Here is a 98696-nt window from a genome sequence, read left to right as displayed (position 1 = left end):
CCCCTGTATTCCTGCGGCCCTTGCGGCCCTGAATACCTTGCGCCCCGGTTGCCCTGCGGCCCGGCTACCCCTGCGGGCCTTGTGGCCCTGGTACCCCCGGTCAGTGTGTCGGCAAAATCCACTACCTGAAATATAGCCTGCCGGATACTAGCGGGCGTTACGACGCGCGGGCGGCTGTCGGGTAGTATTTTGGTAATGGTATCCTTTACGGCGGGCGCGGAAATTTGCGCCTGGGCGGTCAGGCTGCCAAAGAGTAGGGCGAGTATTACAAGGCGTTTCATATAGCAAAAGGTGATTGATTGAGGCGTTCAATCAGAGTGGCCGAATCTTCCTGTAAATCTTGATTACGGCGGCTTGATGAACGACCAACTTATTAAGGGCGTCAAAGTCGGCGGCGGTGGGTAGCCGGTGCCGGTCAGGGTGGCGGTTCGCCTGGATCGCAAAACCAGAAAGACGAACACGGCTATCAAAATAGTGTTAGGCTTCATCGGGCGCGGGGGTTACAGATTGGAATTTCTTTTTCAGGCTGCCAAGTTCCGCCGTCGCAATCGTGACAAATACCGGTATGATTCCGATTAACTCCATCGTATGCCCGGTTAGCTGGCTGGCATATTCTACCAGATTCCCGGCAATGAGTACAGCGGTATAGGCTAAAAGCTTGTATAGGTATTGGGTCAGGTACCCGTACTTGAACTCCCGTTTGATCAGGGCGCGCGTGATACCTAGCACAGCATCCAGCAAGACGATTCCAAAAATGATTTGGAATAAAACGAAGTGAGCGAAGGCAATCAAAATAAATTCTTTCATGGCTAATAGATTGGTATTGGTACTTGGTTGTTATCCGCGACGCCTAAAATATCCCCCTTGCAGGGTTGGCAGCCCACGCCAGTAAACCGGCTTCGGTCGCGGGGAATACCTTTTTACTCGTTCGCTTGGCATCCCTGGCGGCGCTCTTGGGATTGCGCAAACTGCGCTGCATTTCTTTGGCAAGTTCTACGATCCCGCTGGCCTGTTGGGCGCGGTACTGAGCGACGCGGGCCAAACGTTCCATTTTAAAGGCGGCGTCCAATTTAATCGGCGCGTTTTGGGCGCGGCCTTTCTTGCCTTTCAGCTTCTTACCCTTCAATAGTTGTAGGGCTTGGGTAGCAAACTTGGTTTGCTGGTCGTCGGTCAATGCCCAAAAACTACCTTCCGATTCCGGAATTTCGAGCAACGGCCCAAAGTAAAAACGCGGGTTGGCGGCTACTTCGGCCAGTTCCTTTTTAAAGGTGTCGGCGCGTAGGGTACGCAATCCGTTTTTTCACGAAGGTGTCGACGTCCTTTATTTTCTGGCGCTCGTAGGTACTGCGGGCGCTCTGGCCTTCCTTCACGCGGCGGCGTACGTAGGCTTGTAGCTTGGCGTTCGTGTCGTACTGCTGGGCAAATTCTAGAATGTCCTGTATTAAGGTGTCTTCGTCGCGGTTGCTTCCGGAAAACTCCTTTAACTCGGCGGCGGCTAGGTCAATGCCTTTGGCCGTTTTCTTGATCCAAAACCGGCGCAATCCGGGCGTTAGGTTGTTGGGGTCGCCAAACCGTTTAAAAGATTCCAGGCTAAACGTAGGTTGCAGGATGGCTATAAAGTCCTGAATGCTCTCATAGGGCATATCTTTCAAAACCGACTGCAAACGCTTCTGACTGGTACCCATTATTTTACGAGTTTGGTCATTAACAAATACGCGATGGCGGCACCCACGGCGGGGTACTTCCATTTGGCCGCTTTGCCGTATTTCCACGTAAAGTAGGCGGCGGCTACTCCGATTAGGTTTACTTGGGTCGTGAGGTTATTCATAGAAAAATTTGGTTACGATGGCGGCGGCTATTACTAAGGTTTCGACTAGTACGACGTTTCCCCGGCGTTTGGCCCGCCGTTCCATGACAGAACGGCGGGCGGTTTCCTCTTTTAGTCCCTGCTGGGCGTCGTTTATTTCGGTTTCCTGGCGGCTGGTTTCCGCAATCAGGGTTTGAATTTTGGCATTCAACAAGCCGTTAATCTGGCGGCTTCGTCGCATATTTTCAGTTCTTTGATGATCTGCGGCGTTAGGCTGGTCAACTGGCGGACTTCCGTAGGTGTCAAGGTATCCGGCTGCGCGGTAGCGTTCCAAGAGTGCGCGGGCGGCGCTGTCAGGGTCAGCAGGGCGGCTACTATACAGGCTATCAAGTTTCGCATATTCAGTTATTAGCTGTTGATCGATGGATCTGATTTTATCAATATGGGCGGCGCGCTCGGCGGTCAATTCCTGGACGGCGTGGCGCGGGCGCTCCTGGTATCGGCGGGCAAAGTATCCGGCTCCAAACAGGATGATACTACCCAATAGCAACACGCTCCACGAAGTACCCTTTACATTCCATTTCATGCTTTGCGGGTGCTTTCTTCGGCCAGAAATTCAGTAACATTATGCACTACATCGGAAAATAGTACCGGTATTCTCGGACGTCGCCGGGGTTCGTGATAAAGCACGTTTCCAGCAAAAAGCTACGTTCCGGGTTCAGATGCAACACGCCTAAACGGTTGTGTTGGCTCTGGCTTTCGTTCTTGGCTCCCCTGTCTTTTATCCGTAGGGCATCGGCAACGCTGGCGCTCAGTTTGGCGGCGGTCGGTTGGGGCTGCAAAAAGCGTGAGGTTTTATAAAATACCTCGGTGCCGGTGGCCTGGGGGCTGGCGGCGTTAAAATGCAAATCCAAAAGAACATCTTCAAAGTGAGCGATTTCCTTGATTTTGCTCCACGTTTCGGCGTTGGTGGTGTCGTTCTGGTCGACGTACACGTTGACGCCCCGTTCAATCAACCGCGTAGCGATGGCATTACGAAGTATTACGGCTTCGATGGCTTCGTCAAACCCTGGCACTTTGGCCCGGTACCTATGCCGTTAACTACGGCGTGGCCTGCGGTTAGAATTACTTTTGCCATGGACTTCTAAGTTTAGCTCTTGATACTTGCGTTCGAGTTCGTTGTACTTTTTCGTCAAAATTTCGTGTTGCTCCATAAGCAGATTAAACCGCCTTCCAAATGTTCCGCGTACTTTTTCCAGTTATCAGACACGATGTTGTCCGTTTCGGCATCGTTCTTTTTTTTGGAAAATATATACCGGATACCTTCCAGCGCGCCCCCGCCTATGGCAAAATCTAAAAGCCGTTCAAAGGCTGTGACTTTATCGGGCATATCATTGACGGCTTTCGTTTATGAGGTAGCCGCCCGCCAGGGCTAACAGGATCGCCCCGATTCCGGCAATGTTGGTTGTTACCTCACTCCTAAAAACCGGCTGGCCGTACGCCTGGGCTTCCTTCAATCGGCGGTTGGCGTTGTAGGGCCAGGATTTAAAGGCGGCTTCGATGGCGTTCAGGTCGTTGGGATTTACCTGTATTTGCTGCCATAGCTGCGACTTCAAAAAGTTGCCCGGCCCGGCGTTGTACACGAACGAAACCACGGCGTCAAATTGGGGAACCGTCAGGCGGATATTTTTCCCGTTCAGGTAGCTATTTAGGTACCCTTCGTTTAGTCGTACGTGGTACAATAAGAGTTGATCAGCCCTTTTTTTGGTGATCTGCTGGCCGTACTGGATTTTACTACCGTCCTCGTAGAAGGTGCAACCGTACCCGATGGCGGGGCCGTTGGTGTCCTTATAGGCAGGGGTTAAAAAGCTGTCAGGCTTGGAAAACAACGGCGCGTTTTCTTCCAGGGCTATAAAATCAATTCCGCTTTGTGAGGTCGTTCCCATAGTATTTTAGTTTGCGTATACGCGGACGTCGGCCCGCTTAATATATCCGTCCGTGGGGTACCCGATCCAGTTCCGATAAGTGACCAGAACGTACTGAGTTTCTACGCCCCCGCTTTTGGCTATGGTGTAGTACTTAAATTCAGTTTTGGTACCCAGCGGCAACGTCGTAACGGTTTGGCTGCTATCGCTGGCGGATAAGAGCGGAGTACGTCGGATGGTTTCGGCGGTGTAGCCTTTGCCGGTGGTGGCACCTCCCCCGGTGGGCGTGGTAGGGCGGCATTGCCTTGCAGGATGGCTACAAACTTGGCGAAAACTTCGGGGTTGGCGTCGTCGCTTATGTCCTGTATGAGTTCGCTTTTGTAAAGTGTCCGATAACTGGCTGTAACCTCAGACCAGACGTTGCCCCGGCAAACCCCGGCCAGATAGTAAAGCGTATCTTCATCGGTGCCGCCGTCGATGCCTAAAAATGAGAATCCCCACGGTCTGAGCGCTTGCCGGAATTGCAGCGCTATATTGGCGGGGTTGACCGCTCCCCGTTGCCCGCTACGACTTTATCATATTCATTTTGGGCCAAACGCTTGCGGGCGCTGGATCGCAATAATAGATAGAGGGCAATAGCAACCAAGACTTTACCGACGTTGGCGACGGTCTTTTTGTCTACTTGGCTGGCCAGGGCGGCGGCGGCGGTTAAATTCTTCATAGACTGGCTTTTTGCTTGAATAGCTGCATCGGGTTTTTGACCGTGTTAAACTTGGAAAATAGGGCAATGGCGGCGCGGGCTTCGTCAACGCCTTCCCTGGTCAACAGGCGGGCAAAAAATGCGTTATTGTCGTGGATTTCGGTTTGCAGTTGTAGCACTGCATCCGGGTTGTTTGTTACAAATTCGGTCAGGGCTTCAATTAGTTTTATGGTGTCCTCGGTACCTAGTACTTCATCGTAGGCGCGGCCAAAATCTTTCAAAAGTTGTAGTAAGTCCTTTTCCATTGGTTCCGTTGTGTAAGCGTTTTAAAAAGTACGTAGGTGTTTAGAGGTTGTTAAATCCGCCACTGGCGCGGGGAATCTGATTGATCACAACCGGCGCGGCGGTTTTATTCTTGATGGCTCCCAATGCAAATTCCTTAATCAGACTTTGGGCAAAATCATTGTTGCCGTCGCCGTCCGTCAAATCTTCCAGGATTTCAAAAAGCTTGTTTTGATTTTCTTCCAGCTTTTTGATTTTATCTTCCATTTCTTTCATACGGAATTCTTGCATGAGTTCGGCGCGCATTTGTTCGCGCAAACTGCTTACACTTGAAAGCCCCCCGGCTTGCTGGGCGGCGGCTCCGGCTTTGGTAAATTCAAAGTTGTTGGCGCTCCGCTGGCCGCTGGCGTTGCGGTATACCGATAGGCGGTAGCTGTTGGGCGGCAGTAGTTCCAGGACGTTTTTAAAATGCTCCTGGGCGGTGGCTGGGTCGGCGGTGGGGTTGTTGTCTTTTTCGCACTCGCTTACCTTACTGGTACCTTTCCATAGTTGCCAGAAAGCCATGTTTTCCTGTTTCAAAAAGTCGCTTGCTTGCTGTGTCGTATCCATGTTGCGTAGTAGGGGTAAAGTGATTTAGGAAAAGCAAGCCCGGTTTGGCGGGCTTGCTCTGGATGGATGGTAGCGGGCGGCTATACTTTGGCAATCTTGGCACTCAGGGCCATAGATTTTTGTACTCGCTCATTTTCTTGTTATAGTCCTTTTTGATGGACGCAACCTTTGAGAGGTACTTTTTCTTTTGCTCGGGGCTGGCCGTCAGCTTAGGTTTTTTCGGCAATTTGCCCATTTTTGGCTTGCGCATAATTTTGGAATTTAAGAGTTAAAAAAAAGTGATTCGTTGGGGGTTGGTGTGATTGCCCTGGCTACGGAATAGCCAGGGCGTTCACGGTTGGAAACTGGCCTAGTAGGGGCGGCGCTTACGCTTCCGGGCGTCGGGGTTATTACCTAGCGGCGGCGGCGCGCCTTCGTTTTCTTACGGAAGAAGAAATACCAAACACCCAAACCAATCATGGCGGCAATCAGCGGGTTATTGGTAATGAAACTGAACGGGTCGGAAATGAACTCATTAAAGTAGTCCATAATGCCTTTGGTGGCGGCGGTGCCGGTGCCGGTCGTTGTGGTCGTCGTAGCGCTTCCGCCTGTTTCGGATGCTCCGCTTACGCTTACCCGGATGGCGGCAATTTCGGCGTTCGTGGCTCCTACTCCTTTGATCGAGTACAGGTTTTGACCGCTGAAAATGCGCTCGATTCCGGTTTCGTCTACAATGGCATCCTCTACGATGAAGCCGTCAGCGTCGACAAAATCCCAGTTGGTTTTGTTGCTGAAAAGTTCCAGGTTCAAATCCGTTGAGATAGAAGCGTTACCGCTGTTGAGCCAGTTGCGCATGGCGTCGCGCGTTAGGTACCGGTACTTTACATCACTGCCTACCAGTTCAGGCAAAAGCAGAATTTTGGGCTTGCTGGTTTCGGTGCTTTCACTGGCGGCGTAGACGTTGCCTACTCCGTTGTTTCCGGTGATGGTACCGACGTTGGTTAAAATTTTAATTTCGGCCATAGCTAATAGATTTTGAAATAGTGAAAAGTGAAAAATTGGGGGTTATTGGTTTGAAAATTATTTAGTTACGCTTTCGTTTTTTCTTCCGAAAAAATAGGAAGTAGGCAGCCACGGCAGCCAGGGCCAACAACGGTATATTATCCAGTAGGCCGCTGCTGCTGTTGCTGCGGTATTGGTTAGGGTCGTACGGAACGGAACCGTACGAAGGGGTAATACTGCCGTTGCCTTTGATACCGCCCGGAAACAAGGCGGTCAGTAGGGGTACAGCAATGCCACTTATAGCGCTGCTAATCGTGGTGATTACGTTCCCGCTTTTGGGAGTGGTGCCGGCCTGGGCTTGCTGCGCGGCCTGACTGATTAGGATAGGGTCAACCCCATAGACTGAATACGGCATATTTATATGATTCTAGGGATTTTGATACTTTGGGAGAATTGAACCGGGAAGTTTAGCAACTCGGCTTTTACAAATCCGTTGAAGTTGAATTGTATCGTTTTACCCTGCACTAAATCCCGGATTTCGGGAATGATGCTGATTAGGTCGAGCAACTGAATATTTACAATAGCGTCGGCCTGGGTTTGTCCGCTGGGGTTGATCCTGAATTTTTCGTACCGATACGCCCGGCCTACGGTGGCGGTGTTGATGCTTACGGTAAGGTCGAGCGATTGAATATTAATATTCGTCGCCGTGCGGTTCCAGAAATTGAGGGGCAACAAAAACGTTAGTTGGCCCTGGCCCAAACTTACCCGTAGTTGCTTGGGTAGTCCGGGCGTAACGTCCAGGTTACTGGCGGCGCGGGCTTTGCTCAGGACGTACGCCCCGGCTCCCACGGCCCCGGCTATCATCAAATCTTGATTGCTTATGCCTTTACGTTTCTTGCTCATAAGGATTCGACGGCTTGCTTGAATAAAAATCCTATGATCACGGTAGCGGCTATTTTGCCGTACTCTACTTTGGTGCTTGGGGTGCCGGTGGGCGTGGCGTCGGTTCCCTGGATGGGCGCGGGGTCGCCGGGTGTGGTTATGTACTGGTTTCCGTCGACGGCGTTTTTTGCGAATTGTAAAGCCTGGGTAGGCTCGTACCCGCGTATGAGGGCGTCAACCAACTCACCGACTAGCAAGGCCAGGGGGTACCCTTTGGCGTAGGCATCCAGATTTTGCGTGACGGCTTTTATATAATTTATGTCCTCAACGCTTACCGTAGGGCTATCAATCAGGCGGGTATATTCCCGGCTCAGGATGGCGCGTAGGGTTTCCCAATCCTGGCCACTTCGGCCCGAAACGTAGGAGATAAGCCCACTATACGCGAAAACTTTGGAGTTGCGTTCCGTTTCGGTTTGCGTCAGGGTTTGGCCGGTGGGCGTGGTGGTGACAATCGGCGCGGGGTCGCTGGTGAGTCCCGGATCACTGTCAACAATTACGGCAGGATTCAGCGCGTAGGGATTGGGGTACAGTGGACTATTGACCGTGGGATTAATGACCAGGGTAGGGCTGCTAACAATAGTCGGATTGACGTTAATAACAGGATTGCTACCGATTACCGGCGTGGTGGGATTGGAACGACGTATGAAAAAGAATTCGGGCATAGTTAGAGTAGGTCGTAATGATAGGCGGCATAGAGTCCGACGCCCCCGATAAGCAGAGCGGCCAGGGGTGAACCTTTCAATTCTTTGGAGTAGGTCGCATGGTAGGCGGCTATCTGAGCGGCTTCGGCGGCGACGTATTCGGCGCGCAGTTGAAGCGTTTTTAGTTGCTGGCTGTCCTGGCGCTTTTTAATGAATCCTAGTACGATGCTGGCGGCGGTCAGCACGGCCCCGGCTCCCACGGCGTAGGGGTTGGCCGTGGCAATGGCCACACCGCCCACGGTGGCAGCCCACGCGGCTACGCTGCTGTTTCCGTTGGCCTGGGCGGCCTGGGTTTGAAGAAATGCGATTTCCTCGGCGTATTGATTCCAGCTTTGTACCAATTTGGAAAGCTGATCGATTAGGAAAGCTTTCCGTTCCTCGGAGGTGGTACCCTGGTAGGCGCTGGCAGCCTGAGCGAAGTACTCAGGACGGTAAGTAACATTTAGGCTCAGTTCATACTGTTGGGTATTGGGGTTAAAGATCGGGGCGGCATTCGGCAGGGTACCCAAAACCGGCGCGTACCCTAGCGTTCTGATCTGATCGAACGCAATGCTTAGGGTATTATCGACGCTTCCGTCAGCGTTGCGCGGCCCGTAGGAGCGGGTAAGGAATACCGGCAAGTCTAACGGCTTTGATGAAATGTTGACAGGTACGGCCGATCCGTCCGGGTAGTAGTACGTTCCCTGTCCGTTTTGCCGATTTGTTATGTAGTCTGCCATATTTACCGTTATACTGCCATAATTGCAGATGCAAGTATATACGGTTTATTTCAATTGTGCAACGTTTAGCATTACAAATTATCAAAACACCCCACTAGTCAAGCGTTCATAGCGTGTAGCCCCACAAAACGCACCCTTAAATACAGCTTGTACGAACCTTTTTGCACCCATATTGCAGGGATGCTACACCCAAAAAAATATTTTTTGATTGTCCGTTTTTTTTTCCTATTTGGCAGTAAACAAACCTGACAAGATTATGAAAAAGCTATTTTTTGGAGTGCTGGCGCTGGTGGCGCTTGGGTGTGGGGGCAACGATCCGAAACCCTCGGCAGTGGTGCCGGATGGCATTTACACCGCGCAGACCGTGACCGTAAACGATAAGGTTTCAAGCCTTCCGGCTGGAATGGTGACGTTTGAAGTGGTGGGTACGGGTACCAATCAGATACGGATAACCCAAAAGGGAAAAATCAATCTTGCACCCTGGCAGGACGTCAGCGGGGTTTATACGACCTATCAAACCGGGAATACGGTACGGACGGACGGACTGAGCGCAATCATCGGCGGCGGCGTGTTGGATATACGGGTAGGGTATACGGCTGTGATTGCCAAAAAGTAGGGTACCTACTCCCACATAAAAAAGCCCTGGCCAAATGGTCAGGGCTTTTTTGTTGGGTAGCTGACTGAAGAAAAATACTTTATTTGTTTTTCCTTTCACTCAATCGCTTACACCATTATGAAAAAATACGCTACGCTATTACTTGGGTTCCTGCTGCTGGCCGCTTGCTCTACTGAAAAATCAACCGAAGAAGCCGAACAGATTAGGCTTTTGAAAGAGCAAAACGAGTTATTGAAAAATCAGCTTGCAACAAAAAAGAATGAACCGGCTGAACGGCCAAAAGCCAAACCCCCGGTACCGGCGAAAAAATCAATTACGGTTGATCAGATCAAACAAGATTTACTGAATCAGTCCGTCAGCTATTGGCATCAGGGCGCATTGGCGAAAGTAAAAAAGCAATGGGTATTTGCTTCCCTGGCGGAATACAAAAGCGTAGAAGTGGAGAATGAACAGGTACGGGATAATTACCAGGAAAAGACTTTGGCCATGACGCTACAAGATCAGGCTACCGGAGAAAGGTTCTATGCCCGGATGCTGGTAAGCTATAATAAACACGGTGAACAGTGGGTACTTTCCCGATGGGACGCTTTACAATTTTCGGAGATCAAATAAAAAAGCCCCGGTCAGATGGCCGGGGCTTTTGCTTTGTGCTTGGTGGACGTGAGCCGTGAAAGGAAATCCCGTAGGGAAATGTAGGTTTCGAAAATGTTGGCCCGTTGGCTGGGTTCGTGATCTTCGCAAGCCGGGGAAAGCAGGTACCCGCAAAACAGTTCATCTAAATGGGTTATGGTGTCGGCTTCGCGGGCTAAGTTCTGGATGGCTTGTAAATCGGTGTCAGTACTGTTTTGCATGGGGCGTAGGATGATGTGAACGATTCCTAAAACTACATTTTATCCTGTAATAAAAATATACAATTTGAATTGGTTAAAACTCTGTTAAAGGATTGGTATAAAAAATATTTTATTAAAAGAGGCATTCAAGTTTCATAAACAAATAAATAAACTACAACTATTGAACAAATCAATAAATAAGATTTGTCTATTTATTTTTTATGATAGTGTTAATTTCCCTGCGTTCAAAGGCGCTTTACTGACAACGTATTGCAGTGACTTATACATTACTTCTTCATAGAATTTAGAACTCCTTCGGGAAGAACATAAACAAAACCCGCTGGCTACGATACCCATAATAGCGGCGCTTTTCAATTTTGCTCCTGATGCTTCCAGGTACAGGATAAAAAGTTCATCATGGGTCATAGTAGTACGCTCAAACCCTTCGTGAGGGAATAGAGTTTCTACAAAGCACTTTTCTTTCATGGAAAGTAACACCTTGACTTTCCGCCACGTGTGTAAATGGCCTTCTAACGGAATTTCAATAATAGCCCCTTTTTTGAATCTTAAATTCTTGATAGCCATTGGAGTAAGGATTTAGAATTTGCCTTTAAAATAGTTTGACTCCTTCATTAAATATCTATTCAATAATTCCTTGTTTGTAAACTCTGTCAAAAAGTTAGAGCCGTTAAAGAATAGCTTAGTTTTTCGCTCACCAACTTCTAAAATCAACGCTTGTTTGATTTCTCCAAGGTAAAGCAAGGGTACCTTTTTCCCTTCTTTGAATTTGAAATTTTTGATAGCCATAGGAGTAAGAATTTGGAAGTTAAGTAAATGACGTTTGTAGGCTTCCGTATAATTGTAAGAACGTGTTGTTGTAGTGGGTTTGGTAGCGGTGGTGTAGGCTGGGGGCGTGTTCTTGCATCAGCTTTCGATTCTCAACATTGAGCCGGTACACGGTGAAATTTTCATCTTTTATGACGTCCTCGGCTTTTAGTACCTGGGCTAGTTTATCCAGGTAATTTTTTACTTCGTCGTTGGTCGTACTCATATCAAAATCCTCGATGGCGACGGTTTCGGCGTGGTAGGTAAGTGTTTTCAAATCATCGGAACAGCCCCAAATTCTACCGTTAATTTTCCTATCCATAAAGTCGCGGCCTTTCTCCTTCATCTGGCTATCTACGTCATTGGCTTTGGTCAGGTACTTTGAAATATAAGCGGTGATGGATCGCAATTTTTTCAACTTGTGTATGTCGGTGCTATTCGGCTGGGTGGTGTTAAAATTGTCGCGCTGGCCGCGTTCGTAGCGCTGGCGCTGCTGGGTCACGCTGGCCCAATACAGTACTTTTTCGTTCGGCTTCTTTCCGGCGCGGGTGAGTTTTTCGGCTTCGCGTTTTATGTATTGTTTGGCTTCCTGGCCGTTGATCTGGAAACCGGCGCGGTAGTGTTCGCGCAGATTCTGCCGGTAGGTTTCAAGGTACCCGTATTGGTCTAAGATCGAATTCCAGGCTTTTTTTACCTGGGCATGGTGTATGTAGGCGTCTACGACCAAATGAAAATGAATGTTATCATTCTGTTGGGGTTCGGCGCGCCAAAAGTAGTTTTTTACGTGGTGGTAGCGTTTTAGCTGCGTAATGAAGTACCCTAGCATATTCCGTTTTATGTCGTTGTCGTCGTGCGCCTGGGCGGCGGGTAGGGTCAAGGTGATGAAGGTAGGGTAAATGCTGTTCCGGGTTATTTTACCGGTGGTGGTGATGGTCATACTCAACAACCAATTATCCAGGTACTTTTTAACCTGTCGGCGGGTGGCGGGCGACATATAGCCGTTGTAGTCGCCTTTTGCGCCTTTTTCCAAATTTTCCAGGCTGGCGGCGTTTTCCTGGGTACGTCCGCCTTCAAAGGATTGGTATACTACCACGGAATGCGGCTTGAACAGGGCTATACTTTCAATCATGGGTGCAGGCAGGAAAAGCGTAGGGGATGCAATGGTACGTAAAACGTTTCAAACTTTCGGCACAAATGCCACATTGTCAGCGCTTGCGGACGTTCTGACATGGTAAATAGGGCGTTGCTATGGTACCTGTTGCAGAGTCGACACGTAGATAAACCAAACCTAAAAAGCCCCTGGCGGGGGCTTTTTAGGTGGTAAAAAGGCTAAAATGTCCGGGCTTGTTTTTTCAATTCGGCAGAATCAAGCTGTTCGATTCTATCGGCCACTTTCCACAAATCCAGGGACTTCGCTAGAAGGGTACTTACTGCCCGCTCCCGCGTGGCTGCCTTTTCTACCTCAGTAAAATTCCAGCCTTCGACGTGTTCGGCAATAATGAAGGACTGTTCAAGAAACAATGATACTAAACCATGTAGGCCAATTTTCCCCACTTGGTTAACCATTTGATCTAGTCGCCCCTCTACCGTAGTATAATTGGAATAATCCATAATGATAGCGGTAAATGATAAAAGTAGAAATCAAACCTAAAAAGCCCCTGGCCGGGGCTTTTTAGGTGGTAGGGTAGGGATTAGGCAATTGCAACAATTAGCCCTTTTGGGTCGCCATCCTGGGCGGCTTTTTTAACGGCTGTCATGGACTTAAATACAAATCCTTCCATTAACAAAATACATTCCTGCAACTGCTCAACGGTAGCAAGTCCCCCGGCATTAACTACGGAATCATCAGGATGGATCTGTATGAGTACAAAACCGGTGGCGGGGTTGTCGTGCCTTTCGGTGTAGCGGTCGTATAGCATTTCAGCTTTAAATAAAAATTCTTCCTTTGTCATAAGTGAAATAAAATTTAGAAGTGAATAAATAAATTAAAATTAAACGGGTTCGCTTTGCAGCGCTTCTAGGGCTTTGATTCGTCCGGCAATTTCCAATGATTTCCATTGCAAATTTGACATAATCAGCCAAAGGCCGGGCGCGCAATCATTGACCGAAAACAAACGGCCTTCAATCAGAAATGAATGGTTTTGGCCAAACAAATTGTAAATCTTTTGAAGGTGTTCTATTTCGCCTTTCGTGTGGCTCAGGTTTTCGGTAAGGCTTTGCAATTCCTCTGTTTGTGGGGTAGGCATAGCGTAGGGGTTAAGAAAGAATTAATTATCTGATACGGGCGGCAAAAAATAGCAACCTTCAAAACCTCCCGTTAGAATCTTATGAAAATAATTATCCATTGATTCGCGTGTATGAATAACACCTTTCACGCTTAGAATCCCTTTGCTGGATATATCGCAACCTAATTCATTACTAAGAGCCAAATAATAAACGCTCGGCGGGGATTTCGCATCCTTTGTAAATTGATCATATCTTTTAGCGCATTCGGTTAAAAAACTCTGCTTATCCATAGTCATTTAATTAAATAATGGAACTTGATTTTTTGGGGAAACTTCCGGTTTTACAACCTGTACCAATAAGCAATAAGCGAGCGGGGTACTATCATTAAAATTAGGCTTATTCTTGTACATGGTTCTCAGGACGTCGCGGCATTCGTTCGCGTTATATCCTGTATCCAGATACGCGATTAAATCCGTAATACCTTCCGGGGTCAACGGGGTAAGCTTCTTAACTTCAAATATTCCATAGGTTTTGTTTTTATAAAATACTTCAAACTTGGCTCCTATAAAGTAGCGTTTAGGGTTCAATAAACGTAGGGTTGTAAATGCTTTACAATCCAATTTATTATTCCAGTTGTAGGAGAAATCTAATCGTTCGTACTGCATAATTCAGGGGTTAAAAATTGGGACTCTAAAAGGCTCAGGCGCGGGGGCTTATTGGCTACCGTATAGGGGTCATAGTTAGGGCGGGTCGGAAAGTTCAAGGCTTGCAAACGTTGCTCGTAAACGGCATTTAAAGCCGTGGCGGCATTGGCAAAGTCTATCAAATCATCAAAGCAAATCCGATAAAACTGGATCATGCCGGGTAGGCGGTCGGGGCTTACGTGTAAGCCTTCGCGGCGTTTGGCTTCCAGGGACTTCAAATAGTTGCCCATATCCTCAGCGGCTTTCATCGCTTTGGGTTCACGCTCTTTGTACGTGGCATAAGCCAACGTCAGGTTGGTATCGATTTTCTCTACTTCCATCGCGGTAAGGCTTTAAATTGTAGTTGCTCCAAAAACTTCCGGGTGCTGTATTCCGTAGGGTTACGGGCCGTAAGGGCGAACTGTAAAAGCATGGCCCGACTAGCGGGCATTTGCTTTATTCTTCGTGGCAGTGCCTTGTTTATCATGTCATTACAGGGCAAAAAAAATTTAGGATTCGTCCTCACTTGGTACGGTTTCGATACCCTCCGCTAAATCGATTAATTCAGCTACAACGGTATCAATGCGGGAAGTAAGTACAACAATCTCCCGATTGTAGGGATTAGGTTTTGCCGTGACCTTTTCAATCAAAAGGGAACGTTGACGTAGGTATTCATCAATGATTTTTGGAATGTCAATTTTCATAACTTCATCCCGAATACCTCGGCGGTTTGGGCGTCCTCGGTTACGTCTCTTTCCTTGGCGGCTTCGTAATCGAAGAAAAAGCCGGTTTCGTGATGAAACCCAATGCAACTGCTATCGTAAATCGTGCGGAAATCTTCTACGGTAAATTTCCCCTTACCATTCATCAGGTGATAAAAACCCTGATCGGTAATACCTCGGCGCTCTTTGAGCGCTTTCTTAACTGCTTTCTTGGCCCAATTGGGCGCTTCGCTGTACACTTGCTTTAAAGTTGCCATAAAATAAGTTTGTGGGTTTTTGTATTGTTTTCTAGTAGCACTTTACTACTTTATAGCACAATGTTACGAAAATAATTACATTAAATGCAATACTAAACGATACAATTCCATGAAAAACAGCAACGAAGTACATTTTGGCTCTATGCTTCGGCGGGCGTTTGATCGCTCGGATTACACCCAAGAACAAGCGGCGGAAAAGTTCGGGGTAGCAAGGAATAACTTCGCTAACTACTTCAAAAAGAAAGATTTAAACACGGTTGTACTGCGGCGGGCGTGTGAGGTTTTCGGGGTACCCATGACGTACTTTTTTGGTTTTTCCGATGCTTTACCCCACTCCGGAAATTATGTAGCGGAAAACGTGGCAGGCTATACCGCCAAACTCACGCAATGCCTGGAAGAAAATACTATGCTGAAAAAAGAAAACGGCCTTCTTACGTCCCTGGTGGACATTTACAGAGGGAAAACGCCCACACAATAGCGCACAAAATAGCGCTCACACACGCACAAATTAGATTTCATTAGCTTTTAAATTGGCATAGAATGAGTTACCCGGCTATTGGACTACAATCCGATATTCTCCACTATATGCCCTCTATGATCTCCATAGGGGGTTTTTTCTTTCTGCTCACGGCAGTACTCACAAATTCACCAAATCTTTACGGAATGAGTAGGGGCGGCAACTACCCTTTTGTACTGGCTTCGTTGAAAGATCGGGGCGGCGACGTTTCGAAGTATTGGTACATTGAGTGGTACGCTTGGGACGTAGATAAGGGCGAACTACGGCGCGGGCGGAAACAATGCCCGGCCAAATACAAAACCGATAAGGCGCGGCGGGCCTGGGCGGGGCCTGTCGTGGATCGATTAAATAAGCTGCTGAATGAGGGCGCGCACTTTGCAGCGGGTACCGATCAAAAAGAAGCGGATTTCTTTAAAGAGCGGGTACCGGCTGACGTCCTGGCGGCGCTGGATGAAATACTAAAATTGAATGCGGCCAACTTTCGAAAGAAAACAAAAGGTACCTATCAAAGTGCTGTAAACAAGCTGCGGGGATTCTTTGCGTACTATGACATTAAGCCTATGCCCCTGGCTCGGGTACCTGACAACCTGGGCGCGCGCTTTACGGAGTATATGCAAACGGTACTCGGTAACAATGCCCGCACGGTGAACAATACCAATAATCAAATTAAGATTTTGTTCAATTTGATGGATGGGCGCGGCTGGATCGATAAAGGAAAAGTAAAGACGAAGAAATTAGGAGAAACGGACAGCGGCAAAAATATTGCTTTCCTGCCGGAACATCAGGAAATCATCGAAGCTTGGCTATTGGCCAATGATTTCGATTTATGGGTTTTTACGCGCTTCCTGTATTTCGCCTTCATCCGTCCGCGTGAACTGGCGGCGCTTCGGTTTGAAAATATAAACCTTACTCAGCGGGCGGTGATGGTGCCGGGCTTGGTATCCAAAAACAAAAAGCTGCAACCTGCGGCCATTGTCGAACCGTTCCGGGTGGTGTTGACTGATCATGTTTGGCCGCGGTCGGGGAAAGGTAGGGGTAGGGTTTTTGGGAAAGGGTTAACGCTGGGCGGGCCGGGTGTCCTGGCCGAAAATGCGGCCTATGAGCGTCACCGGGTGGCGCTGGCTGCCTGTGGGCTGGCGGGCCTGGATTACACGCTTTATTCCTGGAAACATACCGGCGTTGTAAATGCCTATCTGGCGGGGGTGGATATCGTCAGTTTACAGCAACTTCTAAGGCATCAGCATTTATCTACTACGGAGGTTTATTTAAAATCGCTGGGGCTTCGGGTAAATACCCTGCTGTTAAATTCTAGCTGGTAACTGTGAATTGGCCAGGGTCAACAATACGAGCTCACTCACTTCTGTGAGTGAGCTCGTATTGTTTGCGGTCGACGGGTCACGGCTGTGACTGATCGAGTATTACAAAGCGCTGCGGCTTCACGCTTTTTTTGTAGGCGCTTCCGGCATGTCGCGTTTGCTGCTTTCTGCTTTCCGCTCAGAATGCGCCCGCAACCGCACAAACATACCTTTGCATTATATATGGTGATGGGGTCGGCAGCTGTGGTCGCTTCCCAAATGGCGCGGCCTACTTCCTGAGCGACGGCGGCATGAACGCCGTTACTAACGGCTTTGTACTTGGCGGCTTTATGAAAGTCGGGTAAATCAAAATCGGGCGGTAAACCCTGCAACCGGCAAAACTCGGAAAATGTACGCCGTCCTTTTTGGGTGCCTTCGCTGGCTGTTAAGCAGGGTTCGCGTTTTCCTGTGAACGCGCTGCGGCGAATGTTCAGGATTAGGCCACGTTTTGACCCAAATTGAAAATGCCTTAACCGGCTTTGTGAGTGGCCCAATTGAGTAGGGGAGAGGTCGAACCGCTGAACGTGGTACCCTACTATTTCAATATCCGGTACTCCTGGGACATTTTCAAGTAAAAACCAATTCGGTAACGACTCCTGAACGATCCGGCAATATTCCCCTAAAAGTTCCAAGCCTTCGCCGGTTGGAGGGGTACGCCGGGCGCGGCTGAAATCCTGGCAGGGTGAGCCGCCAATAACCCCCGAAAAGACGCCGGGCATCGACCGAAACGCGCGAATATCTCCGCCCGTTATTTTCTCCGGCCCTCGGACTACACAAAATCCGTTTTGCTCAAAACCGGAATCTAAAAGGCCAATTCCAGAATAAACGGATAGTACCAACTGTGGCGGGCCCTCTGTTGTTAGCTGCTGCATACTCACACTTTTTTTTTGATTTAAAGGTACGGTGTAAAATGTGAGTTGTCAAGTGTGAAAACGCGCGGCTCATTCACGCCGGCGCAATCACAGAAAAAAAACGTGATTGACCTGGCTCTTGCGTTACCAGGTCAATCACAAATGTGAGCATCCCAGGGATGCAGTACCGCGGGCAATCACAAACGTGAATGCACCCGGTAACGTGAACGCCGGCGAGTCACTTTAATCCGGAGGATCACAAAAAATTCAGTTTACGATCGATCATAGATGAATGGATCTATGTGATATCGGATCCGCCCAAGTCATTTTTATCTATGGTCGACGGAATGGATCGACGACATAGATTTATATATCTATGTTCTACACGTTAGAACCGCCTGAATAATGGCGTTCCGCTCGGTAGCGGGCAGATTATACAACTTCTTTATTTCACGGTGAATCTTCCTTTTGATCCGCTGGCGGTCGGTGAAATCTTCTCCTAAGAAATCATATTGATGAAGGTACCCTAAATGATTTTCGTAGTTCATATACAAAAGTTCCGTGGCTGGGCCTTTGCGGGTTTGGGCCTGGAATTCCTTCAATTCCCAATCTTTCAGGTAATAACTGTATATGGGATTTTGATAGGTTGAAATGACAAAATCAATGTGGGGGGCGGAAAGGCTGAGTACAGTTTGCAATAGTTCGACGTGCTGGGCGTCGGTCATTTCGTAGCGGTACAAATCCCGGCTACTTTTCCGGCTGGCGCGCGGGTACGGTGGATCAAGATAAATTACGTATTTCTCCGATTCCTGGAAGGGGTACCGGCTTAAAAACTCGGTGGCGTCCTGTTGGAGTACTTCATAGCCGTATCCGTCTATCTGGTACCCGCGCCACTTTACAGAAACTTCGGGGTCAATGTCGTTGATCAGATTGTACAAGGCTGGGCGCTTGTACTGAAAAATGGCGCCACTTCCGGCGAACAATTCCATATATACACTATGCGGGCGGATTACATTTATAATATTGTGGAATACCCCTTGCCCGTTCTTTCCGCCTGGATAGGTTCTAAAAATCTGATTCTCTTTTTTCATTCTGGACCTTACAGTTATTTATGTCTATGTCGGCCGACCATGGCCAGCATAGACGAAGCTGACTAGCAAACCAGGTACCCAAGTTATTTTTATCTATGGTTTCCGGAGAATACAGCTGGCACAGTCAGTTCTATCTATGACCCCGGAAAAATAGACAGAAATAACTATAATGTCAAGAGCACAAAAAAGCCCTGCCGAAAATCGGCGGGGCTTTATGATACGATACTTTAACTTCACTACACGCGGGAAAGGTGGACTTTACAGGTTGATAAGTTGCGCGAATGGGCCAATTCCGCAAACGTCCATTTGGTACGTTATACCGCTATTGGTCGGGTGCCTGAACTCCAACGTTCGGCGTATGTTGTCGGCCCAAAAATTATAGGCTAATACGGACATTTGCCCGCCTTTGATCCGGGCTTTTACCACATAGGTTTTATCGTAGTATTGCCTTACTTCCTCAGTGCCATTGGCCGTTTTGTTGATCCAGTTCCCGCCGTTGATCCTATAATCACAATAGTAATCGGTGCCGCCTACGGTTCGACCTCCCGTAACATTCCAGGCACGAAGGCCAAAATTAGGGAAGTCGGCCAGGAAGGCGGGAATGTCGTAGTAATTGCTCCCCTCGTTCACGTAGTTGGGGTACGTGGTCGGCGTGGATGACCCGCTAGGGTAAAAGCGATCCTTCCCGGACATATAAAAAGAAATGTCCAGGATTTTCGTTTTGTCCACTTTGGCCCGGCGCTTCAAACCCCACTCAATAGAAACGTTCCCGTACTCATGGGCCAGGAACGGCCATAATAAACTTAATTGCGGATTGTGGGCGGCTTTGTTGCTCCGCTCAAATACTCCGCTGGGTAGGTAGGTATTGTGCGCGTAGCCGGGTAGCCATTCGTTTACGTCGAATACAAAAAGGCCAGCCGCTTTACCCAATTTCTTTGATAGTCGCATTCGAAAAATTGCCTGTAGCATTTGCTTGGCGGTCTGGTCGGGTGCGTTCAGATAGATTCCTTCTACGATTAGGTTTGTTGCACTGTAATTATTACCTGGGTGGTAAATGCTGGTCGGCCACGTATTGCTATTGCTGGTAAGCATTCCTTCATGAGCCGCCCGGGACGCTTCCCCCAAATTGTAATTTACTCCACCGTGCCAGCGCGTGAAGTAGTTGGCGGCGAACAATGCCCCATCCGGTAGCCGCTCCATACACCGATCAATGAATACTTTCCAACTTGGGTGCAATTCGGGTAAATAGGCGTCGCCCTCTAACAATTCCCCCACAAACAAACCTATGTTCAAATCTAACCCATTGGCGGCGTTTAGTGCTTGCTGGGTAGTCATAGGCCCGCCCGGCCAGAATGCCAGGTTATAATTTCCGCCCGTCGTGGGTTGCCAGTTGTCCGGCCCCTGGCGGGCAAGGTTGAAAATATCCTGTATCCGGGGGACGTCCTGATAGGCCCGGCCCGGAAAGCGGGCGCGGAATGCGGCGGCTCCTCCGGCTTCGTCGTTGGCATCCAATAAGGAAAAGTGCGTGACTCCTTTATTGAAGGTGTGTTCAATACCCCTATCTTCCCGGTTTGGGCTTGCTTGGTGAAAATGGCCGCTCGGTAACGCAAAATTGCTACCTACTTCCATCCATTGCGGCAACTGGCTTGCAGGGTTGTAATTATCCGGTACCGGGTTGACGGTGTTAATTTGGGTTGCCATATTAATTTGAATTGGGTACGAATGCAAAAACGAACTGAGCGCCTACGTCGCCCTTATCAAAAAACTCTATTCCGTTCGGATCATAGTAGGGGTTACTTTGTTGCTCCGGTGTGGAAGCATGCTGTTCAAGGCTGACCAAACCGACTTTGATCGAATGCTTCAGAACGTGGCCGGGTAGGTTGGTTTGCCAGGGTTCATCAATCAAGCGGCCCGATTGCCTTACTACTTTTTCGCCTACGATGTAGTACCATTCATAACCCGGTGCCGGGCTGCGGGTGGATAAATCGGTAATACGCCAGTTGTTAGAACTGCCGGAAATTTCAAAGTTCGCCAGAGAGGCATAACCTCGAGAAAGGATTACCGGCGTGAAGTTGCCCGAAATACTACCAATCCCGGTCGACCCCCCGCTAGTACGATCGCCAGCGCTTACGGGAATATTGGGAAGCTGAACGACGGGCGGGCCAAGTGTACCGGCTTTGGCTTTATACTTTCGGATAAAGAAGTAAAGCAGGATTGCACCCACTATCCACAAAATGCGCTGCCGGTTGGCGGCGCTGCTTAGGTATTTTTCGAGTGCGTCCATTTCATTTATAATTCAGGCGTTTTTTATTTGACTCTGTACCAGTTTCCGGCTAAGTACTTGTACATAAGTATGAAGCCTTCGTACTGTGTCGATGAAGAAAAACAATAGGATCGCCAAGAATAAAGCCACTCCCGGTGGTAATGTTGACGGTAATCGGTGAAGCGCTGTTATTGAAAAGCGCAACGTAAAATTCGTCTTTCTCCTGGGGGACTTCGGTAGGCGGAGAAATAACAAGATCGGTACTGGCTGTAAACGTTGCGCGGTACGATTTCCACACCTTCGGAACAAGGTTTGTCGGATTGGGAAGAATAACGGTTTCACTGGCTCCGCGTTTCTCATTTACAATCAATCCGCTTTCTTCGTCGATTTCGCGTAAAATGTTGATCCGTGAAATATCATTGTAAAGCCCCCGCTTGCAAGTACTATTTTGTAGTTGTCCAGGATCGAAATATTATTACTGTATCCGGGATGAATAAAAAACTGATAATGTCCGGCTAAGTTGGGATTGGCTTGTACGATGTAATTCCGCTGTATGGTAAGGTTTCGTACCGGGCCGCTCCCGTCCGCTTTGCCTGTCGTAAGCTGATTGCCAAACGTTTCCGTAAGGTTGTTAACAAACCGATTCCCTTCTACAACACCCGTTACAACCGCCTGAATCCAAATAGAACCCAGTAGATTGTTATTCCCTAACTCATTGTGTGTAATGGTAATGAGCCGGGAAACGCCCCGGCCATCGTACCCGATTACAATACCGTAGTTCGTGTTTCCAATGATTTGGTTATTGTCTATTTCTACTTGTTCGGAGAGTTCAGAGTAAATTCCCGTATTGCAGTAAAAAATAGAATTGTGGCGTATGATGATATGTGACGCGACAAATTCAGAGGAAACGTCCCCTACTATATTGATCCCCTTCCCATTCAGGCCGTCTATCCAACACCGTTCGATTAACCCGTTTGAGGACTCCCCAAAGTCGGAGAACCCAACGGCGGTTATTTTGATCCCGTCGCCACTGAGAGCGGGCATATAAAGATCATGAATGTAAAAATCTTTCTGACTGCTTAGGAGAATCCCCGTTACCGTACCGGTTACGGTATTTGCTGACTTTTTAATAAAAAAATCCGACAACTCGGTTCGATAGGTATTGTAGTACGTGGTGTTGTTGGGGATGTTATCGTTATTCCCATCCAGCAGGAACAAAGGCCCGTTCAGATTGTGGGTAATAAATCCCGACTTTTCGCGGCCCGCTCCCCGGATACGAAGCCCCGCCCCGCGTACGGTAGCGTTGACCTGTATTAGCGAGGACGTAATGAAGTACTTTCCAGGCGCGTAAATTTCCGCCCCTTTCGAGGATAGCGCAACCCAGTTGAGTAGTTTTTGCCATGCCTGGGTGTCGTCCGTCGTGCCGTTGCCCAATGCCCCGAACATTTCCGGCGTAACAATAGGGTTCTTTTTGTTGACATAATCTATGATTCCATCCATTGCCGTACGCACGTCGGCGGCACTGTACCCGGTTGTCCTGGCTCCCCGCGTGGGTATCTTGGATTGAATCAATGCGCGTACCGTGCTATCAGCGGGTACCATTTGGCCCAATGCCAGGAAGGGAAATAAAAGGAGAAATAAGAGCTTTTTCATTAGGCAGCGTCTTGGTTTTTTAGTTGGGTAGTGATTCCAGAAACGGAAGTTTCCAGCGTAGTGATTCGCGTGGTGTAGCCGTTTACCTGGGCTTGTAAGGCATCAAATTGGGCTTGGGTGGGTCCGGCTCCGGTTGGCATCTGTTTGTACATCAAGTACACGACGGCCAGGGCCAGCCCAAAAAGAAAAAGGTCGTTCGTTTTCATTTTTTACGGTTATTACGATTCCAGGTAATTGAACTGAACAGCGTTGTATAAATCAGCATGGCGAATACTTTCCAAATCGGGGCCTTTCCCTGAACCATTCTCACGGCTAACATGAAGTTGGATAAATGCCGGGCGTGGCGGTCGCCTAATTGATCCCGAAACAGGCCGTTTTCGTGTTCGTAGTCGTGTGGTATGGCTTCGTTTGATCCGGCTCCGTGCGGGTGAATGATCGGGTACAAGAGCCAGGGCGCACTAATAAAATCGGTTCGGTAGCCTTTCGGAATCGTGTATTCCCCTTGCGGGTGTGGGATTACGGCGGGGTCGCTGAGTGCCCACCAATCCGATTTTTCGCCGTACACCTTTTGAACTACGATCCTGGGAAAGCGTGTCATTCCTGGCTAGGTAGTTTCACCTTTAAAGGCCAATTAACGTACCTAAAAAAAGCGTTTATTTCGGCGGTATCCGAAGGGGTTACACTTCTATCAATGTACTTATTTACGAGCTGGTACTTTGAGTTTGGTAGGGTCTTGTTGCCCTCTTCGGCGGCTCTGGTAAGTACCGCTGAACGCAATTCGTAGTAGACATTTTGAACCATTATTTTTTGCACGGTATCCGCCGGATTGGGAGCCAGATAAGGCGCTCCGATGGGTCGCACGACTAGTGCGTTCACCCTGGGGATTTCCAAGGTAAATTCCTCCAAAGGAATGGTAACATCTTGCCCGGTCGCGGCCAGGGAAAGGAATAGCAGTAGAATTGAAAATAGCTTTTTCATGGAAATTACTGTAAAGTGGTAATTAGATTGCCAGAGTTGTCGATGGTGATTTTGTAGCGCTTGGTACCGTCCGGCGTTTTGAGTATTATTCCCGCTCCGGCTGTGGTGTGTTCGGTTCCGGCCTGAAATGTCGTTAAACCGGTAAACCGCCCCGTACCGTTCACATCCAATCCATACCCGGCATTAGTGGAAGTGCCTATACCAACGTTTCCAAAAAGCCGGGTAAAGGTGGTAGAAGAATTACCCAGTACGGTCGTATTGTTACCTAGCCCGGTGGCATCGTGACCAATTACAATTTGGTTGGTTTGTCCATCTGCGAGCGCTTTGGTATTGTAGCCTAAAAAAAGGGAATTGGCTGGATTGCTCAGTACGGTAGTCCCGTCGGCTATATACCTTCCCGCTTGTCTTCCTAAAAAAAGATTGTTGCCTCCGGTTGTGACAAAATAGCCCGCGTGTACGCCTAGAAACACATTATTGCTTCCGGTGGTGCTCGATAGCCCAGCCTGATAGCCTAGTACTATATTACTATTTCCGGTGGTGTTCGATAGCCCAGCATGATACCCTATAAAGGTGTTAGTGTTTCCGGTCGTGTTGGCGTTACCAGCTAAATAACCCAATACAGTATTGCCATTAAGATTCCCCCCCCCAAACCAACACGTAGCGAATTAATGTAGATATCCTGCGTAAAAGTCTTGACCCCCGTAAATGTCTGCGTTCCGGCGAGGGTCGCATAGTTGGAAACGTCGGGCGCGGGGCCGGTCGGCCCTTGTACGCCCTGCGGCCCCTGTATTCCCTGCGGCCCTTGCGGCCCCTGAATACCTTGCGCCCCGGTTGCCCCCTGCGGCCCGGCTACCCCCTGCGGGCCTTGTGGCCCTGGTACCCCGGTCAGTGTGTCGGCAAAATCCACTACCTGAAATATAGCCTGCCGGATACTAGCGGGCGTTACGACGCGCGGGCGGCTGTCGGGTAGTATTTTGGTAATGGTATCCTTTACGGCGGGCGCGGAAATTTGCGCCTGGGCGGTCAGGCTGCCAAAGAGTAGGGCGAGTATTACAAGGCGTTTCATATAGCAAAAGGTGATTGATTGAGGCGTTCAATCAGAGTGGCCGAATCTTCCTGTAAATCTTTGATTACGGCGGCTTGATGAACGACCAACTTATTAAGGGCGTCAAAGTCGGCGGCGGTGGGGTAGCCGGTGCCGGTCAGGGTGGCGGTTCGCCTGGATCGCAAAACCAGAAAGACGAACACGGCTATCAAAATAGTGTTAGGCTTCATCGGGCGCGGGGGTTACAGATTGGAATTTCTTTTTCAGGCTGCCAAGTTCCGCCGTCGCAATCGTGACAAATACCGGTATGATTCCGATTAACTCCATCGTATGCCCGGTTAGCTGGCTGGCATATTCTACCAGATTCCCGGCAATGAGTACAGCGGTATAGGCTAAAAGCTTGTATAGGTATTGGGTCAGGTACCCGTACTTGAACTCCCGTTTGATCAGGGCGCGCGTGATACCTAGCACAGCATCCAGCAAGACGATTCCAAAAATGATTTGGAATAAAACGAAGTGAGCGAAGGCAATCAAAATAAATTCTTTCATGGCTAATAGATTGGTATTGGTACTTGGTTGTTATCCGTCGACGCCTAAAATATCCCCCTTGCCAGGGTTGGCAGCCCACGCCAGTAAACCGGCTTCGGTCGCGGGGAATACCTTTTTACTCGTTCGCTTGGCATCCCTGGCGGCGCTCTTGGGATTGCGCAAACTGCGCTGCATTTCTTTGGCAAGTTCTACGATCCCGCTGGCCTGTTGGGCGCGGTACTGAGCGACGCGGGCCAAACGTTCCATTTTAAAGGCGGCGTCCAATTTAATCGGCGCGTTTTGGGCGCGGCCTTTCTTGCCTTTCAGCTTCTTACCCTTCAATAGTTGTAGGGCTTGGGTAGCAAACTTGGTTTGCTGGTCGTCGGTCAATGCCCAAAAACTACCTTCCGATTCCGGAATTTCGAGCAACGGCCCAAAGTAAAAACGCGGGTTGGCGGCTACTTCGGCCAGTTCCTTTTTAAAGGTGTCGGCGCGTAGGGTACGCAATCCGTTTTTCACGAAGGTGTCGACGTCCTTTATTTTCTGGCGCTCGTAGGTACTGCGGGCGCTCTGGCCTTCCTTCACGCGGCGGCGTACGTAGGCTTGTAGCTTGGCGTTCGTGTCGTACTGCTGGGCAAATTCTAGAATGTCCTGTATTAAGGTGTCTTCGTCGCGGTTGCTTCCGGAAAACTCCTTTAACTCGGCGGCGGCTAGGTCAATGCCTTTGGCCGTTTTCTTGATCCAAAACCGGCGCAATCCGGGCGTTAGGTTGTTGGGGTCGCCAAACCGTTTAAAAGATTCCAGGCTAAACGTAGGTTGCAGGATGGCTATAAAGTCCTGAATGCTCTCATAGGGCATATCTTTCAAAACCGACTGCAAACGCTTCTGACTGGTACCCATTATTTTACGAGTTTGGTCATTAACAAATACGCGATGGCGGCACCCACGGCGGGGTACTTCCATTTGGCCGCTTTGCCGTATTTCCACGTAAAGTAGGCGGCGGCTACTCCGATTAGGTTTACTTGGGTCGTGAGGTTATTCATAGAAAAATTTTGGTTACGATGGCGGCGGCTATTACTAAGGTTTCGACTAGTACGACGTTTCCCCGGCGTTTGGCCCGCCGTTCCATGACAGAACGGCGGGCGGTTTCCTCTTTTAGTCCCTGCTGGGCGTCGTTTATTTCGGTTTCCTGGCGGCTGGTTTCCGCAATCAGGGTTTGAATTTTGGCATTCAACAAGCCGTTAATCTGGCGGGCTTCGTCGCATATTTTCAGTTCTTTGATGATCTGCGGCGTTAGGCTGGTCAACTGGCGGACTTCCGTAGGTGTCAAGGTATCCGGCTGCGCGGTAGCGTTCCAAGAGTGCGCGGGCGGCGCTGTCAGGGTCAGCAGGGCGGCTACTATACAGGCTATCAAGTTTCGCATATTCAGTTATTAGCTGTTGATCGATGGATCTGATTTTATCAATATGGGCGGCGCGCTCGGCGGTCAATTCCTGGACGGCGTGGCGCGGGCGCTCCTGGTATCGGCGGGCAAAGTATCCGGCTCCAAACAGGATGATACTACCCAATAGCAACACGCTCCACGAAGTACCCTTTACATTCCATTTCATGCTTTGCGGGTGCTTTCTTCGGCCAGAAATTCAGTAACATTATGCACTACATCGGAAAAATAGTACCGGTATTCTCGGACGTCGCCGGGGTTCGTGATAAAGCACGTTTCCAGCAAAAAGCTACGTTCCGGGTTCAGATGCAACACGCCTAAACGGTTGTGTTGGCTCTGGCTTTCGTTCTTGGCTCCCCTGTCTTTTATCCGTAGGGCATCGGCAACGCTGGCGCTCAGTTTGGCGGCGGTCGGTTGGGGCTGCAAAAAGCGTGAGGTTTTATAAAATACCTCGGTGCCGGTGGCCTGGGGGCTGGCGGCGTTAAAATGCAAATCCAAAAGAACATCTTCAAAGTGAGCGATTTCCTTGATTTTGCTCCACGTTTCGGCGTTGGTGGTGTCGTTCTGGTCGACGTACACGTTGACGCCCCGTTCAATCAACCGCGTAGCGATGGCATTACGAAGTATTACGGCTTCGATGGCTTCGTCAAACCCTGGCACTTTGGCCCCGGTACCTATGCCGTTAACTACGGCGTGGCCTGCGGTTAGAATTACTTTTGCCATGGACTTCTAAGTTTAGCTCTTGATACTTGCGTTCGAGTTCGTTGTACTTTTTCGTCAAAATTTCGTGTTGCTCCATAAGCAGATTAAACCGCCCTTCCAAATGTTCCGCGTACTTTTTCCAGTTATCAGACACGATGTTGTCCGTTTCGGCATCGTTCTTTTTTTTGGAAAATATATACCGGATACCTTCCAGCGCGCCCCCGCCTATGGCAAAATCTAAAAGCCGTTCAAAGGCTGTGACTTTATCGGGCATATCATTGACGGCTTTCGTTTATGAGGTAGCCGCCCGCCAGGGCTAACAGGATCGCCCCGATTCCGGCAATGTTGGTTGTTACCTCACTCCTAAAAACCGGCTGGCCGTACGCCTGGGCTTCCTTCAATCGGCGGTTGGCGTTGTAGGGCCAGGATTTAAAGGCGGCTTCGATGGCGTTCAGGTCGTTGGGATTTACCTGTATTTGCTGCCATAGCTGCGACTTCAAAAAGTTGCCCGGCCCGGCGTTGTACACGAACGAAACCACGGCGTCAAATTGGGGAACCGTCAGGCGGATATTTTTCCCGTTCAGGTAGCTATTTAGGTACCCTTCGTTTAGTCGTACGTGGTACAATAAGAGTTGATCAGCCCTTTTTTTGGTGATCTGCTGGCCGTACTGGATTTTACTACCGTCCTCGTAGAAGGTGCAACCGTACCCGATGGCGGGGCCGTTGGTGTCCTTATAGGCAGGGGTTAAAAAGCTGTCAGGCTTGGAAAACAACGGCGCGTTTTCTTCCAGGGCTATAAAATCAATTCCGCTTTGTGAGGTCGTTCCCATAGTATTTTAGTTTGCGTATACGCGGACGTCGGCCCGCTTAATATATCCGTCCGTGGGGTACCCGATCCAGTTCCGATAAGTGACCAGAACGTACTGAGTTTCTACGCCCCCGCTTTTGGCTATGGTGTAGTACTTAAATTCAGTTTTGGTACCCAGCGGCAACGTCGTAACGGTTTGGCTGCTATCGCTGGCGGATAAGAGCGGAGTACGTCGGATGGTTTCGGCGGTGTAGCCTTTGCCGGTGGTGGCACCTCCCCCGGTGGGCGTGGTAGGGGCGGCATTGCCTTGCAGGATGGCTACAAACTTGGCGAAAACTTCGGGGTTGGCGTCGTCGCTTATGTCCTGTATGAGTTCGCTTTTGTAAAGTGTCCGATAACTGGCTGTAACCTCAGACCAGACGTTGCCCCGGCAAACCCCGGCCAGATAGTAAAGCGTATCTTCATCGGTGCCGCCGTCGATGCCTAAAAATGAGAATCCCCACGGTCTGAGCGCTTGCCGGAATTGCAGCGCTATATTGGCGGGGTTGACCGCTCCCCCGTTGCCCGCTACGACTTTATCATATTCATTTTGGGCCAAACGCTTGCGGGCGCTGGATCGCAATAATAGATAGAGGGCAATAGCAACCAAGACTTTACCGACGTTGGCGACGGTCTTTTTGTCTACTTGGCTGGCCAGGGCGGCGGCGGCGGTTAAATTCTTCATAGACTGGCTTTTTGCTTGAATAGCTGCATCGGGTTTTTGACCGTGTTAAACTTGGAAAATAGGGCAATGGCGGCGCGGGCTTCGTCAACGCCTTCCCTGGTCAACAGGCGGGCAAAAAATGCGTTATTGTCGTGGATTTCGGTTTGCAGTTGTAGCACTGCATCCGGGTTGTTTGTTACAAATTCGGTCAGGGCTTCAATTAGTTTTATGGTGTCCTCGGTACCTAGTACTTCATCGTAGGCGCGGCCAAAATCTTTCAAAAGTTGTAGTAAGTCCTTTTCCATTGGTTCCGTTGTGTAAGCGTTTTAAAAAGTACGTAGGTGTTTAGAGGTTGTTAAATCCGCCACTGGCGCGGGGAATCTGATTGATCACAACCGGCGCGGCGGTTTTATTCTTGATGGCTCCCAATGCAAATTCCTTAATCAGACTTTGGGCAAAATCATTGTTGCCGTCGCCGTCCGTCAAATCTTCCAGGATTTCAAAAAGCTTGTTTTGATTTTCTTCCAGCTTTTTGATTTTATCTTCCATTTCTTTCATACGGAATTCTTGCATGAGTTCGGCGCGCATTTGTTCGCGCAAACTGCTTACACTTGAAAGCCCCCCGGCTTGCTGGGCGGCGGCTCCGGCTTTGGTAAATTCAAAGTTGTTGGCGCTCCGCTGGCCGCTGGCGTTGCGGTATACCGATAGGCGGTAGCTGTTGGGCGGCAGTAGTTCCAGGACGTTTTTAAAATGCTCCTGGGCGGTGGCTGGGTCGGCGGTGGGGTTGTTGTCTTTTTCGCACTCGCTTACCTTACTGGTACCTTTCCATAGTTGCCAGAAAGCCATGTTTTCCTGTTTCAAAAAGTCGCTTGCTTGCTGTGTCGTATCCATGTTGCGTAGTAGGGGTAAAGTGATTTAGGAAAAGCAAGCCCGGTTTGGCGGGCTTGCTCTGGATGGATGGTAGCGGGCGGCTATACTTTGGCAATCTTGGCACTCAGGGCCATAGATTTTTTGTACTCGCTCATTTTCTTGTTATAGTCCTTTTTGATGGACGCAACCTTTGAGAGGTACTTTTTCTTTTGCTCGGGGCTGGCCGTCAGCTTAGGTTTTTTCGGCAATTTGCCCATTTTTGGCTTGCGCATAATTTTGGAATTTAAGAGTTAAAAAAAAGTGATTCGTTGGGGGTTGGTGTGATTGCCCTGGCTACGGAATAGCCAGGGCGTTCACGGTTGGAAACTGGCCTAGTAGGGGCGGCGCTTACGCTTCCGGGCGTCGGGGGTTATTACCTAGCGGCGGCGGCGCGCCTTCGTTTTCTTACGGAAGAAGAAATACCAAACACCCAAACCAATCATGGCGGCAATCAGCGGGTTATTGGTAATGAAACTGAACGGGTCGGAAATGAACTCATTAAAGTAGTCCATAATGCCTTTGGTGGCGGCGGTGCCGGTGCCGGTCGTTGTGGTCGTCGTAGCGCTTCCGCCTGTTTCGGATGCTCCGCTTACGCTTACCCGGATGGCGGCAATTTCGGCGTTCGTGGCTCCTACTCCTTTGATCGAGTACAGGTTTTGACCGCTGAAAATGCGCTCGATTCCGGTTTCGTCTACAATGGCATCCTCTACGATGAAGCCGTCAGCGTCGACAAAATCCCAGTTGGTTTTGTTGCTGAAAAGTTCCAGGTTCAAATCCGTTGAGATAGAAGCGTTACCGCTGTTGAGCCAGTTGCGCATGGCGTCGCGCGTTAGGTACCGGTACTTTACATCACTGCCTACCAGTTCAGGCAAAAGCAGAATTTTGGGCTTGCTGGTTTCGGTGCTTTCACTGGCGGCGTAGACGTTGCCTACTCCGTTGTTTCCGGTGATGGTACCGACGTTGGTTAAAATTTTAATTTCGGCCATAGCTAATAGATTTTGAAATAGTGAAAAGTGAAAAATTGGGGGTTATTGGTTTGAAAATTATTTAGTTACGCTTTCGTTTTTTCTTCCGAAAAAATAGGAAGTAGGCAGCCACGGCAGCCAGGGCCAACAACGGTATATTATCCAGTAGGCCGCTGCTGCTGTTGCTGCGGTATTGGTTAGGGTCGTACGGAACGGAACCGTACGAAGGGGTAATACTGCCGTTGCCTTTGATACCGCCCGGAAACAAGGCGGTCAGTAGGGGTACAGCAATGCCACTTATAGCGCTGCTAATCGTGGTGATTACGTTCCCGCTTTTGGGAGTGGTGCCGGCCTGGGCTTGCTGCGCGGCCTGACTGATTAGGATAGGGTCAACCCCATAGACTGAATACGGCATATTTATATGATTCTAGGGATTTTGATACTTTGGGAGAATTGAACCGGGAAGTTTAGCAACTCGGCTTTTACAAATCCGTTGAAGTTGAATTGTATCGTTTTACCCTGCACTAAATCCCGGATTTCGGGAATGATGCTGATTAGGTCGAGCAACTGAATATTTACAATAGCGTCGGCCTGGGTTTGTCCGCTGGGGTTGATCCTGAATTTTTCGTACCGATACGCCCGGCCTACGGTGGCGGTGTTGATGCTTACGGTAAGGTCGAGCGATTGAATATTAATATTCGTCGCCGTGCGGTTCCAGAAATTGAGGGGCAACAAAAACGTTAGTTGGCCCTGGCCCAAACTTACCCGTAGTTGCTTGGGTAGTCCGGGCGTAACGTCCAGGTTACTGGCGGCGCGGGCTTTGCTCAGGACGTACGCCCCGGCTCCCACGGCCCCGGCTATCATCAAATCTTGATTGCTTATGCCTTTACGTTTCTTGCTCATAAGGATTCGACGGCTTGCTTGAATAAAAATCCTATGATCACGGTAGCGGCTATTTTGCCGTACTCTACTTTGGTGCTTGGGGTGCCGGTGGGCGTGGCGTCGGTTCCCTGGATGGGCGCGGGGTCGCCGGGTGTGGTTATGTACTGGTTTCCGTCGACGGCGTTTTTTGCGAATTGTAAAGCCTGGGTAGGCTCGTACCCGCGTATGAGGGCGTCAACCAACTCACCGACTAGCAAGGCCAGGGGGTACCCTTTGGCGTAGGCATCCAGATTTTGCGTGACGGCTTTTATATAATTTATGTCCTCAACGCTTACCGTAGGGCTATCAATCAGGCGGGTATATTCCCGGCTCAGGATGGCGCGTAGGGTTTCCCAATCCTGGCCACTTCGGCCCGAAACGTAGGAGATAAGCCCACTATACGCGAAAACTTTGGAGTTGCGTTCCGTTTCGGTTTGCGTCAGGGTTTGGCCGGTGGGCGTGGTGGTGACAATCGGCGCGGGGTCGCTGGTGAGTCCCGGATCACTGTCAACAATTACGGCAGGATTCAGCGCGTAGGGATTGGGGTACAGTGGACTATTGACCGTGGGATTAATGACCAGGGTAGGGCTGCTAACAATAGTCGGATTGACGTTAATAACAGGATTGCTACCGATTACCGGCGTGGTGGGATTGGAACGACGTATGAAAAAGAATTCGGGCATAGTTAGAGTAGGTCGTAATGATAGGCGGCATAGAGTCCGACGCCCCCGATAAGCAGAGCGGCCAGGGGTGAACCTTTCAATTCTTTGGAGTAGGTCGCATGGTAGGCGGCTATCTGAGCGGCTTCGGCGGCGACGTATTCGGCGCGCAGTTGAAGCGTTTTTAGTTGCTGGCTGTCCTGGCGCTTTTTAATGAATCCTAGTACGATGCTGGCGGCGGTCAGCACGGCCCCGGCTCCCACGGCGTAGGGGTTGGCCGTGGCAATGGCCACACCGCCCACGGTGGCAGCCCACGCGGCTACGCTGCTGTTTCCGTTGGCCTGGGCGGCCTGGGTTTGAAGAAATGCGATTTCCTCGGCGTATTGATTCCAGCTTTGTACCAATTTGGAAAGCTGATCGATTAGGAAAGCTTTCCGTTCCTCGGAGGTGGTACCCTGGTAGGCGCTGGCAGCCTGAGCGAAGTACTCAGGACGGTAAGTAACATTTAGGCTCAGTTCATACTGTTGGGTATTGGGGTTAAAGATCGGGGCGGCATTCGGCAGGGTACCCAAAACCGGCGCGTACCCTAGCGTTCTGATCTGATCGAACGCAATGCTTAGGGTATTATCGACGCTTCCGTCAGCGTTGCGCGGCCCGTAGGAGCGGGTAAGGAATACCGGCAAGTCTAACGGCTTTGATGAAATGTTGACAGGTACGGCCGATCCGTCCGGGTAGTAGTACGTTCCCTGTCCGTTTTGCCGATTTGTTATGTAGTCTGCCATATTTACCGTTATACTGCCATAATTGCAGATGCAAGTATATACGGTTTATTTCAATTGTGCAACGTTTAGCATTACAAATTATCAAAACACCCCACTAGTCAAGCGTTCATAGCGTGTAGCCCCACAAAACGCACCCTTAAATACAGCTTGTACGAACCTTTTTGCACCCATATTGCAGGGATGCTACACCCAAAAAAATATTTTTTGATTGTCCGTTTTTTTTTCCTATTTGGCAGTAAACAAACCTGACAAGATTATGAAAAAGCTATTTTTTGGAGTGCTGGCGCTGGTGGCGCTTGGGTGTGGGGGCAACGATCCGAAACCCTCGGCAGTGGTGCCGGATGGCATTTACACCGCGCAGACCGTGACCGTAAACGATAAGGTTTCAAGCCTTCCGGCTGGAATGGTGACGTTTGAAGTGGTGGGTACGGGTACCAATCAGATACGGATAACCCAAAAGGGAAAAATCAATCTTGCACCCTGGCAGGACGTCAGCGGGGTTTATACGACCTATCAAACCGGGAATACGGTACGGACGGACGGACTGAGCGCAATCATCGGCGGCGGCGTGTTGGATATACGGGTAGGGTATACGGCTGTGATTGCCAAAAAGTAGGGTACCTACTCCCACATAAAAAAGCCCTGGCCAAATGGTCAGGGCTTTTTTGTTGGGTAGCTGACTGAAGAAAAATACTTTATTTGTTTTTCCTTTCACTCAATCGCTTACACCATTATGAAAAAATACGCTACGCTATTACTTGGGTTCCTGCTGCTGGCCGCTTGCTCTACTGAAAAATCAACCGAAGAAGCCGAACAGATTAGGCTTTTGAAAGAGCAAAACGAGTTATTGAAAAATCAGCTTGCAACAAAAAAGAATGAACCGGCTGAACGGCCAAAAGCCAAACCCCCGGTACCGGCGAAAAAATCAATTACGGTTGATCAGATCAAACAAGATTTACTGAATCAGTCCGTCAGCTATTGGCATCAGGGCGCATTGGCGAAAGTAAAAAAGCAATGGGTATTTGCTTCCCTGGCGGAATACAAAAGCGTAGAAGTGGAGAATGAACAGGTACGGGATAATTACCAGGAAAAGACTTTGGCCATGACGCTACAAGATCAGGCTACCGGAGAAAGGTTCTATGCCCGGATGCTGGTAAGCTATAATAAACACGGTGAACAGTGGGTACTTTCCCGATGGGACGCTTTACAATTTTCGGAGATCAAATAAAAAAGCCCCGGTCAGATGGCCGGGGCTTTTGCTTTGTGCTTGGTGGACGTGAGCCGTGAAAGGAAATCCCGTAGGGAAATGTAGGTTTCGAAAATGTTGGCCCGTTGGCTGGGTTCGTGATCTTCGCAAGCCGGGGAAAGCAGGTACCCGCAAAACAGTTCATCTAAATGGGTTATGGTGTCGGCTTCGCGGGCTAAGTTCTGGATGGCTTGTAAATCGGTGTCAGTACTGTTTTGCATGGGGCGTAGGATGATGTGAACGATTCCTAAAACTACATTTTATCCTGTAATAAAAATATACAATTTGAATTGGTTAAAACTCTGTTAAAGGATTGGTATAAAAAATATTTTATTAAAAGAGGCATTCAAGTTTCATAAACAAATAAATAAACTACAACTATTGAACAAATCAATAAATAAGATTTGTCTATTTATTTTTTATGATAGTGTTAATTTCCCTGCGTTCAAAGGCGCTTTACTGACAACGTATTGCAGTGACTTATACATTACTTCTTCATAGAATTTAGAACTCCTTCGGGAAGAACATAAACAAAACCCGCTGGCTACGATACCCATAATAGCGGCGCTTTTCAATTTTGCTCCTGATGCTTCCAGGTACAGGATAAAAAGTTCATCATGGGTCATAGTAGTACGCTCAAACCCTTCGTGAGGGAATAGAGTTTCTACAAAGCACTTTTCTTTCATGGAAAGTAACACCTTGACTTTCCGCCACGTGTGTAAATGGCCTTCTAACGGAATTTCAATAATAGCCCCTTTTTTGAATCTTAAATTCTTGATAGCCATTGGAGTAAGGATTTAGAATTTGCCTTTAAAATAGTTTGACTCCTTCATTAAATATCTATTCAATAATTCCTTGTTTGTAAACTCTGTCAAAAAGTTAGAGCCGTTAAAGAATAGCTTAGTTTTTCGCTCACCAACTTCTAAAATCAACGCTTGTTTGATTTCTCCAAGGTAAAGCAAGGGTACCTTTTTCCCTTCTTTGAATTTGAAATTTTTGATAGCCATAGGAGTAAGAATTTGGAAGTTAAGTAAATGACGTTTGTAGGCTTCCGTATAATTGTAAGAACGTGTTGTTGTAGTGGGTTTGGTAGCGGTGGTGTAGGCTGGGGGCGTGTTCTTGCATCAGCTTTCGATTCTCAACATTGAGCCGGTACACGGTGAAATTTTCATCTTTTATGACGTCCTCGGCTTTTAGTACCTGGGCTAGTTTATCCAGGTAATTTTTTACTTCGTCGTTGGTCGTACTCATATCAAAATCCTCGATGGCGACGGTTTCGGCGTGGTAGGTAAGTGTTTTCAAATCATCGGAACAGCCCCAAATTCTACCGTTAATTTTCCTATCCATAAAGTCGCGGCCTTTCTCCTTCATCTGGCTATCTACGTCATTGGCTTTGGTCAGGTACTTTGAAATATAAGCGGTGATGGATCGCAATTTTTTCAACTTGTGTATGTCGGTGCTATTCGGCTGGGTGGTGTTAAAATTGTCGCGCTGGCCGCGTTCGTAGCGCTGGCGCTGCTGGGTCACGCTGGCCCAATACAGTACTTTTTCGTTCGGCTTCTTTCCGGCGCGGGTGAGTTTTTCGGCTTCGCGTTTTATGTATTGTTTGGCTTCCTGGCCGTTGATCTGGAAACCGGCGCGGTAGTGTTCGCGCAGATTCTGCCGGTAGGTTTCAAGGTACCCGTATTGGTCTAAGATCGAATTCCAGGCTTTTTTTACCTGGGCATGGTGTATGTAGGCGTCTACGACCAAATGAAAATGAATGTTATCATTCTGTTGGGGTTCGGCGCGCCAAAAGTAGTTTTTTACGTGGTGGTAGCGTTTTAGCTGCGTAATGAAGTACCCTAGCATATTCCGTTTTATGTCGTTGTCGTCGTGCGCCTGGGCGGCGGGTAGGGTCAAGGTGATGAAGGTAGGGTAAATGCTGTTCCGGGTTATTTTACCGGTGGTGGTGATGGTCATACTCAACAACCAATTATCCAGGTACTTTTTAACCTGTCGGCGGGTGGCGGGCGACATATAGCCGTTGTAGTCGCCTTTTGCGCCTTTTTCCAAATTTTCCAGGCTGGCGGCGTTTTCCTGGGTACGTCCGCCTTCAAAGGATTGGTATACTACCACGGAATGCGGCTTGAACAGGGCTATACTTTCAATCATGGGTGCAGGCAGGAAAAGCGTAGGGGATGCAATGGTACGTAAAACGTTTCAAACTTTCGGCACAAATGCCACATTGTCAGCGCTTGCGGACGTTCTGACATGGTAAATAGGGCGTTGCTATGGTACCTGTTGCAGAGTCGACACGTAGATAAACCAAACCTAAAAAGCCCTGGCGGGGGCTTTTTAGGTGGTAAAAAGGCTAAAATGTCCGGGCTTGTTTTTTCAATTCGGCAGAATCAAGCTGTTCGATTCTATCGGCCACTTTCCACAAATCCAGGGACTTCGCTAGAAGGGTACTTACTGCCCGCTCCCGCGTGGCTGCCTTTTCTACCTCAGTAAAATTCCAGCCTTCGACGTGTTCGGCAATAATGAAGGACTGTTCAAGAAACAATGATACTAAACCATGTAGGCCAATTTTCCCCACTTGGTTAACCATTTGATCTAGTCGCCCCTCTACCGTAGTATAATTGGAATAATCCATAATGATAGCGGTAAATGATAAAAGTAGAAATCAAACCTAAAAAGCCCCTGGCCGGGGCTTTTTAGGTGGTAGGGTAGGGATTAGGCAATTGCAACAATTAGCCCTTTTGGGTCGCCATCCTGGGCGGCTTTTTTAACGGCTGTCATGGACTTAAATACAAATCCTTCCATTAACAAAATACATTCCTGCAACTGCTCAACGGTAGCAAGTCCCCCGGCATTAACTACGGAATCATCAGGATGGATCTGTATGAGTACAAAACCGGTGGCGGGGTTGTCGTGCCTTTCGGTGTAGCGGTCGTATAGCATTTCAGCTTTAAATAAAAATTCTTCCTTTGTCATAAGTGAAATAAAATTTAGAAGTGAATAAATAAATTAAAATTAAACGGGTTCGCTTTGCAGCGCTTCTAGGGCTTTGATTCGTCCGGCAATTTCCAATGATTTCCATTGCAAATTTGACATAATCAGCCAAAGGCCGGGCGCGCAATCATTGACCGAAAACAAACGGCCTTCAATCAGAAATGAATGGTTTTGGCCAAACAAATTGTAAATCTTTTGAAGGTGTTCTATTTCGCCTTTCGTGTGGCTCAGGTTTTCGGTAAGGCTTTGCAATTCCTCTGTTTGTGGGGTAGGCATAGCGTAGGGGTTAAGAAAGAATTAATTATCTGATACGGGCGGCAAAAAATAGCAACCTTCAAAACCTCCCGTTAGAATCTTATGAAAATAATTATCCATTGATTCGCGTGTATGAATAACACCTTTCACGCTTAGAATCCCTTTGCTGGATATATCGCAACCTAATTCATTACTAAGAGCCAAATAATAAACGCTCGGCGGGGATTTCGCATCCTTTGTAAATTGATCATATCTTTTAGCGCATTCGGTTAAAAAACTCTGCTTATCCATAGTCATTTAATTAAATAATGGAACTTGATTTTTTGGGGAAACTTCCGGTTTTACAACCTGTACCAATAAGCAATAAGCGAGCGGGGTACTATCATTAAAATTAGGCTTATTCTTGTACATGGTTCTCAGGACGTCGCGGCATTCGTTCGCGTTATATCCTGTATCCAGATACGCGATTAAATCCGTAATACCTTCCGGGGTCAACGGGGTAAGCTTCTTAACTTCAAATATTCCATAGGTTTTGTTTTTATAAAATACTTCAAACTTGGCTCCTATAAAGTAGCGTTTAGGGTTCAATAAACGTAGGGTTGTAAATGCTTTACAATCCAATTTATTATTCCAGTTGTAGGAGAAATCTAATCGTTCGTACTGCATAATTCAGGGGTTAAAAATTGGGACTCTAAAAGGCTCAGGCGCGGGGGCTTATTGGCTACCGTATAGGGGTCATAGTTAGGGCGGGTCGGAAAGTTCAAGGCTTGCAAACGTTGCTCGTAAACGGCATTTAAAGCCGTGGCGGCATTGGCAAAGTCTATCAAATCATCAAAGCAAATCCGATAAAACTGGATCATGCCGGGTAGGCGGTCGGGGCTTACGTGTAAGCCTTCGCGGCGTTTGGCTTCCAGGGACTTCAAATAGTTGCCCATATCCTCAGCGGCTTTCATCGCTTTGGGTTCACGCTCTTTGTACGTGGCATAAGCCAACGTCAGGTTGGTATCGATTTTCTCTACTTCCATCGCGGTAAGGCTTTAAATTGTAGTTGCTCCAAAACTTCCGGGTGCTGTATTCCGTAGGGTTACGGGCCGTAAGGGCGAACTGTAAAAGCATGGCCCGACTAGCGGGCATTTGCTTTATTCTTCGTGGCAGTGCCTTGTTTATCATGTCATTACAGGGCAAAAAAAATTTAGGATTCGTCCTCACTTGGTACGGTTTCGATACCCTCCGCTAAATCGATTAATTCAGCTACAACGGTATCAATGCGGGAAGTAAGTACAACAATCTCCCGATTGTAGGGATTAGGTTTTGCCGTGACCTTTTCAATCAAAAGGGAACGTTGACGTAGGTATTCATCAATGATTTTTGGAATGTCAATTTTCATAACTTCATCCCGAATACCTCGGCGGTTTGGGCGTCCTCGGTTACGTCTCTTTCCTTGGCGGCTTCGTAATCGAAGAAAAAGCCGGTTTCGTGATGAAACCCAATGCAACTGCTATCGTAAATCGTGCGGAAATCTTCTACGGTAAATTTCCCCTTACCATTCATCAGGTGATAAAAACCCTGATCGGTAATACCTCGGCGCTCTTTGAGCGCTTTCTTAACTGCTTTCTTGGCCCAATTGGGCGCTTCGCTGTACACTTGCTTTAAAGTTGCCATAAAATAAGTTTGTGGGTTTTTGTATTGTTTTCTAGTAGCACTTTACTACTTTATAGCACAATGTTACGAAAATAATTACATTAAATGCAATACTAAACGATACAATTCCATGAAAAACAGCAACGAAGTACATTTTGGCTCTATGCTTCGGCGGGCGTTTGATCGCTCGGATTACACCCAAGAACAAGCGGCGGAAAAGTTCGGGGTAGCAAGGAATAACTTCGCTAACTACTTCAAAAAGAAAGATTTAAACACGGTTGTACTGCGGCGGGCGTGTGAGGTTTTCGGGGTACCCATGACGTACTTTTTTGGTTTTTCCGATGCTTTACCCCACTCCGGAAATTATGTAGCGGAAAACGTGGCAGGCTATACCGCCAAACTCACGCAATGCCTGGAAGAAAATACTATGCTGAAAAAAGAAAACGGCCTTCTTACGTCCCTGGTGGACATTTACAGAGGGAAAACGCCCACACAATAGCGCACAAAATAGCGCTCACACACGCACAAATTAGATTTCATTAGCTTTTAAATTGGCATAGAATGAGTTACCCGGCTATTGGACTACAATCCGATATTCTCCACATTTATACATAATCGCTGTTATCAGCCAATTTAGCTGCCCATTCGGCAGCTTTTTTTGTGTCTTTTCTATTCTTGTAAACATATTGCTAATTATTACGCTGCATCCGCTTGTCCTGCCGGAAAACATTCCGACGCACCCGGTACCCTATGCGTAATGCTCGGTGTACTGTACATTTGCCATCGCTTCGCATTAGTTAACTGTGATTGGTTGATTGATTTGACCCCGGCCTACCAGCCGGGATTTTTTCTTTTCTGGATTATAGGTAATTTTACTATGCTTATTCTATTGGTCAGAGAACTCTGGCAATAGTGTAATAGTAGTGCTCTGGAAAGCCCGCTCAATGAGCGGGCTTTCCGTTCTCTAAAAGCATCTTCTGGTCGTTACTCTGTAATAGGGGTAGGTCCGAGTAGCCCCTTTTCCTATTTCTCTATACCCCACCCATAGCGCTGGGCTGTTCTGCTAGCAATTCCCGTAGGGCTTTCTGGTCCTCCCGCGATAGCTTCTTAAAAGCTTTTGGTTTCATTGTCTTTTGTGCGGTAGAGTGAGCGGTCCCATTTCTGCATGATCACCTTGAGCCGCGATTGCCATTTTTCGTATTGTACTTAGATGTTAGGGAATTGATTTTTAATTCTTTACTGAGATAAATTTCTTCATACAGAGTGGTGGTAGGCATTCAGCAGCGAAACCCAGTAATCCTCGTTGCAATAGATATCGCAATTGTACTACAATTTGAAGCCCGAGAGTACCCCATGGACCTAACCCGTTACGTAGCCACTCAGCTGGATCGAATTCGGTGAAATCGCAAAACTGTACATGTAGGCCCACGCCTTCCGGGCCGCATGAGCCGTCTTCTGGACTATTGCATACGCCACGTCCGACTCGCCGTATACCGGCGCAGATGATCGATGTCATTGTTGAGCGTGAACATATCCTCCAGGTCCTGGATCAACAAGTCCCACTTCCGGGTCAGCCCGATCACGCTGTTGGGATACGAAATGATCTCAATGCCAAGATTTCATTTCAGGTACAGATCCGCCTGGCTCTATTCTATACACATGGCCGCTCCATACACCGCACTAGTCGGCCGCACCCGGTACCACCGCTTATGCGACGGTATTACGAGCTTAACTTCCATTACTATATGGGTATTAGATGATTGTCTATTAAATTTTTATTAAAAACAGGGTAATCAAAGGGGGACAGAGAGAATTGATTGTAAGAATTATTAACTTTAATACCTATTATATAACCACTCCTTCATAATTTTAATACTTAATGTCCCCCTCTAGACATGCTATTCAGAAGAAAGAAGCCCGTGGCGGCTAGTCCCGACCCGGACAGAAAATCGAACATCTATGTCGATGTCGTGCTTACCCAACTCATCCAAAACCTGGAACGGGATAAGGAAAAATTAAAGCATACCCTGGCCAACCAGGCAGGCTATTTTCACCTGATCATCCCCAAGGACCTATCTCATACGCTCGCGTCCGATTGGATCGCTATCCGTGATTTCGTCGGGTTTGAGGATTCCGTCGATATATTCGATGCGGAAAAGATGAAAGCTCCGATCCGGAAGAAAGCCAGCCAATTCACCCAGGCCGATATTGATGAACTGATGACGATGCTTTACGCCTTACAGGCCAAACTGAACGCCGAGCACAATCACTGAGCCACGGTGCCTGGTCATAGCCTTACGATCAGGCACTGTGCTTACTTAGCATTTCGATCACAGTCTTCGCCTCCACGACGTGCGTCGTCCCCACTTTCTACGACTTATAGCACTGCGAAGTATCCCGCCCCAACTTTCCCGAAAGGTGATTCTGATCCAGCGGTCCGGCCGTTTCACTTTTTATACACTATTCCAAAAAAATGAATTATGGCCAACTTTTTAGGTAAATATTACTAATATTATGTAAATCTCAGTTATTCTATTATTTTTGTTTTCAAATACTTACACACCCTAAAAGCGTATGTTACCCTCCCATCTCAACCATGGCCTCCATTTTGTGGGGGTATGGTTCGCCACATGCATCGCCTGGCTCCTTACGGGCCTGCTGCTTCGCTGTTTCTTTCCTGACCTCACCCTGAACTTTTTTCTGGTCATTGGCCTTGTGTCCGGCCTGCTGCTGGCCTTGCTGCTACCACGTATTCATAAAGACTCACCGCCGGTCACTGCCGCGAGTAACCATCCGGATACTGGGAAAAGCATAGGAAAACCCAAACCGACCGGGCTACACAACCCGTTCAGAACCTCTGGCCCTGCGCCCGCCGACCGATAAAAAATGCCGCCTGCGCGGCCTGACTGCTTTATTCGAGGACTTGCTCTCATCGCGTGTAATTATTTCAGCAGCGAGCAAACAAAGCCTGACTCCCGGGAGTTGTAAGCAAAATAGAATAAGCAATTGAATCAGAAAAAGCCCCTCACAGGAGGGGCTTTTTCATGTAAATAAGTAACCCAAAAGAATAACCCGTCAATTGTAAAATAGCCTGGCTACAAGCGCGGTCAGGCTGTTTTACAATTGACGGAATCGACCCCAGGTAGTACATTGTTCACCACAAAAGAAGATTCCGGCAAAACCGTCGGGATCCTTTTTTGGACCAGCTCCCGATAAATTGTAGCGAAACGGGGAATGAAACAAGGGGCGTTGGTGTTCTCAAAGTCTATCACTTTGATAGATTACTAAATAGAATTTAAAACCCCAAAACCAATCAACATTATGTCACTTAGATTAGGAGATATCGCCCCCGATTTTGAAGCGAATACAACGCAAGGTCCGATCAAATTTCATGAATGGCTCGGTGACAGCTGGGGAATGCTATTCTCGCATCCGGCTGATTTTACCCCTGTTTGCACTACGGAACTTGGGAAAACCGCCCTTTTAAAAGGTGAATTTGAGAAGCGGGGGGTAAAGGTACTGGCCGTAAGTGTAGACGATCTCGACTCGCACAATCGCTGGTTGCCCGACATCAACGAGGTCAATGGTACCGAGGTGAACTTCCCGCTCATTGCCGACGAAGGTCGGAAAGTAGCCGAGTTGTATGACATGATCCACCCTAACGCCAGTGAAAAGTCGACGGTACGTTCGGTATTCATCATTGGCCCCGATAAGAAAATAAAACTGACGCTGACGTACCCTGCCTCTACGGGACGTAATTTCAATGAATTGCTTCGTGTGATTGATTCCCTGCAACTTACCGCCAACCACTCTGTAGCTACCCCGCCGACTGGCAGGATGGTGACGATGTGATCGTGGTACCTTCGATCAGTACGGAGGATGCTCAGAAGAAATTCACGAAGGGAGTAAAAATGGTTAAACCTTATTTGCGCTACACACCACAGCCCAACAAATAATCGGTTTTACTATTATAATATAAAAAAAGCCGCTCCTGTTGGAGCGGCTTTTTTTATAATTTCGCCCCGGCATGGCGCATAAACGAAAGAAAACAATTTTGACAAAACCACCCCGAAACCCACCACTTCCACTGAAAGGATGGCTTATTTTGGGGGGCGTAGTGCTGGTTGTTTCGCTGGGGATCTGGTGGCTGAGCCATCGGAATGAAAACGAATGGACTTACGTGCGCAGCTTCGGGATTCGCCTGCCGTTGCGTTATGCCATTCATGGCATCGATGTATCGCATCACAATGCCCGTATCGACTGGGATAAACTTAAAAAAGTACAGGGCGGTAGCGTGCGCATCGATTTTGTATACCTCAAAGCTACCGAAGGTGCAACGCATTTCGATCGGGAGTTTGCCCGCAACTGGCGCGAAGCACGCCGGGTGGGTATGCGGCGGGGCGCGTACCATTTCTACAACCCGAGGGTATATTCCAATTTGCAGGCGGAGAATTTTATTAAGCGGGTTACGATGCAGGCCGGTGATTTGCCACCCGTGCTGGATCTGGAAATTGAAGCGGGTAAGCCACCCGAAATCATCATCAAAGGGGTAGGCAACTGGCTGAGTATTATCGAAAAGCAGTACAGGGTGCGTCCGATCATCTACACCAACGAGCATTTTTACCAGAAATACATCGCCGGAAATTTTGACGAATATCCTCTCTGGCTGGCGGGGTACTCCCGGGTACATTTGAACGACCTGGCCGAAAGTACCAACGTATTGTTCTGGCAGCACAGCGAACGGGGCGTGGCGGACGGAATTAGGGGATACGTAGATTTTAACGTTTTTTTACACGATGTAGAAACGTGGCAGGAGATCGGAAAAAGATAATCAATGCGGTAGGTATGGAACAGGAGCAAGGTACCCGGCTAAACAAATTCATCAGCGAGACAGGATTCTGCTCGAGGCGGGAAGCGGATAAGTGGATCGAACAGGGCAAGGTCACTATTAACGGACGCGTAGCCGTGCTGGGTGATAAAGCAACATCAGCCGATGAGGTAAGGGTAGGGGGAAAATCGATCAACCCTCAAAAGAAAGCCGAGGTATATATTGCGTTCAATAAACCTGTGGGCATTACCTGCACCACGGAGCGCCACATCAAGGGAAATATTATTGATTACATCCATCATCCTGAGCGCATATTCCCAATAGGCCGGCTGGATAAACCCTCCGAAGGACTCATCTTTTTGACGAGCAATGGCGATATTGTGAACAAAATCCTGCGGGCTGGCAATCAACATGAGAAAGAGTACGAAGTGGCCGTGGATCGGCCGATTACGGCCGAATTTATCAGGAAAATGCAGAATGGGGTACCTATTCTGGATACGGTGACGCAAAAGTGCTTGGTGGAGCAACTAAGCCGCCATACTTTCCGAATTATTTTGACTCAGGGCCTGAATCGCCAGATCCGACGCATGTGCACCTACCTGGGTTATTCGGTAACCCGTCTCAAACGGGTGCGCATCATGAACGTGACACTCGATAACCTTCCCGTCGGAAAATGGCGGAATCTGACGCCTCGGGAAATGGAGGAGATCAACCGCATGATCGCCAACTCCACCAAGACCGAGGAAGGCTCTTATCTTGATAGCGAATAAATAACTTATAATAATCATTAAGCCATCAGCCAATGGCTAACAGCCAATAGCCCCAAAATGACCAACGTCCAGGAATTGATCGACCTTCTTAACCTCGAAAAAATTGAGGAAAATATTTATCGGGGGGCCAATTACCAGGCGCCCTGGAAACGGGTGTTTGGCGGACAGGTACTGGCGCAGGCCCTGAACGCCTGTCAGCGTACCGTACCCGACGACCGGCTGGTACATTCCATGCAGGCCTATTTCATTCTAGCGGGTGATATCAGCCAGCCGATCATTTATGAAGTCGACCGCATCCGGGACGGGGGGAGTTTCTCCACCCGCCGCGTTGTCGCGATCCAGAAAGGTACCCCCATTTTCAGCATGGGCGCGTCGTTTCAGTCGGTGCAGGAAGGGTTGGACCATCAGATCAGTATGCCCAATGTACCTTCGCCCGACATGCTGGTGTCGGACGAGAAGCTCGCGGAGGTATTCAAAGAAGCAGCTCCGGAAATTTACCGGAGTCTCACCTTTCCCCGGCCGTTGGAATTTCGCCCGGTCGAAAAGTTGAACCCGATGTCGGGTAAGGAGTACGCGCCGTTTCGGCACGTGTGGGTGAAGGCCAAGGGCGAGCTACCCGACGACATCCGGCTGCACCAGGCGATTCTGGCTTATGCCTCCGATTATAATCTGCTGACTACCGCTACCTTGCCCCATTGGGATAAGGTAAAACCCAACGAACTGTTCCTCGCCAGCCTGGACCACGCCATGTGGTTTCACCGCTCTTTTCGCATCGATGAGTGGCTGCTTTATGCACTCGATAGCCCCAGCGCCTCTAATGCGCGCGGCTTCACCCGGGGCAGCGTGTTCGATCAGCAGGGGCAGTTGGTAGCCTCCGTGGTGCAGGAGGGGCTGATCAGGAAACGAGATTGAGTTAGCGAATCGGCTAACAAGCCCTAGCTGCCAAACTGCTATTATTTAGAAGGTACCTGCTTCGCCTGGGCTTCCAGAATAAGCTGCAAATCAGCCGTTTGGTCGGTAACGTGGGTATAGGTACCCCTGCCTGCCTGACTGAGTTTTTTGAGATTTTTCCCCATAAACGGATTTCGACCAAAAGTAAATACCGTCAGAAAAATATCCTGGCGGGCGTTCTCGTCAATCAGTTGAAGTACTTCATTGCTGACGGGAAACTCGCCATCGGTGGCCAGAATAATCCGGTTGTTTCCCGCCCGGATGTATTGTTTGTTGGCTACCTTGTAAGCCAGCGTGAGCCCGCCGTTTCCATCCGTTTCGCCGGTCGAGCTGAGTTGGTCGATGACCCGGGCGATCATGGCCGTTTCGGCGCCCGAGGTAGGTTTAAGGGCAATCCGGGCCTTGCCCGAATACACCACGATCGAGAGTTGATCCTCGGGACGGAGCAGCGGGAGCAACGATTTGATGGAGCGCTTCAGCAAAGGTAGTTTGACCGGCGAATCCATTGATCCCGACACATCCAGCAGCAAAATCATGTTGTTCGCTGCAAAACCGGCCAAGGAACGCGTGACCTCCCGCTGATCGGTTCGGTCGATGTAAACGGTATCTACCCGGGTTTCTTTTATATAAACCGTGTCGCGAACTATCTGTGGCTTTTGTGGATCAATTGCTGCGATGGATTCATTCGCGGGCTTCCCGGAAAGTTTTTCGGCTGGTTTGTTTTCTACAATCGGCTTGTTGTCAGGTACCCCTTGCTTGGCGGAAGGTCGGGTGTTGGCCGCTACTGCCGCCCGGGCAGGAAAGCGTTGGAGAATGAAGAGGTCGGGTTGTCGAACTGCTTTGAGCAACAGGATGTTTTTCCCGGCCGCCAGTTCGCTGAACTTGTTGTACTGATAAACCAGCTCATTGTTGTAGAAGTAGTAAAAGGATTCGTACGGGTGCCGGGTATAATTGGCCGGGACGGGCTTGACGGCCTGTGCCATGCCAGCGAAACGGGATGTGTTCTCGGCCAGGTCTTCGTAGGGCGAGTAGGGACACAGGCCATTACTCCGCCCATAGCGCGGCAACCCCTTCAGGTTCTGGTACTCATCGGCAATCAGTTGCCGGGCGCTGGTTTCTGCCCGGGTGGTGCCGGGTAGCTGATTGGCTTCCCCTTTCAGGTACCCTTTTACGCCAAACAAAATTTCATGATCCTCATCCAGCGTACGCTGTAAAGCATGCCCGGCTACCTGCCACGAACTGGTGGGACTAGCTGCCGGGTAGCTTTCATAAATGCGCCTGATGTCGGTATATAGCTGCTCTTTCTTTTGATCGAACGTATCGAACAGATGGGCGTAACGGTTCAGTATGGCATCGGAACGGGTCAATCGATCCTGCAAATACTGTTTTTCACGGGTGTACGAAATCAACTCAATGCTCAGGCCATCCATTTCCTGTAACATACTCCTAAGTACCTCCGCCTGATCCTGAACCGCCGTGCGGTACGGTCCGGGTAAGGATGTGCTGTGGGTCATCAGGAGCTGATAGGCCGAAAGAGGTACCTTAAAGTCCTCGTGGGAATACGTGAGGTTTGCCCGTTGCGAAGCGCGGGCCGGATCACGGTAATATTCGGCCGACTGCTGATAGTTGCGCACAAGTACCTGTAAGGTATGCATCTGCCGCAGCGACTCATTGATCCATTCCACGTAGCCATTCAGGGTTTCAAACAGCGCGCGGGAAGCCGGAGTGGCGGACGGTTTGAGGGTAAAGTCGGGACGGGGTTTGTCTTGAAAAGGTACCGTCCGGGCTGTGGTCGGAGCGACCGATTGGGAAGACTGCGGTGTAAAGACTGGGCTATACGACGGATAGTCGAGTAGCGGACGGGCCGATTTGCTGTACAGGACAAAACTGCGATGAATGCCCAGCAGACCCTGATTGTACTGTTTGATCAACGACAGATAAACCCCATTGCCATAGTGGGCCGACTGCCGGGCGGCATAGGTGTTTTCGTCAATGGCTCGCTGCTTTACGGCCTGTATGGCCAGGAGTTCCGATTTGAAAGCATTCACCATATCGGAAGCAGGGTAGGCAATTTTTGATTGAGCCTTACCAAAAGTACCCAACCATTTTTCATCGGCCAGCATACTTGCCTGCACCCGGTCCACAGGCCATACGGTGGGTTGATCTTCCTGCAGGTAGTACGGCAGCGAATCGAGTAGTTGCTGCTGACTCAGTAGGATTTGCTCCATATCTTTTTCGGTGGCCAGGTAGGGGTCGGTAGGCGAGGTCGGTAGGTAATGACGGTACACGCTCTGAATCTGCTCAAAAAGCGCGGTTTTATCCCGGCTGAACGCCAAAAAATGAGCCTGCATTTCGCTAATCAATTGATCGGACTGGCGAAGATTGTCGTTCTGGTAGTTTTTCAGCCGGACGTAGGTTTCCAGGGCTTTGCCGGTTTGATCTAGTTGGGTGAGCAGCTGCCAGAGCGCTTCGGTACCGGCGTTGAGGTGTTGTTTTTCGCTGGCGGTCAGTCCGCTGCCCGCCAAGGCTTTTTGGTAATAAAATTCTTCCAACGGCCCCGAAGAAGCCAACCTCAACAGGAAATCAGGCTTGTTCCGATAACGGGTCACATCTTCCTGGTAAGCGCGCACCATGTCGAACCGGCGGATTACCTCTTCCACCGACTGGTTCAGAAAAGCCACGTATTGATTCAAGGACTGCTGGGGCGAGGCCGTCTGGGCGGGGGTAGTACCGCAGGCCGCGATAAAAAATAGCAGACAGAATGCAAGGCGGCTCATACCTTCGTTGATTGCGTATTATCAGAGGTCAAATCTCACGTATTTCTCTGCCGAATCCCTACCCGGTTGCTAATTCGTTTTTTTTACTTTGTGAAAGGTAGGGTAGGTACTCAATCCTGCAACCAGGCAACGATTCTCAGCGGTGCCCCGCTGCCGCCTTTTATCTTCATGGGAAGAGCCACCACATACGCCCCTTTCGTGGGTACCTTATCCAGATTGGCGACATTCTCAAAACCCGGGATGTTGGCCCCGTAAAATAGCTGGTGGGTTTTAAAGTCCTTCGACTGGCCGAAGTCGATGCTGGCGGTGTCGATCCCTACGGCTTTGATTTTCCGGTTACCCACGAGCCACTCGGCCGCCTCCGGATCGATGCCCGGAAAATGTAGTTTGGCTACGGCTTCCGCGCCCCGTTCGTCGGTACCTAAATAATTTTTGGCATCCGGATACAAGGTACCATGCCCCGTCCGAAACAAAACGATCGCCTGGTCGGGAATCGGGCCGTTGGTTTTTTCCCAGGCTTCAATATCGCCGACGGTAACCTGGTAATCCGAATTGGTACGGGCTTTTTCTGAAACATCGATTACGACAGCATCGCCCGTCAGGTTTTCCAGGGGGATTTGCTCAGTACTCCACTTACCCTCGGCAAAATGGACCGGCGCATCCAGGTGGGTACCCCCGTGTTCGGCCGCGCAGAAGTTGTAGGCCGAATAGTAATACCCGCCGGGGGTGATGCCTTCGAAATCCGTATTCAGGCGAAAGGGCCCGCTGGTGGGCCAGTACGGGGTTTCGTCCGAAAATTCGTAGCTCAGGTCTATCCATTGGCCGGAGGAGAAGGGATTTTTTGCCTGTTCAGCGGGCTGTTGGGTGCAGCCGACCGCCAGGAGTGACAAGGCGTAAAGTGTTTTATGCATAAGGGGTAGGGTTTTTGAATCCAGAATCAGATTGAAATATAGCTTTTGAATCCTTTATTTCAAATTTCCACCGTTTGATTGGGCTCAGGCTGGATATAAGCCGTACACGGTTCTGTTTTGAAAAGGGTTGACATGACCTGTCAAAAGAGAAAAAAAGCAAAGCGACTGACCTGAAAAGTAGTATATTGAGTGACCTTGCCCTACCAAGGTACCTTGATTTCAAAACACCATGACGCTTTACGAAGAACTCACCCGGCACGAGCTGCTGCAGTGGCAGCAAAAAATGCAGCGCCCCCCGTCGGCAGCCAACCGGCTGGCCAAGGCGGTGCAGCGGCGCCTCAATCGCATCATACCCGCCAAGGTACACCAGGCCGTAACGGCGACCATTAAGCAGATGACCCGGGGAGTACTCTACGGCGCGGGGTACACCACCCGCCTGCCGGACACCGATGCGTCTTTGCAAGTGCGCGAGGCAGACGTGCGGGATCGGATCGGATTTTATAAGAAAACCGGGGCGACTGAAGGTGCGCTCACTGGCGCGGGGGGCTTCTGGCTGGCGATGGCCGACTTCCCGCTGCTGCTGGCCATCAAAATGAAAATGCTATTCGAAATAGCGGCCCTTTACGGGTACCCCATCGACGACTACCGCGAGCGGCTCTACATTCTGCACATTTTCCAGCTGGCTTTTTCGAGCCAGGAGCGGCGTCGGGAGGTGTATGGACAGATGGAGCGGTGGGATGAGCAAAGCCAACTCCTGCCCGACGACATCAACCAGTTTGACTGGCTCACCTTCCAGCTCGAGTACCGCGACTACATCGACCTGGCCAAGATGGCCCAGCTCATCCCCGGCGTGGGAGCCGCCGTGGGGCTGGTGGTCAACTACCGGCTCATCGACAGCCTGGGCAAGACGGCCATGAATGCCTACCGCATGCGTTGGCTGGACGACCTGGCCAGACAGGAAAAGCTGCCACCTGCGGACCGGAAGGAGCTTTGACAGCCGGGTAAGGTACCTCTTCCGGAAGTTGGATTCCGGGCCGTGGGACAGGGCTTCGGCCAGAGGCGTCGCGGGGGTACCAGACAGTACCTTGCCCATTTTACCGGCTTATCCAATCAAAAGGTTCCGCTGCGTGTTAATAGGTCGATGGTACCGTCCCGCGAGTCAGTTTAACAGTATTGTATCCTAATCTCTATGAAAAATTGGTTGCTAACCCTTGCTTTATATGCCCTTCTGTGTCAAACCTCGGCCTGGGCCCAGAAAACAAATTTTCTTACCCGCTACATCAACAGTCTAGCCAACGACACTTCGTCCAATGCAAGGCCCCAGTTTCTGGTGTACCCTACCATCGGCTATGCACCCGAAACCAGCTGGGAGATTGGGCTGAGCAGCCTATATGTCTATTATGCCAAAGGGGACACCACCAACCGCCTCAGCGAAGTCAACGGTTTCACGTTCTTTACCCTGGAAAACCAGTACGGGCTCTGGTTTGACCACAACCTGTTTACCGATAAGAACAAATGGATATTTCCGGGCCGATTCCGTTACCAGAGCTTTCCCGTGCTTTTCCATGGCATTGGTCCCGATTCGCCCGCCGAGCACGTCGCGTTGGTCAATACCAGACAGCTGCAAATCAAAGAGCGGGCCTTGCGGCAGATGCTACCCAACTTTTACGCCGGACTGGAGCTGGACTTTCAACGGTTGAGCTCCGTCAGTTTCGTGCCGGCTTCTTCCTCGGATGTAGAGCTACCCACCGGGGGACCGGTTCGGCCAACCTGGCTTTTGGCCTGGGGCTGATGTATGATACGCGCCACAATGTTCTCAATGTCAGGGAGGGTGTCTTCTCGGAGCTGGCCCTGCTGCGGTACGACAAAACTTGGGGCAGCGATTTCTCCTTCACCACAATTATTTCCGACAACCGGTTCTACAAAAGCATCAATGAGCGCGATGTGCTGGCTGCCCAAGTCCTGGGTCAGTTCAACGTCGGCAACACGCCGTTCAATCAGCTGGCTCAGCTGGGGGGCGAAAGCATCAACCGGGGCTACTATTTGGGTCGCTTTCGGGACAAAAACCAGCTGGCCGCTCAGGTCGAATACCGGATGCTCCCCTTCCCTTTTGCCAAACGGTGGGGAGCGGCCGTGTTCGGCAGCAGTGGTACTGTTTTCAATGATTTCCGTAAGCTCTCTTTCGACAACATCGTGTGGTCGGGTGGGGCCGGGGTGCGGTTCCTGATATTCCCCAAGAAAGACGTCTACACCCGCCTCGATGTCGCCCTGACCAACGAGGGCCCGGGCTTTTACTTCTTTATCGGGGAGGCTTTTTGAGAATCCATACGATAGGGACTCCATGCCCCCTTTTGCCAGACGCTGGCCGTACGCAGGGTAGTTTTTTTTACAGGCCGTGAGCCCAAAAAAGCGACAAGTTTTCCAGGGGAGAATTCTGAAAGAGTGATCAAGTAATCTTATCGAAAATTAGTATTCGGTGCGCGGCTAGTGTTATTAATTCAAACCGTGGTACTTTGGCGTTTGGGTAGGGGCTGTGGGACACAGCCCACGGATTAAGAAATGAAAGACTCCACTAGCTACATTTTCCTTTTTTACCGGGCTTTATCTATATTTGTTTGTATAAAATGTCGCTTTCTCATGAAAAAGAAAGAGAAATATAAAAGCTTTCAGGAAATGAAGGCCAGCTCACCGTCAATAAATTCTACTAATTTCGCCCTCGTGATGGAGCGTCATCGTAAGATGAAGGACTTTATCGATAAATTAAAGCACCGGTGAAATTCGGTGTATACTTTTTCAAGAAGGGGAATTTCTGAAATCAACAGCCTTATCATCTCATTTATAAGTCGTGACGACCTAATCGCTGATAAAATGGCTACGGGCGGACCTAAGAGCTGTATCTCATAGCCCACGGATTTGGGTTTTGTAACGTTTATATCTTTTCATTTTTGGCTTTGGTGGTTTTGGTAATTCATATTTCTCCTCATTTTCTTTAATAGATTTATAAATTATCTTCCAGTGGTTTCTAATCTGGCTAATAATTTTTTGCCTATTTGTTTCAGGTAATCTATTTGCAGCATTATATAGATAAGCGATATAATTTCCGCGTTTTGATGTGGAGCGTTTCTTTTTTAAATTAACACCAAGATGAGAACTGGACTTGAATAAAGACCGCCTAAATATCCATTCATCTTTGGCTTTTATAGACATCTTATTAATTTTTTTAGAAAGTCTAGCATAATGAGTTCTTCTTCTAATTTTTTTGTAAAAATTAGAAATGCTACTATTTCGAACTCTAATGTACTCTCCATCAAAATCAAAACCCAAATATGATATGACTGACTTTTTTAAATGAGTTCTATAATGAAATGTTTCTAGATTCCATTTGCTATCAACAGTTTGTCGAAACAAGTATGATTCTTGGGTTTTTGTCTTTTGTATTTTTAAATTTAGCTTTTTTTCAATAGCATCATGTATGTAATCTTTGATTTTAGATAAATTCTTTGTTTCGCATACAATTAATATATCATCAGAATATCTCCTATATATCCCATTACAAGTATTAACAAAGTTGGATAAGTCAATATCAACTTCCAGAAAATATAGGTTAGAAAGTGCTGCACTAATAGGTGTACCTTGCGGTATTCCCTTTTTTAATTTTCCATTATATCTATGAATGATTTTATATTTATCATTTAATTTCCTGAGGTCATCCCATTTTTCAAATAACGAATTCTTGTTAGAGTTTTTAAAGTATTTGAGTTTTTTTATATCAAAATATGGATGAATTTTTAACAATTTTTCTAAATCAATGTAGCTTGCTCTTGTAATTGCTTTAAATACCGCGTAGTGGTGATCTGGTAAGGTTTTTAAATTTAGTAAGTTTACCCAGCTTCTTTTTAGAATCTGGGGATCAATACTGTCAAAAAATTTTTCTATATCCAGACATAATACTGATATGTTTTGGGATTTATGCTCTTTGATATAATCAAATACCTCAAATGCAAAATCAATATTGCATTTTCCACGTTTAGTAGAATCATTAGTTTTTATTTTTCTATATCCTATTACAGAATTATTTAAAAGTTTGTTACTATCGTACACCTTTTTTAATTCTGCATTAATTTTATTGGCATAGTAGGAGAAAATTTGAGAATCGAGATGGTTGCAGTAATATATTTCTCTTGGTTTTAGCTTGTGGCTTCTTCCTATTTTGTTATCGTTTAATATAAATCTTTAATCTCTTCTAAATCTGGATTCCAGGATTTTATAGTGTAGAAGTGGAGAGAATTTATGATGCTTTATATTTGTAGTGTTAGTTACATAAGATATAATGAAGTATTTGGATTTGTCGGTTTCCTTTGATTCGCCACTTGAAAATTTAGGGGAGATGTGAAGGTATTGTCGCAATCTGAGCCAGCTACTCATAAAAAGTGTCGATTAGCTAAATTATGCACTATCCTTTTAGTAATAAACACACCCACCCAAAGGGATCTAATCTATTACGTGTAGCCAGTAGCGTCTTAATGCCTTATTAATTGATAACAATCTTTTGGGCGTGCCTTTGGAACAATAATTGTGTTACAATCATGAACATTCTACCAGAAGTATTCACCATGCTTACAGCAACCATTGAGCTAGTCACGGCGGTGGTCCTTACAGAAAGGAACCAGCCGAACAGTTCACCACCTTGCACCTAATTTTGCAAGGTTACTACATCTGTTAGAGATGTATACTCAAACACTGGCGTACGGACCTTAGCTAATCGACGCGTTAAATCTCATAAATAACTTTTGAATATTCAAACGAACTCGTAAATATTTGAAACTTTTATAAATATTTTATTCAACGGTAATACCTGCAAGATTATAATTAAAAATTTCAAGGTTACTACCATAGAACAATTTTAATTCGCCCTGGAAAAGTACCAGTCGATACCACCTCGGGTCGTCGTATTCTTCCGAAGATGTCTTTATCCCACAAACAAGGGGCTGAATGTATTAACTTCTATAAAAATTTCCCCAATCTACCCCAATCCGCAAAAAAATCTGTAAAAAAGTTATCCAACGGCACCCAAATTTCACCTACCGCTCCACCACATACCCCAACTCCTGATTCGCCCAGGGAATAAAGTACTTGAAATTAGGCGCGTCCGTATGGCCGCCGTCGTGCTGCCGCCAGGCCAGGGTACCTTCCAGCACGTCGGTGTTATAGGGAGGCATTTTTTCCGTTTGGTAGTTGCCGGAGGTACCCAGGTCTTTGGCACCGAGGAGTTTGAATACCGGTCCCGCCGCCACGGTAGCCATGTAGCTACCCTGCTGGTCGAGCCAGCGGGCGTCGCCTTTCTCGGGAATGCCGTAGCTGATGAAGACAGGGCGCGGCGCGGCCATCGCGATGAGTTCATGCGAATCTACGGGTAGGTCGCAGCCGGTTTTGCGGCCTAAGGTCCCCTGCTCGGTGCCGTACTTGAGGTAGTTGCCGGCCATCCAGTGGTATTCGCCGCTGCCGGTCAGGCTTTCCACGGCCTCGCCAAACGTCCGGCGGTGCAGCGCGGCACCCCCTTTGCCCGAAGAGCCGATCAGCCCCGTGGCGAAGCGCGGCTCAAACGCCAGCGTCACCAGGGCCGCCTTGCCATAGCGCGACACCCCTTCAATGCCTACTTTTTTGGCGTCTACCATCGGGTCGGTTTCGAGGTAGTCGAGGCCCCGGGCAGCACCCCAGGCCCAGGCGCGCAGGGCACCCCAGTCGTCGGGTTGCCGGGGTTGTCCCTTGTTCACCAGGCCAATGATGCCCCGCGTCAGACCCGCGCCGTTGTCGGCCTGAATGCTGGCGGGCTCGATGGTCGCGTACCCCCAGCCCGCGGCCAGCAGTTGTTGCGTGGGCGAAGGGTCACCGGCGGGCGGCGGGCCAAACGAAGGCGTAGTGCGGGTAAAGGGCGTGTAGGCCGGATACTGATCGAAAATGGCCTTCAATTCTGGATTCTCTTTGATGAGCAATGCTTTCAGCGCCTCATTGATTTGTTCCATCTGCTCCGGGGCCGGCTGGGCGGGAGCCGGAAAGGAGGGCCGCCCGAACATCATCAGCACGGGTACCGGACCCTTGGCGTTTGCCGGCACCACCACTAGCATATTGATGTCGACGTTGATCAAAGGGTAGGTACTGTTGTCGACGTGGCCAATGACCTGCTTGGCGATGACCGGCGTAAAACCCACAAATTCCCGATCCGTGATTTTTACCGTCCAGGTCACTTTCGGAATGTTCTTGGGCAGGCGTCCGTACACTTCTTTTTCAAAATCTTCCTGAATTTCCGGGCGGCGTTGCTGCCACCATTGCTCGGGCGTCGTTACTTTCTTGCCACTTTTGGTGGTGAGTACCTCCGGCAGCTGGGGACACGGATCGGCCTGGGTTTCGTCGTAATTGGCATGGTTCGGTGCCGACTCGTTACCACTCGGACCCGGTCGCAGCGCCTCGATACCCAGTTGCTTCATCATGTTAGCATGATCCTGCTGGGCTGTGAAGGTGACTAACGGAGGATACGTGCCCGAAGTGGTACTGGCCGTTTGGGAAAAAACCGGCATCGAAACGCCAAGCAAGAGGAGAAAGGGTAGGTACTTCGCCATGGATTTAACGGATTGAAAAAGAGTAGGAATAGGCGGCAGCCATCGATAGCTACCGCGCCTGGTTGACAAAGTTCCGTATCTCTTTTTTTTACTAGCTTTTCAACCGAGCTACCAGGAGAAATGCAACATCCCCAAGGATTAGGGTACCCTGGTACTTAAGGATTTGCGTAAGTACCTTTTGTATGCAATCAGGGGTACTCCACATGGAGCCAACTGTTGATGGCCGGTTGGATAGTCCCCTGCAAATCAAGCCCCCGGGTCAGGCTCGTGTAGTTACCGGGGAGGGTAATGTAGTGTCCTGGATTGATTTTTACCTCGTCGACCGCCGTCGGTAGGGTACCACAACTCCATATCAGCGGATCATCCCAGTAGCCTGATTTCACCGTTTCACGATAATTGGGGGGACAACTACCGTCCGTAATGGTGACGGTGTAATCGTTGACTTTTCCGGCTTTGAACAAAAAATTGCTGGGCAGCGAACAGGCGTTCAGAATCAGGAGCGGATTGAGCATGACCCGCATCCGCAGGGGAGTATTGCGGAGGGCCGTAGTGGGTACCGTTATGCTGCCGGAATGCTGTAAAAGCGAAAGACCGTTATAAACCAATTCGTTTGCTTCATTAAACTGGCCATTGCCGTTATAATCCATGTAGATTTTGGCAAACAAGCTATTGCCTAGGGTACCCGACAGCGTAAAGGGATAGCTTTCACCAGCTTTCAGGACGGTCTGCAGGGTACAGGTGAAATCTTCATAGACAGTACCCAGATTGGCGGGTACCGCATTGGGATCACTGGACCAAAGGGTACCGAAGGAAAATTCCGCAATGCCGTACAGCAGGCTCAAACTACCGGAAGCGCTGATGGTACACGCGGACTCCTTCACACATACCGTAGTCACGGAAACCGGGGCGGCCGCACTGAGGCATCCGTCGGTCTGGCAAGCGGCATAGTAGGTGGTGGATACCTGGGGAAGAAGGGTACGGGTATTGCCGCTGAAAACGCCATCGCTCCACAGCACCGTACCCGGGCAGTTCGATAGTTCCAGATGCGTATACTGACCCTGGTTGGCCGTCACCTCGGCGGGAATAACCTGGAGGGAAGGTACCCCGGGGTGGCCCAGGTTTTGGGCCACCAGCAGTTCGTATAGCATTTTGGCGCGGGGTTGTGGGCCAAATCCATTCGCCAGATTGGGGCAATAGCTCATGAGGGTACCCCCGTCCGGTGGGTGTGGGCCCGGTGGGCAGGTACCATCCTCTACGCTGCTACAGTCGTCGAGGGGGCCGCCCTCCCACAGGCAGGATTGGGTATGGGGCAGACCAAAGTTGTGCCCCAGCTCGTGGGCGATGAGATAGACGTTGTAGGAGTAATCGGGTAAGGTGCGCGTGGGACTGTCATGGACACCCGTAGATAGACTAAAGGCAAAGCTGCGGGAGGCCGGATTGGAAAAAACGGCCGAAATATCGTTCAGGGTGGCGATGGTGGTCCGGCGCGAAATGCCGTAGTAAGCCAATCCGCCGCGGCTGACGTGCGTCGAGAGCAAATGGGCAATATCACCGTTGAACGCGTTGCCGCGGGCATTCCAGTAATTTTTGAATTGAAAGAGTATTTCACTGGGGGTACCTGCCTGTTCGTAGGGATCGGGGATGTCCCAGATTTTTAGCTCGCTTACTTCCAGTTCGACACCTTCGTTCTGAAACAGTATGACGACATTCGCTAGGGTAGCCAGTACCTTGGCGGTGATAGAACTGGCATCGCTCCCCCAATCCAGGTAAAGTTGATGGTCGACTTCCAGATAAAGGGTTACCCCGCGGCAATCGGAGGAAAGCATCCGGCGGCTTGTGGCCTCCTGGCGCAGGTCATCAGGGTCGGGGAAAGGTACCTCCACCGGCGCACAGGTGAATTCAGACTGGGCCGGTATTTTGTGAGTGGGGTACACCACGTGCAGCGATTCTGAAGTAGTCGTCCGGATTTTACCCACCGTGTAGGAATAGTCTTTCCCGAAGATCAACCCCTCAATGCCAAGGGCCGATACGCTGAGCGCTACGGTGGAGGCCTTGTCGCCTACCACGTGGCCGGCGTAGAATTTGAGCGCGGGCAGAGGTACCTGCTTACCCGAGGCCGTAGCCACCCCAAAGTCGGGAGCTACTACGGCTATTTCATGAATGAGCAGGGGGAGCGTCCGGAGATCGGAAATGGGTAACGCAACGGAAATGTACCGGGAGCGGGGGTACCTTTCAAGCAGCCGGATGGTTGCCAAATCGGGCGTTACCAGAAAAGCCCCCGGAGTCTGTGATAAATTGGGATCGGTCGCTACCCGGGCAGCAGGATTTCGATAGGGTTTGAATAAAGTGGTCTTCAGGGTGTCCGACAGATCGTCGGCATGGCCGGAGGCCAGGGAATAGGCCCATAGGAGCGAGGTGCCTACGAATAGGAATAACGGTTTTTTCATAGTGTGTGTCGAGTAAAACTTTGTGCAATTCAATCGTGGGTGGTTTTACACCTTCACGAAAACCTTTTTTCGCCAAAGGAAATACAGCAGCAGCCACGCGATCAATAAGCCGCCCAGGGCGTTGAACACGGGTTGCCACGTCTCGGCCGCATGGCCATACATTCCCGAAAAAAGCAGGCGGGCGGATTCGTCGAAATCAATGAACCGGTAGGCCAGGTACATGACTATCGAATTCATGCCGATGACCCGGAAGAAAAAAGTCCATTTCTTGAATCCCCGCACATCGATGATCCAGTAAAACAGCGCCAGGAGCAGGAAAGCCAGCCCGGCGGTAAGCAGGATGAACGAGCTGGACCACAAATGCTTATTGATCGGAAAAGCGAAATTCCATACCATCGCCACTACCACGCCGACTACACCCAAAATGAGGAGTCTTTTCAATTTATGGGCAGCAGAGGCATTATTCAGCAAAGTATCACCCGCCAGGGTACCAAAAATGGCCAGGCAAGCGGCGGGTAACTGGGTGAGGAGGGCCAGTTCATCATAGGTTTTTTGCAAAAGCCGTCCGGGCATAAAATGCCGGTCGAACCAGCCTACCAGATTTCCCTCAAATGAAAAATCGCCCGCCCCAAAGCCGGGAACTGGTATCAACGCGAGGGCCAGGTAGTATAGCACCAGGGTACCCAAGGCGATAAATAACCTTTGTGTAGGGGAAAAATGCAGGTAAAGCGCCGCGGCCACGAAAGTGGAGAGGCCAATGCGACCCAATACGCTCCCGTAGCGGATATGGGCGGGATCGAACGGATCGAGCGGGGCGTTTTTATACAGGATTCCCAGTAAGATCAGCACCAGCATCCGCTTACCTACCTTGCGCAGCAAACTGCCCTTTGAATAACCCTTCGCTAATCCTGACTGCAGACTAAATGGGAGGGAGGTACCCGCCAGAAAAAGGAAAAGGGGGAAAATAAAGTCATAGAAAGTAAAGCCATGCCATTCGGGATGTTCAAACTGATTGGCCAGGGCGTCTACCCAGGCCAGGCCGGTTTTACCCCCGAGAAGTTGGATGAAGGTACCCCCACCCGCAATCATCAGCATGTCGAAGCCACGCAGGGCATCGATAGAAGCCAGGCGGCTGGGCTTTAATATGGCGACGGTAGCTGTTTCGGCGGAGGAAGCGGTTTGTCTCATGCAACTTTTGGGGGGAGGTAGAGGTAAGGCAGGCTTCTGGTACCTTGATGATTTTCTTATTCAATGTTGATTCAGTTGTAGTGTTGCATCGGTCCCGTACTGGATTGTACCGATCAGCTCGATATCCGATGCTTGGCCGGTGTAGGCAGTAGGCAAAGAAATGAAATGACCAGGATTGATCTTTACAAAATCGGAAACATCGGGTAGCGTACCGCAACTCCACACCAGCGGATCGTTCCAATCGCCCGATTGTACGGTTTCGCGCTGACCCGGCGGACATGTAGGGGCCGTTATCGTGACGGCATAGTCGTTCGCCTTGCCCGATCGGTATTGGCCATTGCTGGGAAGTTCACAAGCAGAGTTCAGCGAAAGCGGGTTCATCATTACCCTCATACGTATCGGCATGTTGTGAAGCGCAGAATTCGGAACAGTGATGTTTCCGGTGTGGTGTGAAGTAGAGGTGGTGCCATTATACACCAGTTCGTCGACATCGCTGAAAGTACCGTCTCCATTATAATCGATGTAGATTCGGGCGTATTGACCGTTATCATAGGTACCCTTCAAACTAAACGGATACGATTCCCCTGCCTTCAGAATGGCGTGCTGGGTACAGGTGAAATCTTCGTAGGAGGTTCTCAGATTTTCGGGAGCACCGTAGAAATCATTAGTCGTAATGGATCCGAGGCTGAATTCAGAAATGCCATGGATATTACTCAGATCGGTGGAGTAACTTATTGCGCAAGCTGATGACTGAACGCAAATGGTGTTGATGAATGCCTGTACGGAGGTACTCATGCAATCATTATTTATACAAAGTGCCGAATATTCAGTCGGGGCCTTTGGGACGACGATGCGACTCGAACCAGTAACTATCCCATCGTCCCAGAGGACTGAGCCTGAGCAATTGGAAATCGAAATCTCGACGTTTTTCCCTTTCATAACAGTATTTTGAGAGGACGAAATACCGGGTGGATCACCACCAGGATGCATTAGGTTTTGAGCCGTTAAAAATTCATATCTCAATTTAGCACCAGGTTGAGCCCCGAATCCATTGGCCAGGTTAGCACAATAACTCATGATGGTCCCCCCGTTTGTGGGATTAGGGCCCGTAGAACAGGTACCCTCCGGTGTGGCGCAGTTGTCGAGGGGGCCACCAGGCCATAGGCAGGAATGCGTGTGGGGGAGTCCGAAATTATGACCCAACTCATGTGCAAGTAGGTAGGTTTTGTAGGAATACTCAGGCAGCGGGGGTACAGGCGAATCACCAATCCCCGTTGAAACCCCGAAAGCAAGTTCCCGCGAAGCGGGCTTAAAAAAGACCGAAGCTATATCATCGATAGAATTTGCATTAGATCTTCCTCGTACAAATACAAAGGCTATCCCTCCGCCGTTGATCCTGGAAGAGAGCAGGTGGGCAATGTCTCCGTTGAAAGTATTGCCTTGGCCGTTCCAGTAATTCTTGAACTGCTCCAACAATTCGTTCCGGTTACCTGCGGAAATGTAGGGATCCGGTGTGTCCCATATTTTCAGCTCACTTAATTCGATAGGTAACCCTTCGTTAGCGTACAGCGTCTTCACGTTGTTGAAGAGCGCCGTGATCTGACTGGTGATGTAGGGAATGTTACTGCCCCAGGTTTGGTAGAGGTTGAAATCAGCCTCTATATAAATTCCTACCCGGCGGCACCCACCGTCGGCTGTTCGGGCGGTTGGATTTGAGATTCTGACGGCGGATTTTAAGGAATTCGTGACCACGGCCTCTACACTCGTACATTCCAGGGAAGGTCTTTCGGGTAGTTCATGTGTCTGGTACACCATGTGAAGGTTTTTGGAATTACTGCCTCGCATTTTGCCAACCGTGTAGGAGTACCCTTTTCCATACACGAGGCCCTCGATACTTTCTTCCGAAATGGATAAGGTTACAGATGAAGAATTATCGCCTGCCAGCTTGCCCGTATAAAATTTCACTGCTGGCAAATCAACTTTCTTGTTTGAAGGGGTAGTGACCTTAAATCCTTTTGCCAGAACTGACGATTCCTTTATAAGGACAGGAAGTGATGAAGTACCTGAAACCGGTAGCTGGAATGAGATGTATCCGGGTACAGAATGCTTGGCCAGATTAGTCATTGCGGCCAAATTAGGAACCAGCAGAAAGGTACTGGGTACCATGGTCGCGCCTTTCCCGAACACCTGTCGGGGCGATTGTGAGGTATACCGTTTCAACAATTCAATTCCGATCGTATCCCGGGCACTTTGGCTCAGGCAAATTGAATCGTTGAAAATCAGAAAGAAGGCAATAACAAGTAGAGGACGAGTTAGCATGTGTTTTTCCTTTATGAGTGGACTAGTCTGCAAAGAAGGTATGGCGGAATATAAAGGTAAAAAGTATTTCTTTTAAAATCAGGACCTTACCCGCGTATTTCCACCCTCCATCAGCGAAATATCCACAGGACGATTATTTTCCAGGCTCCATCCGTAAAATCAGGAATATCGACCGAACTGGAACGACTGGCCACCGATTTTTCGGTCAGCGGGGCAATCACACTCCACGCCGCGGCATCATATACATCCTGGTCCAGCGGAAGACCATTGCGCAGGCAGTCGATGAGCCGCCAGTCCATCAGGAAATCCATGCCGCCGTGGCCACCTACCTGTTTGGCCAGTTCGCCGATGCGCTTCACGATTTCGGGCTGGTACTGCTGTTCCAGGGCCTTGTATTCCTCCTCTGAAATCCACTCGTGTCCCTGGGAAATCCGGCCGCGCTGTGCTTCGCCCTCCAGGGGGTACTTCTGCGCCACACCTTTCGTGCCGCTCACCAGGTGTATACGGGAGTAGGGGCGGGGCGAACTGACATCGTGCTGAAGCATGATGGTTTTGCCTTTACTGGTCCGAATGGTGGTGGTGTTCATGTTGCCCCGGAACGTTTTACCGGCAAATTGCCGGAAATCGGGGTCTCTGGCGGCGAGTTCGTGGGCGCGCGGGCCCAGCATGAAATCGTCGGTAGCCACCGAGACGAGGTACTCCATCCGGTCGCCCCGGTTGATGTCGAGTATTTGTGCCACCGGCCCTAAGCCGTGGGTGGGGTACAAGTTGCCGTTGCGCTGGTTTTCTTTCAGCCGCCACAAATCGTAGCGGGCATTTTTGTCAAAAAATGAATCCAGAATATCGTGGATGTAGGCTCCTTCGGCGTGGACGATTTCGCCAAAGTACCCCTGCCGGGCCATGTTGAGGGTGAGGAGTTCAAAGAAATCGTAGCAGCAGTTTTCCAGCATCATGCAATGCTTCTTGGTTCGCTCCGAGGTTTCCACCAGCTTCCAGCAATCGGCTTCGGTCGTGGCGGCGGGAATTTCCACCGCTACATGCTTGCCCTGTTCCATGGCGTACAGGGCCATGGGCGCGTGCAGGTTCCAGGGCGTACAGATGTACACCAGGTCGATGTCAGGACGCTCGCAGACTTTCTTCCAGGATTCGGCAGTATCCGAGTAGATTTGGGGTTTGTGCGGGGTACCTTCAAACGTTTTGGCCGCGGCGCTGGCTTTTTCCGGGCGGATGTCGCAAAGGGCTTTCACCTCCACATTTTCCAGATGAATAATGCGCTTGACTGCGCCGCCACCCCGGTTACCCAGTCCGATGTACGCCATGCGAACGGTATCGATTTTAGGAGCCCGGTACCCCGACATATTGAATTGCTGTCGGTACGGGAAGTCCATAGGCAGGGATACTTCCGGGCGGGCAGGGGTACCTAGTCCGCCACCCAGCACCGTAATGCCGCTTAATTTCAGGAAATCTCTCTTTTTCATGCCGAATACTTTTTAACCTACCGGGCGCTACTTACCCGAAAATAAAGGATAAGAACGGGGGTACCTAATACTACTGCCGACCCGCTCCAATGGGCTAGTGGGGTTACTTGCCGGTGTCCTGGCAGTAGATTGGGGGCAGTAGGTAGTTTATTGGAAATGAATGGTCCGCGTAATTCAACTTCCAAACCAACGTGTATTCTATGAAAGCCTATCGGGATTATGTGTTTTCAGCCGGCAGAAGGCCCCTAACCGCTATTCTGTTGCTGTGTCTTTTGATGTGGATGGCCGTAGGGCCCGAGGGGAAAAGCCAAAGCCTGGGAAAAACGGTGTCGCTATTCGATGGAAAAACCCTGAACGGGTGGAAAACCGTAGATCCCGCCAACCAAAAACTCTGGTGGGTGGCCGACAGCGTGATCAGGAGCGGAGACGGCATTCATAAGATACCCGCCAATACCTACCTGCATACGGTAAAGGAGTATGAGGATTTCGAATTCCGGTGTCTGTTCAAACTGACGGGCGACCCCAAGACCGGGATGATCAACAGTGGTATCCAGTACCGTTCAATACTGCAAGATGGTAAAATCGTGGGCTATCAGGCTGATATTGGTGACGGATATTGGGGCGATATTTACGATGAACACCGGCGCGAAAAACTCGTGGGGGGCGATCTGAGTACCCTCCGCCATGTGCTCAACAAGGATGGCTGGAACAGCTACATCATCCGCTGCCGGGGCAATTTCCACGAGCTGTACATTAATGGCGTGAAAACCTGTGAGTATACTGAAAAAGACGCCAGTATTCCCCGGAAAGGGGTAATTGCGGTGCAAATCCATAGTGGCGGGGTAGCCCAGGTCGAGTTCCGGGATTTGACGATTACGGAATTGAAGTGATTTTTTGAGCTGATAACTTTTGATATTTCCAACGTCAAGGTTTAGGGTAAATGTTTATCTACTAGCAATGTATAAAAAGCCATTAGCCCTCGGCAAATGGCTATAAGCTCCTTACAATGAAAAGGTATCTCTCCCTTCTATCGTGTGTTCTTGTACTTACTTGTTGCTTCAAGGTACCTTTAGCCCAAGCGCAGGACAAGAAAACCCAGTCGCAGCGAAGCAGGGTCTACACTCCCGAGGAAGAACTGGCGGGCTTCAAACTGGCTGAGGGATTTGTGATCGAACTGGTGGCCAGCGAACGCGAAGGGGTGATCAATCCCGTTGACCTTACGTTCGACGACGCCGGCCGCCTCTGGACGCAAACCGCCCGCATGTACCCCCTCGATCCGGTGGCCGACATTCAGTGGAATGACCTATTGAAACTGATGGATGATGCAGAGGCGCAGAAGAATCATCCGGCCTTCCGGCGCATTCTCGATCTGTATCAGGGCAAAACCAAAGGTACCGACCAGATTCTGATTCTCTCCGATTTGTACAGTGGTAAACCCGCCCGAAGCAGTGTATGGGCCGATGGCCTTACCATTCCGATGAGCGTGCTGCCCTACAAGGACGGGGCTTACGTGGCGCAGGGCTCCGAGTTGTTTTTTTTGCGTGATACCGATCACGACGGGAAGGCCGACCAACGTACCCCCTGCTCACGGGTTTTGGCTTTACGGATACGCATACCATGTCGCACGTCCTGGTGCGCGGACCCGGCGACTGGATTCATTTCAGTCAGGGCGCACTCAACAAAGGTTTAGTGTCGTCTTTGACCGGCGGGGGTACCCTGAAACTGGATTATAGTAAAATCGCCCGCTTTTCGCTGGATGCCAAGAAGCTGGAACTGGTCAATGCGGGGCTGAACAACATTTGGGGATTTCAGCTGCGGGGCAATGGCCAATGGTACGGTTCCGAAGCCAACGACCTGGGCTACTCGGTGGTACCTCTGGAACCCGGCTCGGCTTTTCCAGGCATCGGCAATGAACGCCTGCGCACCTACCAGCCTTTCGTACCTGTGCTGCACGAGTTCAGGGTAGGCGGGACGGGCATTTCGGGAACGGCCTTTGCCGACGATGCTTCGGGTTCTTTTCCGGCTGAATTCAGGGACGTAGCTTTTCTGGCCAATCCAATTACCAGTACCATCAATGCCGTGCGGATTGTCCGCAATGCTGACGGCAGCGTGACGGCTCAGCATCTGCCCGACCTACTCACCTCGGAAGATGACTGGTTCCGGCCGGTCAATATGGAATTTGGGCCGGACGGCTGCCTGTACATCGCCGACTGGTACAATAAGATTGTATCGCACAATGAACTACCTACCACCCATCCCGACCGCGACAAGTCCAGCGGCCGCATCTGGCGCATCCGGCACGTGAGTCAGCAACCTGGGGAGGTACCTGATTTCTACACCATGCCGACGGAAAACCTGATCCTTCACCTCAAATCACCGTCGCTCTGGGCCAAGCGCGCCGCGTGGCACCAGATTGCCGATCGTCCAGCCGCCGTAACCCGGTCGCTCGTTCCGGAAACCGTAAAGCTGGTTCGGGACGAAACTCTTGACGATGCCACCCGGATTCATGCCCTGTGGGCCCTCGAAAATCTCGATTCTCCGGACCGAACGGTACTTCCCGTGCTTTTGGCCTCGTCCAGTGCCAATCTGCGCCGCGAGGGATTTCGTTCTTTGGTGAATTTTAAGATCGACCCTCCCCAAATGGCGGCCTACGCCAGGGAGTTAAGCAATGAAAAGGACCCAACCGTCCGGGCGCAGATTCTGCGGACCTTCGAAGAAGCTGGCGTAGCCGACCAGGCCATGGTGGATTATTTAGTCCGCGCCTGTAAACCCGAATTGCCCGGCAATGCCATGGGTGGGCCCTATGAGCGGAAATTCGAAAGGTACCTCGCCCGCCGGGCTTTGGAAAGGTACCCCGATGCCTTACAGAAGTACCTCGACCAGGGTACCCCCCAGGATATTCCCGTTACGAACCTGCTGTGGGCCATCGAGAGTTTACCAAAGAACCAAAAGGAAGCGGCCTTTCTGAAAATCTGGCCAAGAACCCGGCTGACCCGCGTGGATGAACCTACCTTTGTGGGCATAGCCGGGATGTTGGGCAATGCCGAAATCAACGCGGCTGTGAAACCCATGCTGCAAAATCCTGGGCAGGCTAAAACTTACGTCACGTTTGCTTTGCAGAATCAGGCGCAGATCCAGTCTCCAGAACTTACGGAAGTGCTCGGGGTACCTGTATCGGAACTACTCAAAAGCAAGGATACGGAAGAAGTGAATTTGGCGCTCGATGCATTGGGTCGTTACAAAATCAGTGTTCCTTCCAATAAAATCACCCCTTTCATTTCCAATACAGCCACCGACAAAACGCTGAAACTCGCTCTGAAAGCCCTGGAATCCCAGCCGGGTACCTCGCCGGGAGAATACCGTCGCATCGCGCAGGACAAAAATTTGACTTTCGACATCCGGGCCTTGGCCCTGAATAGCCTGCTTAAAGTCGATTCGGTAGCCGGTGCCAAAACATTGGAACAATGGGTACCTGAACTTGCTGAATCGCAAAGAAATGAATTGGTAGCCCTACTTTCAGGCTCTCAACGGGGTTCAAGGGTAGTGGTGGGCCTCTTTGCTCAGAAAAAGCTCGCCCTGTCCGCCTTCGACCTACCCACCGCCGAGCGCATCGCCAATTTCCACCGCAACGACGGCCCCGCTACTACGCTACTGGACGCAGCCCGCCAACGGGAGGTTGCTGGAAAGAAGGCGTTCAATGTCCGGCTGGCGCGCTATATGGCCATCGCCGAAAAAAAGACAGGCAATCCCCAAGCGGGCAAACAGCTGTTCCAAACCTGTTTGCTATGTCATCAGGTAGGTAAAGAGGGGCAGTCTATAGCCCCGGCGCTGGATGGCTCGGCCAATCGTGAAAGTGAGGCCATGCTCACGGCCATCCTCAATCCTGATGCTGCCGTTGAATCGGGCTATGCCGTATACCGGGTCATGAAGAAAGACGGTACCAGCGTTGAGGGGTACCTGGTCAGCCGCGACGACCGGGGCACCACGTTGGCCTTCATGGGCGGGGGCAAACAGTTCATCGAGGAAGGTTCCATTCGGAGTCAGGGTTTTCTGGCGGGGCGATCCTTTATGGCTAAGGGGCTGATTGACCAGTATACCGATGAACAAGTAGCTGACTTGCTTTCCTACATCCGGACTCTGAAATAGTGCTCTCGGAAGAACATATTACCTGCCTTAAAGCATTAGGTTGTCTTCGACAGCGAGGCTTGAATATTCTCTTTATTCGTTAGTAAATCGACTGTAATTTTTACCCAAACCAGGATGCAGGGTATGGCTTTTACCACAAAGGGTTTAAACCATTCGTTCCTTACCGAAGGGGGAAAGATATCGGTGGCCGATAGGATGGTAAAGACGAATGTCAGGAGTAGTAGTACACGATTTTCTGGTTTGGGTACCTGAGAAAAATACCAAAGTGCGACTCCACACACGGCGATGATAAAGGTGGGCGATTCTGCCTTATGGTTGAATATCACCACCCATAACAGGACCGAAGCCAGTAGCCAGATCCGAAAAATATAGGTACCATACTGACTGATACGCAGCAAGGGCAGGCAAAACAGGCAGGCACCAACTCCGCTTATCAAAGTTTTATTCACCTCCCATCCAAACCAGGTTTTTAACCACCCCACTACTGATAAGCCATCGGACGTAGAATGGTCGTTGGCCAGCATGTACCACCAGCTTTTGTACAGGAAAACAAATTGGTCAAAACTTACCACCAACAGGGGCAATAGTCCAAAAAGAAGCACCCAGCTGGCCGTTGTGTAGGCGAGTTTCAGTTTATTGGGATATAGCAAAAACAAGGCTAGCGCTACGATTCCAAAAAGTTTTATGAAAATCGTAGCTACCAGGCAAAAGCTCGCCATCCAGTATTTTTCCCGTTCAAGTGCTCCGAAAGTGAATATCAAAAGTCCGGCAATCAGTCCATTACTTTGCTCATTCTGTAGCGAAGTAAGAAGTTCGATCAGGACAAAAACAAGGATCAGGCCTTTTGTGCGGTTGTTTAGGTGAGGTAAAAAATAAATAGCATAGAACAGTACCAGGGCGTTCAAGAGATTCCAGAGGGCAAGCCCGACGAAATCGGGAAGTACCGCCAAACCACCAAACAGCAGGGCGAACGTAGGACTGTACTTGAACAAATCCCACTGCACTTCCTCATGCAGGATATACAAATCTTTCCCTTCCAACAGATGGAAAAACGACTGCTTGAAAATGATATAGTTATTGTAGGAAGTATAAAGCCTGCCCCCTTCCACAAAGGTTTTGAGGTCGGACAGGTAGGATTGGGCACTGGCAAAAAGGGCAGCCACCATAAAAAGGATCAGGATGGCTAGGGGAGAGGACAAAAAACGGCTGAGGAGGCTTTTGGTATCCAAATTTGGGTGTGATCAGGGAATACAACTCGTTAGCGGGACATAACTTCAATGTAAGTTGATGAATATTTTCTGAAACCTCAATTGATCAGATCTTTAAAAAAAGCCCAGGGCTTTGAAGCCATAGAAACCGACGCTCCTTTGTTTTGAGGGCGGTAATGCCTTTGATTGTACGCCGAGCGAACTGCCTTTTGGATACGTTGCTGCGCCCAAAGCATGGCTTCTGCCGAAGGATCATGCAAGATGCGCCGCATGTTGCTGGTATCGACGTCCCATAGCCCAGCCTGATGCCATTCATCGAGATTGTCCCAATTGGGCCGATCAATGACGGGATACAGACAGATTCCCCACAAAGGTAGGTTTTCTTCGATGGCCAGGCTACACTCTTCGGCAATTCGTTCAATCCAGATGGCACGATCCTCGCCGGGATGGCTGGTTTCGGTAAGTACAAGCGGACGGTCATACCGGAGATGGGCTTCCCGTAGCAAATCAGTAAGGGTTCGCCACCGGGAATCCATGATGACCTCGTTCCAGGGCAGGCGAAAGTTGCTCACGGTTTCCCACTGATTGTTGTAGTAGTAATTGAACCCAAGGATATCCAGATACTCCGGTTGTCCGCCCAGCTCAGGGCAGATTTTGCCGCATAGCATATCCAACGCCTGATACTGCAATTCGTGGTGCAGGGTAGCTTGGTCCCGGTGCTCGGGCGTAGCGTCAAAAGGGGGTACCACATTGACCAGCGGCTCGGTCGTAAGGATACGGATGTTAGGGTTGACCTCTCTCAATGCTTTTACACCCGCAATATAGGCCCGCATAAGGCCATACTTTACCTCCCAGCCATTGTTTCGGCAATAGGGCGACGTGCCCGCAACATCGCCTCCCAGCCACGACATGAAGCTGACTTCGTTGATGGGCGTGACAATGAGCGTTTCGCGGGGCAAAAGGGTCTGATGATACGAAGCAAACGCCCGGCACAGCGCGGCGAATCGGGGAGCAAACTGGGGATGCAGAGGTGTCATGTCATCGGGGTAGCCAAAGTGGCAAAGGTCCCAGATTTGCTGAATTCCGCATTCCCAGCCTATTTCGAGCATCTTTTCAAAAGTACTGAAATCGTATCGGTAGGGCTGGCGTTCCACCTGACTCCAGCGCAGGCCTTCGCGGACCGTGGCCATGTTGAATCGGCCCAAAAGGGCATAATCTTCCCGGAGGTACTCGAAATGCGAGTTCACATGCAGAAAATCCACCCGGTTGCCGTGCACATTCAGCTGGTCGGTACACTCGTAGCCGCCCATCCAGAAGGATCGGAATGGATTATTGATTTTCATCTTGAATGGACAGGTAGGTAGCCGAGCAAACAGGTACCATAAAAAAACTTTGGTTGTTTCACAAGGCTATCTGGACACCGGTGACTCCCTGGGTAAAAGGCAAAATCCAGGTCTTTTGATTGAGGGTTTCGACCATGGCTTCGGTCATGCCGGCACAGGTCAAGTCCCACGAACTGGTATCCAGAAAAAGGTCCACCTCCGAGAGCCAGTCTTTATTGCTTCCACCAAGCCAACCTTCGATCGCCGATATGAATTCTTCGGCAGTCTGTGCGATTGAGACCAGGCCGCGCTCGCCATAGGGGCTCACCACATCCCGAATCGGTGTAGATACCACGGGCTTTCCTCCGGCCAAATACTCCGGAGTTTTGGTCGGGCTGATAAACCTCGTCGATTCGTTGAGTAGAAAGGGGATCAGGGCCACATCCCACCCCGCCAGGTAACTCGGTAGCTGATCATAGCTTCGGGCTCCCAGATAATGGATATTGGCGTGCTGGGGTAGTTGCGCAGGATCGATCTTTACCACCGGACCAATCAGTACAATATTCCAGGCGGGTCGCGCCTGGGCGATTTCCCTGATCAATTCGATGTCGAACCGCTCGTCGATTACCCCGTAAAAACCGATGATAGGGCCCGAAAGCTTCGCCTGGTCGGCAGCTTCATGCCGCTTCGTGCGAGCCCTTGCAAAATGTTGCTTATCAATGCTACTTGGAAAAAGGTAAGTGTTACGATGCTGGAGTTTTTTTGCCTCAAACAGCGATGCCCCACCCGTGAACACCACGTCAGCTCGGTCAAAGAGTTCTTTCTCGAGGTTTTTCAACTCTTCAGGGGCAAATTTGAAAGCTGACAGCTCATCCATACAGTCGTACACGGTAAGGCCGGGAGTGAGGTGGTCCGTGAATTTGAGCGCCATGGGGGTATAGTACCAGAACGTAAATTCCTGGGGTTCTTTATTGGCAAAAAATACCTGAATCAATTCCCGTAGCTGTTGGTTCACATCGGTCGCTTCCCGTTGCGGTAAATGTGGTACACAAACCCAAAGGTTGGGCATGCGTTGTGAAAAAGTAAGGTAGGGTACATCCGTGGAAGCAAAAATGGGCTCTTCCAGAAAATATACCGCCGTATGCTTTGCGAACCGGGTCAGTAAATGTTGGGGGCGCTGGTACACAAAATCCCAGCGTAGGTGTGAAAAACACAGCAGGTTCTTGGGTAGGTGCTTCATAGGGGATACTAGTCGTTAGGGTTGGGTAGTTTTTTCTAAGAAATATCCATATTCAGGACAATTGTTGCACAAGGATATTATATCCGTGCCAAGGCGATTTGTGGGAACAAATCAGGATTCATACTACTCGAAATGGACAATATGACTCAAAATCACACGCTAATTTTCGGAGTTTTATACAATAGTTTTTATAGATAAATTTATATTGCATCCACTGTGTGTATCTATACGGTGGATTGTTCTCCACAAGGTGAGAATTGGTAGGGTTTCCTGTTATTTTTATCGGGGTTTTTATGAAGTTCTGCAAATTTGTAGCCCGGAAGCAACCCTATCGTCCAAATAATCATCCACAAGCTGAACAGCACTTACTTTTCAACCACCCACCTTGCTAGTATAGTCCACCATGTTATCTTCAATACCACGTTTTGTACTCGTATCCCTCCTGTATATCTTTTTCTCAGCGATCGCCTTTGCCCAGACGGATAAACCGGCGTCCGGCCTGAAGGGCACCATCAAATCGACCAAAGGGGAACCGCTTCCCTTCGCCGGGATTTGGGTGAAAGGCACCAACATCGGCACCATTTCCAACGAGGAGGGTAGGTACCAGCTCGACCTGAAACCCGGCTACTACGAAATCATTTTCCAGTACCTGGGTTTCCAGAACGGGATGAAAGCCTTCACGATCGAAAACCGGATGGAAACCTTCGACCCGGTACTGCAGGAACAAGCTCTGGAATTGGGTGAGGTACGCATCGGTAACCGCGACGAAGACCCCGCCTACACCATTATGCGCCGGGCTATCGCCAAGAGTCGCTACCACTACCTGCAGGTGCAGAGCTACACGGCCAAGGCCTACAGTAAATCGTCATTCGTGATCACGGACCTACCTTTGGAGTTTTTGTATAAAAAAGAATTGAAGGAAATTGAAAAGGAAGAGAATTTCAAGAAGGGGGTACCCATCCTCAACGAGACGGTCTCTATCGTCAATTTTACACAACCCAACAGCTACAAGCAACGGATCATCGCTTCCCGCAACAGCCAGGACAAGAATTTTTCTAACGCCAACGCCTACTTCCTTACCAGTTTCTACCAGCCCGAGGTCGTTAAAGCCGTGTCGCCCCTTTCGCCCCGGGCTTTTTCCTACTACAAGTTCGAGTACCTGGGGTCTTTTCGGGAAAATGGCGTGGAGGTCAACAAAATCAAAGTGATTCCCCGCTCGTACGGTGAGGGGGTGTACCGGGGTACCATCCAGATCATCGAAAATGAATGGAGTATTTACAGCCTCGACCTCGAAACGGTGAATACGGGTTTTACGATCAATATCCGGCAACTGTACAGCCCGGTGCAGGAGGTGTGGATGCCGACGACTCAGAAATTCCACGTAGCGGGCGGTATCTATGGCCTCAAAGGCAACGGCGACCTGGTGATTTCGCAGACGTTCTCTACATTAAAAATAAATCCGGCCTTCCAGCCCGACATCGTGGTGCTTGATGCTAAAAAAGAAAAGGCTGACGCCCGCCGGATGAGTCTATCGAACAAGGAAATCAAGAACCAGAGTCTGGACGAACTCATCAGCAAGCAGAAGAAATTCTCGGCCAAAGACCTGCGCAAGGTGATGAAAGAGTACGAAAAGCAGGATTTGAAAGAGAAAGAAGAAAAAGGCCTCGATCTGGATATGGAAAACACCCGCCGCGATTCAACGGTGGTGGATTCCCTGGCCGGGACGCGCACGATGGCTTTCTGGGATTCGATCCGTTCGGTACCCCTTACCAAGGCCGAGGTAAAAAGCTACACCCGTCTCGACAGTCTCATTATTATCAATGAAGGTACCAGAGCACAGCGCGACAGCATGAAAGTAGCGCAGGGAGACACGACGAAAAATGGTAAAAGTCGCAACGGTGGGGGAGGCTCGGGCTTTCTGAGCGACCTGCTGACGGGCCACACGTTTCGGTTGGGTGGCAAGCAAAGTCCGTGGCGACTACAGTACGTCGGCCCATTATGGGGCTTTCAGGTGAATACCACGGAGGGCTGGGTGTTGGACGGAACAGGCCTGAAACTTAAATACAAGACGGGTGGCGGAGCCGCAACGAAAGACCAGGAAGTGATTCAGCTAGGTACCAACGGCGTGAAGCGGTACAGCCGACGGCAAAGCGGCGAATTGTCGCTCAACGGTTTGACGCGCTACTCGTTTGGCCGTAACAAACTGATGGCCACGGGCGGCGTGGACTACGCCTGGAATCGGAACGCGCTCAGCGTAACGGGCGGACAGACCGTCTCGCAGTTCAATCCCGACAGTCCGATGCCGCCGATCCTGAACAGCCTGACGACGCTGTTTCTGGAACAGAATTTCATCAAGAACTATGAGAAAGATTTCGTCCGGCTGGATTTCAAAAACAATCAGAATAATGAACATTTTGAGCTGAAAGCGAACGTCGAATACGCCGACCGCCGTTCGCTACAAAATCTGGAAAACACGAATCCCTACCGCTGGATCGACTGGAAAAAGCGATCGTTTACGTCTAATAAACCCAATAATGAAGAATATGAAAGCCCCGATCCCGGTGGGACGTTCATGCCGGATCATCAGGCGTTGACAGTTGGCGTTTCCGCTTTTTACAAACCCTGGCAGAAATACAAAATCAAAAACGGCAAAACGACCTACTACGACGACGATTCGCCCAAACTCTCGGTCAATTACCGCAAGGGTATCAAGGGTACCTTCGGCAGCGATGTCGATTTTGATTTTGTGCAACTCGGTATCGCCCATGGCTTCCCCACGGGCGTACGCAGCAAACTGAGCTACAAAGTGGCGGCGGGCGCTTTCCTGAACGATAAGTCGGTGTATTTTCCCGATTACCAACACTTTGCGGGCAATCGCTTCTTCTTCCAGTACGGCGATCCGGTGGGTACCTTCCGCATGCTGGATTACTACCAATTCAGTACGGCGAAGCAATTTGTGGAAGTACATGCCCTGGCCGAATTGCGGCAATTCCTGCTCACGCAAATCCAGTGGTTCCGCGTGATGGGCATCAAGGAGAATTTCCAGGCACACTATCTCGCCACACCCGCCTCTGACAACTACCTCGAGCTGGGCTACGGACTCGATGTAGGTATCCGTTTCCCCTTCCGGGTGGAGGTGGTCAACAGTTTCGAGGGCTTTAAATACCAACGCATTACCTTCATCATCGGCCTGACGCGGAATTTTTCTTTTGGGAAAAACTAAAAGAAAGGCCGCGAACCGAGGATCGGTTCGCGGCCTACTTCTCATGGCTATGAAATATTTGAGCCTGGTAATCTTCAGATGCTCATTTTTAGCCATCTGCCAGCTACCAGGCACCTACCTGCGCTTGATGATTTCACTATAGCAATCTCCGTAGCCTGCCGCGGGTACGTAATATCCCTGCAGCGTGAGGTACTTGATCCTGATCGCTTCATTGGTTTCTTTGGTAACAAACCGACCGTCCCAATCGAGCTTGACCTCCTCGTATACCACTTTGGGATTGTCCCGATCCTCATCGTTGCGGAAAATCACCAGCACCTTGCCGCCGCTCACACCCCGGATTACCCGGCTGTTGGTGTCTTCGATCACCCGACCCCCAATACGCCCATCCAGATAGAAATACTCAAATTTGGTTTTGCGCCCGGTCACTACCTCCACCTGCGCCCCACCCAGCAGCGCGGGCGTATGCGGGTGTTTTTCGAGCGGATTATCAATGTAGGTAGCCAGGCCCACGCGGTTAGGTACCTGGCGGTATTTTCGCAGGGTACGTTCGGCCAGGGCTTTACTTTCTCGGTTTTGTCCGGTAATATCAATCGTGGTGTTGTTGCCAATAAAAACCGGTGTTTTGAACAGATTGGTGTCGTCGTACTCGAACATCATCTTCACCTTGCGTGATTCGCCCGCTTCGAGCATGACGCTGGTATGTTCCAGGTAGGTACGGTAGAGCGGGTTGGTCTGGCCGGGCCGGACAAACACGCGCGTCGGCTTCTCATAAGGATTACCCACTTCCACGTAGGTGACTTCCCGGGTAGCCGGCGAAGCATCCGCCGATATGAAGCGCGTGTAGTTAGATTGTGCTTCATTGTTGAAAATCGACATCTCAAGCACCGGCGGAGGACCCGGTAGAAAGTAGCCAGGAATTCGAACGATGAGGCAGTAATGTCCATTGCCGGGTGGATTCCAGCCGGTCTGGAAATCTACCGTACCCAGCGCCGGAATGGCGCGGGTATCGGCGCCGAGGAATGTTTCGGGCGCGCCGCCCACATTGAAGTTCTTGACGTAAAACTCCACCCTCACGCCGGGCGCCGCCAGGGTACCATTGTTTTTTACCCGGGCAATTACCGTGTTGGGATTTCCCGCCCAGGGTACATTAAACCAGTTGGCCGGATCGGCCAAGTTGCGGGCATTCTGTACCTCGATGTCGGGGCTTTGCCACTGTCGATCGGGACTGGCGGGCCAGGGTCGGATGGCCGGATCAGGGCGGCTGTTGACACCATACTCTACCTTCACATCGGCCTTGGTAGCGTTAATACCACTTACACTAAGCCGAAAGTCCGTGGGGAAGGTAGGGTCGGTCGTATCGGTTTCCCGGTAATCCAAACCGTTGACCAGTACGCTACCGTCGTTGTCGCTATCGTTGTTGACGCGCACAATAATGGGGCGGCTAATGGGCGCATCGCCCGGCGTAGAGTCCACATCCGTCACCAGCACGGCATTGTTGGTGTCCAGGTTGCGGTCGCCAATGTGGGTACCCTGCCCCGACCGATACTCCACGTAGTAATTCCAGCCGTCGGACAGCCGTATCTCAATTCCGGCGCTATTCCCGGCTGAAGGCGCTCCTTTTTCAATGGGATTGAGCGTAATGGTTTCGTTGACGGGGGTACCTCCGGTAGCAAAGTTGTAGGTTTTAAGCCAGCCGCCTTGCGCCCAGCCCAGCATCATGCGGTGGGCGATGGAAAAGTGCGGCAGATTTCCTTCGGCGTGCATCGGGTCCCAGTTGCCCACGTTACGGCCCGTGTTGGGCGTATATTGGTCGCCCAGCCCTAGGCTGTGGCCTAGCTCATGAATAACCGTGGAACGTACCGTACGGGTAGGCCGGAATGCCGCGCCCCATTCCCTTGGCATAGAAACCCGTCCCAAACTCTTACTCCCTTCGGCGGTCGAATAGGTACCTGCCCCCCATAGGGCCAGGCATTAAATACGGTACCATCGGTATCGACAAATTGCTCAGAAATGAAAATAAGACTGTCGTAATTATTATAATTCACCACGCTGTCGCTGGCCGTCACGGCTGCCTGCCAGAAACCCGCCAGCGGACGCCCTATATTGGGATCGGCATTGGTGTCGAAATACGTCGCCCAGTTGTTGGGTAGGTTGACGGGACCAAACACATCCGCGGTCAGGTCGAAATTATTATAGGATACCTCCCGGTAGTAGTTGCGGGCACTTTCCAGGTTGGCCCCCACGCCATTGATGACCTCATCCATCCAACGGTTTTTGATACCATCCTGGGTAGGTACATCGGTCGTGTAGCGGGCGTCGGCGGTATCGATCAGGATAATCGCCAGGCGGCGGTTTGGCGGCGCGGGCAGCACATTGACGTTCTGTGGGCCGGCCGGCCCGCCGCCCCAGGCCGGGAAAGAAGAAAACCCTTCACTGATGCCTGTGAATGAAATGCCCGGCCCTTGCTTTTCGTCGGTCCAGTCGGTCGAAACCTTGAAGGTACCTTCGGCCATTACGATGTTTGAGGTACGCTCCACCACCTGTAAGGTGTATTCACCGGGCTCGTACCCAATGCACAGCATGACATCCGGGAAGGCGGGGTCGAACTCAGCATCGCGGCATAGAGAAATTACGCCCGCTTTGGGACCATCGGGCAGACGGAAATCCAGGTCATCGATGGTGATACCGGATAATTTTAAAAATACTTTGCTGTACGAACCCACAAAAAAATGGTCGTCCATTTTGATACTGACCCGCTTGCGCAGGAGAAAAGGGGGCCAATCCTTTTTCAGGATTTTGCGGCCGGGGATTACGAGCATAGCTGTAACGGGTTAAAGGGTTCAGGGGAAATTTTTAGAAAAACAGTTTTTTAAGGTTCAGTTTGATCTTCTGTAAATCTTTACAAATCAGGGAATTATATGCCATAATTACAATGCGTGATTCTACGCAATGGCATCCGTTTAAGTACGCTATTGATTGAGTGGTAGGGGGCGTAATAGCACGTAGTAATACTTCCCCTGTAAGCCGAGTAATGGTTTGATTGGCTAGGATTGAATTCATAGGTACCGATCCATGATAACTAGTAGGAAAGAGCGGTTTTGCCCTTTACGTAGGAGAATCACTCAAAGCGCTGAACGTGTCAAATACCATGGAAACCAGGGGAATTCCGGTAGCTGTAGTGGGCCTTGGCCTGATGGGGTGCAGCATTGCGACCTGTCTGCTGCTGGCCGGGCATCCGGTGGTAGCCCTAGCTCCCATTCCCGACGACCTGCTCCACGCCGAAGCCCGAATCCGGGAGCATCTGGAAAAAGCTTTTTCCAACAAATTGACCCCCAACCTACCGGAAACCTACTTCCAGAACCTGACCATTACGGAAGACTATGCCGCCCTCACTGATTGCCGGCTGGTAGTCGAATGCACGATTGAGAATATAAGCATTAAAGGATCCGTTTATAAAAAGATCGAAAGGTACCTCAGTGCCGATGCCCTGCTCACGAGCAATACCTCGGCGATTCCGATCAGTACCTTACAACAATTGACCGCGCATCCCGCCCGTTTTCTGGGACTGCACTGGACCGAACCTGCCCATACGACCCGCTTTCTGGAAATCATCTGCGGCGACCAGACTGATGTCGAAAATGGGGAGTACCTCTACGAACTCTCGCACGCCTGGGGCAAGGAGCCCATACTAGTGCGGAAGGATATTGCGGGGTTCATCACCAATCGGTTGATGTACGCCATGTACCGCGAGGCCATTAGCCTGGTGGAAGGCGGCTACGCGACCATTGAAGACGTAGATCGCTCGTGCCGGAACAACGCGGGGTACTTTATGACCATGGTGGGCATATTCCGCTGGATGGACCTGACGGGGGTACATGCCTACCATACCGTGATGCAGCGCTTGCTACCTACGCTCAACAATAGCACGGAGGTACCCGAATTGATCGATAAAGTGGTGCGCGAAGGAGGCCGCGGCGTGGCCAACGGCAAAGGGTTTTATGAATACGAACCTGGCGAAGCCGAACTGTGGGAGCAAACCTTTTCGGACTTTACATACGAAATCAGAGAACTGGCGCTTAGGTACCCTTCCGATGTGGTGAAGCAAAAATTAAAGAAGCTGAGTGTTGACAGTTGATAGTGGACAGTTATGTTGAAAGAAATGCGGCAGATTCTGAGTCTTTTGGTTTCCATCCTTTTTATAGCGGCTGTGCTTTTGGGCTGTGGTAAAGATGCGTCCTATTCCGAAACCAGTGAGAAACTACCTGATGTAGTCAGCTATAACTTTGATATTCGGCCGATTCTCTCCGACAAATGCCTGGCCTGCCACGGTCCCGACGCCAACAAACGCAAGGCGGGCCTGCGGCTCGACATCGCCGAGAATGCCTTCCGGGCGCTGGAAGAAAATCCGGGGGCCCACGCGCTGGTGGCGGGAAAGCCCGAACTCTCGCAGGTTTTTCTACGCATCACCACCCAGGATACCGCCGAGCGCATGCCGCCCATGGATTCTAATCTTAAGTTGTCCCAACGCGAAATAAATCTGATCGGGAAATGGATCAAGCAGGGCGCGAAATACGAAAAGCACTGGGCCTTTGTTGCCCCCAAAAAACCAAAGCTTCCCCAAGTGGACCGGGAGGACTGGCCCCTCAACGAAATCGACTTTTTCATTCTGCAAAAACAGGAAGAAAAAGGCCTGAAACCTAACGAAGAAGCCGATAAGGAACGATTACTCAAACGGCTTAGCTTGGATGTTCTGGGCTTGCCACCTACGCTGAAAATGATGGACGATTTTCAGGCCGACACCCGACCCGATGCCTACGAGCGCGTGGTGGATCAGTTGCTGAAAAATCCCGCCTACGGCGAAAAAATGGCGATTCACTGGCTCGACCTGGCGCGCTACGCCGATTCTCACGGCTACCAGGACGACGGCTACCGTACCCAATGGCCCTGGCGCGACTGGGTGATCCATGCTTTCAACGAAAACCTACCCTACAATAAATTCGTGACCTGGCAGCTGGCTGGTGATTTATTGCCCAATTCCACGAAGGAACAATTGCTGGCCACCGGCTTCAACCGCAACCATAAGATTACGGAAGAAGGGGGTGTGATACCCGAGGAGTACCGGATTATGTACGTGACCGATCGCAACGACCTGTTCGGTAAGGGTTTGCTGGGCGTTACGCTGGAATGTGCCCATTGCCACGACCATAAGTACGACCCGTTCTCGCAAAAAGAGTACTACCAGATGTTCGCGTTTTTTAATAATGTGGACGAAAAAGGCATCGAATCCGTCATTGGCGGGCCCGAGACCTACGCCAAGAATCCATTGATGGAAATCAGCAATGAGGATGCCAAAAGTATCCTGAGTTTTGTGAATAAACCCGATACCAACCGTCTGATCGTATCGGTCATGGGCGATCTGGACACGTTGCGCCGGACTTATATTCTCAAACGCGGCGCGTATGATATGCCGGGCGACGAGGTGCAGCCGGGTACCCCCAATGCCATCTTGCCATTCAATAAGAACTATCCCAAAAATCGTCTCGGATTGTCAAAATGGCTCTTTGATAAAAAGAATCCCCTGACGGCCCGCGTGTACGTCAATATCCTGTGGCAGGAGTTCTTTGGCCGGGGCATTGTGAAAACATCCGGCGATTTCGGGATGCAGGGCGACTTACCCTCGCATCCGGCCCTGCTGGACTGGCTGGCGGTGGATTTTATGGAACACGGCTGGGATGTCAAGCGGCTGGTGAAGCAAATGGTCACTTCGGCTACCTACCGCCAGGCGGCTACCGTCAGTAAAGAAAAGCTGGCGGTCGATCCCGAAAATATTCTGCTGGCGCGCGGACCCCGCTACCGGATTCACGCCGAGTTTATCAAGGATCTGGTACTGTCGAGCAGTGGCTTATTAAACAAAACCATCGGCGGACCGAGCGTGAAACCCTACCAGCCCGACGGCCTATGGGAAGGCGCGACCTCGGGCCGGGGGCTGCTTTCGGTCTACAAACAAGATCATGGTGCCAGCCTGTACCGCCGGGGCATGTATACGCTCATCAAACGCACGGTACCTCCGCCCACGATGGGAATTTTCGACGCCAGCAACCGCGACCTGTGCGAGGTGCGCCGCCTGAAAACCAATACACCCCTGCAAGCGCTGGTGATGATGAACGACCCGGCGGTGCTGGAAGCTTCACGGGTACTGGCGGGCAAACTGCTGCAGGAAAAAGGTACCCTTGAGGCTAAGATCACCAAGGCCTTCCAGTTGATCGTCTGCCGTCAGCCGACGGAAAAGGAACTGGATATCCTGATGCGCTACTACGAAAAAGAAATCAAAACCATTACGCCCGAAACTGCCACCCGCATGCTGACGGTAGGGGAGTACCCGCTGACAAAAAACGTGGATAAGATTCGGCAGGCCGCGCTCATGCAGCTGATTTCCACGATCTATAATCTGGAAGAAACGATTACGAAAACATAGAAAGGGATGTTGAACTGTTTTATGTTTTTTGTGGAATTGTAGGGGCGGCTAAGATCGTAAACCTTTGGTTTCAACAAAACACAGAAAACAAAACACAAAAAACACCAGTGGAAAAGGAACAGATAGAACACGGATTCACCTTCAACCGGCGGCGGTTTTTGTCGTCCATGAGCCTGGGGATTGGCGGCGTGGCGCTAGGTTCTCTGCTCATGCCCGACCTTTTTCGCGAGGGCGGCGCAGAAGAAAACGGACTGGCGCCCGGCATTCCGCATTTTGCGCCTAAAGCTAAGCGGGTCATCTACCTGTTCCAGAACGGCGCGCCTTCCCAGCAGGAATTGTTCGACTATAAACCCAAACTTCGGGACTTGCTGGGGCAGGAAATTCCGCCCTCGGTGCGGGGCGATCAGCGCCTCACGGGCATGACCGCCAATCAGGCTTCGTTTCCGTTGGTGGGCTCCTTTGTGGATTTTCAGCAGTATGGCCAGTCGCGGGCGTGGGTGAGTAATTTAATGCCCTACACCGCCAAAATCGTGGATGAACTTTGTTTCGTCAAATCCATGTACACCGAGGCCATCAACCACGATCCGGCCCTGACATTTTTGCAAACGGGTTCGCAGCAGGGCAATCGTCCTAGTATGGGCGCGTGGCTGAGCTACGGTTTGGGCAACGAGAATCAGAATCTGCCTGCCTTTACGGTTCTGTTGTCGCGCGGGGTAGGTAATGGGCAGGGTGTATACTCCAAGCTCTGGTCCAATGGTTTCCTGGACTCCGTGCATCAGGGTGTGCAATTTAGCAAGGGCGAAGATCCCGTGCTGTACCTGCGCGACCCGGAGGGACTGGATCGGAAAGACCGCCGGGAAATGTTAGACAATCTTTCACAACTCAACGAACTGTCGTACCAGGAATTTGGTGACCCCGAAATTGCGGCCAAAGTAAAGCAGTACGAAATGGCGTACCGCATGCAAACCGCTGTGCCGGAGGTGATGGATTTATCCAAAGAATCAGATGATATCGTCAAACTCTACGGCCCCGATTGCCTGGTGCCGGGTACCTATGCCGCCAACTGCTTACTGGCCCGCAAACTGTCCGAAAACGGCGTCCGATTTGTACAATTGTACCATCAGGGTTGGGATCAGCACGGCAACCTACCCTACGAAATCACCAAACAGGCCAAAGATGTGGACCAGGCCTCGGCCGCACTGGTGATGGATTTGAAGCAACGGGGGATGTTGGACGAAACTCTCGTGATCTGGGGTGGCGAATTTGGCCGTACGAGCTACACGCAGGGTAAGCTCACCGCCGACAACTACGGCCGCGACCACCACCCACGCTGCTTCACGATCTGGATGGCGGGTGGCGGTATCAAACCGGGCTTGGTGTACGGCGAAACCGACGAGCTAGGTTATAATATTGCCAGCAATCCCGTCCATGTACATGATTTTCAGGCTACTGTACTCAACCAGTTGGGGCTGGATCACGAAAAATTGATCTTCAGACACCTGGGCCGTCGCTACCGCCTAACGGATGTCTCGGGCAAAGTAGTGCGGGACATTTTGAGCTAATAGCCCTAAGCCATCAGCCAATAGCTTACTATGAAAATCAGAATTGTTGCCGAGAATATTCTACTGGGTCTGACCATTACCATAGCTTTTCTCTTACTTTTTGAAAGCAAACTGGTCGTTCCAGTGTGGCTACAAAGCTTTGGGCGCATGCACCCGTTGCTGTTGCATTTTCCCATTGTCTTGCTTCTGCTGGCAATGCTGATGGAGTTTTTTCGCTTCAAACCCGAAAACTTGGAGAATACCTTTTACCATACTTTCTCCCAAAATCTACTTTTATCCGGAGCCCTGCTGGCGGCCGTAACGGTGCTGATGGGCCTATTCCTTTCGCGGGAAGAAGGCTACGCGGGAGACACACTTTTCTGGCACAAATGGACCGGGGCGGGCATTTTTTTCCTGGCTACCCTCCTGTATTTTGTCCGAAACGCCCGCTGGTACAAGGCTCCGGTAGCCTGGGCGGGCGGGGGCACCCTGCTCATTGCCCTGGTTTTGGCCGGGCATTACGGCGCATCGCTTACCCACGGGGATAATTTCCTGTTCGAACCCTGGGAAGGTACCTTCGAAAAAGCGGAGGTACCCCTCGAGCAGGCGGTTGTTTTTACCGATGTGATCCAGCCGATTTTTGAACAGAAATGCGTAAGTTGCCACAATGCCGATAAGCTGAAAGGCCAGCTGATGCTCACAAATGCGGAGTCGGTGCGGAAAGGCGGCAAAACGGGTAAACTTTTCGTACCTGGCAATCCGGAAATTAGCCTGCTGCTCCAAAGGGTACATTTACCACAGGATGCCAAGAAACACATGCCGCCTTCCGGCAAAACCCAGCTGAGTCCGGAAGAAATCAGCCTGCTGACGCTTTGGGTAAGAGACCACCCGAGTTTCGATCAAAAAGTAACGGACCTGCCCCTCACCGATTCGCTGCGGATTTTGTCAGCCGCCCGGTTGAAATCTTCCCCAGCCGAAAAGGAACAATTTGATTTCTCAGCCGCCGACGAGGAAACGGTCAAAAAACTCAATACCGACTATCGGACCGTGGCTCCTCTGGCGCGCGAATCGCCCGGGCTGGCGGTGACAATTTATAACAAGAACGCCTATACTTCCGCCCAATTGGAGGAATTGAAAGAAGTCATAAAACAGATCGTATCGCTCAATTTGAACAAAATGCCCGTTCAGGATGCGGATCTGAAGACAGTAGGTACCTTTGAAAATCTCCGAAAACTGGATCTAAACTTCACCAACATTACCGCGCAAGGGCTGAAAGAACTGGCTTCGTTGAAGTACCTGAAAACGCTGACACTTTCGGGTACCCCACTTAATGTCCGGGATCTCCGCACTCAGCTATCCGCATTCAAAGCGTTGGAAACCGTAACGGTTTGGGAAACAGGTCTAACACCCGCAGAAATCGCCCAATTGCAAAAAGCATTTCCTCGGCTTACCATCATTGGTGGTTTTGTGGACGATGGCAAAAATCCGTTAAAACTCAATCCGCCCCAGGTAGCTAATTCCACGACTGTTTTTGCCGGTTCGGTACCCTTGCAACTCAGACATCCGATCAAAGGCGTGGAAATCCGCTTCACTACCGACGGTACCGAGCCCGATAGCATCAATTCTCCGGTGTTCAATGCTAAAACGGTGCTAACCGAAAGCGCCACAATCAAAGCGCAGGCCTTCAAAAAGGGCTGGTTTGGAAGTGAGGTTGCTACTTTTGATTTTTTTAAGAATACTTATCAGCCCGACAGCGTCGAACTGTTGTTTCCGCTCAATCGGGTACATCTGGCCGAAGGCGCTAAAACCTTCTTTAACCAAAAGCTCGGGGTCATTGGAGCCAATAATCCTGCCTGGGCCAATTACTGGGCGGGCGTCCGGAACAATGACCTGGGGATGATGGCTGAATTCAAACAGCCCACCGCAATCAGTTCCGTGGGCCTGCACTACATGGTGGAAGAAGATACTGGTATTTTTCCGCCGCAGGAAGTGGAGGTATGGGGTGGCCCGGATCGCAATTCGATGAAGCTATTGACCAGAATAAAAGCCCCCATGCCCGCCCAAGGGGATACCCCCACGCTGAAATCAATAGCCGGAACCTTTGATCAGGTATCGGTAAGGTACCTCAAGATTGTCGCTAAACCCGTAACCAAGATCCCGGACTGGCACCGGAGCAAGGGAAATAAAGCCCTGCTGCTGGTGGACGAAATGTTTATCAATTGAAATAGGGGTGCCTACGATACTTTTTCTAAATATGTATCTTTGGCCAATTCCTCCAACAATACCCACGAATAAGTGCCCACGACTCAACAAAACCGATTACTTGAACTGGACTCGCTGCGAGGGCTTGCCGCATTGGGGGTGGTGGTCTTCCATTTTACGATCAACGAAAATGCCGACAAGCTGGGCTGGGAGTTTCGGTATGGAGTGACGGGGGTCGATATTTTCTTCATCATCAGCGGGTTTGTCATTTTTCTGACCATTCAGAAAGTCAAGAAATGGCAGGATTTTGCGGTTTCACGCCTGGCCCGTTTGTACCCTACCTTCTGGACGTGCGTGCTTATCACCGCCGCCTGCGTGTATTGGTACGAGCCTGAATATGTAAGCTGGAAACTGCTTTTGGCTAACCTGACCATGTTTCCGGTGTATTTCGGCATCGAAAATCTGGATGGGGTATACTGGACTTTGCTGGTTGAAATGATCTTTTATCTCTGGATTTTGGCCATATTCCTGATCAGGGGCTTGGATAAAATTGTAACGATCAGTGCGGTGTGTACGGCGGTTATACTTCTCTTTCACATGGGAAGGAATTTCTATCCCGATTTTTACGGGTACATCACCTGGAAAGTACAGCTGCTCAATCATTTCCCCTTATTCTTTTCGGGCATTCTTTTTTATAAGCTCAAATTCAAGGGCTTCGCCTGGCGCTATGTGGGGTTGATATTCCTGTGCATGCTGGCGGCCTTCTACCTGCACGACAAAGGCGGTCGGTCGATGTACCATGTTACCTGGCTCGAGCACAATCTGATTATCGTTTTTTACCACCTGGTGTTTTTTTTATTCGTGGTGGGCCGCCTGACTTTTCTGATTGCTCCTCCCTTGTTGTTTTTAGGGAAAATATCGTACAGCCTGTACCTGCTGCACCAATACATCGGCACCCGATTGATTCATAGCCTGAATACCGGGCTGAACATGAACATTTACCTGGCCATCCTGGTGGCGATTGGCTTTTGCATCGCTCTGTCGTATGGGGTTACCTACTACGTCGAGGTACCCGCGATCCGGGCCATAAAAGGCTGGTACAAAGCCCGGCACGGACGTAAGCTGGAAGAACAGGACACGGCCGGCGCGGCACTGCCCTGACCGACTGAAAATTTCCTAACCCTGAACTACAAACTCATGCAGCTACCTACATTCATCTCTCGCAGTAAAATTTTTGCCCTGCTGTTCCTGAGCGGAATACACGGCACCGGTTTGGCGCAGAAAACCGCTGGAAAGTTACCCTATGAAACCATTCCGGTCGCGCAGGTGTGGTCGGGGCACTCGGTGGGGTTCGATCTGCTCACCTCCCAAAAATTTCAGTACGTAGCCTATTACGATGCCGATCGGAACATGGTGATTGCCCAGCGTCCGCTGGATTCGAAGACCTGGAAAAAGACGGTACTACCTACCCAGGTAGGCTGGGATAGCCACAACTACATCGAGGTAGCACTTGACGCGGCAGGGTACTTGCACGTATCGGGCAACATGCACAATGTGCCATTGATTTATTTTCGGTCGGAAAAGCCGGAAGATATTTCCCGGTTTGAAAAACTAGCCATGACCGGGAAAAACGAAGAGCACGTCACGTACCCCATTTTTTTCGAGGATAAAGCCGGAGATCTGTATTTTCAATACCGAGATGGTGGCAGCGGCAACGGCATTACCTATTGGAACAAATACGATACCGCCAACAAGACTTGGCGTAGCCTGTTCGACACCCCGCTCTTCGACGGCGAAAAGGAAGCAAGTGCATACATGTCGAATCCGCGGCTGGGGCCCGATGGCTATTTTTATATCATTTGGATGTGGCGCATGACGCCCATTGCCAACACCAACCACAACCTGGCCTGCATCCGTAGTCGGGATCTGATCAACTGGGAAAATATGCGGGGTGATAAGGTACCCCTGCCCATTCAGTGGCGCGACAGCAAGCCCACGGCCGACCCTGTGGGGCCGTGGAATGGCCTGATCAATATGTCGTACACATTGAGCTGGGACCAGGAAAAAGCCCCCTGCATCAGCTACCACAAATACGACTCTCAGGGGATCAGTCAGGCTTTTGTAGCTCGATGGGAGAAAGATAAAGCAGAGAAAGGTACCTGGCAAATCCATCAGATCAGTCAGTGGCCCGACTTCACTTGGGCGCTGAATCTGGGAGGTTCCCTCAAGCGGTCAATTTCTCTGGGGGCCGTGACGCCCACGGACGATGGGAATCTCTCGTTGCATTTCACGCACGAGAAGCATGGCTCCGGTACCTGGATTCTGGACCCGAAAACCCTGAAACCGATCCGTACCCTTCCCGCCAATGCAGGATCAAAAGAACCCGGTCCTCCCGCACTTGCGCTGAACGAAGGCATGGAGGCTCACACCAAAACCGATAACACCGGCCGCTACGTGATGCGTTGGCAGACCCTGCCCGTCAACCAGGATCGTCCGCCCCAGATTTCTCCCCCGGCACCCACCGAACTGGTGGTTTATGAGGTAATTGAGAAATAAAAGTGGCAGAGGGTAGTATCTTTAATGTCTGACACGACAAGGTCATTCTTTATCCTCCAACTAAAAACCTTCCGTTGCAATACCATGATAAAACGTGTATACCCTTCATGCCTGAGGGCTAGCTTCTTTGTGATCAGTTTGGTGTCAAGTCATGCGATTCTGGCTCAGACCCCATCGGACCCATTCAATCTCTATGAACAGACCAGCGAGACGGCGGGGCTCATCACGCAATACGCGCAGGATATACGGGCGATTCAGCATTTCTACTCGCCGATGATTCAGCAGGGTCGGGGCTTTGGCAATAGCGTTTCGGTACTGAATTCGCCCGAGCAACGCGCGCGACTACGGGTTCTGGATCAGGGGTACCTTGAAAAACTGGTGAAGATGAATTTCAACGCCATGAGCATTTACGGCAAGGTAGACTACGTGCTGCTAAAACGAAACATCGATGACCACCTGCTGAGCTTGTCGCAGGAGGACAAGCAGTATGCCACGGTAGGGGGTACCTTCCCTTTGCCGATAAAATCTATGAACTTGAAAAAGCCCGTCGGCGCGGGGCCACAATGGACGGGCAACGGGTGGCGGGTACCTTGAATGAATTAGCTACTCAGGTGGAAGCCGCGGCCACTTCGGTCAAAAAACTTGAATCACTGGACAAGTCCGACGCGGATTTTGGAGAGGAGGCCATCCGCGGAATCAAGACTCGCCTGAAAGGTACCTACGACTTCTATGCGGGCTACGACCCGCTGTTCAGCTGGTGGGTACCTGCGCCCTACGCCCGGCTGGACAGTTTGCTGGGGGCATTAGGCAAAAGCATCAAGGCCAAAGGGAAACTAGTGACCACCCAAAAGGAAGACAAAAGTGGAATCAGGGGGGTACCCATCGGACGGCAGGAACTGATCCGGCAGTTGAAAACGGAAATGATTCCCTACACGCCCGACGAACTGATTCGCCTAGCCAACCAGGAATTTGCCTGGTGTGATGCCGAATTGCTGAAAGCCTCGCAGGAAATGGGCTTCGGGAATGAATGGAAAAAAGCCCAGGAAAAAGTCAAGAACAGCTATGTCCCTGCGGGCAGTCAGCCGGAGTTGATCATGAAGCTGTATAACGACGCCAAAGCGTTTATCATTAAAAATAACCTGTATCAGTACCCCGAAATCGCCGATGAAACCTGGGGAATGCAAATGATGACTCCCGAGCGGCAGCTGGTGAATCCTTTTTTCCTCGGTGGCCGGGATATCATCATATCCTACCCGACCCATACGATGGAGCACGAAGACAAGCTCATGAGCATGCGCGGGAACAACCCCTACTTTTCGCGGCCTACGGTGCAGCACGAGCTGGTACCTGGTCACCACCTGCAGTACTACATGAGCAGCCGCTATAAATCCTACCGCAACGAATTCCGTACTCCTTTCTGGACGGAGGGATGGGCGCTGTACTGGGAGCTACTGCTGTATGACAAAGGTTTTGCCAAAACCCCCGAAGAACGCATCGGGATGTTGTTCTGGCGCATGCACCGCTGCGCGCGCATTATTTTCTCGCTCAACTACCACCTGGGCAAGTGGACACCCCAGGAGTGCATTGACTTTCTGGTGGATCGTGTCGGGCACGAACGGGCCAACGCTGAAGGCGAGGTGCGGCGTTCGTTCGAGGGCGGGTACAGTCCCTTGTATCAGGTGGCTTACCTGATTGGCGGGTTGCAGATTTTTAGTCTCAAAAAGGAACTGGTGGATAGTGGTAAAATGACTTTCCAGCAGTTTCATGAAGCGGTCATGCGCGAGAATAATATGCCCATCGAAATGGTACGGGCTACCCTCACCAATCAGCCTTTGACTCCTGATTACCAGACCCAGTGGAAGTTTTATGAGTTCGAGAAATGATTTGACAGCAGGCATTGCTGCAAATCGTTAATTCAGAAAAGCCGTTCCGCTCGCTGGGGCGGCTTTTTTGTTTCCCCGACTGCGCCAAATGTCCATATTTTACATAAATTCATTTGCATATCTACGAAATATTCGTAGATTTACGAAAAGATCGTAGATATGGAAAAATTAACTCAGCAGGAAGAAGATGCCATGCGCGCCGTCTGGCGCACGGGCGAGGGAAACATCAAGGCATTTATGGAGTACCTGGACGAACCGATTCCACCTTACACCACCCTGGCTTCGACGATCAAGAATCTTGAAAAGAAAGGGTACGTAGTCAGCCGGATGGTCGGGAATACGCTGCTTTACGCGCCGGAAATCTCCGAAGAAGCCTACAAACACAAATTTCTGGGTGGGGTGGTGAAAGATTACTTTGAAAACTCCTACAAAGAGTTGGTCAATTTCTTTGTGGAGAAAAACAAAATATCCACCGAAGAATTGAAAGAAATCATCGATTTGATTGAAGGAAAAAAGAGCTGATTGAATTCAGCCCTGGATATATTCACCCTTAAAGTTTACCGCCATGTCGCCCATTTTCGACTATCTCCTCAAACTATCCATTAGCCTGGCGGTGGTCGGGCTTTTTTACCAGCTGGTGTTGCGCCGTCATACTTTTTACACCGAAAACCGCTGGTACCTGCTGAAATACTCTGCCCTTTCGTTCTTCATTCCTTTCATCGACCTGAACCGGGCACTTCCACAGACCGATCTGGACAAGGTACCTCTGGTGCAACACCTACCCACGATCCAAAGTCTGAGTACTCCCGGGCCGGTACCAGCTTTTGAAACACCGGGGGCGATTGTGGCTGAGTCAGAGCTTGCCTGGGGCGACTGGGTTTTGCTCTTGCTTCTTGCGGGTGTGGTTTTCATGTTTTTGCGGTTGCTGCTGCATGGGGTAGCCTACCTGCGAATCAAGCGGCGGGCGCGTTTGGTGTCGGAGGAAAGTGTGAAAATCTACCACGTCGAGCGGAATATCGTGCCTTTTTCGTTTGGCAATGCCATTTTCATCAATCCTACCTTACATCAGGAAAGTGAGTTGCAGGAAATCATGCTGCACGAACTGGTGCATGTGCGGCAGCGGCACACGTTCGACATTCTTTTCGGGGAGGTACTTTGTGTCCTGAACTGGTATAATCCCTTCGCGTGGCTGATTCGTCACGCCATCCGCCAGAATCTGGAATTCATTGCCGATCGCGCGGTGCTCGAAAACGGCGTGGATGCGCGGGCGTACCAGTTCTTGCTTTTAAAGGTGTCAGGGGTACCTGAATTTCGCCTGGCCAACCAGTTCAATTTCTCGTCGTTGAAGCAACGGATCATCATGATGAACCGTAGGGAAACTGCCAAAGTATATATGGTTCGCTTCTTCTTTGCATTACCTATGATGCTGGTATTGCTGGCGATGTTCAGGACCGATATCGAAGCTTTGGCCCAAAAGGAATCGCCTCAAGGTACCTTACAAACAGTTGAAGCGAATTACGCATACCTGGCCGGAATCCTTATCGATGGCGCCACGGGTCAGCCTCTGGCCAATGTTCCACTTGAAGAGAAGGAACATGCGCCTTTTGTGATGAATGCAGAAAAGCAACCGGAACCAAAAGTACTGGGGACAATCTATACCGATGCCGATGGTTTTTATTTCTGGAAAGTAGACATACGTGAGCAGGAGCAGGAGGATATTTCATATAGCCTTCAACCGAAGGATAAGAAATATAAAGAACTTTGGTGGGGCAGTAACGTCTTTGCCAGCCATAATCCATTAATAAGTGCAGAGTTCAAGGTAGCTATCCTGACTGAAAATTTGATGGATCGGCTTCGGCAGGATTATTATCTGGTATTTCCACCGAACTATCCGGTAGGTACCCCAGTCGACTACGAACCGAGTACGGTTAAACAACTCCTGCTGGCGAACTTGCCTAAATTCACCGCCGAACATACCCTGAAAATAGATTTTAAAAAGGCTTACTGGAAGCCGCGTGATATCATCACCAAATTCAGGGAGGGGTACTTTAACAAAGAACGGGAGTTGATTGGGTACGAGGGAATGACCGAATTCTACCTTGACGGCAAACAAGCTACGTATGAAGAAGTAAACCGGGAATTCAAGCAAAGACCAATCGCCCTTGGCTTTGGGCAAAATAGCAATCCTCTTACAAGTGCAAAAGTTCCGAAGAAGATTTACTACCAAACTTTTGTCAATTTTAAAGATACACCACCCGCTGAACTGGTCAATGAGAATACTGTGGAATGGGTCGCAGTTACGAATTTTGACATAGATACTTTACAAAACGAACCCTACATGCTGGATGGGTTTCGGCAGGTGCTGGGTACCAGCAGCAACCTGGTGCCGCTGAAAGAGGAAATTGTGCGGGTAGCAATTTTGAAAAACAAACTCGCCCGCTATTACGCCCCCAAACTCGATAAACTGTGGTGGATCGAAACGCGTCCGCCCGCCGAGGTGCAGGGTAGGCCGGATTTCGCCCAGCGGTGAGGCATTATTCTTTTTTGGGGGGTACTACTAATGAGTCGATGTACCGGGCAATCGTGCCGGGAGGGGTACCTTGTTTGATTTTGACGTAGGCGTGTTTCTTTCCCGCTTTTTTCTCGCCAGTTTTCCACACATTGCTGCCGTCGGGGGCTACCGCAACGTAACCCTCGCTTTCTAATTCAAAATATTGATCCGCTTTTTCATCCAGCAGTAGCACGGCTACCTGATCCCAGGCAGGGCGACCGGCAAAATTATTGTAAAGCTGGTAGGCGCGGTACACCGGATGGTGCTCCGGTAGTTGATCACGCAGGAAGGTACCCCCGGTCAGGATTTCCTTGCCGACTTCCCATCCACAAAACACCACTTCCTGCTCCCACGCATCCAGACAATATACGGTCGATTGCGGATCGGGACGATAGAAATTGGCTTCCTTCCCCGCCGGATATTGCCCACCCATGCAGAGCCACCGTTTCACTTTTTTCTTCACCAATTCCTGCCCTGTCAGCTCCGAAAGCGTGTCAGCCGATGATTGCAAAAGATTTTGCAGACTCGTCAGATGACCGATTGTAATCACTACTACCGAGTTGTCAGGACTGGACGCCAGGAGCTGACGGTACAAAACTGCCGATTCAGTAGTCTGTTCCACTTTCGTAATCGCGTGTGGGAATTCTTCGGCAACCTGTCGGGTATATTTTGAAAAACTGCGCAAAGAATCCTGATTTTTCAGGAAGCCAATCGGTATTCCCGGCTGTCCGTAGAACGTGTTGATGGCATCCGCGCAGGCAAACGAGTAGGAATCGTCGCTCGTTACCACTACGCCAAGTAGGTCGACGAGCCCGGCCTGCCGGTAGGCGTGCAGCATCGCCAAGGCCTGCACGTCGTCCACATCAGAATCAAGATCAGCATCCAGAATGACCCGTACCTGCGCGTTACACACGCTAGCCAGTAAAATCAGTGCACTCAAAAACAGTTTGTGAAACATGAGAGCTGTGGCGGAAATTTCGGTATTTGGAAGTAAACCCTGTCCATTTTCTTTAAAAAAAACTGAATTAGGGCTAGGGTATGTTGATCAGTTTTTCGTCTCCTTAGTACACGTGTACAAAAAACGGCCTCAAATTGTGCCAGAATTTGTGCTAGCTTATCGTCTGATTTTAACTGAAGATTTTTATCATAGGTAATTGATTGGGAAAGAAAGCCTCGCTTGAGGCTTTCTTTTTTTTAGGCGGGGCTGACGGTTCCGGCAATTACTTTTTGTTTTACATTCCAGTGAAAAGCGGAAATGACCCTGGCGTGAAGAATGGGATACAGCGTTTTTTCCCGAAAAAGTGATTTGGTTTTGCCGCGATAGGTTGTTTTGTGAACGATTTCAGTCGTGCCCTGGGAGGTCTGGGAGAAGCTAAGTCGCTGGCTGCCTTCGGTTTCACCACCTTCAATATACGAGAACTCGATGTACTTCTCTACGGGTTCGATGCGGGTGATCTGATGAGCGACGGCTATGTTCACCATGCCCCAGAACAACCCTACGTTCAGGAAAAGTACCTGACCCTCGCGCAAGCCCTTGTATTCGTCTTTGGCGTAAGTGATTGCTTTACTCTTTTTGCAGTACATACACCCAAAACTCACCGTTCTACAGCGCCAGGTTTCTTTGGGCGAAATACTCAGATAGGTGTTCCAGACCTGGTCCAGATCAGCATCTACCTCGAAAGATTTCGTATGGATATGGTAGGTTTCCCTTTCGGCAGGCTTGAAACAGGTGGTTTTAAGATTGTCAAAATCAGAGCAAATAAAGAGACCTCTGTTGCGAATGTACTCGCGGATTGTCTTTTGTTGAACGCGGTCCAACCGGACAGAATTGGGGAGTGAAAACGACATGCAGTTGAGTGTGATGGATCATCCGATACCTCACAAAATTCATGGATTGCCGCAATTTACTCATTGACCGATAAAATTTGTGCAAGCCAGGCTACGAGGCAGGTTATATAACGGGGGTTATTGATGCTTAGTACCTGAGGTGACAGGTTTCAGAAATCGAACCTGAAAACCCGGCAAACTTCGGATGCGATCCGTAACATAAGGGGCACTGATGTCCCCGAAAACAATTTCGTAGGTACCCTCCTGAAAAACGAATTCGGTGCGGTCGGCGCGGATGCGCCGGGTACCTGCGGGATACAGAATACCCAGTTTTCCAGCCTCCACCGCCTGTTTGTCAACGAACCCCAATAGGGATGCCACGGTACCTACCTGCTCGGACTGGTGGAACGACAGACAAAAATAATGGGTGGTGCGGGAGTTGGGCTTATGCAATTGTGTAGAGGGAATGTTCAGGACATAATCAGCGCCGAGTACACCCGTTTGTCGCTTCATGGATTTTACATCGAGCGAAAATAAGCCCCCGTCGGTCCGTAGCACGAAATCCTGGCCCCAATCCTGGCCATCCGTGGCGCCAAAGGAGCGCATGGGGCGGGGCAACTGGTACAGGTCGGCAAAAACCACCTCGCCCAAGGTACCCGTGAAGCGTAGCAGCCGGGTGTGGTTCTTTTTATCAGAGGCTTTGTCCCAGATATTGGCTACACGGTGGTGGGTGAGCGAATACTCCACGAGCTTCCGGGCGTACGCTTTCTGCTCGTCAGTCACCGTCAGCTGTATGTAGAACTCATTGATCAAAATAGGCGCGCATGTTTCGGAAAGCCAGCAGGTACTCCTCGGTAAAGGTATCGGCTTTGGGATATTTTTTCAGGCTGCGTAACGCTGCCCTGAGGTAGTCGAAGCCCTGGGCGGCATTTTGTTCGTCGTAGAAAGATTCTCGCCACCGTTGGGCGGTGGCAGTTTCCCGGCTCAGCCCCAGTCCATGGGCATAAAAGACAAAAGGCGAACTGATTATACCGATTTCAAAGTACCCCTGCTTGTTTTCTTTCACTCCCTCAAAATACGTGATCAGATAATCCAGGTGCTGGATGGCCCGCGCTTTGACCTGTTCCGGCGTTTCTTTCCGGGTGGGTTTGACACGCCAGGTGTTAGCTTCGGGCGAAAGCAAATCCACCCCATCATGAATGTACTGTCTGCTTTTCCGGCAGCTCACCACCAGTTCGCCATCGCTTGTGCGGGTATCCAAAAGAATCAATATCAGCGTATTTTCATCGCGTTCGGCGATTTCGAATTCATAAGCGGCTCCATTTTCACTCATTTGTAGCCGCAAGCGATCGCCTTCCACCGACCAGGTACCTTGTCGATAAGGAGTTTTGGTGGAGAAAAAAGCGGAGCGTTGACCTTCGTACAGGGCAAAGGTGGAATTTTGCAGCCCTGCACTCATGGCCTGTATTTGCCGACCGCGCGCGAGGGCTTCGGGCGTGGCCCGGCCACTGGGCTCGTAGCTGACGCGCACGATTTTCCAGGTGGCCAGCAGCGGATCGGCGGGTTGGCAGCTGATGAGGCAAAACAGGAGGATGAAAATAGTAAGGGCCAGCTTGTCAGTCATTCCCATGCTTCCGTTCGCGAATTTCCTGGCGAAGGATTTTATTGATATCGACCCGGGCGTTTTCCAGCAGGTAGATACTGGTACCTTTTTCACGGGCAAACTGATCTTCAATTTTGCCGATATAACGGATTTTCTCGAAAAACGGTTTTTCCCGCTCCCGGCCTTTATCGGTATCAGAAGCTTCCTGAATCAGAACCAGATGATCGATTTTTGTGGAAAGGTCAATCCAGTCGATATAATCGGCGTTGAGCGAAACCGCGCGGTGATTCTTGTTTTTTGAATAAAAATTAATGGCTCCCGCCTGCCCGTAGTTATCGGTAAGGATCAGGGTACGTCCCTTACCCTCCACCAGCGCACTGGCGCTATCTACTTTGTGGGCCAATTCTTTCCAACCCAGCATATCGGCAAAATCCTGAGGTAGGTAGTGGTTTTTTCCATCTTCCCAGCGCAACAGTCCGAGTGATTCGTAGCGTGCCGAATTGCGGTGAATCTCGGCCGGACTGGCCGTGGGGAAAATGACCGGGAATAAGCGAATGATAACCAGAATAGGCAGGAACAGGGCAAGGGGCCGAAGGTACCTGCGCCAGCCCGCTTGCAACAGGTATTCAAGGTATACCACCCCAAAGGCGATGAGGATGGGGTACAGGCCGATGGCATAGTACCCCTTGGCTTTGAGGATAATAAAGGTACCTAATGTGAACACGTAGGCCCAGAAGAAAATCCGGTAGGTTGCAAAGGGGCGGTAGGTGAAAAATGAAACCCAAGCCGCTACGATTACATAAAAAGAACCGATGAAAAAAATCAGCTGCTCTTTCAAAAAATCCAACCGCTGGACATTGACCAATTGCGTACGAGCCAGCTCGTTCATGTGCTGAACGACGGGAAAATCGTGTGTGTATTGCCAGACCAGGTTGGGTGAAATGAGTAGCAAAGCCAGACCCATCGAAAAATATACGTGTTTGTTAGCAAGCACCTTCCGATGGGGCGTCAAGAGCAGGGCAGGTAGAAAGCCCATAACAAGAAAGGCTATGTTGTATTTGTTCAAAAAACCAAGGGCAAAGGACACCGCGGCTGCGTAGAGCCACTTCGGGTTTTCGGACTTGATATAATGGACCAGGGTGAAGTACAGGGTAGTCCAAAGTAAAACATCGAGGGTGTTGGGCTGGTAGAGCATATTAATCCGCAGCAGCACCGAAAATAGAACGCAAACGGCTCCCAAAACAAGCGCGTACAAGCTCCCATTCAACAATTCAATGGTTTTCCATACCACCAGCAACGTCAGTGCCCCAAAGAGCGCCGGAAAAAAATGAACCCAGAAAACTCCCCCCCGAGCACTGAAATGAGGTAGGAAACCCAGGAGGTAGCCGGGGGCACCGACACGTAACCCCAGGCCAGATGGTACCCCTGGTCGAGATGCAGGTACTCGTCCCGGTGGAGCTGGTACTCAGGATTGATCAGGAAATAATGGAGGGCTATCTTTAGAATGATGAAGCCGAGAAGAAGTAGATTTTTCCTGGTCAACGCGTATTGAATTTGCTAGTGAAACATGAAATGAAAAACCCTGTACAGCTTTACTGGAGCTGACTTTTGACTCAGAACAGCTTGCTCCAGGCGAATCGGATGAGCAGCAGTACCAGTACAAAGCCGATCAGTAAAGCTGAAAAGGGTACATACGTGAAGGCAATGAGGTGCAGACGATCAAAAAACCACATAATGCCGATGAGCGCGGTTATGAGCGTGAGGAAGCCCGCTATTTTACCAAAACCAGGAATGAAGTCGAACGAAATTTTGCTCTTGATCAGTATCAGAGTCAACACCATCGAGAGGATGGGCAGAAATTGCAAGAGCAAGTCGGCCTGCCAAATGCTCTGGCGCTCGAAAAGGAAAAGGTACACGTTGAGCGTCATGGCGAAAATTCCCGGAATGCAGACGGCATACACCAGCACGGCATAGAGGTACTTCCACGTACTGATGTCCTGCCTGTCCTGAACCGCTGCTCCCATGATCCAGGCCAGAAGTGGCAAAGCCACGAAATACATCAGAATAGGCAGAGGATTCCGTTCAAGGGAATTGAAAACGTCGTTCAGGGTCATAAGGAAGGATGGAACGGGCGGTCCGCCGCGCGGCGGACCGCCCGTTCTAAATTGATCACGGAAGCGAAAGCAGGAATCCGATGGTAAAGTTCGCGTCCCAGTCGAATACGAACTGGTTGGTACCCGTAGCGTCGGCGATGGCTTTGTAAATATTGATGCCGGCCTTGGATTTGGCGTTTTCGAGTTTGTACGCGTCAGGGGCGCTCAGGACGGTGTAACGCTCTTTTCCTTTGCGCACTTCCTTAGCCATTTCGAAAGGTACCCCTCCGATGATGAAACAAGTCTTCCGCCGGTCGGTCGGGACTTGCTTGGCTTTGGCAAGTACCTCATTGTAAACCTTTGAATCATCCACGTTGTCCTGATAGTACTTGGCCCCGTAGGTCTCGATGGCCCGTACGCGGTTGTTCTCCATCCACGAAATTTTGGTATTACCCGAGCCAATATCGGTTACGAAAGCCCGCTGGTCGTACAGTTCGGGCAGTGCCGATTTAAAGCCCAGCTGGCCCTCTTGCTCGGGTGTCACCTGATTGACCTGGTAGCCCAAATCCCGCAGGGCTTTGGTTATTTTCTGCGTGACATCAGCCTTCGCCGCGCCTGAACTTACTACGAAATGGATATTCTTGCCGCTTACGCCGAAGTCGAGCATACTGCCGATGTATTTTTTCAAACCCATGCGGATATCGGCATCGGTAGCCATGTTTTCGGTGACGAGGCTGTTGCCGAACTCGGCTTTTTCCAGTTTCCAGCGCTTTTGCGAATCCACTTTGATGATGAACGAGTTGAACCCGCTGGCACCCAATTCTACCACCCCTTTGAGGGTACCATTGACGGGCTCCGGTGCCGTGTAATCAAACGAAGAACTTGCGACATCGGAGGCTTCGTTATCGGGGCTGGACGTGGAACCGGGTTCCGGTGTTTTGTATTCCGATTCACTGGTACCTTCCGCCGATTCGGTACGGGTACGATCGGTCATGGATTCCAGAGCTTTCTGGCCCCCGAAATATTTGAATCCAAAGTATAGAGCGGCAAGAATGAGGGCGGTTATGAGCAGGCGCCCGGCTACAGTAAGTCGTTTCATTTAATGGAAAATTGAGAGTTAAAAATTTAAAAGGGAGGCACAGAGGGGCAAAGACACAAAGTTTTTTATAGATTGCCCGTTTCCCGTTAAGCCTTTCTTAATCCAAAAGCCCCCGGTAATTGGAGTCTTTGGGAGGGTTAAGGTTGATAGTAGCCGGTACGGGATCGGGGGCGTCGAGGTTGACCAGGGTGAATTGCCCCTGATTGTAGGCTTCGAGCATTTTTTGTCCTTTGTCGGAAAGTATGCCGTTCTGCACGTCCACGCCGTTGATGAAATCCATCGACAGATCCATCGCCCGTTTCATTTCGC

General features: G+C 50.1%; 121 protein-coding genes and 2 pseudogenes (1 of these 123 only partly in view). 31 read left to right on the top strand and 92 right to left on the bottom strand.

From position 1 onward, the window contains the following. The 18 genes from GBK04_RS28475 to GBK04_RS28400 form a co-directional block, all read right to left on the bottom strand. Positions 1-281 (bottom strand): hypothetical protein (locus GBK04_RS28475; protein WP_152765715.1); only part of this gene is annotated, 281 nt, incomplete at its 3' end. A 196-nt stretch (positions 282-477) separates the two neighbouring features. Continuing rightward, positions 478-807 (bottom strand): hypothetical protein, encoded by a 330-nt coding sequence (locus GBK04_RS28470; protein ID WP_152756075.1) that lies wholly within the window; start codon positions 805-807, stop codon positions 478-480. Positions 808-850: 43 nt separating this feature from the next. Beyond that, positions 851-1291 (bottom strand): hypothetical protein, encoded by a 441-nt coding sequence (locus GBK04_RS28465; protein ID WP_152765713.1) that lies wholly within the window; start codon positions 1289-1291, stop codon positions 851-853. Next, positions 1263-1685: a hypothetical protein gene (locus GBK04_RS28460; RefSeq protein ID WP_152765710.1), complete on the bottom strand. Its 423-nt coding sequence runs from the start codon at positions 1683-1685 to the stop codon at positions 1263-1265. The genes GBK04_RS28465 and GBK04_RS28460 overlap by 29 nt, the downstream gene beginning before the upstream one ends. Then, positions 1685-1828, bottom strand: coding sequence for a hypothetical protein (locus tag GBK04_RS31320; protein WP_373331432.1), 144 nt, complete (start codon positions 1826-1828; stop codon positions 1685-1687). The genes GBK04_RS28460 and GBK04_RS31320 overlap by 1 nt, the downstream gene beginning before the upstream one ends. Further along, the gene (locus tag GBK04_RS28455; RefSeq protein ID WP_152765708.1) at positions 1821-2393 is read right to left on the bottom strand and encodes a hypothetical protein; all 573 of its coding nucleotides are present in this window, start codon (positions 2391-2393) and stop codon (positions 1821-1823) included. The genes GBK04_RS31320 and GBK04_RS28455 overlap by 8 nt, the downstream gene beginning before the upstream one ends. A 46-nt stretch (positions 2394-2439) precedes the next feature. After that, entirely contained in the window at positions 2440-2883 is a 444-nt protein-coding gene (locus GBK04_RS28450) for an N-acetylmuramoyl-L-alanine amidase (RefSeq protein WP_152765705.1), read from the bottom strand. A 116-nt stretch (positions 2884-2999) separates the two neighbouring features. Beyond that, the gene (locus tag GBK04_RS28445) at positions 3000-3197 is read right to left on the bottom strand and encodes a hypothetical protein (protein WP_152765702.1); all 198 of its coding nucleotides are present in this window, start codon (positions 3195-3197) and stop codon (positions 3000-3002) included. Position 3198: 1 nt separating this feature from the next. Next, positions 3199-3753, bottom strand: coding sequence for a lysozyme (locus GBK04_RS28440; protein ID WP_152765680.1), 555 nt, complete (start codon positions 3751-3753; stop codon positions 3199-3201). Between the two features lie 508 nt (positions 3754-4261). Then, entirely contained in the window at positions 4262-4453 is a 192-nt protein-coding gene (locus GBK04_RS28435) for a hypothetical protein (RefSeq protein WP_152765699.1), read from the bottom strand. Next, positions 4450-4737 carry a hypothetical protein gene (locus GBK04_RS28430; protein WP_152765674.1) on the bottom strand — a complete coding sequence of 96 codons (288 nt, stop codon included), beginning with the start codon at positions 4735-4737 and terminating at the stop codon, positions 4450-4452. The genes GBK04_RS28435 and GBK04_RS28430 overlap by 4 nt, the downstream gene beginning before the upstream one ends. 40 nt (positions 4738-4777) lie before the next feature. Next, positions 4778-5323: a hypothetical protein gene (locus GBK04_RS28425; protein ID WP_152765671.1), complete on the bottom strand. Its 546-nt coding sequence runs from the start codon at positions 5321-5323 to the stop codon at positions 4778-4780. 103 nt (positions 5324-5426) lie between these two features. Continuing rightward, the gene (locus GBK04_RS31315; RefSeq protein WP_373330594.1) at positions 5427-5573 is read right to left on the bottom strand and encodes a hypothetical protein; all 147 of its coding nucleotides are present in this window, start codon (positions 5571-5573) and stop codon (positions 5427-5429) included. Between the two features lie 143 nt (positions 5574-5716). Next, positions 5717-6325 (bottom strand): hypothetical protein, encoded by a 609-nt coding sequence (locus GBK04_RS28420; protein WP_152765668.1) that lies wholly within the window; start codon positions 6323-6325, stop codon positions 5717-5719. A 61-nt stretch (positions 6326-6386) separates the two neighbouring features. Further along, entirely contained in the window at positions 6387-6719 is a 333-nt protein-coding gene (locus tag GBK04_RS28415; protein ID WP_152765665.1) for a hypothetical protein, read from the bottom strand. A 2-nt stretch (positions 6720-6721) separates the two neighbouring features. After that, positions 6722-7207 carry a hypothetical protein gene (locus GBK04_RS28410; protein WP_152765662.1) on the bottom strand — a complete coding sequence of 162 codons (486 nt, stop codon included), beginning with the start codon at positions 7205-7207 and terminating at the stop codon, positions 6722-6724. After that, entirely contained in the window at positions 7204-7908 is a 705-nt protein-coding gene (locus GBK04_RS28405) for a hypothetical protein (RefSeq protein WP_152765660.1), read from the bottom strand. The genes GBK04_RS28410 and GBK04_RS28405 overlap by 4 nt, the downstream gene beginning before the upstream one ends. 2 nt (positions 7909-7910) lie before the next feature. Next, the gene (locus GBK04_RS28400) at positions 7911-8666 is read right to left on the bottom strand and encodes a hypothetical protein (RefSeq protein WP_152765658.1); all 756 of its coding nucleotides are present in this window, start codon (positions 8664-8666) and stop codon (positions 7911-7913) included. A gap of 256 nt (positions 8667-8922) precedes the next feature. Between GBK04_RS28400 and GBK04_RS31310 the strand changes: the two genes are divergently transcribed. After that, positions 8923-9282, top strand: coding sequence for a hypothetical protein (locus GBK04_RS31310; RefSeq protein WP_373331429.1), 360 nt, complete (start codon positions 8923-8925; stop codon positions 9280-9282). A 117-nt stretch (positions 9283-9399) separates the two neighbouring features. Further along, on the top strand, positions 9400-9894 hold the full coding sequence (locus tag GBK04_RS28390) for a hypothetical protein (protein WP_152765653.1): 495 nt from the start codon (positions 9400-9402) through the stop codon (positions 9892-9894). Between the two features lie 11 nt (positions 9895-9905). Here the strand turns inward: GBK04_RS28390 and GBK04_RS28385 are convergent, their stop codons facing one another. The 12 genes from GBK04_RS28385 to GBK04_RS28330 form a co-directional block, all read right to left on the bottom strand. Next, positions 9906-10133 carry a hypothetical protein gene (locus GBK04_RS28385; RefSeq protein ID WP_152765650.1) on the bottom strand — a complete coding sequence of 76 codons (228 nt, stop codon included), beginning with the start codon at positions 10131-10133 and terminating at the stop codon, positions 9906-9908. Between the two features lie 198 nt (positions 10134-10331). Beyond that, complete coding sequence (locus tag GBK04_RS28380; RefSeq protein ID WP_152765649.1) at positions 10332-10697, bottom strand: hypothetical protein; 366 nt, start codon at positions 10695-10697, stop codon at positions 10332-10334. Between the two features lie 12 nt (positions 10698-10709). Next, entirely contained in the window at positions 10710-10919 is a 210-nt protein-coding gene (locus tag GBK04_RS28375) for a hypothetical protein (RefSeq protein WP_152765647.1), read from the bottom strand. Positions 10920-10938: 19 nt separating this feature from the next. Further along, positions 10939-12066, bottom strand: coding sequence for a rolling circle replication-associated protein (locus GBK04_RS28370; protein WP_152765646.1), 1128 nt, complete (start codon positions 12064-12066; stop codon positions 10939-10941). A 200-nt stretch (positions 12067-12266) separates the two neighbouring features. Beyond that, a complete protein-coding gene (locus tag GBK04_RS28365) occupies positions 12267-12548 on the bottom strand; it encodes a hypothetical protein (protein WP_152765645.1) in 282 nt (93 codons plus the stop codon). A gap of 80 nt (positions 12549-12628) precedes the next feature. After that, positions 12629-12889, bottom strand: a complete 261-nt coding sequence (locus tag GBK04_RS28360; RefSeq protein ID WP_152765644.1) for a hypothetical protein — start codon at positions 12887-12889, stop codon at positions 12629-12631. Positions 12890-12928: 39 nt separating this feature from the next. Beyond that, positions 12929-13183 (bottom strand): hypothetical protein, encoded by a 255-nt coding sequence (locus tag GBK04_RS28355; protein WP_152765642.1) that lies wholly within the window; start codon positions 13181-13183, stop codon positions 12929-12931. A gap of 21 nt (positions 13184-13204) precedes the next feature. Further along, positions 13205-13453 carry a hypothetical protein gene (locus GBK04_RS28350; protein ID WP_152765641.1) on the bottom strand — a complete coding sequence of 83 codons (249 nt, stop codon included), beginning with the start codon at positions 13451-13453 and terminating at the stop codon, positions 13205-13207. Between the two features lie 6 nt (positions 13454-13459). Further along, complete coding sequence (locus GBK04_RS28345; protein WP_152765640.1) at positions 13460-13828, bottom strand: ASCH domain-containing protein; 369 nt, start codon at positions 13826-13828, stop codon at positions 13460-13462. Continuing rightward, positions 13810-14187: a hypothetical protein gene (locus tag GBK04_RS28340; RefSeq protein WP_152765638.1), complete on the bottom strand. Its 378-nt coding sequence runs from the start codon at positions 14185-14187 to the stop codon at positions 13810-13812. Before GBK04_RS28340 ends, GBK04_RS28345 begins: the two co-directional genes overlap by 19 nt. 168 nt (positions 14188-14355) lie before the next feature. After that, entirely contained in the window at positions 14356-14550 is a 195-nt protein-coding gene (locus GBK04_RS28335; RefSeq protein WP_152765637.1) for a hypothetical protein, read from the bottom strand. Further along, positions 14547-14825: a hypothetical protein gene (locus GBK04_RS28330; RefSeq protein ID WP_152765636.1), complete on the bottom strand. Its 279-nt coding sequence runs from the start codon at positions 14823-14825 to the stop codon at positions 14547-14549. Before GBK04_RS28330 ends, GBK04_RS28335 begins: the two co-directional genes overlap by 4 nt. Positions 14826-14934: 109 nt before the next feature. Here GBK04_RS28330 and GBK04_RS28325 point away from each other — a divergent pair, with 109 nt between their 5' ends. After that, the gene (locus tag GBK04_RS28325) at positions 14935-15303 is read left to right on the top strand and encodes a helix-turn-helix domain-containing protein (RefSeq protein WP_152765634.1); all 369 of its coding nucleotides are present in this window, start codon (positions 14935-14937) and stop codon (positions 15301-15303) included. Between the two features lie 116 nt (positions 15304-15419). After that, on the top strand, positions 15420-16661 hold the full coding sequence (locus GBK04_RS28320; protein ID WP_373330597.1) for a tyrosine-type recombinase/integrase: 1242 nt from the start codon (positions 15420-15422) through the stop codon (positions 16659-16661). A gap of 35 nt (positions 16662-16696) precedes the next feature. Here GBK04_RS28320 and GBK04_RS28315 read toward each other — a convergent pair whose 3' ends face one another. The 15 genes from GBK04_RS28315 to GBK04_RS28250 all read right to left on the bottom strand — a co-directional run bounded on the left by GBK04_RS28315 (position 16697) and on the right by GBK04_RS28250 (position 26529). Beyond that, on the bottom strand, positions 16697-17569 hold the full coding sequence (locus GBK04_RS28315) for a DNA cytosine methyltransferase (RefSeq protein ID WP_152756097.1): 873 nt from the start codon (positions 17567-17569) through the stop codon (positions 16697-16699). A gap of 353 nt (positions 17570-17922) precedes the next feature. Continuing rightward, positions 17923-18639, bottom strand: a complete 717-nt coding sequence (locus GBK04_RS28310; protein ID WP_152756095.1) for a DNA adenine methylase — start codon at positions 18637-18639, stop codon at positions 17923-17925. Positions 18640-18897: 258 nt separating this feature from the next. Continuing rightward, complete coding sequence (locus GBK04_RS28305; RefSeq protein WP_152756093.1) at positions 18898-20340, bottom strand: hypothetical protein; 1443 nt, start codon at positions 20338-20340, stop codon at positions 18898-18900. A gap of 1 nt (position 20341) precedes the next feature. After that, positions 20342-20923, bottom strand: a complete 582-nt coding sequence (locus GBK04_RS28300) for a hypothetical protein (RefSeq protein WP_152756092.1) — start codon at positions 20921-20923, stop codon at positions 20342-20344. Between the two features lie 345 nt (positions 20924-21268). Beyond that, entirely contained in the window at positions 21269-22555 is a 1287-nt protein-coding gene (locus GBK04_RS28295) for a right-handed parallel beta-helix repeat-containing protein (protein ID WP_152765693.1), read from the bottom strand. Next, a complete protein-coding gene (locus tag GBK04_RS28290; protein WP_152756085.1) occupies positions 22555-22761 on the bottom strand; it encodes a hypothetical protein in 207 nt (68 codons plus the stop codon). Before GBK04_RS28290 ends, GBK04_RS28295 begins: the two co-directional genes overlap by 1 nt. Continuing rightward, positions 22758-23153: a DUF1353 domain-containing protein gene (locus tag GBK04_RS28285; protein WP_152756083.1), complete on the bottom strand. Its 396-nt coding sequence runs from the start codon at positions 23151-23153 to the stop codon at positions 22758-22760. Before GBK04_RS28285 ends, GBK04_RS28290 begins: the two co-directional genes overlap by 4 nt. Continuing rightward, positions 23150-23533, bottom strand: coding sequence for a hypothetical protein (locus tag GBK04_RS28280; RefSeq protein ID WP_152756081.1), 384 nt, complete (start codon positions 23531-23533; stop codon positions 23150-23152). The genes GBK04_RS28285 and GBK04_RS28280 overlap by 4 nt, the downstream gene beginning before the upstream one ends. A gap of 5 nt (positions 23534-23538) precedes the next feature. Further along, positions 23539-24150 carry a hypothetical protein gene (locus tag GBK04_RS28275; RefSeq protein WP_152756079.1) on the bottom strand — a complete coding sequence of 204 codons (612 nt, stop codon included), beginning with the start codon at positions 24148-24150 and terminating at the stop codon, positions 23539-23541. Then, entirely contained in the window at positions 24138-24599 is a 462-nt protein-coding gene (locus GBK04_RS31305) for a hypothetical protein (protein WP_373330596.1), read from the bottom strand. Before GBK04_RS31305 ends, GBK04_RS28275 begins: the two co-directional genes overlap by 13 nt. Next, positions 24596-24808, bottom strand: coding sequence for a hypothetical protein (locus tag GBK04_RS28265; protein WP_152756077.1), 213 nt, complete (start codon positions 24806-24808; stop codon positions 24596-24598). Before GBK04_RS28265 ends, GBK04_RS31305 begins: the two co-directional genes overlap by 4 nt. Beyond that, entirely contained in the window at positions 24798-25127 is a 330-nt protein-coding gene (locus tag GBK04_RS28260) for a hypothetical protein (protein WP_152756075.1), read from the bottom strand. Before GBK04_RS28260 ends, GBK04_RS28265 begins: the two co-directional genes overlap by 11 nt. A 30-nt stretch (positions 25128-25157) precedes the next feature. Further along, positions 25158-26006 (bottom strand): hypothetical protein, encoded by an 849-nt coding sequence (locus GBK04_RS28255; RefSeq protein ID WP_152765690.1) that lies wholly within the window; start codon positions 26004-26006, stop codon positions 25158-25160. Next, a complete protein-coding gene (locus GBK04_RS31300) occupies positions 26006-26149 on the bottom strand; it encodes a hypothetical protein (RefSeq protein ID WP_373331432.1) in 144 nt (47 codons plus the stop codon). The genes GBK04_RS28255 and GBK04_RS31300 overlap by 1 nt, the downstream gene beginning before the upstream one ends. Then, on the bottom strand, positions 26146-26529 hold the full coding sequence (locus GBK04_RS28250; RefSeq protein ID WP_152765686.1) for a hypothetical protein: 384 nt from the start codon (positions 26527-26529) through the stop codon (positions 26146-26148). The genes GBK04_RS31300 and GBK04_RS28250 overlap by 4 nt, the downstream gene beginning before the upstream one ends. A gap of 16 nt (positions 26530-26545) precedes the next feature. On the opposite strand from GBK04_RS28250, the gene GBK04_RS31295 reads away from it, so the two are divergent. After that, positions 26546-26677, top strand: coding sequence for a hypothetical protein (locus GBK04_RS31295; RefSeq protein ID WP_373331431.1), 132 nt, complete (start codon positions 26546-26548; stop codon positions 26675-26677). 35 nt (positions 26678-26712) lie between these two features. Here GBK04_RS31295 and GBK04_RS28245 read toward each other — a convergent pair whose 3' ends face one another. From GBK04_RS28245 to GBK04_RS28195, 12 genes are all read right to left on the bottom strand, one after another. Continuing rightward, positions 26713-27270: an N-acetylmuramoyl-L-alanine amidase gene (locus tag GBK04_RS28245; protein ID WP_152765683.1), complete on the bottom strand. Its 558-nt coding sequence runs from the start codon at positions 27268-27270 to the stop codon at positions 26713-26715. After that, complete coding sequence (locus GBK04_RS28240) at positions 27230-27523, bottom strand: hypothetical protein (protein ID WP_152756065.1); 294 nt, start codon at positions 27521-27523, stop codon at positions 27230-27232. Before GBK04_RS28240 ends, GBK04_RS28245 begins: the two co-directional genes overlap by 41 nt. Before the next feature lies 1 nt (position 27524). Beyond that, positions 27525-28079: a lysozyme gene (locus GBK04_RS28235; RefSeq protein WP_152765680.1), complete on the bottom strand. Its 555-nt coding sequence runs from the start codon at positions 28077-28079 to the stop codon at positions 27525-27527. A 6-nt stretch (positions 28080-28085) separates the two neighbouring features. Continuing rightward, positions 28086-28781 (bottom strand): hypothetical protein, encoded by a 696-nt coding sequence (locus GBK04_RS28230; protein ID WP_152765677.1) that lies wholly within the window; start codon positions 28779-28781, stop codon positions 28086-28088. After that, a complete protein-coding gene (locus GBK04_RS28225; RefSeq protein ID WP_152765674.1) occupies positions 28778-29065 on the bottom strand; it encodes a hypothetical protein in 288 nt (95 codons plus the stop codon). The genes GBK04_RS28230 and GBK04_RS28225 overlap by 4 nt, the downstream gene beginning before the upstream one ends. A gap of 40 nt (positions 29066-29105) precedes the next feature. Next, positions 29106-29651: a hypothetical protein gene (locus tag GBK04_RS28220; RefSeq protein WP_152765671.1), complete on the bottom strand. Its 546-nt coding sequence runs from the start codon at positions 29649-29651 to the stop codon at positions 29106-29108. A gap of 80 nt (positions 29652-29731) precedes the next feature. Next, positions 29732-29902 (bottom strand): hypothetical protein, encoded by a 171-nt coding sequence (locus GBK04_RS31290; RefSeq protein WP_373331430.1) that lies wholly within the window; start codon positions 29900-29902, stop codon positions 29732-29734. 144 nt (positions 29903-30046) lie between these two features. Beyond that, entirely contained in the window at positions 30047-30655 is a 609-nt protein-coding gene (locus GBK04_RS28215; RefSeq protein WP_152765668.1) for a hypothetical protein, read from the bottom strand. Between the two features lie 61 nt (positions 30656-30716). Further along, a complete protein-coding gene (locus GBK04_RS28210) occupies positions 30717-31049 on the bottom strand; it encodes a hypothetical protein (RefSeq protein ID WP_152765665.1) in 333 nt (110 codons plus the stop codon). 2 nt (positions 31050-31051) lie between these two features. Beyond that, entirely contained in the window at positions 31052-31537 is a 486-nt protein-coding gene (locus tag GBK04_RS28205; RefSeq protein WP_152765662.1) for a hypothetical protein, read from the bottom strand. Further along, entirely contained in the window at positions 31534-32238 is a 705-nt protein-coding gene (locus GBK04_RS28200; RefSeq protein WP_152765660.1) for a hypothetical protein, read from the bottom strand. The genes GBK04_RS28205 and GBK04_RS28200 overlap by 4 nt, the downstream gene beginning before the upstream one ends. A gap of 2 nt (positions 32239-32240) precedes the next feature. After that, positions 32241-32996: a hypothetical protein gene (locus GBK04_RS28195; RefSeq protein WP_152765658.1), complete on the bottom strand. Its 756-nt coding sequence runs from the start codon at positions 32994-32996 to the stop codon at positions 32241-32243. 256 nt (positions 32997-33252) lie between these two features. Between GBK04_RS28195 and GBK04_RS31285 the strand changes: the two genes are divergently transcribed. Continuing rightward, entirely contained in the window at positions 33253-33612 is a 360-nt protein-coding gene (locus tag GBK04_RS31285) for a hypothetical protein (RefSeq protein WP_373331429.1), read from the top strand. 117 nt (positions 33613-33729) lie between these two features. Beyond that, entirely contained in the window at positions 33730-34224 is a 495-nt protein-coding gene (locus GBK04_RS28185) for a hypothetical protein (protein WP_152765653.1), read from the top strand. A gap of 11 nt (positions 34225-34235) precedes the next feature. Here GBK04_RS28185 and GBK04_RS28180 read toward each other — a convergent pair whose 3' ends face one another. The 12 genes from GBK04_RS28180 to GBK04_RS28125 all read right to left on the bottom strand — a co-directional run bounded on the left by GBK04_RS28180 (position 34236) and on the right by GBK04_RS28125 (position 39153). After that, positions 34236-34463: a hypothetical protein gene (locus tag GBK04_RS28180; RefSeq protein WP_152765650.1), complete on the bottom strand. Its 228-nt coding sequence runs from the start codon at positions 34461-34463 to the stop codon at positions 34236-34238. Between the two features lie 198 nt (positions 34464-34661). Then, positions 34662-35027: a hypothetical protein gene (locus tag GBK04_RS28175; protein WP_152765649.1), complete on the bottom strand. Its 366-nt coding sequence runs from the start codon at positions 35025-35027 to the stop codon at positions 34662-34664. Positions 35028-35039: 12 nt separating this feature from the next. Next, positions 35040-35249, bottom strand: a complete 210-nt coding sequence (locus GBK04_RS28170; RefSeq protein ID WP_152765647.1) for a hypothetical protein — start codon at positions 35247-35249, stop codon at positions 35040-35042. 19 nt (positions 35250-35268) lie between these two features. Next, positions 35269-36396, bottom strand: a complete 1128-nt coding sequence (locus GBK04_RS28165) for a rolling circle replication-associated protein (protein ID WP_152765646.1) — start codon at positions 36394-36396, stop codon at positions 35269-35271. 199 nt (positions 36397-36595) lie between these two features. Beyond that, positions 36596-36877, bottom strand: a complete 282-nt coding sequence (locus GBK04_RS28160) for a hypothetical protein (protein ID WP_152765645.1) — start codon at positions 36875-36877, stop codon at positions 36596-36598. A gap of 80 nt (positions 36878-36957) precedes the next feature. Then, complete coding sequence (locus GBK04_RS28155) at positions 36958-37218, bottom strand: hypothetical protein (RefSeq protein ID WP_152765644.1); 261 nt, start codon at positions 37216-37218, stop codon at positions 36958-36960. 39 nt (positions 37219-37257) lie between these two features. After that, positions 37258-37512: a hypothetical protein gene (locus GBK04_RS28150; protein WP_152765642.1), complete on the bottom strand. Its 255-nt coding sequence runs from the start codon at positions 37510-37512 to the stop codon at positions 37258-37260. 21 nt (positions 37513-37533) lie between these two features. Continuing rightward, a complete protein-coding gene (locus tag GBK04_RS28145; protein WP_152765641.1) occupies positions 37534-37782 on the bottom strand; it encodes a hypothetical protein in 249 nt (82 codons plus the stop codon). 6 nt (positions 37783-37788) lie between these two features. Next, entirely contained in the window at positions 37789-38157 is a 369-nt protein-coding gene (locus tag GBK04_RS28140; protein WP_152765640.1) for an ASCH domain-containing protein, read from the bottom strand. Then, positions 38139-38516, bottom strand: coding sequence for a hypothetical protein (locus GBK04_RS28135; RefSeq protein WP_152765638.1), 378 nt, complete (start codon positions 38514-38516; stop codon positions 38139-38141). Before GBK04_RS28135 ends, GBK04_RS28140 begins: the two co-directional genes overlap by 19 nt. Before the next feature lie 167 nt (positions 38517-38683). Beyond that, positions 38684-38878 carry a hypothetical protein gene (locus tag GBK04_RS28130; protein ID WP_152765637.1) on the bottom strand — a complete coding sequence of 65 codons (195 nt, stop codon included), beginning with the start codon at positions 38876-38878 and terminating at the stop codon, positions 38684-38686. Then, the gene (locus GBK04_RS28125) at positions 38875-39153 is read right to left on the bottom strand and encodes a hypothetical protein (protein WP_152765636.1); all 279 of its coding nucleotides are present in this window, start codon (positions 39151-39153) and stop codon (positions 38875-38877) included. Before GBK04_RS28125 ends, GBK04_RS28130 begins: the two co-directional genes overlap by 4 nt. A 109-nt stretch (positions 39154-39262) precedes the next feature. Here GBK04_RS28125 and GBK04_RS28120 point away from each other — a divergent pair, with 109 nt between their 5' ends. Then, positions 39263-39631 carry a helix-turn-helix domain-containing protein gene (locus tag GBK04_RS28120; RefSeq protein WP_152765634.1) on the top strand — a complete coding sequence of 123 codons (369 nt, stop codon included), beginning with the start codon at positions 39263-39265 and terminating at the stop codon, positions 39629-39631. 961 nt (positions 39632-40592) lie between these two features. Here GBK04_RS28120 and GBK04_RS31280 read toward each other — a convergent pair. Then, positions 40593-40715 (bottom strand): hypothetical protein, encoded by a 123-nt coding sequence (locus GBK04_RS31280; protein WP_373331428.1) that lies wholly within the window; start codon positions 40713-40715, stop codon positions 40593-40595. A gap of 312 nt (positions 40716-41027) precedes the next feature. Between GBK04_RS31280 and GBK04_RS28115 the strand changes: the two genes are divergently transcribed. The 6 genes and pseudogenes from GBK04_RS28115 (at position 41028) to tesB (ending at position 45642) form a co-directional block, all read left to right on the top strand. After that, positions 41028-41405 carry a hypothetical protein gene (locus tag GBK04_RS28115; RefSeq protein WP_152765633.1) on the top strand — a complete coding sequence of 126 codons (378 nt, stop codon included), beginning with the start codon at positions 41028-41030 and terminating at the stop codon, positions 41403-41405. A gap of 301 nt (positions 41406-41706) precedes the next feature. Continuing rightward, positions 41707-42015 (top strand): hypothetical protein, encoded by a 309-nt coding sequence (locus tag GBK04_RS28110; protein WP_152765632.1) that lies wholly within the window; start codon positions 41707-41709, stop codon positions 42013-42015. A gap of 438 nt (positions 42016-42453) precedes the next feature. Beyond that, positions 42454-43088, top strand: a pseudogene (locus GBK04_RS28105) (peroxiredoxin). A 98-nt stretch (positions 43089-43186) separates the two neighbouring features. Then, positions 43187-43963: a glycoside hydrolase family 25 protein gene (locus GBK04_RS28100; RefSeq protein WP_373331427.1), complete on the top strand. Its 777-nt coding sequence runs from the start codon at positions 43187-43189 to the stop codon at positions 43961-43963. Positions 43964-43977: 14 nt separating this feature from the next. After that, a complete protein-coding gene (rluF, locus tag GBK04_RS28095; protein ID WP_152765628.1) occupies positions 43978-44730 on the top strand; it encodes a 23S rRNA pseudouridine(2604) synthase RluF in 753 nt (250 codons plus the stop codon). A gap of 57 nt (positions 44731-44787) precedes the next feature. After that, positions 44788-45642, top strand: coding sequence for an acyl-CoA thioesterase II (tesB, locus tag GBK04_RS28090; RefSeq protein WP_152765627.1), 855 nt, complete (start codon positions 44788-44790; stop codon positions 45640-45642). A 41-nt stretch (positions 45643-45683) separates the two neighbouring features. On the opposite strand, the gene GBK04_RS28085 is transcribed toward tesB, so the two are convergent. Both GBK04_RS28085 and GBK04_RS28080 read right to left on the bottom strand, forming a co-directional pair. After that, a complete protein-coding gene (locus GBK04_RS28085; RefSeq protein ID WP_152765625.1) occupies positions 45684-48458 on the bottom strand; it encodes a vWA domain-containing protein in 2775 nt (924 codons plus the stop codon). Positions 48459-48568: 110 nt separating this feature from the next. Further along, positions 48569-49369, bottom strand: a complete 801-nt coding sequence (locus GBK04_RS28080) for a cyclase family protein (protein ID WP_152765623.1) — start codon at positions 49367-49369, stop codon at positions 48569-48571. A gap of 229 nt (positions 49370-49598) precedes the next feature. On the opposite strand from GBK04_RS28080, the gene GBK04_RS28075 reads away from it, so the two are divergent. From GBK04_RS28075 to GBK04_RS31270, 3 genes are all read left to right on the top strand, one after another. Beyond that, positions 49599-50363, top strand: coding sequence for an EcsC family protein (locus GBK04_RS28075; RefSeq protein ID WP_152765620.1), 765 nt, complete (start codon positions 49599-49601; stop codon positions 50361-50363). 195 nt (positions 50364-50558) lie between these two features. Further along, entirely contained in the window at positions 50559-51161 is a 603-nt protein-coding gene (locus tag GBK04_RS31275) for a hypothetical protein (RefSeq protein WP_373331426.1), read from the top strand. Continuing rightward, positions 51161-51688: a BamA/TamA family outer membrane protein gene (locus tag GBK04_RS31270; RefSeq protein ID WP_373331425.1), complete on the top strand. Its 528-nt coding sequence runs from the start codon at positions 51161-51163 to the stop codon at positions 51686-51688. The genes GBK04_RS31275 and GBK04_RS31270 overlap by 1 nt, the downstream gene beginning before the upstream one ends. Before the next feature lie 579 nt (positions 51689-52267). Here the strand turns inward: GBK04_RS31270 and GBK04_RS28065 are convergent. The 6 genes and pseudogenes from GBK04_RS28065 to GBK04_RS28040 all read right to left on the bottom strand — a co-directional run bounded on the left by GBK04_RS28065 (position 52268) and on the right by GBK04_RS28040 (position 63418). Next, a complete protein-coding gene (locus GBK04_RS28065) occupies positions 52268-53491 on the bottom strand; it encodes a reverse transcriptase domain-containing protein (RefSeq protein ID WP_373331490.1) in 1224 nt (407 codons plus the stop codon). 959 nt (positions 53492-54450) lie between these two features. Next, the gene (locus GBK04_RS28060) at positions 54451-55986 is read right to left on the bottom strand and encodes an alpha/beta hydrolase family protein (RefSeq protein ID WP_152765616.1); all 1536 of its coding nucleotides are present in this window, start codon (positions 55984-55986) and stop codon (positions 54451-54453) included. Between the two features lie 188 nt (positions 55987-56174). Further along, positions 56175-58433, bottom strand: a complete 2259-nt coding sequence (locus GBK04_RS28055; protein ID WP_152765613.1) for a M12 family metallo-peptidase — start codon at positions 58431-58433, stop codon at positions 56175-56177. Between the two features lie 45 nt (positions 58434-58478). Beyond that, positions 58479-59621 carry an acyltransferase family protein gene (locus tag GBK04_RS28050; protein ID WP_152765610.1) on the bottom strand — a complete coding sequence of 381 codons (1143 nt, stop codon included), beginning with the start codon at positions 59619-59621 and terminating at the stop codon, positions 58479-58481. A 60-nt stretch (positions 59622-59681) separates the two neighbouring features. After that, positions 59682-61940 (bottom strand): M12 family metallo-peptidase, encoded by a 2259-nt coding sequence (locus tag GBK04_RS28045; RefSeq protein WP_152765608.1) that lies wholly within the window; start codon positions 61938-61940, stop codon positions 59682-59684. A 78-nt stretch (positions 61941-62018) separates the two neighbouring features. Next, a pseudogene (locus tag GBK04_RS28040) lies at positions 62019-63418 on the bottom strand (Gfo/Idh/MocA family protein). A 200-nt stretch (positions 63419-63618) separates the two neighbouring features. Here GBK04_RS28040 and GBK04_RS28035 point away from each other — a divergent pair. The 3 genes from GBK04_RS28035 to GBK04_RS28025 all read left to right on the top strand — a co-directional run bounded on the left by GBK04_RS28035 (position 63619) and on the right by GBK04_RS28025 (position 67564). Beyond that, a complete protein-coding gene (locus GBK04_RS28035; protein WP_152765605.1) occupies positions 63619-64308 on the top strand; it encodes a 3-keto-disaccharide hydrolase in 690 nt (229 codons plus the stop codon). 116 nt (positions 64309-64424) lie between these two features. Next, a complete protein-coding gene (locus GBK04_RS28030) occupies positions 64425-65108 on the top strand; it encodes a DUF7133 domain-containing protein (RefSeq protein WP_152765602.1) in 684 nt (227 codons plus the stop codon). Beyond that, entirely contained in the window at positions 65036-67564 is a 2529-nt protein-coding gene (locus tag GBK04_RS28025) for a DUF7133 domain-containing protein (protein ID WP_152765600.1), read from the top strand. The genes GBK04_RS28030 and GBK04_RS28025 overlap by 73 nt, the downstream gene beginning before the upstream one ends. 35 nt (positions 67565-67599) lie before the next feature. On the opposite strand, the gene GBK04_RS28020 is transcribed toward GBK04_RS28025, so the two are convergent. From GBK04_RS28020 to GBK04_RS28010, 3 genes are all read right to left on the bottom strand, one after another. After that, on the bottom strand, positions 67600-68763 hold the full coding sequence (locus GBK04_RS28020; RefSeq protein ID WP_373331424.1) for a glycosyltransferase family 87 protein: 1164 nt from the start codon (positions 68761-68763) through the stop codon (positions 67600-67602). Between the two features lie 107 nt (positions 68764-68870). Next, positions 68871-70115: a glycoside hydrolase family 1 protein gene (locus tag GBK04_RS28015; RefSeq protein ID WP_373331423.1), complete on the bottom strand. Its 1245-nt coding sequence runs from the start codon at positions 70113-70115 to the stop codon at positions 68871-68873. Between the two features lie 58 nt (positions 70116-70173). Beyond that, the gene (locus GBK04_RS28010; RefSeq protein WP_152765597.1) at positions 70174-71334 is read right to left on the bottom strand and encodes a glycosyltransferase family 1 protein; all 1161 of its coding nucleotides are present in this window, start codon (positions 71332-71334) and stop codon (positions 70174-70176) included. A 403-nt stretch (positions 71335-71737) separates the two neighbouring features. On the opposite strand from GBK04_RS28010, the gene GBK04_RS28005 reads away from it, so the two are divergent. After that, on the top strand, positions 71738-74557 hold the full coding sequence (locus GBK04_RS28005) for a DUF5686 and carboxypeptidase regulatory-like domain-containing protein (RefSeq protein WP_152765594.1): 2820 nt from the start codon (positions 71738-71740) through the stop codon (positions 74555-74557). Between the two features lie 114 nt (positions 74558-74671). Here GBK04_RS28005 and GBK04_RS28000 read toward each other — a convergent pair whose 3' ends face one another. Together GBK04_RS28000 and GBK04_RS27995 are read right to left on the bottom strand one after the other, a co-directional pair. Then, positions 74672-76459 (bottom strand): hypothetical protein, encoded by a 1788-nt coding sequence (locus tag GBK04_RS28000; protein WP_152765591.1) that lies wholly within the window; start codon positions 76457-76459, stop codon positions 74672-74674. Then, positions 76390-77376 (bottom strand): hypothetical protein, encoded by a 987-nt coding sequence (locus GBK04_RS27995; RefSeq protein WP_152765588.1) that lies wholly within the window; start codon positions 77374-77376, stop codon positions 76390-76392. The genes GBK04_RS28000 and GBK04_RS27995 overlap by 70 nt, the downstream gene beginning before the upstream one ends. 329 nt (positions 77377-77705) lie before the next feature. On the opposite strand from GBK04_RS27995, the gene GBK04_RS27990 reads away from it, so the two are divergent. From GBK04_RS27990 to GBK04_RS27950, 10 genes are all read left to right on the top strand, one after another. Further along, the gene (locus GBK04_RS27990; protein WP_152765585.1) at positions 77706-78692 is read left to right on the top strand and encodes a 3-hydroxyacyl-CoA dehydrogenase family protein; all 987 of its coding nucleotides are present in this window, start codon (positions 77706-77708) and stop codon (positions 78690-78692) included. Positions 78693-78704: 12 nt separating this feature from the next. After that, positions 78705-81032, top strand: a complete 2328-nt coding sequence (locus tag GBK04_RS27985; RefSeq protein WP_373331422.1) for a PSD1 and planctomycete cytochrome C domain-containing protein — start codon at positions 78705-78707, stop codon at positions 81030-81032. Between the two features lie 107 nt (positions 81033-81139). Then, the gene (locus tag GBK04_RS27980) at positions 81140-82594 is read left to right on the top strand and encodes a DUF1501 domain-containing protein (RefSeq protein ID WP_373331421.1); all 1455 of its coding nucleotides are present in this window, start codon (positions 81140-81142) and stop codon (positions 82592-82594) included. Between the two features lie 30 nt (positions 82595-82624). Beyond that, entirely contained in the window at positions 82625-84796 is a 2172-nt protein-coding gene (locus GBK04_RS27975) for a c-type cytochrome domain-containing protein (protein WP_152765582.1), read from the top strand. Positions 84797-84868: 72 nt separating this feature from the next. After that, the gene (locus GBK04_RS27970) at positions 84869-85936 is read left to right on the top strand and encodes an acyltransferase family protein (protein ID WP_152765580.1); all 1068 of its coding nucleotides are present in this window, start codon (positions 84869-84871) and stop codon (positions 85934-85936) included. A 36-nt stretch (positions 85937-85972) separates the two neighbouring features. Further along, on the top strand, positions 85973-87331 hold the full coding sequence (locus tag GBK04_RS27965; RefSeq protein ID WP_152765577.1) for a BNR repeat-containing protein: 1359 nt from the start codon (positions 85973-85975) through the stop codon (positions 87329-87331). 84 nt (positions 87332-87415) lie between these two features. Then, on the top strand, positions 87416-87925 hold the full coding sequence (locus tag GBK04_RS31265) for a hypothetical protein (protein WP_373331420.1): 510 nt from the start codon (positions 87416-87418) through the stop codon (positions 87923-87925). Next, entirely contained in the window at positions 87895-89214 is a 1320-nt protein-coding gene (locus tag GBK04_RS27960; protein ID WP_373331419.1) for a DUF885 family protein, read from the top strand. Before GBK04_RS31265 ends, GBK04_RS27960 begins: the two co-directional genes overlap by 31 nt. 159 nt (positions 89215-89373) lie before the next feature. Continuing rightward, positions 89374-89736 carry a BlaI/MecI/CopY family transcriptional regulator gene (locus GBK04_RS27955; RefSeq protein WP_152765574.1) on the top strand — a complete coding sequence of 121 codons (363 nt, stop codon included), beginning with the start codon at positions 89374-89376 and terminating at the stop codon, positions 89734-89736. Positions 89737-89779: 43 nt separating this feature from the next. Beyond that, complete coding sequence (locus tag GBK04_RS27950) at positions 89780-91744, top strand: M56 family metallopeptidase (RefSeq protein ID WP_152765572.1); 1965 nt, start codon at positions 89780-89782, stop codon at positions 91742-91744. Between the two features lie 4 nt (positions 91745-91748). On the opposite strand, the gene GBK04_RS27945 is transcribed toward GBK04_RS27950, so the two are convergent. The 9 genes from GBK04_RS27945 to GBK04_RS27910 form a co-directional block, all read right to left on the bottom strand. Beyond that, positions 91749-92723: a nucleoside hydrolase gene (locus tag GBK04_RS27945; RefSeq protein WP_152765569.1), complete on the bottom strand. Its 975-nt coding sequence runs from the start codon at positions 92721-92723 to the stop codon at positions 91749-91751. Positions 92724-92959: 236 nt separating this feature from the next. Next, the gene (locus GBK04_RS27940; protein WP_152765566.1) at positions 92960-93613 is read right to left on the bottom strand and encodes a hypothetical protein; all 654 of its coding nucleotides are present in this window, start codon (positions 93611-93613) and stop codon (positions 92960-92962) included. 117 nt (positions 93614-93730) lie between these two features. Continuing rightward, positions 93731-94405, bottom strand: a complete 675-nt coding sequence (locus GBK04_RS27935; RefSeq protein WP_152765563.1) for a hypothetical protein — start codon at positions 94403-94405, stop codon at positions 93731-93733. Then, positions 94395-95222, bottom strand: a complete 828-nt coding sequence (locus tag GBK04_RS27930) for a hypothetical protein (RefSeq protein WP_152765560.1) — start codon at positions 95220-95222, stop codon at positions 94395-94397. The genes GBK04_RS27935 and GBK04_RS27930 overlap by 11 nt, the downstream gene beginning before the upstream one ends. Then, positions 95209-96486 (bottom strand): glycosyltransferase family 39 protein, encoded by a 1278-nt coding sequence (locus GBK04_RS27925; RefSeq protein ID WP_373331418.1) that lies wholly within the window; start codon positions 96484-96486, stop codon positions 95209-95211. Before GBK04_RS27925 ends, GBK04_RS27930 begins: the two co-directional genes overlap by 14 nt. An 8-nt stretch (positions 96487-96494) precedes the next feature. Further along, a complete protein-coding gene (locus tag GBK04_RS31260) occupies positions 96495-96737 on the bottom strand; it encodes a hypothetical protein (protein WP_373331417.1) in 243 nt (80 codons plus the stop codon). 71 nt (positions 96738-96808) lie between these two features. After that, the gene (locus tag GBK04_RS27920; protein WP_152765557.1) at positions 96809-97309 is read right to left on the bottom strand and encodes a hypothetical protein; all 501 of its coding nucleotides are present in this window, start codon (positions 97307-97309) and stop codon (positions 96809-96811) included. Between the two features lie 55 nt (positions 97310-97364). Then, positions 97365-98387 (bottom strand): hypothetical protein, encoded by a 1023-nt coding sequence (locus GBK04_RS27915; protein WP_152765554.1) that lies wholly within the window; start codon positions 98385-98387, stop codon positions 97365-97367. A 97-nt stretch (positions 98388-98484) separates the two neighbouring features. Beyond that, on the bottom strand, positions 98485-98696 hold the 3' end of the coding sequence (locus GBK04_RS27910) for a hypothetical protein (RefSeq protein ID WP_152765551.1). It continues 799 nt past the right edge of the window; the window shows 212 of its 1011 coding nt (coding positions 800-1011); its start codon lies off the right edge, out of view; the stop codon is at positions 98485-98487.

The organism is Salmonirosea aquatica (assembly GCF_009296315.1).
GTDB classification, from domain to species: Bacteria; Bacteroidota; Bacteroidia; order Cytophagales; family Spirosomataceae; genus Salmonirosea; species Salmonirosea aquatica.
This window is presented reverse-complemented; position numbering and strand designations above follow the sequence as displayed.

What these genes read in the sequence shown, in the direction of transcription:
- GBK04_RS28215 (WP_152765668.1), bottom strand. Translation starts at nt 30,655, where the DNA reads ATGGCCGAAATTAAAATTTTAACCAACGTCGGTACCATCACCGGAAAC.
- GBK04_RS28235 (WP_152765680.1), bottom strand. Translation starts at nt 28,079, where the DNA reads ATGGGAACGACCTCACAAAGCGGAATTGATTTTATAGCCCTGGAAGAA.
- GBK04_RS31315 (WP_373330594.1), bottom strand. Translation starts at nt 5,573, where the DNA reads ATGCGCAAGCCAAAAATGGGCAAATTGCCGAAAAAACCTAAGCTGACG.
- GBK04_RS28165 (WP_152765646.1), bottom strand. Translation starts at nt 36,396, where the DNA reads ATGATTGAAAGTATAGCCCTGTTCAAGCCGCATTCCGTGGTAGTATAC.
- GBK04_RS31275 (WP_373331426.1), top strand. Translation starts at nt 50,559, where the DNA reads ATGAAAAATTGGTTGCTAACCCTTGCTTTATATGCCCTTCTGTGTCAA.
- GBK04_RS28255 (WP_152765690.1), bottom strand. Translation starts at nt 26,006, where the DNA reads ATGGGTACCAGTCAGAAGCGTTTGCAGTCGGTTTTGAAAGATATGCCC.
- GBK04_RS28405 (WP_152765660.1), bottom strand. Translation starts at nt 7,908, where the DNA reads ATGCCCGAATTCTTTTTCATACGTCGTTCCAATCCCACCACGCCGGTA.
- GBK04_RS28000 (WP_152765591.1), bottom strand. Translation starts at nt 76,459, where the DNA reads ATGCCAAGGGAATGGGGCGCGGCATTCCGGCCTACCCGTACGGTACGT.
- GBK04_RS28115 (WP_152765633.1), top strand. Translation starts at nt 41,028, where the DNA reads ATGCTATTCAGAAGAAAGAAGCCCGTGGCGGCTAGTCCCGACCCGGAC.
- GBK04_RS28370 (WP_152765646.1), bottom strand. Translation starts at nt 12,066, where the DNA reads ATGATTGAAAGTATAGCCCTGTTCAAGCCGCATTCCGTGGTAGTATAC.
- GBK04_RS28360 (WP_152765644.1), bottom strand. Translation starts at nt 12,889, where the DNA reads ATGACAAAGGAAGAATTTTTATTTAAAGCTGAAATGCTATACGACCGC.
- GBK04_RS28315 (WP_152756097.1), bottom strand. Translation starts at nt 17,569, where the DNA reads ATGCAGCAGCTAACAACAGAGGGCCCGCCACAGTTGGTACTATCCGTT.
- GBK04_RS27950 (WP_152765572.1), top strand. Translation starts at nt 89,780, where the DNA reads ATGTCGCCCATTTTCGACTATCTCCTCAAACTATCCATTAGCCTGGCG.
- GBK04_RS28245 (WP_152765683.1), bottom strand. Translation starts at nt 27,270, where the DNA reads ATGGCAAAAGTAATTCTAACCGCAGGCCACGCCGTAGTTAACGGCATA.
- GBK04_RS28375 (WP_152765647.1), bottom strand. Translation starts at nt 10,919, where the DNA reads ATGGCTATCAAAAATTTCAAATTCAAAGAAGGGAAAAAGGTACCCTTG.
- GBK04_RS28455 (WP_152765708.1), bottom strand. Translation starts at nt 2,393, where the DNA reads ATGAAATGGAATGTAAAGGGTACTTCGTGGAGCGTGTTGCTATTGGGT.
- GBK04_RS28445 (WP_152765702.1), bottom strand. Translation starts at nt 3,197, where the DNA reads ATGCCCGATAAAGTCACAGCCTTTGAACGGCTTTTAGATTTTGCCATA.
- GBK04_RS28220 (WP_152765671.1), bottom strand. Translation starts at nt 29,651, where the DNA reads ATGGATACGACACAGCAAGCAAGCGACTTTTTGAAACAGGAAAACATG.
- GBK04_RS27965 (WP_152765577.1), top strand. Translation starts at nt 85,973, where the DNA reads ATGCAGCTACCTACATTCATCTCTCGCAGTAAAATTTTTGCCCTGCTG.
- GBK04_RS27930 (WP_152765560.1), bottom strand. Translation starts at nt 95,222, where the DNA reads ATGGGAATGACTGACAAGCTGGCCCTTACTATTTTCATCCTCCTGTTT.
- GBK04_RS28335 (WP_152765637.1), bottom strand. Translation starts at nt 14,550, where the DNA reads ATGAAAATTGACATTCCAAAAATCATTGATGAATACCTACGTCAACGT.
- GBK04_RS28365 (WP_152765645.1), bottom strand. Translation starts at nt 12,548, where the DNA reads ATGGATTATTCCAATTATACTACGGTAGAGGGGCGACTAGATCAAATG.
- GBK04_RS28330 (WP_152765636.1), bottom strand. Translation starts at nt 14,825, where the DNA reads ATGGCAACTTTAAAGCAAGTGTACAGCGAAGCGCCCAATTGGGCCAAG.
- GBK04_RS28175 (WP_152765649.1), bottom strand. Translation starts at nt 35,027, where the DNA reads ATGGCTATCAAGAATTTAAGATTCAAAAAAGGGGCTATTATTGAAATT.
- GBK04_RS31270 (WP_373331425.1), top strand. Translation starts at nt 51,161, where the DNA reads ATGTATGATACGCGCCACAATGTTCTCAATGTCAGGGAGGGTGTCTTC.
- GBK04_RS28025 (WP_152765600.1), top strand. Translation starts at nt 65,036, where the DNA reads ATGTCGCACGTCCTGGTGCGCGGACCCGGCGACTGGATTCATTTCAGT.
- GBK04_RS27945 (WP_152765569.1), bottom strand. Translation starts at nt 92,723, where the DNA reads ATGTTTCACAAACTGTTTTTGAGTGCACTGATTTTACTGGCTAGCGTG.
- GBK04_RS28425 (WP_152765671.1), bottom strand. Translation starts at nt 5,323, where the DNA reads ATGGATACGACACAGCAAGCAAGCGACTTTTTGAAACAGGAAAACATG.
- GBK04_RS27960 (WP_373331419.1), top strand. Translation starts at nt 87,895, where the DNA reads ATGGACGGGCAACGGGTGGCGGGTACCTTGAATGAATTAGCTACTCAG.
- GBK04_RS28060 (WP_152765616.1), bottom strand. Translation starts at nt 55,986, where the DNA reads ATGGCGAAGTACCTACCCTTTCTCCTCTTGCTTGGCGTTTCGATGCCG.
- GBK04_RS28385 (WP_152765650.1), bottom strand. Translation starts at nt 10,133, where the DNA reads ATGCAAAACAGTACTGACACCGATTTACAAGCCATCCAGAACTTAGCC.
- GBK04_RS28110 (WP_152765632.1), top strand. Translation starts at nt 41,707, where the DNA reads ATGTTACCCTCCCATCTCAACCATGGCCTCCATTTTGTGGGGGTATGG.
- GBK04_RS27975 (WP_152765582.1), top strand. Translation starts at nt 82,625, where the DNA reads ATGAAAATCAGAATTGTTGCCGAGAATATTCTACTGGGTCTGACCATT.
- GBK04_RS28240 (WP_152756065.1), bottom strand. Translation starts at nt 27,523, where the DNA reads ATGCCCGATAAAGTCACAGCCTTTGAACGGCTTTTAGATTTTGCCATA.
- GBK04_RS27940 (WP_152765566.1), bottom strand. Translation starts at nt 93,613, where the DNA reads ATGTCGTTTTCACTCCCCAATTCTGTCCGGTTGGACCGCGTTCAACAA.
- GBK04_RS28030 (WP_152765602.1), top strand. Translation starts at nt 64,425, where the DNA reads ATGAAAAGGTATCTCTCCCTTCTATCGTGTGTTCTTGTACTTACTTGT.
- GBK04_RS27990 (WP_152765585.1), top strand. Translation starts at nt 77,706, where the DNA reads ATGGAAACCAGGGGAATTCCGGTAGCTGTAGTGGGCCTTGGCCTGATG.
- GBK04_RS31320 (WP_373331432.1), bottom strand. Translation starts at nt 1,828, where the DNA reads ATGAATAACCTCACGACCCAAGTAAACCTAATCGGAGTAGCCGCCGCC.
- GBK04_RS31290 (WP_373331430.1), bottom strand. Translation starts at nt 29,902, where the DNA reads ATGCGCAAGCCAAAAATGGGCAAATTGCCGAAAAAACCTAAGCTGACG.
- GBK04_RS28075 (WP_152765620.1), top strand. Translation starts at nt 49,599, where the DNA reads ATGACGCTTTACGAAGAACTCACCCGGCACGAGCTGCTGCAGTGGCAG.
- GBK04_RS28035 (WP_152765605.1), top strand. Translation starts at nt 63,619, where the DNA reads ATGAAAGCCTATCGGGATTATGTGTTTTCAGCCGGCAGAAGGCCCCTA.
- GBK04_RS28055 (WP_152765613.1), bottom strand. Translation starts at nt 58,433, where the DNA reads ATGAAAAAACCGTTATTCCTATTCGTAGGCACCTCGCTCCTATGGGCC.
- GBK04_RS28400 (WP_152765658.1), bottom strand. Translation starts at nt 8,666, where the DNA reads ATGGCAGACTACATAACAAATCGGCAAAACGGACAGGGAACGTACTAC.
- GBK04_RS31285 (WP_373331429.1), top strand. Translation starts at nt 33,253, where the DNA reads ATGAAAAAGCTATTTTTTGGAGTGCTGGCGCTGGTGGCGCTTGGGTGT.
- GBK04_RS28380 (WP_152765649.1), bottom strand. Translation starts at nt 10,697, where the DNA reads ATGGCTATCAAGAATTTAAGATTCAAAAAAGGGGCTATTATTGAAATT.
- GBK04_RS28225 (WP_152765674.1), bottom strand. Translation starts at nt 29,065, where the DNA reads ATGGAAAAGGACTTACTACAACTTTTGAAAGATTTTGGCCGCGCCTAC.
- GBK04_RS28015 (WP_373331423.1), bottom strand. Translation starts at nt 70,115, where the DNA reads ATGAAAATCAATAATCCATTCCGATCCTTCTGGATGGGCGGCTACGAG.
- GBK04_RS31305 (WP_373330596.1), bottom strand. Translation starts at nt 24,599, where the DNA reads ATGAAACGCCTTGTAATACTCGCCCTACTCTTTGGCAGCCTGACCGCC.
- GBK04_RS28430 (WP_152765674.1), bottom strand. Translation starts at nt 4,737, where the DNA reads ATGGAAAAGGACTTACTACAACTTTTGAAAGATTTTGGCCGCGCCTAC.
- GBK04_RS27955 (WP_152765574.1), top strand. Translation starts at nt 89,374, where the DNA reads ATGGAAAAATTAACTCAGCAGGAAGAAGATGCCATGCGCGCCGTCTGG.
- GBK04_RS28180 (WP_152765650.1), bottom strand. Translation starts at nt 34,463, where the DNA reads ATGCAAAACAGTACTGACACCGATTTACAAGCCATCCAGAACTTAGCC.
- GBK04_RS27985 (WP_373331422.1), top strand. Translation starts at nt 78,705, where the DNA reads ATGTTGAAAGAAATGCGGCAGATTCTGAGTCTTTTGGTTTCCATCCTT.
- GBK04_RS27995 (WP_152765588.1), bottom strand. Translation starts at nt 77,376, where the DNA reads ATGCTCGTAATCCCCGGCCGCAAAATCCTGAAAAAGGATTGGCCCCCT.
- GBK04_RS31300 (WP_373331432.1), bottom strand. Translation starts at nt 26,149, where the DNA reads ATGAATAACCTCACGACCCAAGTAAACCTAATCGGAGTAGCCGCCGCC.
- GBK04_RS28145 (WP_152765641.1), bottom strand. Translation starts at nt 37,782, where the DNA reads ATGGATAAGCAGAGTTTTTTAACCGAATGCGCTAAAAGATATGATCAA.
- GBK04_RS27915 (WP_152765554.1), bottom strand. Translation starts at nt 98,387, where the DNA reads ATGAAACGACTTACTGTAGCCGGGCGCCTGCTCATAACCGCCCTCATT.
- GBK04_RS28355 (WP_152765642.1), bottom strand. Translation starts at nt 13,183, where the DNA reads ATGCCTACCCCACAAACAGAGGAATTGCAAAGCCTTACCGAAAACCTG.
- GBK04_RS28435 (WP_152765699.1), bottom strand. Translation starts at nt 4,453, where the DNA reads ATGAAGAATTTAACCGCCGCCGCCGCCCTGGCCAGCCAAGTAGACAAA.
- GBK04_RS28170 (WP_152765647.1), bottom strand. Translation starts at nt 35,249, where the DNA reads ATGGCTATCAAAAATTTCAAATTCAAAGAAGGGAAAAAGGTACCCTTG.
- GBK04_RS28210 (WP_152765665.1), bottom strand. Translation starts at nt 31,049, where the DNA reads ATGCCGTATTCAGTCTATGGGGTTGACCCTATCCTAATCAGTCAGGCC.
- GBK04_RS28125 (WP_152765636.1), bottom strand. Translation starts at nt 39,153, where the DNA reads ATGGCAACTTTAAAGCAAGTGTACAGCGAAGCGCCCAATTGGGCCAAG.
- GBK04_RS28295 (WP_152765693.1), bottom strand. Translation starts at nt 22,555, where the DNA reads ATGAAAAAGCTCTTATTTCTCCTTTTATTTCCCTTCCTGGCATTGGGC.
- GBK04_RS28050 (WP_152765610.1), bottom strand. Translation starts at nt 59,621, where the DNA reads ATGAGACAAACCGCTTCCTCCGCCGAAACAGCTACCGTCGCCATATTA.
- GBK04_RS28345 (WP_152765640.1), bottom strand. Translation starts at nt 13,828, where the DNA reads ATGCAGTACGAACGATTAGATTTCTCCTACAACTGGAATAATAAATTG.
- GBK04_RS28415 (WP_152765665.1), bottom strand. Translation starts at nt 6,719, where the DNA reads ATGCCGTATTCAGTCTATGGGGTTGACCCTATCCTAATCAGTCAGGCC.
- GBK04_RS28440 (WP_152765680.1), bottom strand. Translation starts at nt 3,753, where the DNA reads ATGGGAACGACCTCACAAAGCGGAATTGATTTTATAGCCCTGGAAGAA.
- GBK04_RS28085 (WP_152765625.1), bottom strand. Translation starts at nt 48,458, where the DNA reads ATGAGCCGCCTTGCATTCTGTCTGCTATTTTTTATCGCGGCCTGCGGT.
- GBK04_RS28155 (WP_152765644.1), bottom strand. Translation starts at nt 37,218, where the DNA reads ATGACAAAGGAAGAATTTTTATTTAAAGCTGAAATGCTATACGACCGC.
- GBK04_RS28470 (WP_152756075.1), bottom strand. Translation starts at nt 807, where the DNA reads ATGAAAGAATTTATTTTGATTGCCTTCGCTCACTTCGTTTTATTCCAA.
- tesB (WP_152765627.1), top strand. Translation starts at nt 44,788, where the DNA reads ATGACCAACGTCCAGGAATTGATCGACCTTCTTAACCTCGAAAAAATT.
- rluF (WP_152765628.1), top strand. Translation starts at nt 43,978, where the DNA reads ATGGAACAGGAGCAAGGTACCCGGCTAAACAAATTCATCAGCGAGACA.
- GBK04_RS28205 (WP_152765662.1), bottom strand. Translation starts at nt 31,537, where the DNA reads ATGAGCAAGAAACGTAAAGGCATAAGCAATCAAGATTTGATGATAGCC.
- GBK04_RS28230 (WP_152765677.1), bottom strand. Translation starts at nt 28,781, where the DNA reads ATGAAGAATTTAACCGCCGCCGCCGCCCTGGCCAGCCAAGTAGACAAA.
- GBK04_RS28285 (WP_152756083.1), bottom strand. Translation starts at nt 23,153, where the DNA reads ATGACACGCTTTCCCAGGATCGTAGTTCAAAAGGTGTACGGCGAAAAA.
- GBK04_RS28410 (WP_152765662.1), bottom strand. Translation starts at nt 7,207, where the DNA reads ATGAGCAAGAAACGTAAAGGCATAAGCAATCAAGATTTGATGATAGCC.
- GBK04_RS28350 (WP_152765641.1), bottom strand. Translation starts at nt 13,453, where the DNA reads ATGGATAAGCAGAGTTTTTTAACCGAATGCGCTAAAAGATATGATCAA.
- GBK04_RS28200 (WP_152765660.1), bottom strand. Translation starts at nt 32,238, where the DNA reads ATGCCCGAATTCTTTTTCATACGTCGTTCCAATCCCACCACGCCGGTA.
- GBK04_RS28310 (WP_152756095.1), bottom strand. Translation starts at nt 18,639, where the DNA reads ATGAAAAAAGAGAATCAGATTTTTAGAACCTATCCAGGCGGAAAGAAC.
- GBK04_RS28150 (WP_152765642.1), bottom strand. Translation starts at nt 37,512, where the DNA reads ATGCCTACCCCACAAACAGAGGAATTGCAAAGCCTTACCGAAAACCTG.
- GBK04_RS28130 (WP_152765637.1), bottom strand. Translation starts at nt 38,878, where the DNA reads ATGAAAATTGACATTCCAAAAATCATTGATGAATACCTACGTCAACGT.
- GBK04_RS28010 (WP_152765597.1), bottom strand. Translation starts at nt 71,334, where the DNA reads ATGAAGCACCTACCCAAGAACCTGCTGTGTTTTTCACACCTACGCTGG.
- GBK04_RS28460 (WP_152765710.1), bottom strand. Translation starts at nt 1,685, where the DNA reads ATGGGTACCAGTCAGAAGCGTTTGCAGTCGGTTTTGAAAGATATGCCC.
- GBK04_RS28045 (WP_152765608.1), bottom strand. Translation starts at nt 61,940, where the DNA reads ATGCTAACTCGTCCTCTACTTGTTATTGCCTTCTTTCTGATTTTCAAC.
- GBK04_RS28300 (WP_152756092.1), bottom strand. Translation starts at nt 20,923, where the DNA reads ATGGACGCACTCGAAAAATACCTAAGCAGCGCCGCCAACCGGCAGCGC.
- GBK04_RS31265 (WP_373331420.1), top strand. Translation starts at nt 87,416, where the DNA reads ATGATAAAACGTGTATACCCTTCATGCCTGAGGGCTAGCTTCTTTGTG.
- GBK04_RS28320 (WP_373330597.1), top strand. Translation starts at nt 15,420, where the DNA reads ATGATCTCCATAGGGGGTTTTTTCTTTCTGCTCACGGCAGTACTCACA.
- GBK04_RS28290 (WP_152756085.1), bottom strand. Translation starts at nt 22,761, where the DNA reads ATGAAAACGAACGACCTTTTTCTTTTTGGGCTGGCCCTGGCCGTCGTG.
- GBK04_RS28195 (WP_152765658.1), bottom strand. Translation starts at nt 32,996, where the DNA reads ATGGCAGACTACATAACAAATCGGCAAAACGGACAGGGAACGTACTAC.
- GBK04_RS28080 (WP_152765623.1), bottom strand. Translation starts at nt 49,369, where the DNA reads ATGCATAAAACACTTTACGCCTTGTCACTCCTGGCGGTCGGCTGCACC.
- GBK04_RS28265 (WP_152756077.1), bottom strand. Translation starts at nt 24,808, where the DNA reads ATGAAGCCTAACACTATTTTGATAGCCGTGTTCGTCTTTCTGGTTTTG.
- GBK04_RS28340 (WP_152765638.1), bottom strand. Translation starts at nt 14,187, where the DNA reads ATGGAAGTAGAGAAAATCGATACCAACCTGACGTTGGCTTATGCCACG.
- GBK04_RS28135 (WP_152765638.1), bottom strand. Translation starts at nt 38,516, where the DNA reads ATGGAAGTAGAGAAAATCGATACCAACCTGACGTTGGCTTATGCCACG.
- GBK04_RS28140 (WP_152765640.1), bottom strand. Translation starts at nt 38,157, where the DNA reads ATGCAGTACGAACGATTAGATTTCTCCTACAACTGGAATAATAAATTG.
- GBK04_RS28305 (WP_152756093.1), bottom strand. Translation starts at nt 20,340, where the DNA reads ATGGCAACCCAAATTAACACCGTCAACCCGGTACCGGATAATTACAAC.
- GBK04_RS28260 (WP_152756075.1), bottom strand. Translation starts at nt 25,127, where the DNA reads ATGAAAGAATTTATTTTGATTGCCTTCGCTCACTTCGTTTTATTCCAA.
- GBK04_RS28120 (WP_152765634.1), top strand. Translation starts at nt 39,263, where the DNA reads ATGAAAAACAGCAACGAAGTACATTTTGGCTCTATGCTTCGGCGGGCG.
- GBK04_RS27920 (WP_152765557.1), bottom strand. Translation starts at nt 97,309, where the DNA reads ATGACCCTGAACGACGTTTTCAATTCCCTTGAACGGAATCCTCTGCCT.
- GBK04_RS28185 (WP_152765653.1), top strand. Translation starts at nt 33,730, where the DNA reads ATGAAAAAATACGCTACGCTATTACTTGGGTTCCTGCTGCTGGCCGCT.
- GBK04_RS28325 (WP_152765634.1), top strand. Translation starts at nt 14,935, where the DNA reads ATGAAAAACAGCAACGAAGTACATTTTGGCTCTATGCTTCGGCGGGCG.
- GBK04_RS28280 (WP_152756081.1), bottom strand. Translation starts at nt 23,533, where the DNA reads ATGAAAAAGCTATTTTCAATTCTACTGCTATTCCTTTCCCTGGCCGCG.
- GBK04_RS28250 (WP_152765686.1), bottom strand. Translation starts at nt 26,529, where the DNA reads ATGCGAAACTTGATAGCCTGTATAGTAGCCGCCCTGCTGACCCTGACA.
- GBK04_RS28160 (WP_152765645.1), bottom strand. Translation starts at nt 36,877, where the DNA reads ATGGATTATTCCAATTATACTACGGTAGAGGGGCGACTAGATCAAATG.
- GBK04_RS28390 (WP_152765653.1), top strand. Translation starts at nt 9,400, where the DNA reads ATGAAAAAATACGCTACGCTATTACTTGGGTTCCTGCTGCTGGCCGCT.
- GBK04_RS31310 (WP_373331429.1), top strand. Translation starts at nt 8,923, where the DNA reads ATGAAAAAGCTATTTTTTGGAGTGCTGGCGCTGGTGGCGCTTGGGTGT.
- GBK04_RS28420 (WP_152765668.1), bottom strand. Translation starts at nt 6,325, where the DNA reads ATGGCCGAAATTAAAATTTTAACCAACGTCGGTACCATCACCGGAAAC.
- GBK04_RS28005 (WP_152765594.1), top strand. Translation starts at nt 71,738, where the DNA reads ATGTTATCTTCAATACCACGTTTTGTACTCGTATCCCTCCTGTATATC.